This window comes from Gimesia algae (assembly GCF_007746795.1).
Taxonomy (GTDB): domain Bacteria; phylum Planctomycetota; class Planctomycetia; order Planctomycetales; family Planctomycetaceae; genus Gimesia; species Gimesia algae.
In genome coordinates, this window is record NZ_CP036343.1 from 1,346,887 (window position 1) to 1,462,229 (window position 115,343).

At 50.2% G+C, this 115,343-nt stretch carries 80 protein-coding genes and 1 tRNA gene; 48 read left to right on the forward strand and 33 right to left on the reverse strand.

Annotated features, from left to right (window positions below):
* Positions 1-164: 164 nt before the first annotated feature.
* The 13 genes from dnaE (at position 165) to Pan161_RS05100 (ending at position 24,483) form a co-directional block, all read left to right on the forward strand.
* Positions 165-3,680, forward strand: a complete 3,516-nt coding sequence (dnaE, locus tag Pan161_RS05040) for a DNA polymerase III subunit alpha (protein WP_145224621.1) — start codon at positions 165-167, stop codon at positions 3,678-3,680.
* 134 nt (positions 3,681-3,814) lie between these two features.
* A complete protein-coding gene (locus tag Pan161_RS05045) occupies positions 3,815-4,381 on the forward strand; it encodes a hypothetical protein (protein WP_145224622.1) in 567 nt (188 codons plus the stop codon).
* Positions 4,382-4,658: 277 nt separating this feature from the next.
* On the forward strand, positions 4,659-5,720 hold the full coding sequence (gene bioB, locus Pan161_RS05050) for a biotin synthase BioB (protein ID WP_145224625.1): 1,062 nt from the start codon (positions 4,659-4,661) through the stop codon (positions 5,718-5,720).
* A gap of 180 nt (positions 5,721-5,900) precedes the next feature.
* Positions 5,901-8,057 (forward strand): terpene cyclase/mutase family protein, encoded by a 2,157-nt coding sequence (locus tag Pan161_RS05055; protein ID WP_145224627.1) that lies wholly within the window; start codon positions 5,901-5,903, stop codon positions 8,055-8,057.
* Between the two features lie 331 nt (positions 8,058-8,388).
* Positions 8,389-9,378, forward strand: a complete 990-nt coding sequence (locus tag Pan161_RS05060; RefSeq protein WP_145224629.1) for a DUF1559 domain-containing protein — start codon at positions 8,389-8,391, stop codon at positions 9,376-9,378.
* A 374-nt stretch (positions 9,379-9,752) separates the two neighbouring features.
* Complete coding sequence (locus tag Pan161_RS05065; RefSeq protein WP_197995703.1) at positions 9,753-12,347, forward strand: peptidase MA family metallohydrolase; 2,595 nt, start codon at positions 9,753-9,755, stop codon at positions 12,345-12,347.
* A 51-nt stretch (positions 12,348-12,398) separates the two neighbouring features.
* Entirely contained in the window at positions 12,399-13,205 is an 807-nt protein-coding gene (locus tag Pan161_RS05070) for a DUF4159 domain-containing protein (protein ID WP_145224631.1), read from the forward strand.
* Positions 13,206-13,251: 46 nt separating this feature from the next.
* Positions 13,252-14,277, forward strand: coding sequence for an AAA family ATPase (locus Pan161_RS05075; protein ID WP_197995704.1), 1,026 nt, complete (start codon positions 13,252-13,254; stop codon positions 14,275-14,277).
* Positions 14,274-15,206 (forward strand): DUF58 domain-containing protein, encoded by a 933-nt coding sequence (locus tag Pan161_RS05080; RefSeq protein WP_145224632.1) that lies wholly within the window; start codon positions 14,274-14,276, stop codon positions 15,204-15,206. The genes Pan161_RS05075 and Pan161_RS05080 overlap by 4 nt, the downstream gene beginning before the upstream one ends.
* A 28-nt stretch (positions 15,207-15,234) precedes the next feature.
* Positions 15,235-17,343, forward strand: coding sequence for a vWA domain-containing protein (locus Pan161_RS05085; RefSeq protein ID WP_145224633.1), 2,109 nt, complete (start codon positions 15,235-15,237; stop codon positions 17,341-17,343).
* Between the two features lie 2 nt (positions 17,344-17,345).
* On the forward strand, positions 17,346-21,083 hold the full coding sequence (locus Pan161_RS05090) for a DUF4175 family protein (protein WP_145224635.1): 3,738 nt from the start codon (positions 17,346-17,348) through the stop codon (positions 21,081-21,083).
* Positions 21,080-23,419 (forward strand): glutamine amidotransferase, encoded by a 2,340-nt coding sequence (locus Pan161_RS05095; RefSeq protein WP_145224637.1) that lies wholly within the window; start codon positions 21,080-21,082, stop codon positions 23,417-23,419. Before Pan161_RS05090 ends, Pan161_RS05095 begins: the two co-directional genes overlap by 4 nt.
* Complete coding sequence (locus Pan161_RS05100; RefSeq protein WP_145224639.1) at positions 23,419-24,483, forward strand: hypothetical protein; 1,065 nt, start codon at positions 23,419-23,421, stop codon at positions 24,481-24,483. Before Pan161_RS05095 ends, Pan161_RS05100 begins: the two co-directional genes overlap by 1 nt.
* A gap of 38 nt (positions 24,484-24,521) precedes the next feature.
* Here Pan161_RS05100 and Pan161_RS05105 read toward each other — a convergent pair whose 3' ends face one another.
* The 3 genes from Pan161_RS05105 to Pan161_RS05115 form a co-directional block, all read right to left on the reverse strand.
* Complete coding sequence (locus tag Pan161_RS05105) at positions 24,522-25,361, reverse strand: sigma-70 family RNA polymerase sigma factor (protein WP_145224642.1); 840 nt, start codon at positions 25,359-25,361, stop codon at positions 24,522-24,524.
* Positions 25,362-25,932: 571 nt separating this feature from the next.
* On the reverse strand, positions 25,933-27,837 hold the full coding sequence (locus Pan161_RS05110) for a 30S ribosomal protein S1 (RefSeq protein ID WP_145224644.1): 1,905 nt from the start codon (positions 27,835-27,837) through the stop codon (positions 25,933-25,935).
* 485 nt (positions 27,838-28,322) lie between these two features.
* The gene (locus Pan161_RS05115) at positions 28,323-29,501 is read right to left on the reverse strand and encodes an aldose 1-epimerase family protein (protein WP_145224646.1); all 1,179 of its coding nucleotides are present in this window, start codon (positions 29,499-29,501) and stop codon (positions 28,323-28,325) included.
* A gap of 341 nt (positions 29,502-29,842) precedes the next feature.
* Here Pan161_RS05115 and Pan161_RS05120 point away from each other — a divergent pair, with 341 nt between their 5' ends.
* The 3 genes from Pan161_RS05120 to Pan161_RS05130 all read left to right on the forward strand — a co-directional run bounded on the left by Pan161_RS05120 (position 29,843) and on the right by Pan161_RS05130 (position 34,285).
* Positions 29,843-30,685, forward strand: a complete 843-nt coding sequence (locus Pan161_RS05120; protein ID WP_145224648.1) for a glycosyltransferase family 2 protein — start codon at positions 29,843-29,845, stop codon at positions 30,683-30,685.
* 285 nt (positions 30,686-30,970) lie between these two features.
* On the forward strand, positions 30,971-32,962 hold the full coding sequence (gene ftsH, locus Pan161_RS05125) for an ATP-dependent zinc metalloprotease FtsH (RefSeq protein WP_145224650.1): 1,992 nt from the start codon (positions 30,971-30,973) through the stop codon (positions 32,960-32,962).
* 66 nt (positions 32,963-33,028) lie between these two features.
* A complete protein-coding gene (locus tag Pan161_RS05130) occupies positions 33,029-34,285 on the forward strand; it encodes a DEAD/DEAH box helicase (RefSeq protein ID WP_145224652.1) in 1,257 nt (418 codons plus the stop codon).
* 6 nt (positions 34,286-34,291) lie between these two features.
* On the opposite strand, the gene Pan161_RS05135 is transcribed toward Pan161_RS05130, so the two are convergent.
* The 4 genes from Pan161_RS05135 to Pan161_RS05150 form a co-directional block, all read right to left on the reverse strand.
* Entirely contained in the window at positions 34,292-35,170 is an 879-nt protein-coding gene (locus Pan161_RS05135) for an alpha/beta fold hydrolase (protein WP_145224654.1), read from the reverse strand.
* Positions 35,171-35,261: 91 nt separating this feature from the next.
* Positions 35,262-36,452, reverse strand: a complete 1,191-nt coding sequence (bioF, locus tag Pan161_RS05140; protein ID WP_145224656.1) for an 8-amino-7-oxononanoate synthase — start codon at positions 36,450-36,452, stop codon at positions 35,262-35,264.
* Between the two features lie 40 nt (positions 36,453-36,492).
* Entirely contained in the window at positions 36,493-37,632 is a 1,140-nt protein-coding gene (locus tag Pan161_RS05145; protein WP_145224658.1) for a M24 family metallopeptidase, read from the reverse strand.
* Positions 37,633-37,686: 54 nt separating this feature from the next.
* Entirely contained in the window at positions 37,687-38,739 is a 1,053-nt protein-coding gene (locus Pan161_RS05150) for an FAD-dependent oxidoreductase (RefSeq protein ID WP_232103627.1), read from the reverse strand.
* Positions 38,740-39,414: 675 nt separating this feature from the next.
* Here Pan161_RS05150 and panB point away from each other — a divergent pair.
* Positions 39,415-40,230, forward strand: a complete 816-nt coding sequence (gene panB / locus Pan161_RS05155) for a 3-methyl-2-oxobutanoate hydroxymethyltransferase (RefSeq protein ID WP_145224662.1) — start codon at positions 39,415-39,417, stop codon at positions 40,228-40,230.
* A gap of 114 nt (positions 40,231-40,344) precedes the next feature.
* Here panB and Pan161_RS05160 read toward each other — a convergent pair whose 3' ends face one another.
* The 3 genes from Pan161_RS05160 to Pan161_RS30900 form a co-directional block, all read right to left on the reverse strand.
* The gene (locus Pan161_RS05160) at positions 40,345-41,106 is read right to left on the reverse strand and encodes a polyprenol monophosphomannose synthase (protein ID WP_145224664.1); all 762 of its coding nucleotides are present in this window, start codon (positions 41,104-41,106) and stop codon (positions 40,345-40,347) included.
* A gap of 38 nt (positions 41,107-41,144) precedes the next feature.
* Positions 41,145-42,521 carry a tetratricopeptide repeat protein gene (locus Pan161_RS05165; protein ID WP_145224666.1) on the reverse strand — a complete coding sequence of 459 codons (1,377 nt, stop codon included), beginning with the start codon at positions 42,519-42,521 and terminating at the stop codon, positions 41,145-41,147.
* Between the two features lie 1,107 nt (positions 42,522-43,628).
* Positions 43,629-43,997 (reverse strand): hypothetical protein, encoded by a 369-nt coding sequence (locus Pan161_RS30900; RefSeq protein ID WP_145224668.1) that lies wholly within the window; start codon positions 43,995-43,997, stop codon positions 43,629-43,631.
* Positions 43,998-44,010: 13 nt separating this feature from the next.
* Here Pan161_RS30900 and Pan161_RS30905 point away from each other — a divergent pair, with 13 nt between their 5' ends.
* From Pan161_RS30905 to Pan161_RS05195, 5 genes are all read left to right on the forward strand, one after another.
* The gene (locus Pan161_RS30905) at positions 44,011-44,523 is read left to right on the forward strand and encodes a HEAT repeat domain-containing protein (protein WP_232103628.1); all 513 of its coding nucleotides are present in this window, start codon (positions 44,011-44,013) and stop codon (positions 44,521-44,523) included.
* 472 nt (positions 44,524-44,995) lie between these two features.
* Positions 44,996-45,514 (forward strand): QcrA and Rieske domain-containing protein, encoded by a 519-nt coding sequence (locus Pan161_RS05180; protein ID WP_145224670.1) that lies wholly within the window; start codon positions 44,996-44,998, stop codon positions 45,512-45,514.
* A gap of 77 nt (positions 45,515-45,591) precedes the next feature.
* A complete protein-coding gene (locus tag Pan161_RS05185; RefSeq protein ID WP_145224672.1) occupies positions 45,592-47,589 on the forward strand; it encodes a cytochrome b N-terminal domain-containing protein in 1,998 nt (665 codons plus the stop codon).
* A gap of 298 nt (positions 47,590-47,887) precedes the next feature.
* A complete protein-coding gene (locus tag Pan161_RS05190; RefSeq protein ID WP_145224674.1) occupies positions 47,888-48,334 on the forward strand; it encodes a BlaI/MecI/CopY family transcriptional regulator in 447 nt (148 codons plus the stop codon).
* The gene (locus Pan161_RS05195) at positions 48,331-51,402 is read left to right on the forward strand and encodes a M56 family metallopeptidase (RefSeq protein ID WP_145224676.1); all 3,072 of its coding nucleotides are present in this window, start codon (positions 48,331-48,333) and stop codon (positions 51,400-51,402) included. The genes Pan161_RS05190 and Pan161_RS05195 overlap by 4 nt, the downstream gene beginning before the upstream one ends.
* Positions 51,403-51,451: 49 nt before the next feature.
* Here the strand turns inward: Pan161_RS05195 and Pan161_RS05200 are convergent, their stop codons facing one another.
* The 4 genes from Pan161_RS05200 to Pan161_RS05215 form a co-directional block, all read right to left on the reverse strand.
* On the reverse strand, positions 51,452-53,083 hold the full coding sequence (locus tag Pan161_RS05200) for a S41 family peptidase (protein ID WP_197995705.1): 1,632 nt from the start codon (positions 53,081-53,083) through the stop codon (positions 51,452-51,454).
* 83 nt (positions 53,084-53,166) lie between these two features.
* Complete coding sequence (locus Pan161_RS05205) at positions 53,167-56,220, reverse strand: PVC-type heme-binding CxxCH protein (RefSeq protein WP_145224680.1); 3,054 nt, start codon at positions 56,218-56,220, stop codon at positions 53,167-53,169.
* A 135-nt stretch (positions 56,221-56,355) separates the two neighbouring features.
* Complete coding sequence (locus tag Pan161_RS05210; protein WP_145224682.1) at positions 56,356-57,354, reverse strand: DHH family phosphoesterase; 999 nt, start codon at positions 57,352-57,354, stop codon at positions 56,356-56,358.
* A 75-nt stretch (positions 57,355-57,429) separates the two neighbouring features.
* Entirely contained in the window at positions 57,430-58,362 is a 933-nt protein-coding gene (locus Pan161_RS05215; RefSeq protein WP_232103629.1) for a bifunctional riboflavin kinase/FAD synthetase, read from the reverse strand.
* A gap of 284 nt (positions 58,363-58,646) precedes the next feature.
* Between Pan161_RS05215 and Pan161_RS05220 the strand changes: the two genes are divergently transcribed.
* The 5 genes from Pan161_RS05220 to Pan161_RS05240 all read left to right on the forward strand — a co-directional run bounded on the left by Pan161_RS05220 (position 58,647) and on the right by Pan161_RS05240 (position 62,503).
* Positions 58,647-60,143, forward strand: coding sequence for a Gfo/Idh/MocA family oxidoreductase (locus Pan161_RS05220; RefSeq protein WP_145224684.1), 1,497 nt, complete (start codon positions 58,647-58,649; stop codon positions 60,141-60,143).
* 113 nt (positions 60,144-60,256) lie between these two features.
* Complete coding sequence (locus Pan161_RS05225) at positions 60,257-61,249, forward strand: DUF6807 family protein (RefSeq protein ID WP_145224686.1); 993 nt, start codon at positions 60,257-60,259, stop codon at positions 61,247-61,249.
* A 2-nt stretch (positions 61,250-61,251) separates the two neighbouring features.
* On the forward strand, positions 61,252-61,635 hold the full coding sequence (locus Pan161_RS05230; protein WP_145224688.1) for a CoA-binding protein: 384 nt from the start codon (positions 61,252-61,254) through the stop codon (positions 61,633-61,635).
* Positions 61,636-61,753: 118 nt separating this feature from the next.
* The gene (locus tag Pan161_RS05235) at positions 61,754-62,281 is read left to right on the forward strand and encodes a UvrB/UvrC motif-containing protein (RefSeq protein WP_145224690.1); all 528 of its coding nucleotides are present in this window, start codon (positions 61,754-61,756) and stop codon (positions 62,279-62,281) included.
* 140 nt (positions 62,282-62,421) lie between these two features.
* Positions 62,422-62,503: transfer RNA gene (locus tag Pan161_RS05240), tRNA-Leu, on the forward strand.
* A 39-nt stretch (positions 62,504-62,542) separates the two neighbouring features.
* Here the strand turns inward: Pan161_RS05240 and Pan161_RS05245 are convergent.
* Positions 62,543-64,597: a PEP/pyruvate-binding domain-containing protein gene (locus Pan161_RS05245; RefSeq protein WP_145224693.1), complete on the reverse strand. Its 2,055-nt coding sequence runs from the start codon at positions 64,595-64,597 to the stop codon at positions 62,543-62,545.
* Between the two features lie 539 nt (positions 64,598-65,136).
* On the opposite strand from Pan161_RS05245, the gene Pan161_RS05250 reads away from it, so the two are divergent.
* Together Pan161_RS05250 and Pan161_RS05255 are read left to right on the forward strand one after the other, a co-directional pair.
* A complete protein-coding gene (locus tag Pan161_RS05250) occupies positions 65,137-66,078 on the forward strand; it encodes a DUF1559 domain-containing protein (RefSeq protein ID WP_145224695.1) in 942 nt (313 codons plus the stop codon).
* Positions 66,079-66,220: 142 nt separating this feature from the next.
* Positions 66,221-66,652 carry a carboxypeptidase-like regulatory domain-containing protein gene (locus Pan161_RS05255; protein ID WP_145224697.1) on the forward strand — a complete coding sequence of 144 codons (432 nt, stop codon included), beginning with the start codon at positions 66,221-66,223 and terminating at the stop codon, positions 66,650-66,652.
* Positions 66,653-66,654: 2 nt separating this feature from the next.
* Here Pan161_RS05255 and Pan161_RS05260 read toward each other — a convergent pair whose 3' ends face one another.
* The 4 genes from Pan161_RS05260 to Pan161_RS05275 all read right to left on the reverse strand — a co-directional run bounded on the left by Pan161_RS05260 (position 66,655) and on the right by Pan161_RS05275 (position 70,564).
* Positions 66,655-67,758 (reverse strand): acyltransferase family protein, encoded by a 1,104-nt coding sequence (locus Pan161_RS05260; protein ID WP_145224699.1) that lies wholly within the window; start codon positions 67,756-67,758, stop codon positions 66,655-66,657.
* A gap of 166 nt (positions 67,759-67,924) precedes the next feature.
* On the reverse strand, positions 67,925-68,359 hold the full coding sequence (locus Pan161_RS05265; RefSeq protein ID WP_145224701.1) for a hypothetical protein: 435 nt from the start codon (positions 68,357-68,359) through the stop codon (positions 67,925-67,927).
* 178 nt (positions 68,360-68,537) lie between these two features.
* Entirely contained in the window at positions 68,538-70,079 is a 1,542-nt protein-coding gene (locus tag Pan161_RS05270) for a sulfatase family protein (RefSeq protein ID WP_145224703.1), read from the reverse strand.
* A 98-nt stretch (positions 70,080-70,177) separates the two neighbouring features.
* On the reverse strand, positions 70,178-70,564 hold the full coding sequence (locus Pan161_RS05275) for a hypothetical protein (RefSeq protein ID WP_145224705.1): 387 nt from the start codon (positions 70,562-70,564) through the stop codon (positions 70,178-70,180).
* Between the two features lie 240 nt (positions 70,565-70,804).
* Between Pan161_RS05275 and Pan161_RS05280 the strand changes: the two genes are divergently transcribed.
* Positions 70,805-72,514 carry a phytoene desaturase family protein gene (locus Pan161_RS05280; RefSeq protein ID WP_261342940.1) on the forward strand — a complete coding sequence of 570 codons (1,710 nt, stop codon included), beginning with the start codon at positions 70,805-70,807 and terminating at the stop codon, positions 72,512-72,514.
* Here Pan161_RS05280 and Pan161_RS31200 read toward each other — a convergent pair.
* Positions 72,511-72,639 (reverse strand): hypothetical protein, encoded by a 129-nt coding sequence (locus tag Pan161_RS31200; RefSeq protein ID WP_261342941.1) that lies wholly within the window; start codon positions 72,637-72,639, stop codon positions 72,511-72,513. The two genes, Pan161_RS05280 and Pan161_RS31200, sit on opposite strands and share 4 nt — an antisense overlap.
* Before the next feature lie 398 nt (positions 72,640-73,037).
* Between Pan161_RS31200 and Pan161_RS05285 the strand changes: the two genes are divergently transcribed.
* Entirely contained in the window at positions 73,038-74,132 is a 1,095-nt protein-coding gene (locus Pan161_RS05285) for a linear amide C-N hydrolase (protein ID WP_232103630.1), read from the forward strand.
* A 47-nt stretch (positions 74,133-74,179) separates the two neighbouring features.
* Here Pan161_RS05285 and Pan161_RS05290 read toward each other — a convergent pair whose 3' ends face one another.
* Positions 74,180-75,235 carry a GntR family transcriptional regulator gene (locus Pan161_RS05290; RefSeq protein WP_145224706.1) on the reverse strand — a complete coding sequence of 352 codons (1,056 nt, stop codon included), beginning with the start codon at positions 75,233-75,235 and terminating at the stop codon, positions 74,180-74,182.
* 129 nt (positions 75,236-75,364) lie between these two features.
* Here Pan161_RS05290 and Pan161_RS05295 point away from each other — a divergent pair, with 129 nt between their 5' ends.
* Positions 75,365-76,540 carry a sialidase family protein gene (locus Pan161_RS05295; RefSeq protein WP_197995707.1) on the forward strand — a complete coding sequence of 392 codons (1,176 nt, stop codon included), beginning with the start codon at positions 75,365-75,367 and terminating at the stop codon, positions 76,538-76,540.
* A 69-nt stretch (positions 76,541-76,609) separates the two neighbouring features.
* The gene (locus tag Pan161_RS05300) at positions 76,610-80,722 is read left to right on the forward strand and encodes an FAD-dependent oxidoreductase (protein ID WP_145224708.1); all 4,113 of its coding nucleotides are present in this window, start codon (positions 76,610-76,612) and stop codon (positions 80,720-80,722) included.
* A gap of 104 nt (positions 80,723-80,826) precedes the next feature.
* Here Pan161_RS05300 and Pan161_RS05305 read toward each other — a convergent pair whose 3' ends face one another.
* Positions 80,827-81,153, reverse strand: a complete 327-nt coding sequence (locus tag Pan161_RS05305) for a hypothetical protein (protein WP_145224710.1) — start codon at positions 81,151-81,153, stop codon at positions 80,827-80,829.
* Between the two features lie 442 nt (positions 81,154-81,595).
* Between Pan161_RS05305 and Pan161_RS05310 the strand changes: the two genes are divergently transcribed.
* A complete protein-coding gene (locus Pan161_RS05310; protein ID WP_145224712.1) occupies positions 81,596-82,057 on the forward strand; it encodes a hypothetical protein in 462 nt (153 codons plus the stop codon).
* Positions 82,058-82,075: 18 nt separating this feature from the next.
* On the opposite strand, the gene Pan161_RS05315 is transcribed toward Pan161_RS05310, so the two are convergent.
* Positions 82,076-82,567: an NUDIX domain-containing protein gene (locus tag Pan161_RS05315; protein WP_145224714.1), complete on the reverse strand. Its 492-nt coding sequence runs from the start codon at positions 82,565-82,567 to the stop codon at positions 82,076-82,078.
* A 153-nt stretch (positions 82,568-82,720) separates the two neighbouring features.
* On the opposite strand from Pan161_RS05315, the gene Pan161_RS05320 reads away from it, so the two are divergent.
* Positions 82,721-84,106 carry a tetratricopeptide repeat protein gene (locus Pan161_RS05320; RefSeq protein WP_145224716.1) on the forward strand — a complete coding sequence of 462 codons (1,386 nt, stop codon included), beginning with the start codon at positions 82,721-82,723 and terminating at the stop codon, positions 84,104-84,106.
* A gap of 77 nt (positions 84,107-84,183) precedes the next feature.
* Positions 84,184-84,918 (forward strand): oxygen-binding di-iron domain-containing protein, encoded by a 735-nt coding sequence (locus tag Pan161_RS05325; RefSeq protein WP_145224718.1) that lies wholly within the window; start codon positions 84,184-84,186, stop codon positions 84,916-84,918.
* 320 nt (positions 84,919-85,238) lie between these two features.
* Here Pan161_RS05325 and Pan161_RS05330 read toward each other — a convergent pair whose 3' ends face one another.
* Both Pan161_RS05330 and Pan161_RS05335 read right to left on the reverse strand, forming a co-directional pair.
* A complete protein-coding gene (locus Pan161_RS05330; protein WP_145224720.1) occupies positions 85,239-86,312 on the reverse strand; it encodes an alpha/beta hydrolase in 1,074 nt (357 codons plus the stop codon).
* Positions 86,313-86,405: 93 nt separating this feature from the next.
* Positions 86,406-87,128, reverse strand: a complete 723-nt coding sequence (locus Pan161_RS05335) for a hypothetical protein (RefSeq protein ID WP_145224722.1) — start codon at positions 87,126-87,128, stop codon at positions 86,406-86,408.
* 233 nt (positions 87,129-87,361) lie between these two features.
* On the opposite strand from Pan161_RS05335, the gene Pan161_RS05340 reads away from it, so the two are divergent.
* Together Pan161_RS05340 and Pan161_RS05345 are read left to right on the forward strand one after the other, a co-directional pair.
* A complete protein-coding gene (locus Pan161_RS05340) occupies positions 87,362-88,792 on the forward strand; it encodes a DUF1598 domain-containing protein (RefSeq protein ID WP_145224724.1) in 1,431 nt (476 codons plus the stop codon).
* Positions 88,793-88,841: 49 nt separating this feature from the next.
* Entirely contained in the window at positions 88,842-90,731 is a 1,890-nt protein-coding gene (locus Pan161_RS05345) for an arylsulfatase (RefSeq protein WP_145224726.1), read from the forward strand.
* Here the strand turns inward: Pan161_RS05345 and hemG are convergent.
* From hemG to Pan161_RS05365, 4 genes are all read right to left on the reverse strand, one after another.
* Entirely contained in the window at positions 90,715-92,178 is a 1,464-nt protein-coding gene (hemG, locus tag Pan161_RS05350; RefSeq protein ID WP_145224728.1) for a protoporphyrinogen oxidase, read from the reverse strand. The two genes, Pan161_RS05345 and hemG, sit on opposite strands and share 17 nt — an antisense overlap.
* 40 nt (positions 92,179-92,218) lie before the next feature.
* On the reverse strand, positions 92,219-93,277 hold the full coding sequence (gene hemE / locus Pan161_RS05355) for a uroporphyrinogen decarboxylase (RefSeq protein WP_145224730.1): 1,059 nt from the start codon (positions 93,275-93,277) through the stop codon (positions 92,219-92,221).
* A gap of 125 nt (positions 93,278-93,402) precedes the next feature.
* Entirely contained in the window at positions 93,403-94,233 is an 831-nt protein-coding gene (locus tag Pan161_RS05360; RefSeq protein WP_145224732.1) for a uroporphyrinogen-III synthase, read from the reverse strand.
* A 130-nt stretch (positions 94,234-94,363) separates the two neighbouring features.
* A complete protein-coding gene (locus Pan161_RS05365; protein ID WP_145224735.1) occupies positions 94,364-95,299 on the reverse strand; it encodes a hypothetical protein in 936 nt (311 codons plus the stop codon).
* Positions 95,300-95,755: 456 nt separating this feature from the next.
* On the opposite strand from Pan161_RS05365, the gene glgB reads away from it, so the two are divergent.
* The 3 genes from glgB to Pan161_RS05380 all read left to right on the forward strand — a co-directional run bounded on the left by glgB (position 95,756) and on the right by Pan161_RS05380 (position 100,583).
* Positions 95,756-97,765: a 1,4-alpha-glucan branching protein GlgB gene (gene glgB, locus Pan161_RS05370; RefSeq protein WP_261342942.1), complete on the forward strand. Its 2,010-nt coding sequence runs from the start codon at positions 95,756-95,758 to the stop codon at positions 97,763-97,765.
* A 569-nt stretch (positions 97,766-98,334) separates the two neighbouring features.
* Positions 98,335-99,630, forward strand: a complete 1,296-nt coding sequence (locus Pan161_RS05375; RefSeq protein WP_197995708.1) for a DUF1444 family protein — start codon at positions 98,335-98,337, stop codon at positions 99,628-99,630.
* Positions 99,631-99,755: 125 nt separating this feature from the next.
* Entirely contained in the window at positions 99,756-100,583 is an 828-nt protein-coding gene (locus Pan161_RS05380; RefSeq protein ID WP_145224742.1) for an MBL fold metallo-hydrolase, read from the forward strand.
* A gap of 227 nt (positions 100,584-100,810) precedes the next feature.
* Here the strand turns inward: Pan161_RS05380 and Pan161_RS05385 are convergent, their stop codons facing one another.
* On the reverse strand, positions 100,811-102,178 hold the full coding sequence (locus tag Pan161_RS05385) for a LysM peptidoglycan-binding domain-containing protein (RefSeq protein WP_145224744.1): 1,368 nt from the start codon (positions 102,176-102,178) through the stop codon (positions 100,811-100,813).
* 272 nt (positions 102,179-102,450) lie between these two features.
* The gene (locus Pan161_RS05390; RefSeq protein WP_145224746.1) at positions 102,451-104,361 is read right to left on the reverse strand and encodes an ExeA family protein; all 1,911 of its coding nucleotides are present in this window, start codon (positions 104,359-104,361) and stop codon (positions 102,451-102,453) included.
* A 625-nt stretch (positions 104,362-104,986) separates the two neighbouring features.
* Here Pan161_RS05390 and Pan161_RS05395 point away from each other — a divergent pair.
* From Pan161_RS05395 to Pan161_RS05410, 4 genes are all read left to right on the forward strand, one after another.
* Positions 104,987-105,952, forward strand: a complete 966-nt coding sequence (locus tag Pan161_RS05395; protein WP_145224748.1) for a PhoH family protein — start codon at positions 104,987-104,989, stop codon at positions 105,950-105,952.
* Between the two features lie 52 nt (positions 105,953-106,004).
* Positions 106,005-108,335, forward strand: a complete 2,331-nt coding sequence (locus tag Pan161_RS05400; protein ID WP_145224750.1) for an HD family phosphohydrolase — start codon at positions 106,005-106,007, stop codon at positions 108,333-108,335.
* A gap of 18 nt (positions 108,336-108,353) precedes the next feature.
* Positions 108,354-108,851: an rRNA maturation RNase YbeY gene (gene ybeY, locus Pan161_RS05405; RefSeq protein ID WP_145224752.1), complete on the forward strand. Its 498-nt coding sequence runs from the start codon at positions 108,354-108,356 to the stop codon at positions 108,849-108,851.
* A 113-nt stretch (positions 108,852-108,964) separates the two neighbouring features.
* Positions 108,965-110,275 carry a hemolysin family protein gene (locus Pan161_RS05410; protein ID WP_145224754.1) on the forward strand — a complete coding sequence of 437 codons (1,311 nt, stop codon included), beginning with the start codon at positions 108,965-108,967 and terminating at the stop codon, positions 110,273-110,275.
* A gap of 18 nt (positions 110,276-110,293) precedes the next feature.
* Here Pan161_RS05410 and dusB read toward each other — a convergent pair whose 3' ends face one another.
* Positions 110,294-111,379 (reverse strand): tRNA dihydrouridine synthase DusB, encoded by a 1,086-nt coding sequence (gene dusB / locus Pan161_RS05415; protein ID WP_232103632.1) that lies wholly within the window; start codon positions 111,377-111,379, stop codon positions 110,294-110,296.
* A 247-nt stretch (positions 111,380-111,626) separates the two neighbouring features.
* Here dusB and Pan161_RS05420 point away from each other — a divergent pair, with 247 nt between their 5' ends.
* From Pan161_RS05420 to xerC, 3 genes are all read left to right on the forward strand, one after another.
* Positions 111,627-112,817 carry a hypothetical protein gene (locus Pan161_RS05420; protein WP_145224759.1) on the forward strand — a complete coding sequence of 397 codons (1,191 nt, stop codon included), beginning with the start codon at positions 111,627-111,629 and terminating at the stop codon, positions 112,815-112,817.
* A 105-nt stretch (positions 112,818-112,922) separates the two neighbouring features.
* Positions 112,923-113,153: a hypothetical protein gene (locus tag Pan161_RS05425; protein WP_232103633.1), complete on the forward strand. Its 231-nt coding sequence runs from the start codon at positions 112,923-112,925 to the stop codon at positions 113,151-113,153.
* A 69-nt stretch (positions 113,154-113,222) separates the two neighbouring features.
* On the forward strand, positions 113,223-114,164 hold the full coding sequence (gene xerC, locus Pan161_RS05430) for a tyrosine recombinase XerC (RefSeq protein WP_145224761.1): 942 nt from the start codon (positions 113,223-113,225) through the stop codon (positions 114,162-114,164).
* Positions 114,165-114,197: 33 nt separating this feature from the next.
* On the opposite strand, the gene Pan161_RS05435 is transcribed toward xerC, so the two are convergent.
* Positions 114,198-115,121: a Gfo/Idh/MocA family oxidoreductase gene (locus Pan161_RS05435; protein ID WP_145224763.1), complete on the reverse strand. Its 924-nt coding sequence runs from the start codon at positions 115,119-115,121 to the stop codon at positions 114,198-114,200.
* Between the last annotated feature and the right edge of the window lie 222 nt (positions 115,122-115,343).

Below are 115,343 nucleotides of genomic sequence, written 5' to 3' on the forward strand. Positions count from 1 at the left end.
CTCAAAGCCATACGGTTGATTGACAAACCGGAGAATCCAAATACACTCTTGGAATAGAATGCTGTAGTAGAATCCTCTCCAGCTTTCTGTAGTTACAAATCTCTCACAGCCAGAGCTATATTTTGCCTGGATGGCATTTATAAAAGACGGGAGCACGGAATAATATGAGCGACCCCAGACCTTTTGCTCACCTGCATTGTCACACTCACTTCAGTATGCTGGATGGTGCCAGCCGCATCCCCGAGATGGTGAGTAAAGTCAAAGAAGCGGGTATGAATTCGCTCGCGATTACTGACCACGGCAACCTGTACGGCGCAATGGATTTCTATCAGCAGTGCCGCAGTCAGGACGTGAATCCCATCCTGGGACTGGAAGCATACATTGCCCCTCGCAGCCGCTTTGAAAAAGGGGCTTCCCGGATGAAAGAGGCCAGCTTTCATCTGACGCTGCTGGCCCAGAACCGGAAGGGTTTTGAAAATCTGATCAAACTTTCATCCACATCCTATCTGGAAGGATTCTATTATAAACCGCGTATCGACAAGGAAATTCTCGAGTCACACAGCGAAGGGCTGATCCTGCTGACCGGCTGTGCCGCCGGTGAACTGTCGCACCACATTCTGGGAGAAGACTGGGAAGAGGCGGAAAAATTATGCGCCTGGTATGAAAAAGTGTTTGGCGACCGGGTCTATATGGAAATCCAGAATGCAGGCCTGGAAATTCAGCGGCAGTGCCTGGAAGGAACTGTTGACCTGGCCAACAAAATGGGCTTACCACTGGTCGCAACAAATGATGCGCACTATGTCGATCAAAAAGATGCCGAAGCGCAGGATGTTCTGCTATGCGTGAGTACCCGTGCCGTCGTCAGTGATGAAAAACGCATGAAAATGACGGGCGACCAGTTCTTTGTGCGGACACAGGATGAGATGTATAACGCCTTCCCCGGACTGGAAGATGCGGTCGCCCGCACACAGGAACTGGCAGAACGGGTCGACATCCAGATGTCGGACAAAAAGTTCTACCCGGTATTTCAACCGCCTGATAACTTGACCGACACCCAGTACCTGCGAAAACTTTGCGAAGAACGTCTCCCATTAAAATACGGTGATGAACTGACGCAGGCCCATTGGGATCGACTCCATCTGGAACTGGGCGTGATCGAACAGATGGGTTATTCCAGTTACTTCCTGATCGTCTGGGATTTCGTGCAGTTTGCCGAAAACGAAGGTATTCCCTGTACGGCCCGTGGATCAGCGTGCGGTGCCATCGTCGCGTTTCTACTCGGGATGTCTCAAGTCTGCCCACTCAAGTACGACCTGCTGTTTGAACGGTTTCTGGACCCCAGTCGTTCGGAACCCCCCGATATCGATATCGACTTCTGTCGCGACCGCCGCCAGTTGGTGATCGATTATACCAAACAGAAATACGGCGAGAAAAGTGTCGCCCAGATTGGGACTTTTGGTACCCTGAAAGCCAAAGCAGCCATTCGCGATGTAGGACGAGCACTCGGCGTTCCCCTGGCACGCGTCAACGAAATTGCCAAGATGATTCCCGATTCACTGGGAATCAAACTTAAAGATGCTTTGAAAGAAAGTCCCGACCTGCAGTCTGCGTACGATCAGGATTCAGAGATCCAACGTCTGCTCGACCTGGCAATGCAGCTGGAAGGTCTATGTCGCAGTGCAGGTACCCACGCAGCAGGCGTCGTCGTGGCTGACCTGCCTCTCTCCGAAGTCGTTCCGCTCCAGTCGATTACCGGCAAGACCGACATCATCACACAATGGGATGGTCCCACCGTCGAATCGGTGGGGCTGCTCAAGATGGACTTTCTGGGGCTGCGCAACCTGACGATTCTGGACAAAGCCGTTCAAAACGTTAAAAAACATCGCGGTATCGATATCAATCCGCATAAGCTGCCACTGGATGACAAGGAAACCTTCGAGCTGCTCCAGCGGGGAGAAACGAAAGGAATCTTCCAGTTGGAAAGCGGCGGGATGCGGGACTTGCTGACCAAAATGAAGCCAGACAAGTTCGAAGATATCATCGCAACCTCCGCTCTGTACCGTCCCGGCCCTCTGGAAGGCGGGATGGTGATGCAGTATGTCGATGTAAAAAACAACCGGATCCCAATTCCCAAAGTCCATCCGATCGTGGATGAAATCCTGGATGAAACCTATGGCGTGATGGTTTACCAGGAACAGGTCATGCGGATTCTGAACCGCGTGGGTGGCATCGAACTTTCTGCCGCGTACCGCTGTATTAAAGCCATCAGTAAGAAAAAACTGAAAATCATCGCTGACTTCAGGGATCAGTACCTCGAAGGCGCCGAAAAAAGTGGCGTGGATGTCAAACTGGCCACTGACCTGTTCGAAATGATCGAAAAATTCGCGGGCTACGGGTTCAATAAATCACACTCGACCGCCTACGGTGGAGTCGCGTATGCAACCGCTTATCTGAAAGCGCATTATCCCAAAGAATTCATGGCGGCATTACTCTCCTGCGGTATGGAAAGTCATGAACGAATCAACGAACACGTTGATGACTGCCGCCGTATGAAGATTGAAGTGCTCCCGCCTGATATTAATCGCTCCGAAGTGGAATTCAGTGTAGATGGTGAAAAAATCCGCTTCGGAATGGGGGCAATCAAAGGGGTCGGCGAACAGGTACTCGATGCGGTCGTCCAGGAGCGCGATGAGAACGGACCATTTACCAGTCTGTATAATCTATGTGAACGCGTCGATCCCAAAACGCTTAATAAGAGCACGCTCGAAATCCTGATCAAAGCAGGGGCCCTCAACAGTCTTGGTGGAAATCAGGCCCAGTTGATGCTTACGGTAGAGCGTGCAGTTCAATCCGCATTGAACATCCATCGCGACCGGGCACGCGGACAGAAAAGTCTGTTTGGCGACGAACCGGTTGATGAAGAAACCGGTGTAGCGGAAGAAGCATCATTGCCGGAAGCAGAAGACTGGCCGCGTGCACAAAAACTGGGCGCTGAAAAAGAAGTGTTTGGCTTTTATCTCACCTCCCACCCCCTGGCGGAAATGGGAACCGGACTTACTAAATATGCACAGAATCAGACCAATGAACTGGCAGAAATGGATGATCGGGTCGAAGTCATCCTGGCCGGTATGGTCTCCTCTATCAAAATGGCAGCCACTAAGAAGCCCAGCAAAAATGGAAACACCCGCTATGTGAACTTTGACCTCGAAGACCCGCACGGACTGGTTCGCTGCATTATGTGGCCTGAACAGTTTGCATCAATGGGGGAAAAAGTCAAACTGGAAGCCATGGTGATTATCAAAGGTAAAATCGACAAACGGGGCAGGGAACCAAATGTGATTGTCGATCAGCTGCTCACTTTGAATGATGCCCGGAAACAATTCACAGACCGCCTGGCCATCAATTTTAAACGGGGAGTACATAACAGGCAGGACATGGTCAATGTCCACGATGTACTGACACAGTTTCCAGGTCAGACTGAAGTTATTCTGGTCGTTGATTCGGTGGATCAAGAGAAACCTGACACACAATTACGGTATGTACTCAATCCTCCAGGGAGCCTGCGTGTTTCCTGCAGCAATGAATTCGAAACACAGTTAACTGCCGTCATAGGCCAGAGCCATATTCACTTTCATACACCAGTCAAGAAAAAAAATACGAATGGAAGTATGGCCCGGTAACCCTTTTGCGGCTATTACTGCCCGTAAAGTGCCAGATCTGGCATTTTTAAAGAAATCTTGGTGTTCCCTGCTGCCGAAAATAAGGTATAGTTACGCTGCAATCGGGTCGTTTTGTTGTTCCAGGAACTCAATTGATGAAAAAAACAGGAATTGTGATATTAGCTTTGGCTGGACTCGCAGCCGTCTTCCTGTACCCTGCTGCTGATTCGAATCGTACGAAATCGAACAAGGCTCAAGGTCAAACTCAAAATCTGATTCTACATCAGATCCCAGCCCGCCTGACTCCCAAAATTAATTCTGCAGAACTGGAAAAACAGCCTGAAGCCAACGAAAACTCCGCTGAACTGAATTCGCAAAAGCTCTTAGCGCGTCTTGTTGGCAAGTGGGAACAGACAAAGAGTACCAGTAAGCAGATCCTGACCATCAAGGAAAATGGTACGGCCACAATGGTGATTGAACCACAGGGAATCTGGAGGACGGTCCTGGGCAAAAAAGTCACCGTCGATATCGAATGGCATTTAAATGCTGCGACTTTGACATTACGGGCCGTGGGCGGAAGTCCAGAAAATAAGCTGGATTACATCAAACAACTCTGGGGAAGTGAATTTGTGCGCGAGATTCACTCAATCGAAGACAAAATGTTCACACTTCGAGATATTGAGGGAGATATCAGTCAGAAGTGGATTCGAACATCTTATTAAGTTGATTCAGAAAATCCTCAAAACAGCCCCTCCTCAGGACTGTCAGCATACTTGTACTCTTCTTCATTTCGCCTATCATAGAGCACAACTGCAGCCCGTAACAAACTGCACCCAATAACACCAGTTTGAAGCCTGTTCTCATCTGACCTCGACGGTTTTAGAAACTTCAATACTTTCTGGTGAGCAGGCTGGTACTGGCTCCTGATTCCATAAAATTCACCGGAACACCCGGTCTACTTCGCAAAATTCGCTCCTCCTGCACTGAAAGATATCTTTGATGAACAATCCGGTCACTTCATCTCCTTCACGCTGGCAGTCACTCGCTGATCAGGTTTTATCTGGTTACCAGATTTCCCGTGAAGAAGGGTTGGAAATCTTAAGCTCAAGTGATGATGAATTGCTGGACCTGCTGTCTGCCACCTATCGCATCCGACAGAAACATTTTGGCAAACAGGTACAACTCTACTACCTGAAAAATGCCAAAAGCGGTCTCTGCCCGGAAGATTGTGGCTACTGTTCACAGGCACGTGGATCAAAGGCGGATATTCCTAAATACCGCATGCTCAACGAAGAAAAATTGCTCGAAGGTGCCAAAGCAGCTGATGAAGCAAAAGCGGGAACCTACTGTATCGTCGCCAGTGGACGTGGCCCGACAGATAAAGAAGTAGACCACGTGGCGTCGGTCGTGGAAAAAATCAAATCCTCGTTTGATTTGCGCATCTGCTGCTGCCTGGGTCTGCTGAATGAAGATCAGGCGAAACGACTGCAACAGGCTGGCGTGAATCGCATCAACCATAATTTGAATACCAGTCGCGAATATTACGAAAAAATCTGCACCACTCATACCTATGAAGATCGCCTGCAGACGTTGAAAGTGGCCCGGGAAGCCGGCATGGAACTCTGCAGTGGCCTGATTGTGGGTATGGGCGAAGTTGCTGAAGATATCGTGGACGCTACTTTTGAACTCCGCGAGCTGGAAACCAAATCCATCCCCGTTAACTTCCTGAATTCCATTGATGGAACCTCGCTGGAAGCGGTCGATGAACTCGACCCCCGATATTGCCTGAAAGCACTCTGCCTGTTCCGGATGGCGCATCCTGCGACAGAAATTCGGATTGCCGGTGGCCGCGAGGTCAATCTACGATCGATGCAGGCCATGGGGCTCTATGCTGCCAACTCCATGTTCGTCAGTGATTATCTGACAACCAAAGGCCAGGCTGCTGAAGCAGACTATGAAATGATCGCCGACCTGGGATTTGAGGTGATCATTTCAGGGCATGAGATGGATGCCACCACGGGTGAACCCTCTGAACTGGCAACCCAGGCCGAATCCTGCTGAGAGAAGCAGATCTCCCGACAGCGTTTGAGTCCGGATTCTCAAACCCCTTACCTTGATTGAGGTTGTACAAAAAGCGTTCTCCGCTTATGATTTCAACCTCGAAATTGAAAACGCGGTACGCGCGCTTCCTCAATTTCTCGGGAATGGAATCCATAACAACAATGTCAGGGAGTACCTGAAATGAATTCAGGCAGACTGAGAGCCAGTGATTTGTCCGGCAACCCCGAGCCCGATCACGGAACAGCCCCCACCTTCAAGATTTTCCCCAGCACGGAAACCGCGCCCTTCGATCATCCAGAGCAGTTGCTCAAAGGGATTACCCGTTCACGCGATTACCTGCTGTCGCTGCAGCATGAAGAGGGCTACTGGGTAGGAGAACTCGAAGGGGATTCGATCCTGGAGTCTGAATACATTCTGCTGCTCACTTTTCTGGGAAAACAGAATTCAGAGGAAGCAGTTCAGGCTGCTAATTACCTGATGGATACTCAGATGCCCTCAGGGGGCTGGAACATGTATCCAAAAGGCCCGATCGAAATCAGCGCCTCAGTCAAAGCATACTTCGCACTCAAGTTGACAGGCCACTCGCCGACAGAGGAGTACATGCAACGCGCCCGGATCGCGATTCTGGCTGCAGGAGGAGTCGAAGCCGTCAACAGTTTCACTCGCTTCTATCTGGCCTTACTCGGGGTCATTCCCTATTCCAAGTGCCCGGCTGTTCCGCCGGAACTGATGCTGATTCCGCGCTGGATGCCTTTCAATATTTTTGAAATGTCAGCCTGGTCCCGTACGATTCTGGTTCCCTTAAGCATCCTCTGGGCCTATCGGCCTTCAATCACCCTGCCGGCAGAGCAGGGGATCACCGAACTCTTTACAGGACGACCGGAAGACTATCCCAGGACAATCCCCAAGTCAGAGGCATTAGATTCACTCACGAAGAAAACCTGGTTTAACTGGCATGGTTTTTTCCAGGTTGTCGATCAGGGAATTAAACTCGTTGAAAATCTGGGGCTAAAACCATTTCGCAAGCAGGCTGTCACCAGAGCACACCAGTGGATGACCGAACGATTTGAAAAAAGTGATGGCCTGGGAGCTATTTTCCCACCCATTATCTGGACTGTCATTGCATTAAAGTGCCTGGGACAGGATGAAAGCAGCCCGGGAATTCAGCGTGCGTTACGCGAGCTGAAAAAATTACAGATCAAGGAAGGCGATCGCGTTCGCTTACAACCTTGTAAATCGCCTGTTTGGGATACTGCCCTCAGTACGATTGCTCTGCGGGAAGCAGGGGTCTCCAATCGTCACCCCGCCATCCGAAAATGTGTGAAATGGCTCCTCTCTCAGGAAGCCCGACAACCGGGAGACTGGGTAAACTCCAGTAAATCACAAACGCCGGGTGGCTGGTACTTTGAATTCAATAATGAGTTTTATCCCGATGTAGACGACACTGCGATGGTGATCATGGCACTCAGGAGGTGTATGCCTAAAACTCTCAAACATGACCGGTGGCTGACTGATTTCCTCGTCACGCCAGAATGGAACCCCTACGACGAAGAACTCGACACAGAAGCGATTGTCATAGGTCGCAGTGAGTCTCGAGAACAGGCCTATGCGGACCTCGACCTGCTGGAACCCATGATTGGCGCGATTCAGCGCGGAATGCAATGGATGCTGGGCATGCAGAATAAGGATGGCGGCTGGGGCGCCTTTGATCGAGATAATGATCGGGAACTGTTTACACAGGTCCCCTTTGCCGATCATAACGCAATGGTGGATCCCAGTACCGCCGATTTGACCGCACGCGTTCTGGAAGCATTTGCCGACGTCCAGCTACCACTCACTCATCCGGCCTGCCAAAAAGCTCTGGAATATGTCTGGAGTCAGCAAGAAGATGATCACTGCTGGTACGGCCGCTGGGGCGTGAACTATCTGTATGGAACCTGGCAGTCAATTGTGGGACTGACAAATATCGGCATCCCCGCTGATGATCCGCGAATAGTCCGAGCCGTCGGCTGGTTGAAATCTCATCAACAACCATCCGGAGGCTGGGGGGAAACTGCTGACAGTTACGCCGACCCCACTCTGCGTGGACAGGGTGCTGAAACACCCTCACAAACCGCCTGGGCTCTGATGGGACTGATGGCGGCCGATGAAATCGACTCTGCCGCCGTACGCCGGGGAATTCATTATCTGCTGGAAACACAAAAAACAGACGGAAACTGGGACGAAGAACCCTTCACCGGAACCGGTTTCCCCAAGGTCTTCTATCTCAAATATCATCTCTACCGGACCTACTTTCCACTCATGGCCCTGGCCCGTTTTGAGCGTCTACGACGCTGATAAGACACCGTGCCAAAATTTGCAGATCATGTACTTTTTCCCATGCACAGAATGTCACGTTCGTCTTAATAGTTATTTTATTGACAGCTTTTTTTAAAATAAACCCCTATAAAAACTGAGGTTAGAGCCAGGACACTACACACAATCACACCGTTCAAAATAAATTTTGTTTTTTTTTGAACAATATTCAATGATTGCTTGTTTCCTCTTCCTGACAGGTATATGTTTCTAATGCATTTAACGCGCTCGAAGCTACCTACCTTACATAAAGTAGAAACGAACCGTTTCTCGCAGGCACCCTCTAACCCACCCGTTTTTCACTGGAGTTAAGATGAAGAGATGTTCCGGAACCCCCAAACGCGGGTTCACACTGATCGAACTACTTGTGGTAATTGCAATCATTGCGATCTTGATTGCGTTACTCCTTCCCGCTGTTCAACAGGCACGTGAAGCCGCTCGGCGATCCACCTGCAAAAATAGCCTCAAGCAAATTGGCATCGCCATTCACAACTACGCTGATACTCACAGAGTATTCCCACTTGGTAATGTAAACACAGCCAGTTCTACTACTGATTACAACTGGGCCTGGTCAACATTCCTGCTGCCGTTCGTTGACCAAGCACCGCTCTACAATACCATCAACCCTAATGGTGGATTGCTGATGCCAGTGGCAACCTTTACCTACGGTACAACTCCCAACGCTCTCCAGACTGCGATTCCCGTGTATCGATGCCCTTCCTCGATCGTGCCTGTGGTCAACAACCTGCGTACTGACGGCTCAAACAACGGCTATGGTGCTCTGAGCTACCCTGCTGTTTCAGGCCATATTGCTTCTCTGACAGGCACGCCTGTTTACACCTATCAGTACAAGGGAAGTTTCTACCCCAGAAGCAGTGTTCGTTTCCGTGATTTCACAGACGGCACATCTAACACGATCCTGGTCGGTGAACGTGCCTTCCAGCAGACTGGCAGCACAATTACACAGCCATCTGCTGCCATCTGGGCTGGTGGACGTACCAATGGAACAGGTAGTACTACTGGCACCATCACCAGCACTGTCGGTGGTCTGGAGCAGGATACAACAGGTGTTGTTTCTCAAGCGACCAACATCAATCAGAAAACATCCGGATCTGCTCCTCATCGTGGTTTCAGTAGCCAGCACGTAGGTGGATGCCACTTCCTGCTGGGTGATGGTACCGTCCGATTCATCAGCGAGAACATCAATTCATCTGACTACAATTCCACAGCAGGTGCTGCTGCCATGGGTACCTATCAGAAACTTGCCATCATCAATGATGGTCAGGTTCTGGGTGAATTCTAAAGCCAGTTTGCTTTGCTAAAACAGTTTCTGTAACCAAATGACACAGAACTGAACTCTGCTAAACAGGCAGCCACTTTACTTCGAAACAGTAGAGTGGACTGCCTGTTTTTTTATGCGCTAAAAACTCTGACGCTCTGGGGAAATTTGTCAAATATCCCTCCCCGGTAAAATTCTTATTGCACAATTTGCAATTTTCAGATATGGTTCTCCGTTGGCTCTCCAACTTATGATCTACTTCCAGCGCTGCTCGAGTCAGAAGTAACTTTCTTCGGTGTTTCGGATATGAAGCCGTTTTGGATCCGACTCCGAAGTATGGTATCTCAATGATCGCGAAATTTATTTCGTGCATTGGACTTTCCCAGGGAAGGGCGCATATGCAAAGAGTGCAACGTTTCCAGTTCATGCTTGAACTTTCAGCCACTTGTCTCATCCACAACAGACTTGTGAATCGCACTCTTTCTCTCTTCTGCTTTCTGATGCTGCTCATTTTCAGCCAGACATCCCTTTACGCCAATGATCTGGAAGAGTGTGAACGGCTACTGAATTCCGGTCAGTATCAGGCATGTCTTGCCAAAACAGAAGTGGCCATACTGAAAAAAACGTATGGCTCTGAATGGCCACTGTTAAAAGCAACAGCGGAATTGGCCGTCGGTCAATATGCAGAAGCAAAACAGACGATTGACGCGGGGCTCAAACGCTACTCCTGGAGCCTGCCGCTTCGTCTCAAAGCGTATGAAATATATCAGCTCAATAATGAGCATGAAGCAGCCGAAGAATTCCTCAACAGTATTCACGAACTGGCCAGTCGTTCTGCCTGGCGTTATACCGATGCCAGCAGTCTGATCGCCTTAGGACAGGCCTCCCTCCTGAAAAAAGCAGATCCTGCGCTCGTACTGGAATCCTTCTACGACCGCGCCATCAACGAATATCCTGATCATAAAGACGCATATCTTGCCAGCGGCAAGCTGGCATTAGCCAAACATGACTTTATCCTGGCACAGGAAACCTTCGAAGCGGCTGCAAAAATAATTCCCGAGGATCCAGACCTGCTGTTCGGCCTGGCAAAAGCCCTGCAAACCGGCAGTCCCGAACGCTCGGATAAGCTAATGTCACAGGTATTGAGCATTAATCCTCAGTACATTCCAGTACACCTGGAGCATATCTATCGCTGCATCCATTCCGAGCAGTACTCTGAAGCAAAACAACGTGTGGATGCGGTACTTGATATCAACCCCCATCAGGCAGAAGCCTGGTGCTGCCTGGCGGTCATCGCACACTTTGAACATCGTCCACATGATGAAACAGCTTATTACTGCCAGGCACTCAGTCACCATAACCAGAACCCACAAGTAGACTACCAGATTGGAAAAGCGCTCTCCGAACATTATCGTTTTTCCGAAGGAGCCGCCTACCAGCGCCAGGCACTCCAGAAAGACTCTAAGTTCATTCCAGCCCGTATTCAGCTGGCTCAGGATGAATTGCGTCTGGGACGCGAAGTGAGTGGCTGGGAACACGCCCTGTTGGCGCACCAGCAGGACGGATATGACACAACCACGTTCAACCTGCTGGAACTGAAAGATCAGTTGGCCAGCTTCAAAACACTGGAAGACGAGACTTTCATCGTGCGGATGGAAGCCCGGGAAGCCGAAGTGTATGGCACGGAGGTCCTCAAACTCCTGCACGCAGCGAAGCAGACTCTGAGCAAAAAATATGACCTGGAACTCGATCAGAAAATCACAGTGGAAATCTTTCCCAATCCAGACGACTTCGCTGTCCGCACATTCGGGATGCCTGCCGTCTCCGGTTACCTGGGAGTCTGTTTTGGTAAAGTCATTACTGCCAACAGTCCTGCTTCACAGGCGGAACACCCCACGAACTGGCAGTCAGTTTTATGGCACGAATTCTGTCATGTGGTCACGCTGGAACTGACAAAAAATAAAATGCCCCGCTGGATCAGTGAAGGGCTTTCCGTCTATGAAGAACGCCAGAAAAATCCTCTCTGGGGTGAAACAATGGTCCCTCAATACCGGGACATGATTCTGAAGGGGGAAACGACACCGATCAGTGAATTGAGTAGTGCCTTCCAGAATCCCAAAAGCAGTCTGCACATTCAATTTGCCTACTACCAGTCCTCCATGGTCGTAGAATATCTGATCAATGAATTCGGATTTGACGCGATGAAGTCCATCCTGAATGATCTGCGGGCAGGGATCCCGGTTAATGTAGCCATTGAACGTCGCACTAAATCACTGGGAGAACTGGAACAGGATTTTGCCACCTACCTGAAAGCAGAAGCGGAAATTTTCGCTCCTGAGGTCGACTGGTCGGAACAGGACCTGACCGCGTTAACCAGTGATGATACCAAACGATTTGATGACTGGATCCGGGAACACCCGCAGCATTTCCAGGGACTGATGGCTTACTCCCGCATTTTGGAAGAAGAAAACCGAACCGTGGAACTGGAAACCACTCTCAAAAAACTGGTGGAACTGTATCCACAATATACAGGAGCCGACAACGCCTGCCTGCGTCTGGTGGAACTTTATCAAAAACAGGAGCGCTTCGATCTGGAACAATCGTTTCTGGAACAATATGCGAAATATAACCCGAATGCTCTGGCAGTCTTCCAACGTCTGGCAACTCTCTACCAGCAACAGGAAAACTGGGAAGCCGTTTATCAGGCCTGCCAGGATGCAAACGCGATTAATCCACTTGACCAGGAAACACAGCAGCGACTGGCTATAGCCTGCATTCAGTTAAATCGCCAGCCAGAAGCGATCGCCGCATATCAGGCCATTCTCGCATTAGAACCACACAACCCTGCAGAAACTCACTACCAGCTCGCCCGTTTGTTACAGGATACTCACAAACAGAAAGCAAAACGACATACCCTCATCGCGCTCGAACAGGCCCCTCGATTCAGGGCCGCACACCAGCTACTGCTCGAATTAACAGCAAACACACCTTAACGTCTTACACAGGTTGATGTAGGGACTGAAAGGGCTCAGGAGGAGCCTGACATGAAGAGAACGCTGATTTTACTGGCAGCCATCTGTGTAACACTAGTCGTTGTTACGATCTGCATCGCACAGTACCGCAAAGGAATTCCCGCGGACCGCGGCGGTGTTCCCGAATGGAAAAATGACCCGGAATTCAAACACGATGTCTTCACCTTTGTCAGGGTCCGCTACAACTCCCACCAGGGTTGGCGCCGCTGGGCCACAGATTACCCGGACAGTGATTTAAACTTCTCCTATCGCCTGCAGCAGCTCACCTCCATGAAAGTTGATCCGGAAGGTCGCGTTCTCGAATTGACTGATAAAGAGCTGTTTGACTTCCCCTTCATTTACATGATCGAACCCGGCTCTCTGGAATTTACCGAGGAAGAAGCCTCCTGCCTGCGGCGTTATTTGATGAATGGCGGCTTCATGATGGTGGATGATTTCTGGGGAGAAGCGGAGTGGGATAACTTCGCGATGGAAATGAAACGCGTCTTCCCGGAACGCGAACTGGTCGACATTCCGCTGGAACATCCCATTTTTCATTGTGTTTACGATCTAAAAGAAAAACCTCAGGTTCCCAGCATCGGCGTCGCACAGTGGGGACGTTCTGAAGGTATCACCTGGGAACGGGAAGATGCGAAAGAAGTGCATTACCGCGGGATCTTTGATGATGCAGGGCGGCTGGTGGTCGTTGTCTGTCACAATACTGATCTGGGTGATGGCTGGGAGCGCGAAGGGGAAGATAAATGGTACTTTCAGGAGTTTTCCGAGAAGAAAGCCTACCCACTGGGAATTAATATTGTTTTTTACGCCATGACACACTGAATCCAGCGCCCATGAAATTTTAGTTTTTTCTATCAGGAGCAGAAACGTGAACCTTAAAGTTGTCTCACCCGATAGCCGCAGTGAAGAGGAACGTATTTTCGAAATGCTGCAAAACAGCCGTCGGCAGATCGATTCGGAAATTTCAAAAGCAGTCATCGGCCAGAAAGAAATCATCGATCAGCTCCTGATCGCGTTGTTTGCCGGAGGACACTGCCTGATCACAGGTGCGCCCGGACTGGCGAAAACACTCCTGGTGAACTCCCTCGCGCAAGTCTTCAAACTGAAATCACAACGGATTCAATTCACTCCAGATCTGATGCCCGCTGATATTACGGGAACAGAAATCCTCGCGGGAGATTCCCAGGAAAACCGGGCGATGAAATTTGTGAAAGGGCCGGTCTTCACAAACATTCTGCTGGCCGATGAAATCAACCGCACCCCTCCCAAAACACAGGCCGCGCTGCTGGAAGCGATGCAGGAAAAACAGGTCACGGTGACCGGAGTTAAGTATGAACTGGATAAACCCTTTTTCGTGCTGGCGACTCAGAATCCGATCGAAATGGAAGGCACTTATCCACTACCGGAAGCACAACTGGACCGCTTCATGTTCAACCTCGTGATTGATTATCTCTCCGAAGATGATGAAGTTGCCGTGGTAACCCAGACGACCGCCCGCGATGCCGAGCCGATTCAGCCACTCTTTACCGGCAGTGACATCCAGCAGTTTCACCAGTTTGTTCGCGAAGTTCCCGTCGCAGAAGAACTCGTCCGCTACGCAGTTCAACTCTGCGCCGCATCGCGACCCAGGCAGGAAACGACACCCGATTTCATCAATGAATGGGTCAACTGGGGAGCCGGACTGCGTGCTGCTCAGAGCCTGATTCTGGGGGCCAAAGCGCGGGCGGTACTGCGGGGACGCGTACATGTCATCCTTCAGGACATCCATGCCTTACTGGCCCCTGTGCTCCGTCATCGCATCCTGATCAACTACCGTGCCGAAGCCGAGGGCATCACTGTCGAATCGGTCGTACAGCAACTGATTGAAACCATTAAAAGGCCCGTCGAAGCATGAGCACACTTCCTTTCAAACAGACATCCCGCTCCAGTCAGAGCCAGAAGCTGATCTCGCAACGGATTGACCCGGCCTGCCTGATGCGCATTAAATCGCTGGAATTGCGCGCCAAATCAGTCGTCGAGGGTACCTGGAAAGGCCTGCATCGCAGTCCTTACCATGGATTTTCGGTCGAATTCACGGAATACCGGGAATACACGCCCGGCGATGATCCCCGTCATATTGACTGGAAACTGGCGGCCCGCTCCAACCAGCATTTTATCAAGCGGTTTGAAGAAGAAACCAACCTCTGCTGTCACATGTTGCTCGATTTAAGCTCGTCCATGCAGTTTGACAGCCTGGGCTACTCCAAGTCTGATTATGCGAAAACACTGGTGGCAACATTCGCCTACTTTCTATCAACGCAACGCGATGCCAGCGGATTGATCATCTTCCATGAACACATCGATTCCATCGTGCCCGCACGATTTACACGCGGGCAACTCAGACGCATCCTCATCGAACTGGAACGCCCTCCTCAGGGCACGCATACAAATCTGGTCTCCCCGCTCAAACATGCCGTGGAAACGATCAAAAAACGAGGGCTGGTCGTATTGATTTCCGACCTGATGACTTCTGTAGATGAGTTGAATACGCAGCTAGGTTACCTACGGGCCAAAGGGCATGAAGTGGCTTTGTTTCAGATTCTGGATCCGGCAGAGGTTCACCTGAATTTTCATGAAACCGCAATTTTTGAAGACCTGGAAACAGGCGAACGTATCTCGCTGAACCCCAAAATAGCACAGGAATATTATCTGCAGCAGTTCAACGCACACCAGGACTCCATCCAGACGATCTGCCGTAAACAGGGTGTGCATTATCACAAATTAACGACGGATACGCCCCTCGAAGTGGGGCTTTCTGATTTTCTGACCGATCGCGCCGCCTGAAAACGAACCAAAGAGGGAAGGAAACAAGTTGAGTTTTTTAACGCCTCTCTATTTAGCTGGATTCATCGCAGTTGGACTCCCGATCCTGTTGCACCTGGTCAGACACCAGCCTAAGAACGTGCTGTTCTTCAGCTCTCTCCGCTTTCTCGAGCACAAACCTCCCCAGACTAATCGCAGAAACAAAGTCGAACACTGGCTGCTGCTCTCATTGCGCGCGCTGGCCGTCATCTTGCTGGTGACCGCATTTGCGCGTCCCTTTTTCAAGAACACCGATCTTGAGCTGACTACCGCTGAACCTGTGAACCAGACCATTCTTCTGATTGACACCAGCTCCAGCATGCGCAGAGATACACTCTGGACTCAAGCCATTCAGACAGCAGAACAGCTTCTCGAAAAGAATGCGCAGAATCAGATTTCGATTTACACCTTCGATTCCAGCCTGCATCCGGTCAAACCACTGCAGGCATCGCCTCAGTCATCACAGCTCCCATCAGCAGAGCAGAACAGGGAACGACTTCAAAACCTGTCGCCAGGCTGGCATGCGACTGACTTGGGACTGGCTTTAGCGGAAATGGCTGCACTGCTGCAGCAACAGGCCATCTCAGATCCGACAGGGACTTCTCTGCAAAACTGCACGATTGAACTGATCACCGATTTTCAAGAAGGCTCACAGATTGCTTCCTTAGCGGAATTCTCCTGGCCTGAATCCCTGCGAGTGCGCCTACACCCCATCCAAACGTCTCAAACCAGTAATGCCGGACTGCAACTGCTGGCGTTCGACCATACTCAGCCCACCGTGCGCATCCTGAATGCATCCGACTCAAAGCAGGAACAGTTCTCCGTGGCCTATGAATGGCTTCCTGGTGATCCTGAACTCGCTCAAACGATTTATGTACCGCGTGGACAATCGCGGGTCCTGCGCCTGCCCGCATGGGAAGCAGATCATCCCACGCCTTTGATCAAACTGAATGGTGATGATCATCCCTTCGACAACACGCTTCATTTTCACCCTCCCCAACAAGAAAACCGAACCGTCGTCCATTATGGTATCCCCGCTGACAATTCGATTCAGTCTCCCGACTACTTCGTGAAACGAGCATTCCCTTCAACACCCGACCGAAAAATTGAATTCCTGACGGTGGGCCCCGATTCACCACAGATACTCGTGGGTACGGCAAACATGGATCTGATGATTCTCAGCCGTGAACTGTCCGCAAATGAAATCCAACAGGTCGATGAATTTCTCAAGCAGGGGGGCATCGCATTTTTTTCATTAAACGATCAAACATCGGCACACTCCCTGAAGGCACTTCTATCACCCTCAAAAGACGAAGCAGTAGAAACTCAAATCGAACCGGCTGAAGTGAATGGCTATGCCTTGCTCACCAACATTGATTTCGAACATAAGCTGTTTCAAATGTTCCAGGCTCCAGAATTTTCCGATTTCACGAACCTGAAATTCTGGAGCTACCAGAAACTTTCCCTGCCAGGCAGCCTGTCCCATCACGTTCTCGCCCGCTTTGACCACCAAAACCCTGCCATTGTCAGTATTCCCCGCGGGGCAGGACGGTTAATCGTCTCCACCTTTGGCTGGACGCCAAAAGAAAGTCAATTTGCACTCTCGACCAAGTTTGTCCCCATCATGAATGCGATCTTGAATCTCAAAACTGAATTCAATGCATCACGAACTCAATTTTTAGTCGGTCAGAAAGTGAGATTACCAGAACCAGTTCAGGTAGTTCACGTCAGCACTCCCTCTGAACCTCAGATTCAGCTTGCCGCCGGCCAGCAGGATTTCGCTGCAACGGTCCAACCGGGCCTGTACCAAATTACAACTGAAGATCAGCTGAAAGCGGCACATCAGTTCGCCGTCAATCTGGATATCAACGAAAGCAAAACGGCTCCATTGCCTGTGGAACAGCTGGAAGCATTGGGAGTCAAATTGATTCAGGCTGGTGAATCGACTGTTAAAGAAACAAAATCAGTCGACCTTCAACGTCAGGCACTGGTTCGAGAACTGGAACAAAAACAGAAGCTCTGGCGCTGGTTAATTCTCGGGGCTCTCGCGCTGCTGGGCCTGGAAACACTGCTGGCAAAATGGTTTGCCGACAAAACTTCTGCGACACGAAAGGCGTAAGTATGGGCCTGTCCGATCTCATTAAACAACTCAATCAGATCATTATCCGCTACCAGACCAGCGTGAAACTGAGACGATTGACCGTACTCTGGCTCGCCGCCTGTAGCCTGACGTTACTCTCTCTACTCTTTCTCAACCCCGTTGACTCACGCCAGGCTCAGTTACTTCTGCTGGCTGGCATACTCGGACTGCCGGTTCTAATGGCAGTAGGAATCCTCGCCTATCGACCTGGAAATCGATTCTCACCGGCGGAGAGACACGCTATTGCCACAATGATTGAACGCACCTATCCAGAACTGGATACCAGCCTGCTGGCCACATTGGAGCTGGAAAAAACAACTCAAGAAACGCTTCCCACCTTTCTACAGGATCGCCTGATTCAACAGGTTCTCACACATGGCAGGCAACATGACTGGAGACAGACCATCTCAAATCGCAGGTTGATCCTGCAAAGCACGACCCACTTGCTCTGCTTCGGGGCCTGGTTTTTCAGCTGTCTGAGTTGCTGGTCCTTCTTAAAGGCTGCTCCCACAAAAGCCAATCTACCATCGACTGCAGCGATCGCCGGAGACACCTATGATGTCGAAATCAAACCAGGCTCCACGGAAGTCGAGATGCAACACCCGTTACTGGTGACAGCACGATTCAAAGGGAAGTCTCCGGACAACGCTGAACTATTTATCAAATACACATCAGGCGAAACAAAACAAATACCGTTGGTAAAACACCTGGATGACCCCGTGTTTGCCGCACGCTTGCCTGCCGTAACAGAAGCGTTGTCGTATCAGGTTCAAACAGCAGACTGGAAGTCCGAGACATTTCGTGTGAAAGTCTATATCCTGCCTGAGCTGGTCCAGCTGAACTCAAATATCACGGCGCCGGACTACACAGGACAGCCAGATCAAAATGTGGAAGACAGCCTGACCATCAGCGCCATTATCGGCTCAAAAGTGGAACTTGAAGCGCATTTTAATAAACCGATTTCAACTGCTGTACTGGAAGCAAACGGACAAACGCCGCTGGAAATGATTGTTGCCTCTGACGGCCTGACTGCACGACTGACCCTGACAGCAGAGTCAGACCAGACCTGGAATTTGAAACTCATCGACTCTGACCAGCGAGAAAACCGAACACCCCCTTTTATTGACCTGGCAGTGATTCCGAACCTGCCCCCTGAAATCAAAATCACATTTCCAGGACGAGACACGCGCGTCTCTCCGCTTGAAGAATCGCTCGTACAGGGAACGGTCGTAGATGATTATGGCCTGCAACAGGTTGGATTTGTTTATTCCATTCCCGGCCAGACTGCTCACACGGTAAAGCTCAAGAATTCCGAACAGAACGATCTGGAATTCGCCGCCGAACATCTGTTATCGCTGGAACAGTTACAGGTTCAACCTGACACTTTAATTTCTTATTACCTGTTTGCAGAAGATTTTGCCGCGGATGGCAGTCCCCGAAGGGTCTCGAGTGACATGTTCTTCATGGAAGTCCGCCACTTCGAAGAAATCTTTCGGCAGGGAAAGTCAGCCGGCGGGGCAAAAGGAGGAAAAAGTGGAGGCAATGCACAACAGGCTGAAAAACTGGCGGAGCAGCAGAAGCAGATCATCAACGCAACCTGGAAAGTCATACGACGGGAAATTAAAGCCACCGTCTCAGCTGAGTTTAAGGAAGATGTCAGTACACTCAAACAGGCCCAGCAGGCTCTGGTGACAGCCACTCTTGAACTGGCTGCCAAGGTAAAAGTACAGAAATCAAAGGCGATCATTAAATCGATTACAACAAAAATGCAGGAAACGGTTGCCTTACTCGATTCGTCCCTGGAAGCCGGGGAAATTGCCCCCTTAACGAATGCCCTTTCCACAGAACAGACCAGCTACCAACTGCTGCTCAAACTCCGCGCGCGTGAACATCGCGTCTCACAGAATAAGAATGGAGGAGGCAGTAAAGGGGGAGGCAGCAATCGTTCACAGAATCAATTACAACAACTGGAGTTGACCAATCAACAGCAACGCTATGAAACAGAAAATCAGGCGACGGCACCTCAGGCAGCTCAGCCTGACCGTGAAACGCTGCAGATCCTCAATCGTCTCAGGGAACTCGCACAACGCCAGAAAGACTTGAACGAGCAACTCAAAGCATTAGCAGACAAACAGCGATTTGCTAAAACCGATCAGGAACGAGAAGAGATCGAACGCCAACTGAAACGGTTACGGGAAAAACAACGGGAACTGCTGAGAAAAGCAGATGAAGTCGCCCAGCGGATGGATCAGTCAAAGCAACCCTCTTCGACGAAATCCCGACGTGAACTGGAACAGACACGAAACCACCTCCAGCAAAGTTCTGAATCACTGAAAGAGGGACAAGTCTCTCGCGCTCTGAATTCTGGAACGCGTGCCCAACAGCAGCTGGATCAGCTCAAAAATGACTTTCGAAAAAAAACCGCCAACCAGTTTGCAGATACGATGCGTGGGCTGAAGCAACAGGCAGAACAACTGGACGAAAAACAGAAACAGATCCATGATCAATTAGACAAACAGCAACAGCAGGCGTCATCTCAGGAACGACGATCGCTGCGCAGAAATCAGGGACAACAGGAACTGGCAAACCAGTTGCAGGATCAGGAAAATCGCCTGAAATCGCTGATGGACCAAATGAAGCAGGTCGTTCAAGAATCTGAGAAATCCGAACCGCTACTCTCCAAACATCTGTACGACGCAATTCGCAAAACCCGCCCGTATCGACCAGAGGACGCATTAAAGAATGCAGCCGAATTATTGAAGAAAGGCGATAACCGTCGTGCTCAGGAAGCAGAGCAACGGGCAGCAGCTGGGATCGACACCATGAAGCAGGGTATTCAAATGGCCGCCGAGAGCGTGTTGGGGAATGATCTGGATGCACTTAAGAAAGCCCGGCAGGAACTCAAGTCGTTGACATCGGAACTGAAACAGGAAACAAGTCTGGCAGCGAATACCAACCAGGCAGATCCTGGAAAATCGTCAAAACGTGCCGCGTCCACACCTGCAGAAATATCTCGGAAACAGGGAATTCAGCAACCGTCCGGTCAGCAAAGCGGGGGCAAACCTTCTGCCCGAAAGAATCCACCAGGCCAGAAATCATCAGGACCATCCCCGCTTTCGGATTCTAAATCCAATCAGCCCGGAAAACCTGGCTCACCCGATTCTTCCCCCGGCTCGTCGCCCGGACAGGGAAAAGGTCAGAAAAGTTCTCCCGTACAACTGGCATCAGCTCAGTCTGGTTCTGGTTCCGGACAGACGGGGCAAGCCAAAAACGCAAAACCATCACCACAATCGATGGCTCCCAAATCGTTGAAAGGATCCCGCAGTTCGGGGAACAGCAACTCGGCAGGAGGCCAGGGGGGACCTGGCAGTCCTGCATCAGGCCCACTGACCGGAAATCAGTTCCGGGAGTGGTCAGATCGGATGCGTGACGTCGAAGAAATGGTGGGGGATGCGGAGCTACGCAGCAAAGTCGCTCAGATCCGTGAACGTGCCCAGAGCATGCGTGCGGATTTCAAACGTCATTCCAAAGCACCTCAGGGAGACTTGGTCAATGCACAAATCCTGGAACCGCTGGTTGAACTACAAAACATTCTCTCCAATGAAATCAGTAAACGAGGCGAGGAAACATCGCTGGCACCGATTGACCGCGATCCGGTTCCGGAAAAATACTCAGACCTGGTCCGTCTTTACTATGAAGAACTAGGAAATGGAAAATGATGTATCTGGCCCAACTTCAATTTGGTGCGCCGGGATGGTTTGCCATCTCTGTGACGGTCATCGCAGGAGGATTCGCGTTATTAATCTACGCTTATCGTTCACTGACTTTAAAACAGTCGCTGTCCGGAGCTGCTTTCTGCCTGAAACTGTCCGCGATTGCCATTCTCTCCATCGCATTGACAGAGCCCTTATGGAGTGGCACGCGTATTCAGCCTGGAACCAACCTGTTTGCGGTTCTGGTGGATGACAGTGCCAGTCTGCAAATTGCAGATCCCGACACAGGACAAACACGTCTGCATCAGGTCCAGCAACTGCTCATGGGAGAGGACCAGAATCAGTCGGCATCTCACCCGCAATGGCTGATTGATCTCGAACAGAATTTCTCCGTGCGAAAGTACTCCGTGGATTCGCATGCCCATGCAAAGTCCGACCTGCAACATCTGACATTCTCCGGTAAACAAAGCAACCTCATTTCCAGCATCAATGAATTAAACCAGCGTTATCAGAAGCTGCCTTTAGCGGGAATCATTCTGATGACCGACGGCATCTCCGCGGAGGAAATCAGCCAACTGCAACAAAGCGTCCCCGTATATCCGGTCCCTATCGGCAGCGAGATTCCTTCCACCGATTTAGCGATTACAAATACGTCGGTCAGTGATTCGCCATTCGAAGATGCCCCGATTCGAATTCTGGCTGATGTCACTGCGACACACTGTCAGCAGAGCCAGGTGGAAACACAACTACTGGATCAGTCCGGGAAGGTCGTGGAATCGGTCACTCGTAAAATCGTTGATCCCGATCAACAGTTACAGATCCGGTTTCAGGTTCGGCCAGATCAACCTGGGATCGCCTTTTATCAGATCAAAACCAGATTGCTTTCCAATGCTAACCCTGAACTGACTCTGTCCAATAATCACCGCACTCTCAAACTCGATCGAGGTCGGATTGCGCATCGTGTACTCTATGTCTCAGGACGTCCTAACTGGGAATTCAAGTTTCTGCGGCGTGCCATTGAAGATGATGAGTATATTCAGCTGGTGGGATTGATCCGCATCGCGAAAAAAGAAGCCAAGTTCGATTTTCGCAGCCGTGAAGGTGAAGAAGGAAATGCACTCTACCGAGGATTTGACCAGCAGAACGAAGCTGAACTGGAACGATATGACCAGCCTGTCTTCGTACGGATCAATACCCAGTCCCCAGATGAGTTAGGCGATGGATTCCCTAAAACAGAAGCAGAACTGTTTCAATATGAGACGATTATCATCGACGATCTGGAAGCAGCTTTCTTTACCCATGACCAGTTGGAATTGATCACCCGCTTTGTGTCTGAACGAGGGGGGGGACTGGTCATGCTGGGAGGACAGGAGTCTTTTCAGCAAGGAGGCTATGACAAAACGGACCTGAAACAGCTGCTACCAATCTATTTTTCACAAAGAATCGATGCGAACATCGAAAGTGACTACCAGTTTGGTCTGACTCGCGATGGCTGGCTGCAGCCGTGGATGCGACATCATAAAAATGAATCGGATGAACACAAACGGCTCGCCGATATGCCTGCATTTAAAACGGTCAATCATGTGGATTCTACCAAACCAGGTGCAATCTTGACTGCGGAACTCAAAGGTTCGCAACAAACCAGACGTCCCGCCATCGCCAGCCAGCGTTACGGCCTGGGACGCGTCTCGGCGGTCATGATTGGGGATTTATGGCGCTGGCGGTTGAAAGAAGACTCAACCGATCCGCAGTTGAATAAAGCCTGGCGGCAGTTATTAAGGTGGATGACCACTGATGCTCTGGAACCGGTGAATCTGCAAATGGAACAGAGTTCAGCTGGTTCGGCTGGTACCCGCATCAAAGTCCATGTCCGCGATAAGGAATTTCAGAAACGAAGTGACTACCAGGTCGAACTGGAAATCACCACACCGGAAAAAGAAACACTCAAGCTGACTGCCGATCCCGTGGCTGATCAGCCCGGAGAATACCAGTCTGTTTACCTGCCCGATTCTCCAGGCGGTTATTCGATCACGGCTCGCGTCACCACACCCGACTCAAAAACCAGCACGACGACGGGAGGCTGGGTGCATGCTCCCGAAGCAGTGGAATTCCGCTCTGTGAACCCGGATCTCGCATTATTAAAACAACTGGCAACTGTATCGAAAGGGGAAGTCATTCCTGCTTCTCAACTGTCGCAATTTGTTCGTTCACTCGATCAACGTTCGCTCCCCGTTACCGAAGAATCAATCTCTCCACTCTGGCATCACCCCTGGGTTCTGCTGCTAGTCCTGGGATGCCTGTTTGGCGAATGGTCATTACGACGCTGGAAAGGATTGCCCTGATGCATCTTGATAAGCCTTATGGATTTCTGACGGGATTCTTCTGCCTCAGTCTGCTGCTACACTGTCAGGCAAGTACTGCCGAGTCTTCAGATTCCGAAAAGAAGACCGAGCGAATTATCGTTGTGATGGGAGCAGAAGGGACGTCGGAATACGGTCAGCAGTTTGCAGACTGGTCCGAGCGCTGGCAACAGCTGGCGGCTGCCAAACAGGCTGCATTAACAATCATCGGTGAAAGTCTTGATGCCCGCCATAGTGATCTGGAACTGGTGCTACAGGAATTAAACCGGCAAACAGAACATACAGCAACCTGGCTGATCCTGATAGGACATGGCACCTTCGATGGTAAAACCGCACGCTTTAACCTGCGTGGTCCGGATCTCACTGCTGAAGCGTTAAGCAGTTCGTGTGATGCCATTCAACATCCGCTGGCGGTGATCAACTGCTTTTCATCGAGCGCTCCCTTTCTGGAAACACTCTCCGCTAAAAACCGTGTTGTGATCACAGCGACCAAAACAGGCCACGAATTCTATTTCTCACACTTCGGTAACTTTCTATCCAAAGCCGCCAGCAGCAAACTGGCTGACCTGGATCATGATGGACAGATTTCACTTCTGGAGGCTTATCTGGCTGCCTGTCGCCAGACCGCTGAATACTATCTGGAAAAAGGGGAACTGGCGACAGAGCATGCGCAGCTGGATGACAATGCGGACCAGCAGGGAACACGCGGAGATCAGTTCCAGGGATTGCATCAGGTTCCCGGATCAACCAGAACTGCGGCGCGACTACCCGATGGTCATCGCGCCCATCAATTCATCCTGTTTACCACCCAGCGTATGACACTTGTATCTGGCGAACAGAAGCTGCTCAGGGATGAACTGGAAATTAAAATTCTGGAATTGAAACAACGCAAAGCTTCATTCATCAATCTGGATGAATACTACAAACAGCTGGAACCTTTGATGATTCAACTGGCAAACGTGTATCGCAATATTGATCAAAAAGACAGACGGACAATCTACGATTCACAAGTCATCCCCGCCAATGCAAAAAAGACCAGTCAATAACTGGTCTCTTTGCGTGTTCATTTTGAATGAAGTGCTGGTTACTCGCCGGTAATTTCTTTGGCCAGTTTCTTCAATGCTTCACTCTCAATCTGCCGGACGCGTTCCCGGGTGAGACCTAAAGCCAGCCCGATCTCCTTGAGTGTTTTTGGTTCATCGCCATCCAGACCAAACCGCATCCTCAGGATATTGGCTTCGCGTTCTGGAATTTCCTTGAGCAGACGATAGACATGTTTGAGGTTGTCATTATCAACCAGTTCATCATCAGGGCCTTTCAGGCGATCATCGGGAATCATTTCTCCCAGTGACCAGCCGGCATCATGCTGCTCTGACTGAGGTGAAGAGTTATAAAGCTGAATGGCTTTCTTCACGATTTTCAGTTTTTTCGGGGGCAAGTCCAGTTCGCGAGCGACTTCTTCAGTCGTCGGTGTCCGGTCCAGAGAATCCTGCAGTTGCGCGGTGGCTCGTCGCCACTTTGTAAGCAGTTCGACCATATAGGCCGGAATTCGAATGGTTTTAGCCGAATTCACCAGTGCCCGTTTGATAGACTGTTTGATCCAGTAACTTGCGTAAGTACTGAAGCGGGTTCCCATCTCGGGATCGAAGCCTTCGACAGCTCTCAACAGTCCGAGGTTGCCTTCTTCAATCAAATCCTGAAGTGGCAGACCTTTCCCTGAATACGCCCGTGCAATATTCACTACGAGACGCAGATTGGCACGCACCATGCGGTCGCGGGCTTCTTTGTCACCGTTTTCAATACGGTTCGAAAGCTCTTTCTCTTCATCAGCAGAGAGCAGGGCGGTTTCGTTGATTTCTTTGAGATATGTTTCTAACGGATTCTGTACGGCTGAAGAGGAACGCCGTCGAGCAGTTTTCTGCATGGAAAACCTGTTATCTATTCGTTGTTGACAAATGGTTAGCCGTTCAATTCCCTGGCTTCCATTAGATTTGCAACCGTTCGCGGGAACTCGTTTCCTCTCGACACGATAATTCAATCACCGGTTGCAGGGTAAAAAGACCTGCAACTGATAAGATTCTTATCGGCAAGGTTTGGCCGATTCCTGAACGCTGTCTGGAAAAGCGAGACGCGAAAATCAGAAACTGCAGAATCTGTAACGATTATGTGAATCAGGCTGACTGGCGCTGCTAAAATGCAGCTATTACTGGAGTTTTGAGCAAATCCACAATCCCGGGATTGCATAAATACCAGCTGATCTTTTCACAATCCGTTGTCATTAGAACGCACTCCATTTAACAATAGAGTCGCTTGATCTAATATACTCTGCCCAAACGGCCTTGGAGTCACTACAGTAAACCGGGACACAGGCTAGCAAGACAGTCTGGAACAGAGAACCTGACGTGCTCCAGGCCCTCTGATTAATCAAAAAAGCGACGGCCTGTATCAGACCGTCGCTTTCAATTTATTCGATTTGATCCAAGATCAAATGAGAATTATTCAGATTTTTCTTCTGTAACTTCTTCAGCAGCAGCTTCTTCAGCAGCAGCTTCTTCAGTTGCTTCTTCTTCAACTGCAGCTTCTTCAACTGCAGCTTCTTCAACTGCAGCTTCTTCACTGGTTTCAGAAGGCATTGAAAACAGAGGAGCATCGCCACCAGTTCCGCCCATCAGCTCCTTACGTGGTGCACCAGCAGTTGCAGTTTCACCACCTTCACCTGAAGCGGATTCTTCCTCGATGGGCTCTTCCAGTTTACGACTTAATCCAATCTTGCGGTCGTCGGTGTCGACACGCAGAATCTTCACGTCGAGAGCTTCACCCACTTTGACGATGTCTTCTGGATTTTCGACTTTATGGTCTGCCAATTCAGAAATGTGGAGCAGGCCTTCGAGCTCATCTTCCAGTTCAACGAACACACCGAAGTTGGTGATCTTGGTGACGGTACCCTGAACAATCGCACCGGGCTGATATTTCTGAGGAATATCAGTTTCCCAGGGATCGGAAGCCAGCTGCTTCAGACCCAGAGCGATCCGTTTGCGTTCTTCGTCCACAGAAATCACGAGACACTCGATTTCGTCGCCTTTCTTCATGACTTCACTGGCATGAGAAATCTTACGCGTCCAGGACATATCGCTCACATGCAACAGACCATCGACGCCTTCTTCCAGTTCGATGAAGGCACCGTAGTTGGTCAGATTGCGTACAGTCCCTTTGACCTGGGCTCCTTCCGGGTACTTCTTGGTGACTTCGTCCCATGGGTTGGACTGAGTCTGTTTCATACCCAGAGAGATTTCCTGCTTGTCTTTATTAACGCCCAGAACAACGACTTCTACTTCATCGCCGATGTTGACCAGTTCGCTGGGGTGATTGATGCGTTTGGTCCAGGACATTTCACTGATGTGAACGAGACCTTCAATCCCGTCTTCCAGTTTCACGAAGGCACCGTACGACATCACGTTGACAACGTGACCAATAACTTTGGTACCGACAGGGTATTTGGATTCGACCAGTTCCCAGGGGCTGGGTGATTTCTGTTTCAGGCCCAGAGCGATCTTTTCTTTATCGCGATCCACACTCAGGATCATGACTTCGATTTCGTCATCAATTTTAACGATTTCTGTGGGATGGTTAATTCGTCCCCAGCTCATGTCTGTAATGTGTAACAGACCATCGATGCCACCCAGATCGACGAAGGCACCGAAGTCGGCGATGTTCTTGACAATCCCTTTGACAATCTGACCTTCTTCGATTTTGCTGAGCAGGTCCTGTTTGAGTTTTTCACGTTTTTCTTCGATGAGCTTACGACGTGAAACAACAATGTTTCGGCGGGCTTCATCAATTTTCAGGATCACACACTCAATAGTGCGACCAATGTAATTAGCGATATCTGAAGGACGACGGATATCAACCTGACTGGCTGGCAGGAAGACATTGACGCCGATATTGATCAGCAGACCACCTTTGATTTTGCGAACCACAGTACCGGATACCACATCGCCTTCGGCGTGGGTCGCGATAACTTTTTCCCATTCGCGAATCCGGTCTGCTTTCCGTTTGGAGAGCATGGTTAAGCCGAATTCATCTTCGACTTCTTCGAGCAGCACCTGGACCTTGTCGCCGGCCTTGGGAACTTCTTCTTCCTCAGACCACTCATCGATGTGAACCACACCTTCACTCTTGAATCCGATGTCGACGAGAACCTCTTCACCATCGACACTCAGAATCACACCATCAATAATCTGATTAACATCATAGGCACAGGAGACGGAAGCATACACATCATCCAATACCCAGTCGTTTTCTTCACCGTCGGCATCTACTACCGGCATGACCTCGGCAAACGCTGCATCCAGGTCTTCTTCGGAAATACTAAACTCTCGAATTAAATTACGATCAACCATACTAAAAAAAGTCCAACTACACTTAAAATTTCGAAATTATATTCCTGCAGAAAAGTCAGTCTCATTTTGATGTCAGGGGACCAGGGATCTCAAATCCTTTAGATCAGCTGTCCCGGTATTACAAAGACGTCTCTTTGTTAACGATTCTGCACGACCACGAGGGGTGTCAGATTTTCCGTCAACCTGCCAATGTACGCGAACTGACAATCGAAAAAAAAAGCGAAGAGATCAGAGAATCTCCCGCAACCTTCCAGTGAATATTAACTTCTCCAAAACCAATTGTCTCACTGTTGTGGTCAATGCCCAACGCATTAATCGATACACCCAGGAGATCAGTCCAGCAAATATATCAGAACCATTTGATTTAATTCCAGCCTTATAGGCGGCAGAATGTGATTAAATCGCTGATTTCTTCTATTTTTTCATCGATTCTGGTTCTGCCAGACGATCCAGATCAGAGGAACCAGAACGCATCCGTTTCAGCATCATGAAAACCGCGAATGAGGCGCGGAGTGGATCACGGAAGGGGCCTGTTCAGTTAGTTTCGTGATTTTCTGCCTTACGGCATCAACCGAATCCGAATTATTCAAAATCGAGACTTCAATTTCCGTCTCATAGCTGTCGCCTGGATCAAGGTTTTTCAGTCGCCCCCGTTCCCGCTCATCTGCCCGAAAATTCGGGAAATTAATCCCTGGCTCCAAACCTGTCACATACCCTCTCTCTTCAGACTGCGTATTCTTCCAGAGTGTAAAGCAGGGTAGAGTCGATCTCCTAAATTCCACCAGAAAACCCATTCCCCCCTCTCTATCGGTCAGCAAAGCAGGGGAAAAACCATTCTCATCTGCAACGGGCTCAAAATAATAAGCCTGCTCGGCATATCCCGAAGTCGGTCCCAGATAAGTTCGAAATTCATTCACACCTTCCGCAGCACGTGGATCACGAGGGGCCATCTCTGCAAAAGGCATAGCAAAATTTGCCCCCTCTTCGAGGAAAGGAGTACCTACATTAATGTGATACAATAGTTCAGATTCCACATTTTCTGCACCAGGATTAGTCACCCGATCACGAATTCGAAACTTGTTCGAGCCCAGTTGCGTCTCAAGAGTTGATTCCAGCTGCAGTTGGCTGCCAAACAGCATGCCTTCTTCTACTTTTCCGGTAATCCTGATCCAGCCCCCATCCGCTGGATCAAGTGTGGCGCTCACATAATGGGCAGGGGTATTGGCAATCCGTCCATGCAGAGTCAAATCAGATTCCAGAGGATTCCCGGACGGGTCCTTTCCTGGTGGACCATTGGAAATCAGCCCACAGCGACAGATCAGTTCATTGAAGCCACTTAACCAGCCCAGACCTCCGCGTTCGGAAAGATTCACATAGGCAGGATTGACTGGAGACTTCACCGGGGACTGCCAGCCGAGTGGGGTTCCCTGAAAATCTCCCTTCCAGACTCCCATGCCTCTTGTCGGTACAATCGAAAGCGTTAAAGCCCCATTACTTACCGTAATGAGATCAACTCCCTCGGAGGTCCCTCCATGCAGTTGCTGCTTCTGAATGAACCAGCCAGGCTCGCTGGAAAATTCGGGATGGGTCTCATTATTCAACAGAGTCTCGTTGATCCAGGTTTGAGAACTCACGTCAGTGAACAGAACCGTTGTGGATTTCATGAGCGTGCCTTAACTATAGCGAATCAGTCGTTCAGTAAATCGTCATAATCGAAATAATAGATATGATGCGGAGAATCAGTCTGACAGTATGGATAATGTAAACCGGTTTGTTCCACTTCGCCAGTATCGAAAGCAAAAAGGAAACAGAAACTCCTCTTGCAGTTACATTTTACGACTTATAATACAGAATAAGCAGTTTCCTGCTGGATTATTGAATCACTCTCCAGAAAGGGATGCATACTCGCATTCTGACCGAAACAGTTCTGTAAACCAGGCGTTATTATAAAATCTATCTTATTCAATTTTACTCTTACTCGAAGTTACCTATGGACCTCTATTCAATGACTTCAGTTCCTCAAGCGGATGAACACGGCTATCCTTACACTGAAGAATGGTACAATTCGCTCAAAAAATCCCTGGGTGAGGCTGGTTGTCGCCAACTTGGCTTTTACGCTATCCCCAAAGACTTTCTGTTGTCTGTGGTCATCCCTATTTTCAACGAGCACAAAACCGTCGAAAACCTGATTAATCAGGTAAAAGCAGTCCCGATTCCCAAAGAACTGGTTCTGGTGGATGATGGCAGCACGGATGGGACACGGGAGATCCTGAGAACACTTGAAGAACAGATGCAGGCTGAAGATGATCCGCGAAACCGGGTTCGAGTGATCTTCCACGAACAGAACCAGGGTAAAGGAGCCGCTGTCAGAACTGGCTTTATGGAAGCCGAGGGTGATGTAATGTTGATTCAGGATGCCGACCTTGAGTATGATCCCTCAGAATATCCGCGGCTGTTACAACCCATCATTGAAGGCAAAGCCGATGTCGTTTATGGCAGCCGCTTCCTGGGAGATCAGCCACACCGGGTCCTGTATTATTGGCATTTTCTGGGAAACAAGTTCCTGACCACACTTTCCAACTGCTTTACCAACCTAAATCTGACAGATATGGAAACCTGTTATAAACTCTTCAGGAAGGAAGTCATTAAAGAAATTGCGCCGGGACTGTGCCAGAATCGATTCGGAATCGAACCAGAGCTCACAGCAAAAGTGGCCCGCCGCCAGTGCCGTATCTTCGAAATGTCGATCAGCTACGATGGTCGCACCTACGATCAGGGCAAGAAAATCGGCTGGCGGGATGGCGTGAAGGCAATTTGGTGTATTGTGCGCTACGGCCTCAAGGATTGACTTCTGTCCCGGGCCTCATGCAATAAGGTCCCAATTATGAAGCACTTATTTTATTAATTGCTTACCTGATCCTTTCTAAAAACTGGCCTGCCAGCATTGCCTGTGACACAGATTTTCCCATAGAATCAGCAACATGTTACTGAAACTCAGAAAGAAACATCTGTCACCTGTAATTTCGCAATCCTAATTTCCGCTAAGACGGCTGATTCGACGCGAATGTCACACCATGAGTAATGCAGTTATCAGCAAACAGTAATAGATCTCAGTAAACGAACGGAATATCATATGGCCTCTCCTCCGGAGAACCCCCAGGCAAATCCTCCCAAAGGCAAAGCTCCTCAGAAGCAACCAGGTAAAGAAACTCAGAATGCCCCATCGACCGGTCCCTGGTTAATTATCCTGCTCATCCTGGTGATCGGCAGTCTGATGTTGATGAAAACTTCGCCGGAAAATACTGGTTCGAAGGTGGATTACAGTTTCTTTATTTCAGAACTGAAGCGGGGGAACGTTGATTCCGTTGACTTCCATGGTGATATCCTGACAGGAAAATGGAAAACCAAGCCAGAGAATCCTGATAAAGAGAAAAAAGATGAAAAGCTGTCCGAAGAATTTAATACTGTCCTGCCTTCACATCCAGTCGAAGACCGGGACCTGGTTCCGGAACTGATCAAACACGATGTAACTTTCAAGGCGGAGAGCACGAATGTAGGTATTGGTGCCTATATTCTCCCGTGGTTGATTGGACCATTGTTGATTATCGGCTTCTTCTGGTTCATGTTAAAACGATCTTCAGATCCCATGGGCTCCGGCATGCTGGGTAATTTTACCAAAAGTCCGGCAAAACGATTTCGTCCCTCGGAAGAACAAACCACCTTCGATGACGTGGCTGCCATGGAACAGGCCAAGGCGGAACTACAGGAAGTCGTGGAATTCTTAAAGACTCCCGCCAAGTTCCAGCGTCTGGGGGCACAGATCCCAAAAGGCGTGCTGTTGATGGGCTCGCCGGGAACCGGAAAAACACTGCTGGCACGTGCGACTGCGGGTGAGGCAGGAGTTCCCTTTTATTCCATCAATGGTTCTGAATTTATCCAGATGTTTGTCGGTGTTGGGGCCAGTCGAGTACGCGACTTGTTTCGTACGGCAAAAGAAAATGCCCCCTGTATCATCTTCGTAGATGAAATCGATGCCGTGGGTCGAATTCGAGGCGCCGGTCTGGGCGGTGGCCATGATGAACGGGAACAGACCCTCAATCAGATGTTGAGTGAGATGGACGGTTTCCAGCAGAATGAAGCTGTGATCATCATCGCTGCCACTAATCGTCCCGATGTATTGGACCCGGCATTACTGCGTCCCGGACGCTTTGACAGACATATTACAGTGGATCGTCCCACGAAAGAGGGTCGGGCCGCGATTTTGAAAGTTCACTCAAGGAAGATCCCACTTTCAGAAGATGTTGATTTACACAAAATTGCTGCAGGCACAATTGGATTCTCTGGCGCCGATTTGAAGAATCTGGTGAATGAAGCAGCATTGTCGGCAACCCGTTTAAATAAAGGGCAGGTCGACAATGACGATTTTGATAATGCCCGAGATCGTGTCCTGATGGGACCGCCTCGCGAGGAGATCTTGAGCAAAAAAGAAAGGGAAATGACAGCCTATCACGAAGCCGGTCATGCATTGCTGGCCTGGTTATTGCCGGAAATTGATCCGGTACACAAAGTCACCGTAATTCCTCGTGGCAGAGCATTGGGTGTGACCCAGCTTCTTCCCGATGAAGAACGTTATAACATGGGAGAGAAACATCTTCACTCCCAGTTAGCGTTCATGTTAGGCGGACGCGCTGCAGAAGGCATTGTGTTTGGTGAACACACCGCCGGAGCAGCAGATGATATTAAACGTGCTACCCAGATCACACGAAAAATGGTGGGACAGTGGGGCATGAGTGATGTGATCGGACCAGTGGCATTCCGCCACTCCGATGAAAACCCGTTCCTGGGGAAAGACATGAAATCTCAAGGCGAATGCAGTGAAGAAACAGCACACGTCATTGACCAGGAAATGCAGCGATTCATGAACGCTGCTGAAGAACGGGCCGAAAAAATATTAACAGAAAACAGGGAGAAACTTGATCTGCTGGCAAAAGCACTCGTAGAACAAGAGGCCATTGACAGTAATGACATCAAGCGTTTGATTGGGGTTTCGGTTCGAGAACAGGCAAGTCTCGACAGTTTAAGTCAGTCTGGTTTGGACAGCGAAAGCGACCCGCAACCAGAGTAATCATCCCATCACGGATGCCTCATCGCAGAGCGAGTTTTCTCCTGCTTCAGCAGGAAAACACAGGATATGAATCCCAAACAGAAAAAGAAGAAAAAAAAACCAGCTAAAACCAGTTTTTCAGAATTAGGATTGAATGAAAAAATCCTGAAGGACTTAAGTAAGGCAGGGTATGAAACCCCCAGCCCGATTCAGTCTGAACTGATTCCTATCGCCGTTACTGGTCAGGACTGCATAGGCCAGGCCCGCACCGGAACCGGTAAAACGGCAGCGTTTTCACTGCCTGTGCTGCAGCAACTTGACTTCAGGCGGCCCGGGATGCAGGCCCTGATTCTGGCTCCGACCCGCGAATTGAGTGAGCAGGTGGCCGCTGAAATCCGGAAACTATGCACCTCGAAATCGTTGAGCATCGCTGTCCTGGTTGGAGGCAAACCGGTCCGCCCCCAGGAAAACCAGTTGAAAAAAGGGGCACAGATCGCCGTGGGGACCCCCGGGCGGGTGATTGACCACATCAACCGCGGTAACCTCAAACTGGGCACACTGGGATTTGTCGTGCTGGATGAGGCAGACCGGATGCTTGACATCGGCTTCCGACCGGATATTGAAAAGATTCTGCGGAAGTGCCCCGAGAAAAGACAGACGCTGCTTCTGTCCGCAACCTTACCCCCGCCTGTGGAGCGACTGGCAAATCGCTACATGCAGAACCCTGTGATGATTGACCTCTCTGAGGATAAAGTCAGCGTCGATGCCATCGATCAGTACTACATCACCGTTGACCCCGACCGTAAAATCAAACTGCTGTCTCGACTGCTGTTTCAAGAACGACCGAAACAGACGATTGTGTTTACCCGAACAAAACGCGGTGCCGACAAACTGGACCGAATCTTCTCTAAAAAGCTCAAAGATGTGGCTGCCATCCATGGAGATTTACCTCAACCCAAACGCGATCGGGTTCTGAAACAATTCCGTGAAGGAAAAATCAGACTTTTGATTGCTACTGATGTGATGGGGCGTGGCATTGATGTCAGTGGCATTTCCCATATCATCAATTTCGATATCCCGGAATTCAGCGATGATTATGTGCACCGCATTGGTCGTGTCGGTCGGCTCTCTTCCGATCAGAAAGGGGCTGCCTTCACATTTGTTGCGCCTGATGAAGGGGAACAGCTGACGAATATCGAGAACCGGATCAACAATATGGTGACTGAGTTTCGCATCGATGGTTTTGAAGCTTATAAACCTAAAAAACCTCGGAAGAAAATCGAAAAGGTCTCCCACCTGGGCAGCACCGAGCATCTGCTCAATCCCGATTTTGGTGATTTTTAAACACGTTCAAACATGCTGCTCCAGAAACGCCTCAATGCGGGGCAGCATGACTTCGTGTGCATCTTCAAATACGTAATGACCGGCATCGGGAATTCGCAGAGTTTCCGCGTCTGGGAAACGGCGTTCAAATTCATCAAGAAAGTTGGTCGTGAAGCACCAGTCCTTTTCCCCCCAGATCAACAACATGGGGTGCTCTGTGAACTGCTGCAACCCCGCTTCTACATGCTGCAGTGTCTGATAGCTGGGGTGTGAAGGTTTTAAGGGGATGTCTTTGACAAACTGATGGACGGCGATCCGATTTTTCCAGGAATCATAAGGGCCGAGGAATCCGGCTTTGGCTTCCGCGGTCATCCGTTCGGGTTTCTCAACCGCCATTTTCACTGCAGCTCCTGAAAACAGGTTCAAACCTCGTACCCCCCAGGCCCCCAGAAACGGGATGCGGCAGACGGCGATCCGCAGGGGGATTTCCTGCGAACGAAAAGCGGCAGTATTCATAAGCACAAATCGCTGGAACCGCTCCGGCAAATCGACGGCTGCTCCCATGCCGATGGCACCGCCCCAGTCATGCGCAAATAAAGTAATATTTTGCAGATCCAGTTCCCGAATCAGGGTTTTCAGGTTCTTGATGTGTGTCGCCAGTTGATATGAATAATTCTGAGGTTTATCAGACAACCCACACCCCATGTGGTCCACAGCGATCACACGGTATTTTTGAGAGAGCTGTTTGATCAGTCGTCTCCAGGCAAAACTCCACGTCGGATTACCGTGCACCATCAGCAGGACCGGGCCTGCGCCTTCATCCAGATAGTGATATTGATGACCGTCGACCTTCAACCAATGGGATTCAAACGGGTATTCATTTTTAATCTGATCACGAAAATTCATACGGAGTTCTTCAAACGTTGATTAAATCTGCCTGAACAGAAGCTGTGCGTTTTATTTCAACTGGTGGATAGAAAATACTGATCTGCATACCTTATCGCGATTCCCCGTATCTGGCGAGGGAACAATCCAACGCTTTTAAAAACCGCTCCAGATCATCGCGCTGATGAGCACTGGTGACTGAAATTCGCAGACGGGAGGTCCCGTGAGGGACGGTGGGAGGTCGGATTGCCCCGACAAGAAATCCAGCAGCCTGTAAATCTGCTGCAATCGACATCGTTCGTTCAGGATTTTCCAGAATCACGGGAATGATCGGTCCGCTAGACGTAACGTCAGCCAGGAGTGATCGATGTGCCAGTTCCTGGCGCAGAAATACGGATAGTTGATGCAGATGCTGTTTGCGCTCTGGTTCTGCCTTAATAATCAGGAGAGATTCACAGGCCGCTGCACAGATTGCCGGGGGCAGGGCAGTCGAATAAATTTGTGTCCGTACCCGGTTCCAGAGCCAGTTGATCAGAGAATCTGAGCCAGCCACAAATCCTCCCATGGCTCCCAGCCCCTTACTGAGCGTACCGATGCGAATGGTGACTCTTGATTCCACATTCAATTCTTCAGCCAGTCCGCGTCCCGTCTCGCCCCAGACTCCCGTCCCGTGTGCTTCATCTACTACCAGATACGCATGATGTTGTTCTGCCAGATCACAGAGTTCAACCAGAGGTGCCCAGGTACCATCCATGCTGAAGATCGAATCCGTCACAATGATCGTTTTCCCTTCACCCGTTTTTTTATCCAGTTCCCGTTTCAGCTTCTCGAGACGATCATGACGATAGACGCGGAACGCTGCCCCTGCGAGTCGACATCCATCGATCAGGCTGGCATGATTCAGACGATCACAATAGATTGTGTCTCCCTCACCCGCGATGGCAGACACAACTCCCAGGTTCGCCGCATAACCACTGGGAAACAGAATCGCCGCTTCCGTACCCTCAAAATCAGCCAGTCGTTGTTCGAGCCGAGCATGCCATTCGGTACGACCACTCACCAGGGCACTGGCGCGCGCGCCCACTCCCATTTCCTGTAGTGCTGAAGCAGCAGCAGAAATCAGACGTGGATCGTGAGCCAGATTGAGATAGTCATTACTGGAAAGATTGATCAGCTCCTGGCCTTCCAGCAGACAGCGCCCATTTGGCAGCGGCTTGAAGGTTCGTCGCGTACGAAACAAACCTTCTTTCCGGAGTTTCTGCAGGTCATCTTCTATCCAGTCCGAGAATTCAGAAGAGGACATATTCACGGGCACCTGATTTGAGATTGAATGCCGGGTCCAGTTATTTCAGCGCGATCACGTGGTTACTCAATCGCTCAAATCCATCTTCTGTAATCAGATAGTTATGCTCGATCCGCATTCCGCCAATCCCTTCCACATACACCCCAGGCTCCAATGTAACAACATCTCCCGCCAAAAGCGTATCAATGCTCTCAGGAACCAGGATCGGTGCTTCGGGATGACCGAGTCCCAGTCCGTGACCGGCATGGTGCTGGAAGTTCTCCTGATAGCCGGCTTCCCAGATCGGTGCGGCAGTCGCTGCATGCACGTCGGCACATTTTGTACCTGCTTTGAGTGTCGACTCACCTCCCTGCATGGCTGCCTGACAGAGGCCGAACAGCATCTGCTGATCAGCCGATGGCTCACCGACTGCAATCGTGTTTGTGAAGTCACTGCGATAACCGTGAATCACCACCGAATAATCCAGGACGAACAGATCGCCATTCGCCAAGACATGACCGGTAGGTAATCCCCCCGCCTTGGGAACAGCAGGAGTTGACGCACGGAAGTCACCGTAAATTATGACGGGCAGACCCGCGGCCTGCAGGACTGCCGCCTGGACTTTGCGGAAGATATCGAATTCACTTTTACCCGCTTCGACGACTTCTCGGGCACACGCATGCCCGGCATCGCAAGCCTGCATGCATTGTTTGAGTAACGCAATTTCATCAGCATGTTTCTGACGACGTAATTTACGCAGGACGCTTCCCAGTTCCAGAGTCGCATCGGTCTGAGAGATCTCCAGTTCCTGCAATGCTCCTACCGGCAGCCATTCTGCTTCAATCGCACCGGGACGACCTTTCAGCTGAGGTACTACTGACTTCAAGGCTTTAAAAAGTGCATGGTCGCGATTTTCGACGGAGTGTTTGTGATCGTACCAGGTTTCAATCGCTTCATGATCGACATAAAACTCAGCAGCGGAAGAACGGAGAGTGAAATTATCACCAACCAGGGTGACACCTTTATCACGATCCAGCAGCAACAATGCCCGCTCACCCCGTGAAAAGCTGCAGGGCTGCACCAGGAAGTTGGAAAGATACAGAACGTGACGGGGGTCCGCGATCAGAATCCATTCCAGGTGATCGGGAACCGATTCCCACAACCGTTTCTGTCGTGCCAGACAACCTTCTTGAGTCAGCATACTTTATTCGTCCTTTCAGACGGGGATCTATCAATTAGTAATCAGGGATGTGGCTTATTCAAAACCTTTTTCAACAAGCCAGCGTTCGGCATCCAAAGCAGCCATACATCCGCTGCCCGCTGCTGTAATGGCCTGTTTGTAGTTATCATCGGCGACATCTCCGGCGGCAAATACACCTTCCACATTGGTATTCGTACGGAAGGGAATCTTCCATTCAATGAAACCTTTGTCGTTCGTTTCAATCTGTCCTTTAAGGAAGTTGGTATTGGGTGTGTGACCAATGGCAGCAAAATAGCCGGAGGCATCCAGATCTTCGGTCTGACTTTCATCAACCGTGCTGCGAATCCGCACTCCGGTCACCCCTTTTTCGTCATCGCCCAGAACTTCCTCGACGACAGAATTCCATTTCACCTCGATTTTTTCGTTGGCAAGCGCCCGCTCCGCCATGATTTTGCTGGCACGAAATTCGTCACGACGGTGGATGATATAAACCTTGGACGCAAACTTGGTCAGGTAATTGGCTTCTTCCATGGCGCTGTCACCTCCGCCAACCACAACCAGCGGGTGATTCCGGAAGCGGGGCATGGCTCCATCACAGACAGCACACGCGGAAACGCCCATGTTCTTAAAACGGTTTTCCGATTCGAGCCCCAGATAGTTCGCTCGGGCACCGGTGGCAATGATCACGGACAGCGCTTCGACGCTTTCACCGTTAGCACGTGTAATTTTGAATGGATGCGTAGAAAAATCGACATCCACCACATCATCAGTCACGACTTTGGTACCGAAATTGACCGACTGTTGACGCATCAGTTCCATTAACTCAGGACCACTGACACCATGCCCCAGATGGGGCGCCATATACTGTCGCTTAGATTTATCGATCGAACCATCGAGGTATGATTCCAGATTCCCGGCTGGAAAACCCGGATAATTCTCGACTTCCGTGGTTAAAGCCAGCTGTCCCAGAGGAAGGGTCCCCTGCAGTCGATTTTCCTCAGATATCGCTCCTTCGAAGCAGAGGGGTTCCAAGTTGGCTCGAGATGTGTAAATGCAAGCTGCCCAACCAGCGGGTCCTGATCCGATCACGACGACTTTTTCTGGCACGGTAAGTGACCTCCTGATATGCATTCTCCCTGTCAGAAATCTGTAAATAGATCTCCTGTCAGAGAAGTTGCGTGTGAATTGTAATCTTGAAACACAACCAGCATTCGAACCTGGCGTGTGTCACAATCCTAATGAAGTACGGTCAGGAATTCCAGATGCCCGGAGGAAGGGTTTTTAAGCCGGACCAGAAAATGGGTTCTTCGAAGGAAGACAGAAAGTGATTTGAAGGGATAAAAAAAAGGTGCTTCGAATCATGTGAATGACTGAAGCACCTTTTCTGTGCTGAATGGAGCAAGTGCGGGCCAACGCTTGCCACCATCGCTGATATAGGATAGAAGCATAAGTCGTACCATTCAGAAACTTATTCACAACAATATCCGTAAGTAATTTATTGACAAGCATTTACAATTTAAATCTATATATTGGGTAGAAATCAGGCCAGATCTGAGTGGTGAATTACGCAACAGGTGGTGCAAAATCAAACAGTGCAAAATGCAACACTGCCTTACGCGACCCCGTTTTCAAAGAAAACCCGACCCAAGTATTGCGAATGAGGTCTTAGTTTTCATATTGTGCACCCTCCAACTTAGGACGATGTCTACAATTACTTAAGTTGATGATTTCCCTGACTCTGACTGTGATTCAGATTTGCTGAGCGTTTTTAAGGAGAGTTCCGTGTCCGAAGCGTCCCCCGCACGGCCCCAGAAGTTTACTGTCCCCCGGTTTCTCGCAGCCAAAGAGAAAAAGCAGAAAATCACCATGTTGACAGCCTATGATTACCTGTCAGCAAAAATTCTGGATGAAGCCGGTCTGGACTGCCTGCTGGTAGGCGACACTTTAGGAATGGTCGTACAAGGCAAGAGTACTACATTGCCTGTGACTGTTGACGAAATGATCTATCACGGGGAAATGGTAAGTCGCGCAGTTGAGCGCGCCCTCATCATTGTTGACATGCCTTTTATGTCCTTTCACATTTCCCCGGCACAGGCTTTAGAGAACGCCGGACGAATCCTGAAAGAGACGGGAGCCGATGCCGTCAAACTGGAAGGGGGAGTCAACCAGGCAAAAACCATTGAAGCGATCGCGTCCGCAGATATCCCCGTGATGGCACATCTGGGCCTGAAACCACAGTCCGTACGTGCGATTGGCAGCATGGGAAAGATTCAGCGTGATGAAGATCAATTGATTGCCGATGCACTCGCCGCGGAACGGGCCGGTGCCTTTGGAATTCTATTGGAAATGATTACTGCTCCGATCGCCCGGCAGATTACTGATACAGTCACAGTGCCCACCATCGGAATCGGATCGGGCTCAGGTTGCGATGGGCAGGTCTTGGTCACTCCGGATATGCTGGGAATGAACCCCGATTTCCATCCCCGTTTCCTGAAGAAATATGCCAATTTTGCAGCAGATATGAAATCCGCTGTCCAGACATATGCCAGTGAAGTGCGGGAAGGCACATTTCCTGATGACTCCCACAGTCATCACTAAAGCGCATCACATTTCATCATAGCGTCTCTCAGTCTATTGCACTCGGTCCCACTGGCCTTCAAAACGCTACAGTAAAACTGGATACAGTCTAAACTGCTTCAAGAGCTGATCAGATTACTCTGCAGAATCGGAGGGCAGCGTGCGTACCCGCTTTCCCAGACAGTTATCAAACCCCAGCACCAGCATCACCCCTAAAGCAGAGAACGCCTCGCCCATATTGATTTTAGAGCTTCCAAACCGGCGTTCCTCGAACGTAAAGGGGACTTCCCGAAAAGTGCACCCGACTCTCCGACAACGGTACAGGATCTCTTCCTGGAACGCATATCCTTTGGCACGCAACAGAGCAAAATCGATCTCAGCCAGTTTGGAAACCCGATAACAACGAAAGCTGCCACTACAGTCACGGGATTTGAGTCTTAATAACAACCGGGCGTACCAGTTGATGGCCCCACTCATGAAATAGCGTTTGGGTCCCCAGCCTTCAATCTTACCTCCCGGGACATAACGCGAACCAATGGCCACATCCGCTGCTTTCGTCGCCTCGACCAGATCCGGCATGAACCTGGGAGGATGACTGAAGTCGGCGTCCAGATTCAGTACCAGTTCGTAATGATTTTCAATTGCATATTGAAAACCGGCAATCGTGGCAGTTCCCAACCCCAGTTTCCCCGTACGATGGATGGAATGAATGCGAGAATCAGCCTTTCGCAGTTCTTTGGCATACTCTCCCGTACCGTCGGGTGAATTATCATCAATCACCAGAATCGCAGCATAAGGTAAGTACTTATGTATCTCTGGAATCAACAGCTCCAGATTTTCTCGCTCATTGTAGGTACACAATGTCACTAACAGTCGGGGATGTGCAGAATCGGTCATTGGATATATCAGGCCCAGTCGATCAGGGATGGTTCAGATCATTTTGGTGGTATCAACAACGGTGCTTGTGGTTGACTTTTAACAGGCTCTGGCAGAGGAATCAACGGCTCACCCGGTGCATCTGCCTTTTGTGGAAGAGGAGGCAGTGCTGAATCGTTGCCTGCAGGCTTTTGGGGAATTTTCTGCGGAGGGGGAGGCAGAGGCTTGGAAAGTGGTTGAGATCGGGCTGGCCCCAGTGGCTTTCCTGGAAGGACCGGAGTCTGTTTGGATTCGAACGCTGGCGGTCGGGTTTTCGCAGGGTCTACAACATAACCTTGCTGATTTCTACCTTTCTGTTTCACCGTCTGCTGATCGACGGGGACAGGCTGAGGATTCAGGAATGCCAGAAAATGATCACCGCGACCAGCCAGCCGGGCAGCGGTTTCCATGACATCATGCGCCTCTTCGGTCTGACCGTTAAAATGCAGGACGACTCCAAACACAAATAACCGTTCCGGGTCACGAATATCTTCTTTCACCCATTCAGCAACCTGATTCACCATCGAATCTTTGGCAATTACCTGATCTGCACCGAACAGTTCGTTCAGACTTTCTCCCGTCGAAGGCCAGGTGGGATCCAGCTCCAGACCCTGTTTAAACTCAAAGGCAGCGCGATCGTACTGCCCCAGGGCAACCAGAGAATATCCTTTTCTGAAATGCGGAGTGGCGAGGTCTTTCGTCAAGGATGCTGCCAGCTTGTAACGCTCGTAGGCCCGGCGATAATCCAGTTTCTTAAAGTATTCATCCCCCTTTACCTGATTCCGCAGGCTCAACTCCCGGGCATGTCGAGTAGAGGGAACAATGTACTTCTGAATCTTGCGAGAAGGTTCCGGGAGGTAATTCTTGTCGTTCCAGCGTTCCAGATCATTCTGGAGTGCATTATTGAGCGGTACGTTACTCGCCGCTGGTCCATAAAATTGTGATGAATTCGGATCTGTGGGCAAAGTACCGGGAATATTACTGTAAGGATAAACGGCGGGGGGAGAAATTCCCTGTCCCGGTAAAATCGGATAAAAACCGTTTATGGAATATCCATTGGAATAGAGGACCGGATTTCCAGGGATAAATGCATCCGTACTGTAATAACCAAATCGGTTATACATATAAGGCCCCCACGGATTTCCATAATAGGAATTTCCGGGAAACGAGAAGTTGAAACTGGTATTTCCCGAGTAACCACTGACAGACCAGCCCGGATTAGGCCAGGTACGTCCATAATTGCGTGGGTATGAGTTTCTATGGTATGAGCTTCCCCGATGATGGTGCTGATGGGAGCGAGACTGTTGCACGGGTGCGGAAAGATACTTCTGGGCAGAAACCTGCTCAGGAGATCCCACAAACAGAAAAACTGTGCTCACGATGAGAAGTGATCGCATTGGTACTCTCCTGTCTGGCCCAGTTCTTGATGAATAAAGTTATTATGCAGGTACTGAGAGGGAAATGCAAGAACTGTTCAATCGCTCCCACGGGATGCAGTTCACTTCAGTCACGACTGAAATTAACGAATACCAGTCTGTCAGCACGACTGGCCAATCAGTCATATTTCCAGTATTTCGCACAATTCCCCTTTCAAGGGCAGATGAATCAGCAGGAATGTTGAAAAGAAATCCTGTGACCGTTTGAAACTGGCCTGATCGGTATAAATTAAATCGCTTCCAGACAGGCTGGTGAAAGTTTATGGCCACAAATTGCATACGACCGGAGTGAGCGCTGGTGCAAACCTTCCAGCAAATTTAACTCGCGGGAACGGGTCCCTCCTCACATTAGGTACAGCCGCGAAGCTCACGCACATTTCACCCTGCGATATACATCTTACCCAGACCTACAGTTTTTCGGGTCAGTGGATGGGCAATTCCAGACGTAAAGATCTCCCAGATTAGCCAACCGTTACGATGCATACAACCATGCGTAAAATTGACGTAACCTTTTTATCTGATAATGACTTGAGACATTCAAGCGACGATTACAGCACGCCGATGAAATGTACCAGTCGCAATGAGAATTCACATCAGAATGATCGAAGGAAACGATTCGGATGTGAATTCAGGCGGTGCTCACAGGGGCATCGACCGCAATCAAAATTACTAGGAAGATTTTTGTAAGGGTGTTGTCGTAGGCAATGCTCTTAGATTCAAGCCAGCGCGAGTTGAAGATTTCAACTTGGACGAAAAAAGCAGTCCCTAAAGGAACGATACTAGATTCGCGCCCAAACCACTGTGATGTGACAAAAGAGGCACATCAATCTGTCTATGATGGTCAGAAAACGACCCAAGAAGGAGACGCTGTTCTATGAAATGGATTAGTCTGTTAAGTGCATTTGTTGTGGCATTGGGGATGAATGCCGTTGCACAAGCAGATCTTTTTGACCTTTCGCTTAATTGCGGGGCTGCAAAGAGCTGTGAATGTGCCTCGACCTGTCAACCCGAGTGTTGTAAACCCACTATTACGAAACCATGTGAGCCTAACGTTTATACTTATCAACGTCAGTGTTCATCAATTAAACCACCTTGCTGCTGCGAAGCTGCACCAGCATGCTGCAAGCCAGCCCACAAACTGCGTGGCTGGTTCAAAAGACGCCGCTGCTCAGATTCTGGTTGTGCCCAGGATAACTGCTGCACCCCAGCTCCAAAAGCTTGCTGTGCTCCTGCTCCCAAAGCATGTGCCGCACCTGCTCCTAAAGCTTGCTGTGCACCAGCCCCTAAAGCCTGCTGTGCTCCTGCTCCTAAAGCATGTGCCGCTCCAGCTCCCAAGGCCTGCTGTGCTCCTGCTCCAAAAGCTTGCTGTGCACCAGCCCCTAAGACCTGTGCTGCTCCTGCTGCAGACACCTGCTGCAACGAAGAACCTTGCTGCAACGCCGATCCTTGCGTGATTGCAGAATTGATCTACCAGTCACAGACTGCCTGCTACGCTAAACACCGTCGCAAAGCAATCCACAAACTGGGTGATCACTTCAACTGCGAATGCAATCCTGAGATCATGTGTGCTTTCATCTACGCTCTGAACGACGCTGACGAACGTGTTCGTGCCAAAGCTGCTGATGAAATCGGCGACCAGCTTCGCAAGCACTGCTGTGGATGCTCTCCTGAGCTGACAGCTGCTCTGACTTGTGCTCTGGGCGATTGCGACAAGAAGGTTGTTCGTGAAGCAACTCAGGCTCTGGAATTGTGTGGATACGAAGTTGTTGAAGGCTGCTGTGACACACCTTGCTGTCACACAAATGGATGTGCTCCCGCTGGATGCTCACCATCAGCAGCTCCTGCTGCTCCTGCTCCTGCTTCTGATCCTAAAGCTTACTTCCCCAGCCGTCTGCAGAACCAGAAGCAGACACGTCGTCTGAGTGGAAACAGCCTGTCAAACCTGTTCGGACTGATTGACTAGTTCAATTAAGACTTCAGCTTGACTGAATCGAAGTATCGAAACGGCTCTCCTTAACGGGAGAGCCGTTTTTTTTGGTTTCTACAGAACCTGGAAATCCTGTATTGAACAACTCCTTTCCGGACATTATAATCCAATTTCACTACTTCTGTTGTCTTAAAGAATTGAAAACACTAGACTTAAAAATAAAGATTCGTAAACGCTGATTTGATCTGTTAAGATAGAAATGAAATGATTTAGTCAGTTTTTGATGTCATTTTGTATTAGAATATGAGTTACGCGATTCCCTCCTCAAATGTGACTGTGTAAAACCAGTTGACGCCTGCCATTGAAAGCTCCACTGAGTACTGCTGTCCGAGTTGAACAAATTAAACCGTTACCTTTTAAGGCATAAGTTGTTTGAATCAGAATCCAATCAGTTCATACCGGACTGCTGACTGACGACTGATGCTTTTCAGATTTAAAGGTTCTTCCCATGCGACGTCGAAAATTTCTCAAACACTGCACGAGTATTCTGGGGTCCCTTTACGCCACAATCCTCGCAGTACCTGCTTTGGGCTTTTTGTTTTCGACTCTCAAAAGAGGCAAGCAAACAGAAAAACCATACCGCCTGGCGCGCCTGAATGACCTGGAACCTGGTGTTCCACAGCGATTTACAATCATAGATCAGCGGGTTGATGCCTGGACCAAATATCCTTCCGGACCGATCGGTTCAGTCTGGCTCAGTAAATCGCAGGACGGGGCAGTCACCGCGTTCTCATCCACCTGTCCCCACCTGGGCTGCGTGGTTGATTATGTCGCCGGTGACGAAGAATACTTTTGCCCCTGTCATGCAGCTACCTTCCAGACAGATGGCGCAATGGTCAGTGGCCCACAGCCGCGGGGAATGGATGAGTTAAAGACAACCATCGAAACCATCCGGGGAGACCAGTGGGTCATGGTAGAATACCAGAAGTTTGAAACCGGCATCGCTGAAAAAGTTCCCATCGGTTAAGGGAACCTGAAGTTCGACCCTCTAACTGACAGACAAAAAAGACTCATCAATTTGATTTCCCATAGGGAGATATTTCAGTGCTGCCTCAAAAAGCCCAACAGTGGATCGATGAACGAACCGGTTACAAAAATTTCCTGCATGCGATCTTTCTGTTAAATTTCCCCACCAAACGACGCTCCCGCTGGCAATTCATCTGGGGAGGGGCACTCGTGTTGATGATGCTGGTGGAAATGGTAACCGGCGCACTTCTAATGACTGTCTACAGCCCCTCGGAAGCATCTGCCTGGGGAAGCGTGCACTTTATTGAAACTCAGGTCGATCTGGGCTGGTTTGTACGCGGGTTACATCACTACACCGCACATATGATGATCGTGGCAATTATAGTGCACATCTTTCTGGTGATCATCTCAGCCGGTTATCGCAAGCCTAAAGAATTTATCTACTGGACCAGCCTGCTGATTGGCGGCGTCATCATTGGATTGACGATTACCGGTAACCCGCTGCCCTGGGACCAGAAAGGCTACTGGTCTTATCAGATTGAAACAGGTATCGCCGGTACCATGCCGGTTATAGGTTCAACTTTACGGTCCCTGGTAGTGGGGGGAAGTGAATTCGGCAATCTGACTCTCACCCGGCTCTATACAATCCATGTGATTGTCCTGCCCGTCATCGCCATGTTGCTGTTTACGTTTCATATGGCGCTCATCCGTCGGGAACGTCTGCGGACTGCGAAAATAAAAGAAGCAGCCGATGATCCGGAAGTCGACTTTCAGCTGGATGAAGATGACCCGGTCAAAGATGAAATCACCCAACCTTACTGGCCTTACCAGACCACACGCACACTGGTGCTGACTCTGGTACTGATCGGTATCGTGATTATTCAGATGATCGTTTATCCCGCCCTCAAAAATCAGCACGTCTCAGTCGGCCATCTGGACTGGGAGGCAGATCTGCCTGCCAGCGAGATCAAACTGGAAGCTCCCGCAGACAGTTCAATCCCTTATGTCGCACGTCCTGAATGGTTTGTCCGGTTTCTGTTTGAACTGCGACATATGGTTCCTAAAGAGATGGAAGTCCTGGTGACAGCAGTACTACCCGGAGTCATTCTGGCAGTATTGTTCCTCGTTCCCTTTTACGAAAAAGTTTTGGGTGAGAAGTGGGGGCAGCGGGTCGCCATCATTGTCTATGTCGGTGGTTTACTCATTATCTCTGGTATCAGCTGGTATGGCGTTAAGATGGAACGCAGCGCACCAAACTACGCTCTGAATCGGTCACAGGAAGTCGCTTATGCAGCCCGGGCTTCCTGGTTGGCCAGCCAGAATGGTGTTCCCCCTGAAGGTCCCGACTTCCTGCTGAGGAACGATCCCAAATCGATGGGGCCCCTGATTTTCGCACGGCACTGTGGTATCTGCCATACATGGAATGGCCATGACGGAACAGGCCACAATATCATGGAAATGAAAGATGGTAAAAAAGTCAAAGCCACTCCCCGGGCTTCCGATCTGGCAGGTTTCGCCACCACTCAATGGCTGACGGAATTTCTGATGAACCCCAGATCGCCGAAATTTTTTGGTCATGTCGGATCGACAAAAGGTGGCGACGCTATCCTCAACGGTGATATGAGCGACTGGGCAGACAGCTATGTCGGGCCGGAAGGCATTCTCACCAAAGCAGACATCGAAGCAGTGGCAGCTCTGGTAGCTCGTGAAGCAAACCGCAGAGATTTTAAACCGCTGAGTGAAGAAGTTGTTAAGCGAGGCATCTCAGTCTTCAGTGGTATCGACTTCAAAGATAAATCAGGCAAGGTCGCTGAATTTTATGGCTACTGTGCTCAGTGTCACGCGATGAAAGCAGGCGACCCGGAAGAAGAAGGAGGCGGTGCTGCCCCGGACTTCAACGGATACGGATCTGAAAAGTGGCTGGCTGATTTCATCCGCAAACCAGGAGCAGAACGCTTCTATGGCGACAAAAACATCATGCCTGCCTTTGAAGAATCAAAACTCTCAAAACACGACCTGAACCTGCTCGTCAAATGGATGCGCGGAGAATGGCAGCGCCCTGAACAGGAAAAATAACTTCATAGCTCCATTGATCAACGAGACACTACCAGTTTCTTCCCCGGTGACAGACGCTGGTAGACCGCTGATGTTCTTTCTTCGTGAATTCAACTCCTGATCTCACACCGACTTGTCTGGTAGAGAGATCGCATTGTTCCAGTCTGTTGAAGTCTGCTGTTGCGTCGTCAATCGTTAGCAATTTGATGCGCACACATAGCATAATCTGGTCAATCTCAAATTTTCTGCTTGCACCGTTATTACACTTGTGGTAACACTAATCCAGAACATTACTACACACGTAGTCACAAGGGATACCATGAGTCAGCGATCAGAATTACAAATCACTGAGGCAGAATGGGATGTGATGCTCAGCGTCTGGGAAGCAGACGACCAGACAGCCGGCGAAATCATCGCCCGCGTCGAACCAATTCAAAAGCGAAGTCATCGAACTGTGAGAACGCTTCTCACGCGTCTGGTCGAAAAGGGTGCAGTCACAGTGCGCATTGATGGTTCACGACATCTCTATCGTGCGGCAGTCACGCGCAATGAATGTGTTCGTCTGGCAGCCCGCTCCTTCACAGACAGATTCTTTGCCGGGGACCTGCAGTCATTATTGATCCATTTTGTCGAGAATGAAACGCTTTCCAGTGACGAAGTAGAAGAACTCAGGCAACGTTTAGATGAACGTCTCACAGAAAAGTCAGAACCGAATGCTAACCAAGCTACCAACAAATCATCTTCAAGACGGAGAAAGAAAAAATGAACTTCGATTTTGAATTGACCACGTTATGGGCACTTGTCTGGCGTGCCACCTGGCAGGCATTCGTACTGGCTGGCATCATCTTTTTCCTAACCTCGACAATGCACCGCTGGATTTCACCCAAATGGCGTGCACTACTGTGGGCTATTCCGCTAACACGACTGGCTGTACTGCTGATTCCAGCAAGCGGATTGAGTCTCTTCCATTTTCTAGAATTTGAAAAAAGAAATTCAACCCCCGCTGCCGCGGTCTCCTCCTTTGAATCGACTGCCATAGGATTCACTTCCCGCCCAGATTCGCTTCAGTCAGATCACCGGAACCCAAATACTGCGATGGCTCAAGAATACCACGCGTCGAACACTCCAGTCATTCTGCCACAAGAGTCTCAAACCAGCGTCCCCATTTCGCGTTCCGGTATTTTGGCGTTTCTCTGGCTGACTGGTTGTTGCGTTCTGCTTTGCAGATGGATCGGTTCCAAAATCATATTGGCACGCATCATCAAAAATAGTGAACTGCTCCGGGATATAGGTCTGCTTAAGCTGATTGAAGAGAGACAAAAGCGGGACAGACTCTGGTTCCCGGTTCACTGTTTCGTTACCGATGCTCATATTGGACCGTCCACTTGTGGATTCTGGCGGCCGACCATTTTGCTGCCCCAAAATTTGTGGTCAGATTTCGGCGAAGAGGAACGGCAGGCGATTGTCAACCATGAACTGGAACACATACGCCGCTGTGACGTGTTACTGCTACTCATCAGCCGTATCGCCATCACCATTCACTGGTTCAACCCGTTAGCCTATCTAATCAGCCATCGGATGCGCCGTGAAATAGAACAGGCCGTGGATTCTGCTACGGTTAAGAATTTCGATGAGCAAGCACGCCATGCTTATGGTGAGTTATTAATCCGCCTTGCCCGGCAGACACAGGGGCCAGTTGCTGCGCTCCCTATGGCGGGCAAACGTTCTGCGCTGCGTGCACGCATCAATCAGTTGGCTAATCCGGTCCGGGAGAGTCGAACCAGATCCGCTTTCGCGATTTGCGTGTTGCTGATTTTCATTGTCACAGGCTTGAGTGATGTGGCACGGACGGAAGAACAACCTGAATCGAACAAAAAGAGCCCAGCGGTCTCCACCAGACCAGAACAGCCCCCCGAGAGCAAACCACAAGACCAATACTTCGTCACAGGCACCGTTCGAGATGCGCGCACAGGTAAACCGGTTTCGGACGCAGAAATCCGAATGTTTGTCGCCTCCGAACCAGTTGTTAATCAGAGAGAAAGAAAGGGGATCACAAATGACAAAGGTCAGTATCGCATTGAAGTCCCTTTAGGAAATGTGCAAATCTGGTTTCCCACTTTAAAACCGGGGTACTGGCTCCTGCCTGAAGAATGCACGCAAGCGTTAGTCACGACGGCTGAAAATCCCGTGCTGGAACACAACATCAAAGCCCAATCGGGCCCCATCTGGAATATTCATTGGAAAGGCAAGCTCAACGAACAGCAACTGAAGTTCCTGACCGCGCATCTCAAGGACCAGCCGATCCAATACCGGGTGTCCCTTGGGGAAGTGGAAGACGATGCAAAACGGGACGCCTGGCTAAAGGGAGAACCGGTCTCGTTCCAGAAAGCTTACGCCAGTTCCGTGAGCAATCTGGATCAGTCAGGTCGCGGCAAACTGACGCAAGTGGGAACGAGCGGCAAATATATTTTGACACTCGTCAATATGACAGCCGAGCTGATTGTGGAAACTGGCTTTGACAATACTCGGGTCGTCTCGCTGAAGCAGATTCCCGATACTGAAAAAACAGTGATGATCGATGCCTCGGGAAAGAAAGCCACTGTCAGTAAAGCGACCGTCACACTCACCGACGGCGTTCCTTTACTTACCTTTCAGACCGTAGCAGCGAAACCGGCTGGCTATCAGAGGCTGACCGGTCGTGTCGTGGACGAGAAAGGGAATCCACTCGCTAATGTGCGGGTCGGAGTGATCGAAGGCTTAAAGGGGGGAGGCAGTGGTGAAACGGGACAAGAAACCAAGACCACTGATGATGGAACATTCTCTATAAAACTTCCGATATATGATAACCAGGTATTTAATAATCAGCAATTTTCGGTCATGCTGACAAAAGACGGTTTCGCTGGCATGGACTCAGAAATCGTGGAAGCCAAAAAGGATTTCTCCCCCATCAACTTCAAGACACTCACGCTCCAACCGGGCCACACACTTTCGATCCGCGTTCTGGACGAAAAGGAACAGCCCCTGGCGGGAGCAATACTGGAACCCGGTAATGATTATGCTTTGAGGCGCCAGATCACCCGGACTGACTCTGCTGGCCGGGGTCTATTAAAAAACTTACCGAGTGGAGTAGTTCAAGTCTCCGTCCACTGGGGCACGAAAATCAAATGGACCAATCTGGTGATCAGCAAAAACCAGTCTAAAAATCAGGAAGTTACGATTCATGTCAATGAGTTCGTACCTGCTACCACATCCAAGGTAGAAAAATCCAAACCGCTGGCCGTCGGTCAGATTGCCCCTGAGTGGGATATTGCGGAGTGGTCAGATGGACAAACCCGTAAACTCTCCGACTTTCGCGGTCAGGTGGTAGTACTTGATTTCTGGGGTCTCCGCTGCAGTGGCTGCGTCGCTTCCATTCCTGCACAGAAACGACTGGCACAGAAATACAGAGCGCAAGGCGTTATCTTCCTGGGCATCCACACAGCGGATGGAGAAATGAGCCAGATCAAAAAGCTGAAACAGAGTGAGCAGTGGACAATCCCAACGGGAATTGATCAAGGAACCTCAATTCTGGATAGCGAGACGGGAAAGAAATATGGCGTGCAAGGATATCCGGCACTGATTGTCATCAATCCGGAAGGCCAGATCACATTTCGCAGCGATGTCAATCCTCCGGGGGATCGTGAAGCTTTCATGAAAACCCTGGCCGAAGCGAGCGGCGTGAAATGGCCGCCCGCGGAGAATGCCACTCAAGCTGAGATGATAGAAATCATGAACCAACTTCAATTTACAATACTGAGCCAGGAAATAGACCGCGTACTGAAAACGAAAAAATAAGAGTTCCTCTCATTGCGGTAGATGCGATATTCACCATCCGCTTTGAATCTCATTTGCGCGGGATCAGCGCCTCATCAGAGCCACTCGGCTGATTTTCAGATGGTTTTCTCAGTCTTTGTAACGCAGCGGACAGAACTGGATCACTGGATTTCGTAAAGTCATCAGGAGTGGTCTTTACTTTAATATCCGGTTGAACTCCCACCGTCTCAAACGGTTTTCCAGACACGTCATAAGCGATCCAGCGGGGAAGATTGACCATAATGCCCGCTCCCGCATCAATCCTCCGTGGATTACCGCTGGATCCTGCCGTCCGGTCTCCCATCGTTGTCACGGTGGGGCACTCAGCCAGCATCAGTGCAAAGGCTTCCGCGGAACTCATTGTTTTTTCGCCCTGAAGTACGATCACGGGCGCTCGGTAGTACCAGTCTTTACTGGGAGTCAAACTCCGTTTTTGCATGGAACCCAGGTCACTGTGTTGAGGTCCATTACGATATTGATGCATGGCGTAGAGACAGGGCTGATCTAAAAAGTAACCTGCCATTTTCTGCCCCAGCGGTTCGGCTCCTCCACCATTCGCACGAATATCCAGAACCAGGCCGCGCGTGTCCTGCATCTGTTTCAGAACGGATTCAAACTCCTCCGGAAGTGCCTGATTCGAGAGGTTGTCAACAGCGATATAACCAATCTTGTCTTCTGTGCGCCCCCAGCGCATGCCTTTGACCTGGTTGATTTCTCCAATCAGATGCGCTGCTGCTGCAGGACTCGCATTAAAATGCCGCTCGCGGTTGAACCCTTTCATATAGGTTCCCTCCACCTGCACAAAGACATGCAGATCTTTCAGGTGCGCGAGCATCTCACTAAGGACATCAGCCAGTTCACGATTGTTTTTCGCGCCGACTGCCTGAGGGCGATACTGGTCTCGCAACTTCTTCCAGTTGACCTCCGGTTTAATCACAAACATCGCATACTCCTGATCAAAGGAGTTCCAGACTTTGTCGAAGATAGCGGCTCCGTCCCCAGGCTTAAATGGGACCGCGACGGGCAGCGTCCGTTGGCGAAATGCATCGACATACTTTACGGTTTGTTTATCGGTGTCAAGCACATAGAAACGTCGTACTCCTTCTTTGGTTTCGAGATCGACAATGAGGGATTCTCGAAGTGGCACCATTGGCTTCCCCCCCTGATGCCAGCTTGATCGCATCTTATGTCTGGCCAGAGCAACCGCCTGTTCGATCCATTTTGAATCTCCCTGCTTTGTCACAGTGTCGGCAGGAAACAGTTCTCCCACTCGTGCCGGATGAAATCGCAACCAGAGACTGGTGACATGTTCCCCTTTGCCTGCGCCCGCTATTACAATTTCCCCTGGAGTCTCGGGAAAAACAGCCGCCCATAGCACATTCCTGCCGTGCCTGCCCAATACAACCTGAGAGGGCCCGAGTTGGATCGCGAATTTATCTGCCAATTTCAAATCAAACGAAGAGAGACTCCAGACATCCTCTTGTGTCGTCGTCGAATCGTAACTGCGAGGCTGCTTCGAATACTCCAGACTGGCAGGATACTTCGTGCCGAGATCTTCGGCAGACGCGGTCGAGATCGTCAGGAAAACCATTAGCGGCACAGCACAACAGAAGAATACGTTTCTCGCTTGAAACATCACACAATTAATAGCACGCCCGGTCATCACGCTTTCCTTCCACATCGTAGAATAAGAATTCGAGATTATTATTTCAGTGTGCCTGCGATTTCAAACTTTCATACCACACTTCAAGGGCCCGTTGTCGCGGATGCCACAGGTGGTTTGACTTGTGTATTACCAGCAAGGTAGGCAATCAGATCCGCAAGCTGCTCTTCGCTCAGTTGATCGAGTTGTCCCTCCGGCATCAGGGACAGCTTGGAAGCAGTCATCTCGTCGATCTGCTGGCGGTCGAGCACGAGCAATTCATTCTGTGTCTGTAATGACAGCTGTTTATCAGTCTTTCTGACAACGTTCCCATTCAGCACACGACCATCGGTGAGAGCAACCACTACCATTTCATAGCCTTTGGGAATCAAAGCAGAGGGGTCCACCATGTTCTCCAGTAGATAATCCATATTGGCCCGATTCGCTCCCGTCAGATCAGGACCGATCTGACCTCCGGTTCCAAACAAACGATGACATTTCGCACAGGTTTTTTCGTAAAGTGCTCGACCATGAATACGATCTGCTTTTCCCAGTCGTTCCGCCGTCAACAGGATCTTGTACTTCTCAATCTGTGCCCGTTTCTTTTCGGGAGTTTCGCGTGCCTGTCCCCAGACCTGATTCAGTTTTTCAACAACATCCTTGTCCTGAAAATTGCGTAGCTGACGCACATGAAATGCAGAGATATCCTCCTGGGGTACCTGTTTTTTATCGATGGCGGTCAGCAGCAGCAGAGCATATTCCTTACGACTGCAAACGGTATCAAGCAGAACCTGACGCCCCTCATGTTTAATACTGCGGTAGCGTCCCAGCATGCGTTGAATCGTCTGGGGATCATGAAATCGTGACAGTCCCCGAAACGCCAATGGCTGCAGCTCAGTCGTATATACCGATTTCTGAATGATAGACAGCAGGTCTTTGTCCTGAGAACTGTTCAATAAGGTTTCTAATGCCTGGTAACGGCTTTTCATGGACTGCTCTGAATCAACGGCGATCTGTTTGAGCGCATCCATGGTCTGTCCATCACCAAAAACGACAGATAATTCTGTAATCTGATTCTGCAATTCTTTGGAATCGGTCTTGGAAGTCGCCTGTTTAAATGCCTGCCAGTTCTCTGGTGCCTGTGCTTTTAAGCGTCCCTGCAAAGCAGCCTGAATTCCGGCTAACAGATCCTGCTGCTTTGCAGAGTCTTTTGTTTCGATGGCCTGCTGGATCAGCTGTACCACATACTCTGGATGCTGATCAATGTCTTCCGTCAGGCGACGTGCCACCAGTTGTCGCACCAGTGGTCGTGTGGCACGACCGAGAAACTTTAATGCGGATTCACTTTCGCTCATGACAGCGGGTTCAATTCCATACCAGAGCATCAGTGTAAAATTACGGTCTTCGGTATCCTGATGATTCTGATCGAGAGCAGCAGCAATTTCCCAACAGTGCTGCGGTGACAGCGACTGCATCGCCGATGCCAGATAGAGTCGTACCAGACCGGAAGAATCAGTGCGTGCTAACTGAGAAAGTTTCTTTACCGCCTGAGCAGAAACTTTGTCGTCATCAACCAGGTAGCGAATCGCCCAGATGCGAACGTGCTCACTGGGATCATTCAATTGCTCCGTCAACCAGGCATCATTCACTTGATTCGTACAGTAGAGCGTCCACATGGCACGCAGACGCCGGGAAACCTCTTGGGAGGTATTATAGATGTTCAACAATTCGGCTTTCGGCTGACTCCCGTTGCCTGCCACTGCCGCACGTTCCATCAGAATCCGGCGGGCATGACGGACATACCAGTCATTCGGATGCAGCTGTAACCCGACAAGTTCACTGTCAGACAACTGATTCAGATCCAGCTTTTCAGGTTGTGCAACATCTCCATACGAAATTTTGTAGATCCGGCCACTCGTCCGATGCACTCCGTCATGGTCATGACATTCTCCCAAATCAGCCCAGTCAGTGAGATAGACACTGCCATCGGGACCATATTTTAATTCGGTGCCGCGAAACCAGTCTGATCCGGTCAACAGAAAATCGGGACGGTGTGTCCCCACATAGCCCGAGCCTTCTCGCTCCAGCGCATCGTTATTCACACGATGTCCATGCGTGTTGCACAAGAACAGGGAATTGCGATATTTTTGAGGCCAGCTGTCACCCAGGTAAATCATGCCACCACAATGACTGTGTCCGCCTCCCAGTTTTCCGTGAACACCGGAAGTATCCCGGGAATCAGTCCATTTTCCTGAAGAGCTGTCCCAGTGATCGTGGTCCGCACACTTTGTCATCAGTTCATAAACATAAGGATTAGGATCGCTGCCATGTCCTGACATCCGAATATAGTGAGAGCCGGGAATCATATGCCAGAGGTGACCATTCACATTATTCGTGAAAAACATCTGGCCATATTCGTCATAGTCGAAGCCCCAGGGATTAGTCGTACCGGAGCTGACTTCTTCAATTTTATGACTGACAGGGTGATAGCGCCAGATACCACAATGAATCAGCGTGCGGTCTGCAGGCACCGTCTCGGGAGTACCAACGAGTGAGGAGTCCGTGATTCCGTGACGACCATATAACCAGCCATCAGGCCCCCAGGTCAAACCGCTTACAATATTGTGCCGGATTGTTTTATAGTTCCAGCCTTCGAGTAGAACCTGCGGTTTCCCGTCGGGAACATCGTCGTGGTTTTTGTCTTCGTAGTAGCGTAATTCTCCGCGGCACAAAGCCCAGACTCCACTAGACCCCACGGTCACACTGGTTAAAGGTCCCGGTCCCTGCCAGAAGATTTTCCGCTGATCCATTTTGCCATCACCATCGGTATCTTCCAGAATGACAATCCGATCTTCATACTGATCATCAAAGGTACCGCGTTCATAGCTGAAACATTCGGCAACCCAGAGCCGTCCCCGATCATCGATCTCAAATCCGATCGGCTGATGCACATCAGGTTCACTGGCAAACACAGTCACCTTGAATCCTTCGGGAACCGTCATGTTTTTCACTGTCTGTTCCGGCGAGGTGGCAATATCTTTGGGATCTTGCGTATTGCGAATCGGGCTCTCGGCCACACAGAAATCGCCCGGTAAGCTCAGAATTGAGTAACAGGTAAACAGGCAGATCAAAAATCGGAGTTGGTCGTGAAAGCGCATCGATCACCCTCTAAGTCAAAATGGACATCCAGATATTAATAGATATCACTTATGCTATAACAGGCTAAGACCAAGAGCAATCAAATCAGGAAAATAGTTTCAGCAAAACAGTACAAAGAGCAGAGGACTGTTTTTTTATTTTTCGAGAGTGTCAAACATCTCACGAAATTTCCCGAGAACTTTTGTGACAGCGGAAGAGAGGGGACCGTTCAACATGGCGCCAGAAGCCTGGCGGTGTCCGCCACCTCCAAACGATTCGGCAACTTTAGAAACATCCCAGGTGGTGCGGCTGCGAAAACTGATTTTCACTTGCCGACTGCGCTGTTCCACAGCAATAAATGCCGCCTGAGTCCCCGCCAGTGTCAGACAATAGTTGACGAGCCCTTCCGTATCAACGGGCGTGGTGCCCGTCGCGCTGAAGTCTTCACAACTGACGACCGTATAAGCCAGCAGACCATCGAAGTCAGTCTGCACCTGCCCCAGCACACGCCCCATCAATTTTAGCTGGGGCAAGTTATTCTGTTCATAGAGTAGCTCATAAATCTGATGTGGTTCCGCCCCTGCTTTGATGAGCTCACTGATAATTTGCATGGTATAGGCAGTAGTGGAAGGGAACCGAAACCAGCCCGTATCCGTAGCAATTGCTGCATACAGCAATGTCGCGATCTCAGGATTCAGGCTGCAGTTTAAAGCACGTCCCAGATCATACACCAGACAGCCAGTGGCAGGGGAGGTGACGTCTTTGAATTCTTCCGCCCCCAGAGAATCTGAGCTGACATGGTGATCAATAATGACTTTTTTTGAATTTGTTTTTCGATAGAAATTGGCCAGACCAGGCAGTTGAGACCAGGCGCTGGTATCAAGCACAATGTGAACCTCGGCCCATTCAAATTCTGCGGTTGAAACTCCATCACCAACGTAACGGACTTCATGTTCCTGAACCAGAAAATCCATACTCTTGGGATGAGCTGAAGGATTGATGACCCGAACTTCTTTTCCCAGTTCCTTGAGAAAACAAGCCAGCGCCAGTTCCGATCCCAGCGCATCGGCATCGGGCCGGACATGACAGGAGAGCAGAAATTTCTGATGTGCATGAATCAGTTCACAGAGGGGGGCCCAGTTAATCGTACTCATTCATTTTTCCTGCTCTGCGAATTCATGCTGCTACCAGTGACTGGTTTCACTTTGTTAACTGGCCATCTTAGCGCATTATTGTAAATCTATCCATTGACTGGCCAGTTTTTTTGCTGATTCGACATCAATCAGAAGTTGCGATTTGAGGGCGTCCGTATCGGCAAACGTTTGAGTTCCCCGCAATCGATCCAGAAACTGGACCTGCAGGATCTGTCCGTAAATATCCTCAGAAAAACCAATCAAATGTACTTCGACCTTGGTTTCATCTTGTTGAAATGTCGGGTTTCCCCCAATATGAATGGCGGCCGGGTATTGCTTGCCTGCGATCTCCCCGACTCCGCAATAGACGCCATCTGCGGGAATCAGTGTTTTAATTTCGGTGAGATTCGCCGTAGGAAAACCCAGCATGCGCCCCCGTTCAGCACCATGCCCGACCGTGCCCGTAATCTGATAAAGACGTCCCAGCATTCGGGTCGCCTCTCCGATGTCTCCCTCTTGAATGGATTTGCGGACTTCAGAAGAGGAGATCATACGCGATCCACAAACGGTTGGCTCGACCACTTTGAAAAACATCCCCGCCTGATCACACAGTTGACCTAATAAAGTGACGTCTCCTGCCCGGTTTTTGCCAAAGTAAAAATTGGGGCCTTCCACCATGCCTTTGGCCTGCAGTTGATCACACAGGACCTGTTGAAAGAACTCTTCCGCTGTCAGATTCAGTAATGCCCGATCGGTGGGATAAGCAATCACACAATCAACGCCCAGTCCTTGCAGAACCTCCGCACGTTGCTCAATCGTCATTAACTCTGGGGGAGCATGTTCGGGCCGCAATAGATGAATCGGGTGGGGATCAAAGGTAAAAACAATCGCAGGTATTTTTTGTGTTCGAGCATGCAGAACTAATGTTAGAATCATCAACTGATGCCCTCGATGCACTCCATCGAAGTTACCAATTGAGACCATGCCTCCCTGACACTCGCCAAAACCTGCTAATTCACGTATTAACACCACTTAACCCAACAATTTATTGTCTTTATTTAGAAAAACACTCCGGCCAGTACTCGGTTCTGTCTGTATCAGTTGAATCGGCAACAATCCAGAAAATGTAGAGTGTTAAGTACCATCTGGTCCATAATATTGCTACTATTGAGCGTAGGGAAAGCAGTTTCCTTCTCCTTCCCCCATGAGCGCTTGAAGGTACGCGCCTGCGAACCTGAAACGCATTTGGTATCACCGACCATTGATACCATCCAGTAACTGTCACACTTTATTATATCACTGGAGATAACGAAATGGATCAAAGCCCCATCAATCGAAGAGATTTCCTGAAAACCTCAGGAAACACGGCCGTCGCTGCCAGTGCGATCGCCGGACTGGCTTCCGCCCCCGCTTTCGGAGCCGGAAACAGCAATGAAGCAATCCGCATCGCATTTATCGGTCCTGGTGGTCGTGGATTTGGTGCCCATGTCAAAAAGCTGGTGCAGCTGAAAAAAGATGGCATGAACATTGAACTGGTCGCTGTTTCTGATGTGTATTCAGAACATCGGGACCGCACTGCCAATTATATCAAAAAAGAGCTGGGTAATGACGTCACTGCCTACGTCGATTACCGCGACATGCTTGAAAAAGAAAAACTGGATGCCGTCTGTATCGGAACTCCCGACCACTGGCACGCCAAGCAGACAATCGACTCAATGAACGCCGGTCTGAATGTCTACTGTGAAAAACCAATGACCAAGAAAGTCGAAGAAGCTCTGGAAGTCGTCGAAACCTGGAAAAAAACCGGCAAAATCATGCAGGTCGGCGTGCAGTCCACAAGTCTCCCTGTCTGGGATGATGTACGGGCCCGTCTGCAGGACGGACAACTGGGTAAAGTGCTTCAGTTCCAGACCGAATACTTCCGCAACTCTTCCATGGGCCAGTGGCGGTACTATGCTCTGAAAAAAGAGATGAACCCACAGAACATCGACTGGAACCTCTGGCTCGGAACCAAAGAAGGTCTGGCCGAATATCAGCCATTCGACCGTGCCGTTTATGCACAATGGCGTCGCTTCTGGCCATTCGGATCCGGCATGTTTACCGACCTGTTCGTGCACAGAACAACTGCGATGCTCAAAGCAACCGGTCTGCGTTATCCCGGTCGCGTTGTCGGAGCAGGGGGTCTGTACCTGGAATATGACGGCCGCGACGTTCCTGATGTAGCGACTGTCGCTGCTGACTTCAACGAAGGAGTCCAGGGGCTGGTGAACGCCACCATGTGTAACCAGGAAACACGCATCAAACAGATCATCCGCGGACATAATGGTTCGTTTGTCTTTGGTAACGGCGAAGGGTTCGACGGATATGATTTCATTCCCGAACGACCTCAGGTGACTCGAGACAGTTCGCTGAAACAGCAGCGGATCGATGTCGCTCAGATCAAAGACACGACCTACGCTCACTTCAAGAACTGGGTCGAAGCAATGCAGGCCAATGATCAAAGCAAGTGTAACAACCCACCTGATCTGGGTGCTGCAGCAATCGCAGTGGTCAACATGGGATCAAACAGCTATCGCAATGGTAAGGTGTACCACTTCGATGCCGATTCCCATGCCATAACCGAAGGCGACGGCAGTTGGTCGAAAAAATGGGAAGCCATGTCTGAAGCCAGACAGAAACCCAAACACATTCCTGGCTGGAAAGCCGGCGATAAAGGAAGTGTGCTGGAAGAGCCCAGCTACATGACTCTCGCTGGTCCCTGGGTCGATGGGAAACCCCCGAAAAACGATCCTAATTCCAACGCAGGTTAACCCCTGTCTCTGACTCTTCACATCCCGTATTCCTGCCTGGAATACGGGATTTTTTACGAGACAGCCTTGATCCATCAAGACCTCACTCTACATTTACTTCCATGGAACCAGTTATGAAGCATCCTACAGTACTCTCTCTTATTCTACTGTCCCTCTTCTCTGTTACCGCAGGAATTCAGGCCAGTGAAAAATCAGGATTCACCTGGAAGGATCAGCCAGAAAACAAGGTGGCCGATCTGTACTATAATGGAAACCCTGTCCTGCAGTATGTCTATCCTTATGACGACTCATCGAAAGAAAGTTTTCACGACACATACAAGGTTTTTCATCATGTCTATGGACCTGGCAGCAAAGCCATCATCACCAAAGGCCCCGGTGGCAAATATACACACCACCGTGGCTTGTACGTCGGCTGGAATAAAACCAAATTCGAAGGCAAAGAGCTGGATTTCTGGCACTGTAAGAATGGCGCGCATCTGCGTCATGAAAAAATGCTGGAAATGAAAGGGGACTCCAAGCAAGGCACGATGACTTCGGAAATCCGCTGGGAAGATGCCAAGGGAAAACCGGTGATCATTGAAACTCGCACAGTAACAGTCACCCCGATTGAAGTCGCCAACTCTAAACTCCCTGCCTGGCAGATCGACTGGCAAACGCAACTGGAAAGCCAGCGCGGCGAAATTGTTCTGGACGGTGACCGCCAGCATGCCGGATTCCAGTACCGTGCCGCACAAGACGTTGCGGAATCTAACAATGCGACTTACGTCCGACCTGAAGGATTTCCCCAGCAGCCCGCTCCGTTTCAGGTCTCTGATAAAACCGATCCCAATGGCCATATCAACCTGGGCTGGTTTGCCATGTCCTACGAAATCGACGGAAAACGCTACAACGTGGAATATCTGGAAGACCCCAGCGTTCCCAAACCATCGCGTTATTCGGAACGTCCCTACGGTCGCTTTGGTGCCTTTTTCGATACGAAATTTGACGAAAGCAAACCACTGGAAATGAAGTACCGGGTGATTGTCAGTGAAGGAAACAAACCTACCCAGGCAGAAGTCCAGAAACATTACAACGAGTTTGTCTCTTCTTTAAAAAAGCAGGACTAGTCATGTCACAACCGACAGTTGCCATCATTGGAGCCAGTGCGGATCGACAGAAATACGGTAACAAGTCGGTCCGCGCTCATCTGAAACAAGGTTACAAAGTCTTCCCGGTTCATCCGACCGAAACGAATATCGAAGGCCTGACAGCTTACACAAGTCTGGCAGGGATTCCCGATGTGCATCTAAATCGGATTAGCGTGTATGTTCCACCTCACATCGGGATGGGCTTACTGGAAGAAATTCAGGCGAAAGGAGCCGACGAACTCTGGTTTAATCCGGGCAGCGAAAGTCCTGAGTTACTGCAGCGGGCCAGCGATCTCGGTTTGAATATCATCCAGGCCTGCAGTATCGTCGACATCGGTGAATCGCCGTCCGCTCATCCGGATTGAAATCAAATTGGGAATCGCGATTGAGCCCCGCTACCGGTTTGTATAGAATCAGAGTAGAGGTGGCATGTTTCCTGTTCAGGAAAACCTTATCAGTCCGTTATCCAAAAAAGTTTCGACCATGAAAAAATGTAGAGTCTGCAATAAACCCGCCGTCTACCACCTGACCGAAATTCAAAACGGGCAGGCACAGGCGCTTCATTTCTGCGAAGAACATTTCCAGGAATATATCAGCGGTCAGGCTCCCTCTGATGAATGGGAACCTCAGGATGAAGCCACACTGATCGAATTGAATTCACAGGATCTGGAACTGGATGAGGAACTGGAATGTCCGAATTGCGGGATTACTTTCCAGGAATTTCGCAGTGAAGGACGGCTGGGCTGTCCACATGACTACATCGCGTTCCGCGAGCCCTTAATTCAGCTCCTGGAAAATATTCATGGCGCCTGTGAGCATATTGGCAAGTTTCCGAAGCGGGCTCCCACGTCCAGTCAGCAGCAGTACAACCTGATCAAGCTCCGCAGAGAGCTGACGGCTGCGGTTGCAGAGGAAAATTACGAGACCGCCGCCTCGCTTCGTGATCAAATTTCAAAGCTGGAGCAGGAAGAAGAAAAAGAATCACCCGAGTCTGGTCCCTCAACAGAATAACGCGAATATTCCGTCTCAGATGCAGTAGATTCGAGAGAAGAAATCTTCGGGAATCCTACTGAAAATCAGACTTTTACTCTCCTTCGATTTGTATCAACTCCGGAAAATCGTTAGTATTCGCACTGAAAGTGACTCCATCCGGGGATGTGGTGGAATTGGCAGACACGCTAGATTTAGGATCTAGTGCCGCAAGGCGTGCAGGTTCAAGTCCTGTCATCCCCATTCAAAAGCACCGATGCCTGACTGGTATCAGTGCTTTTTTTATTTCGACTGCTTCTTCTCCAGAATTCGCACAACCTGGGCGTAGGTATCAATTTCGATCAGATCCCCGGTTTGGATTCTTATGGTTGCTTCTCGCGTACCGATTAATGTTGGTTTTTTCAACTCCCGCGCCAGAATGGCTGCGTGGCAGGCAATTCCGCCGTCATCAGTCACGATCGCACCACACTGCTGCAGTAAAGGCATCAATGCTGGATTGGACTGGATGGAAACCAAAACCTCATCAGGCGAGATGGTCAGACCCAGCGCATCCAGCTTGAGTACGACCCGCGCCCGCCCTTGAAAGATTCCCGGCCAGGCGACCTGGCCTGTCAGCTCATTGGTACTGGAACTGGCCTGCAATTTCCGCTGCTTAGACAGTCGAGTCAGTAAATATCCGGTTTGTGAGACCAGGTGAAATTCTTCCTGACCATCAATCATCTGGAAAATAAACCGTTTACCATTCTGTATTGCTTCGAAACGGGATTCCAACAGATCACGCGTCACAGTTCCTGCTTTCAACTCGCTCCACAACAGTAGATCACAGGCGCGATCCGGTTCTACAAAACCCAGTTGTTCTGCCGTCTGTAACGCCAGGGGCTGCAGGATATTTCGTTCGATCACCGGATACAGAGAGTGGGAGCGAATCTCCTCGGCCAATGCTCTCACTTCGGGGTCTTCAATCTGATGCGCTTCAATATAGATCAGAACCCAGGCAGGAAATACCGTTGTATGCTGGGCAATATCTGCAAACAGGTCCTCCAGTTCTGCCAAATTTTCAAATCCGCTCAAACCCTGTTCAATCACGGGAGCTGCCTGTGCATAAATTCCGAGACCGTATCTTAAGATTCGGATGAGTTGCTCTCGATCATTCTGAAACAGATCACCGATACGATCGAGAAATGCTTCGCTGGAAGTATGGGGATAAAACAGATTCATCATCCCTGTTTCATCCTGAATCAGTAATGCTTCATTCAGGTGCCCCCCGAGAGTATTGTCCGCATGCTTTGCATCCAGCCAGTAAGGTAAGATGGATGCAGCCAGCAGGAAAAAAGGACGACGCACGGTAAACTGCCATCCCTGCGAATCATCAATCAGCGTTTTATCGTATTCCGCTGCCAGGGTTGTAATCGGCCGCGCCTGTAAAACCTGAAAGTTCCCATCCTGAATAGCCCACTCTGTATCTATGGGATGGCCGTAATGCTTGTGTAACTGGTTCAGCAGGGCGGAATACTCGGAAACCTGTTGCTGTGTGATTTTCGGTTGTCTGCCTCGACTATCTAGCTTCTGCCAGACTGGCTTCGAGTTGCCCTCTCTGATCCACAACGCTTCTTTCTGATCCCCGGTGATTGATTCCAGAATCTGACAGGAACCCCGCTCGACAACAAACTGATCTGGAGTGATTCGTCCGGAAACGATCGCTTCTCCCAACCCCAGGCAGGCTTCGATTAATTGAATTTCAGATTCCTGAGTAACGGGATGAACCGAAAACCCAATTCCTGAGATATCACTCTGCACCATCTGTTGCACGACCACTGCCACAGATATTTCTCCAGTAGAAAATCCGTGACACCCGCCATAAGCCAACGCGGACTCGCTAAACAGAGACAACCAGCAGCTTCGGATTTTTTCAATAATTTCTCCAGGAGTAACATCCAGATATGTCTCCAGTTGTCCCGCCCAGGCGCTGGTGGCACTGTCTTCACACGTCGCACTGGATCGGACCGAAACACGCGGAGCTGCTAATTCCTCTGCTGCGATCTGCACAGCTTCACAGATTTCAACAGGCACCTCAACGGCTTCAATACAGGATCGAATGCGCTGATGAGCCTGTGAATAATCGATCTCATTGGATTTCGATGCCTGCATTATTTCAAGCATCGGGCGCTGGAGTACAGTTGCAGAAAAAAAACTGCGGAAAGCAGCGCTTGTTACAACAAAACCAGGGGGAACCGGCGCCCGTGCACGCATCAACTCTCCCAGGGAAGCTCCTTTCCCTCCCGCTTCAGCTACCAACGAGGAGTCCAGCTCAGAGAGTTGATAAATAAGACGGCCCATTTTTTCTCCTGATTAAATCGAAGGAAGCCAGTTTCAGGATCACTTAAGCAGAATCAGTAAAGAAGTAACGAATTTAATTCTCAATGTTAACTCACCTCCGAATTTCCACGGATCTGACTGCTCTCCGAAAATAAATAACTTTGATCACTTCCCTTCATCAGAGAAAATAGACACACAAGTATCACCTGTCTTATTCGATTTCCAATGAAACGTTAAGAAAATACCCCGCCCAACGACATAATCGATTCGTCTATGTGAAGGGCGACCTTTAAGCCTTTATTATACAATGTCTTACTAACCGAAAATTTTGATCAATCAAAATTCTCAAAGAAAAACCCAGCATTTAATTAAATTTCTTAACAAACGAGGTTGCGTGAGCTTAATACCAGTCACATAATTAGCTGGCACTGTTAAGTAATGTTTACAAACAGTAGCAAAACTGATTTCGCTAGTTGCGCGCTCCCATTAACGAAACACCAGTCTCGTCCATTCTTCTGAGTTCTATTTCGTTATTCTCATTCTATGAAAAAGGCACTTTCATGCGCGCACTTAAATCACGGAAACATGGTTTCACATTAATTGAGCTACTGGTAGTGATTGCGATCATTGCAATCTTAATCGCACTGCTGTTACCTGCAGTTCAACAGGCCCGCGAAGCAGCTCGTCGCAGTACCTGTAAAAACAATCTGAAACAGATGGGCCTGGCCCTTCATAACTACCACGATACACATCGCGTGTTCCCACCAGCCACAGTTAATGCAGGTCTGCAATATTGTGATAACGTTCATGGAAACACTGGTAATTTATTGAATCACACTTGTTATCAAATGATACTCCCCTTCATAGATCAGGCAAATATTTACAATCAGTACAACTGGAGTCTTCCCAGTGGCCGTGCTAACCATGGAACCACTTGCACTGGGACTGTCACTACAGACCAGTACTCAGTAGTGAAATCTCCCGTACCCGTTTTTCTCTGCCCATCGGATCCGGGTAATCCATCGAACTCAACCACATCCAGTGCTTATTATGTAAGTCCAGGCTGGCGTACCAGCTATGGAGTTGTGAACTATACGACGGGTGGTAACGGTGGAAGCTGGGGGGCCAACACAAGTACTTCAAAGGGAGCATTAGGTCCTAACGGTGCAGCAAGATTCCGAGACATCACAGATGGCACTACCAATACGATGATCTTTTGTGAAACAAAATTACTCAAAACTTCATCCAGCTATGGTCCCTACTGGAATGCAGCCACCCATACGTTTTTTATTCTGCCGGGTTCAGCATCTTATGCCATCAATTACAACTATGATGGAAACAACAAGCAGTATGCCTGGGGCGCAGGCAGTCATCACGTAGGTGGTGCTCATGTTATGCTGGCTGATGGATCCGTGCGATTCCTCAGTGAAAATGTCGACCGGGTCGGCGTTGTTGCTGCTTTGATTTCTATCCGAGGTGGGGAGATCGTTCCGGAATTCTAACGGACTGAAATCTCTTACTACTTCTGTCTATCGTCTGCAATACCGCGATGGCATATTGCCGTCGCGGTATTTTTAATCTCCAATAGCAGTCTGCGTACATTTTCACTGTTTGCGCACTTTTTGAATAAGAACTTTATATATCATGATCGATGTATTTATTCCCCAACGCTTTAACTCAGTCTTCTATGCCTTTTTCATTTTATGCGTTGCAGGCTGCGGAAGCGGGGGAGAACCCATCCCCGAACTCGCGCAAGTCACAGGCGTCGTCACCATGGATGGTGCTCCACTCGAAGGCGCAAAAGTTATTTTTGAACCACAGCAGGCCACTGACAAAGCCAGACGCCGTGCTTCCAGTGCAACCACGGAAAGTGATGGTTCTTACACACTCGAGTACAATTCTGATGCCTCCGGGGCGACACCAGGAACCCACAAAGTCATGATTCTAAAGATGCCAGACAACCCGGAAGATGCGGGCATACAACTGGTACCCGCTAAATATAATGATAAAACGGAACTGACAGCTGAGGTCGAAGTAGGCAACAACACTTTCAACTTCGATTTAAAATCAAAGTAGCATCACTCCACAGACAGGCTGGTTGGTTGCCGAACCGTCAGCTTGTCTTCCGTGGGCTCTACCGCGGCAACATAATGACTGCTGCGTAACAGGAAGCGTTTCTCGACCAGGTTCCACATCAAAATTGCCCCGACTGCAGTCAAACAGATTGTTGTCAGCAGGAACAGCCACGGTCGGTCCACAAACCAGCCGGAAACCAGCAGTAACTGCAAAATAGGGACGTGCAGAATATAGACCCCGTAGGAAAAATCACCGTATTTCCCGAAGTTCCCTGCATACAGAAACAGTCCAAAAAAGACGATCAGCGCTGCCAGCGCGGCAGGCTGCAGCCAGGGCAGGGGAAAAGCCAGAGCATCAATCGCCAGAATACCTGCAGCAGCAGCCACAAAATATTTGATGTGACGCTCAAAAAATGGCAGGTAATAAAACAGCGCTGCTCCTGACATAAAGAAACACATCTGCCCCGGCAGTTGTCGTGCCAGTTGCGCGTAGAACTCAACCCCCGTCCTCGTAGAAGCCGACAACAGCAGTTCGCTGTAGGCAATCGAGAGCACATAAATCAAAATCAGGAACGGCAGCCTGGGGAAACGTCTGAAGAAATAAACCAGCACTGGCACTGCAATATAAAACATCACCTCAATCTTGAGTGTCCATAGAGCGCCGTTGACTGCAACAAACTTATTTTCTGTAAAGACTCCAGGCAGTGAAAGGTGCAGGAAATTCAAGAATGTCAGGTTCGCCGCAACGTACTTTACCCACTCCAGTGAAAAATAATCCTGAACTGAACTCTGACTGACCAGCACCAGACAGAACGCAGACAGCATCACCACCGTAAAGTAAGCCGGATAAATCCTCCGGAATCGTTTACCAGAATACGATTTTAGTGAAGAAGAGCGTTCGTAACTCATCACGATCAGAAAACCACTGACAACAAAAAATCCCTGAACGGCGATTTTTGAAGACAGGAGGCCCGCCAGAGACTCCAGCGCTGCGAAATCGGAAACCTGGTAGGTATGAACCAGACAGACGATTGACGCCAGCAGTAATCGTATCAGATCGAAGTTATTCTTTTTCAGACGAGGGTGATCAAGAGGCAGCGAATCCATTTTCTGTCCCGGAGTGAAACCATCAATAATAGTGAAATTTCGGTTCGGACTGTCGCTGAACTCTCAAAATCTGTCAATATGGATGTCAATCGATAATAAAGCGTGTACCCCCGTAAACACTCAGGTGATCGGGAGCAGGCAGTAGCAAATTCTCCTGAATGTTCGCTCACTCGAACTGCTGGTTGTCCCTGCTTTGATCGGCGGATTTCATCTCAGAACCTGCATCAGAGTGAATCCGATTATCATGCGCCGCCGATCGCTGATGCTCCTGAAACAGACTGGCCGTAAAGTCCTGTTCCTGCTCGGTTAAGCGAAACCCGTGATCATAGGTAGGCCTTTCTGGAAATCGATCTGTGGAGGTGACAAAGACGCCTGCCAGACTGACCAGAATATTTAATGCCAGCATGATCATACAACTACTGGTCGGCTCGCTTGCCACAGGACTGGAAAGATTCGGCGATTCCCGCTCTGAATCCTGCTCCTCGTAAGCCATGTTACAGTCGCAAAATTGACACTGATCTACATCCAGTTCGATGTCCGCCTGACAGCCGGGACATTTCTGATACTGGGTGCGTTGTTCTCTGAAATAATACTCCCTCATTTCCGTTCCCCCTATACTGGTACATCAAACTGAAAATACAGATGCCAGGACGAATGGGCCCGCAATCTCCTGAGGGTTATTTTAAATCATGGAAACGAAGGTGACAATCTTTTTCTGAAAATGACAACAGTGAGAAAACGATTATTCACAGAATATAAATACAGAGTATTGCATAGTCCTAATTTTTAGCATCCTTCTCTCTCATCAGCTTGTCATTAAAATCAGCAGGTTTTGAGCCACTTTTGAGTCGCAGGTTGGCCCCCATGCGACGTTTGTGACTGAAGGGGACCCGGTCGGCGTCCGCTTTCTCCAGGATCGCATGCAGGTCTGCACGCATTTTCTGAATGCGTTTCTGCTGGTCCTTGTCAAAAATCAGATTATGCTCTTCGTGGGGATCTTTCTCCATATCGTAGAGTTCGTCGATATCCCAGATGCCGTGGTATTGAATGAATTTATACCGCGGTGTTCGCAGCGCGAACGTAGTCGGCGTCTGGGGGAAATTGTATTCCCAGTAGTACTCATAGAGAATATTCTGTCGCCAGTCTTTCGCAGGTATCTTCCCGGCTGCCAGTTGCAGAAAGCTTTGGCCATCCATTTGAGGGGGTGTTTTCAAACCGGCCGCTGCCAGGATCGTCGGTCCGATATCAATATTTGCAACGACTTCATTAATGACGGTTCCCGGTTTCCAGAGACCGGGGCAGACCCCCACCAGAGGCACACGCATCGATGCTTCATAGGCAGTCCGTTTGTCGATGAGACCATGTTCGCCCCACTGAAACCCGTTGTCTCCCATATACATCACCAGCGTATTCTCTGCCAGGCCGTTTTCTTTCAGCCATTTCCGGACGCGGGCAATCGACTCGTCGACACTCAATAAGGCTTCACAATACAGGCGGTAATGTTCTTCGATATCAGTATCCTGGTGATAGGCGAAATCGACGCCATGCCAGCTGTTCCGCTGGTTCTTGAGCCACATCGGCTTGTTAAAGTAATTCTCCGAGGTGTTCTCCATTGTTTTCGGAATCGGCATCGACTTGTCTTTATAACGTCCCGCGTGTCGCTTCGCCGGATGGAACATCCCGTGCACGCCTTTATGAGACAGATAGACGAAGAACGGTTTTCCACTTGGTTTCACCGTATCATCCAGCCACTCGATGGCGTAATCTGTCAGTTCATCTGTGATATACCCTTTCTGAGGCACTGATTTCCCATCGATATTCAACGACCATTTTTTCAGATGTTCCGGCGGATAATAATGGCCTTGTCCGCGAAATGAGATCCATTTATCAAAACCAGGTCGTGGATCATCCGAGTGTCCCCCCATATGCCACTTCCCAAAAAAACCAGTCTTATAGCCTGCATCCTGCAGATACTGGGGAAAGAAGATCGTGCCCGGTTTTGCTGATACGTTGTTATCCACGACGCCATGATTATGCATGTACTGACCGGTTAAGATCGATGCACGGCTGGGCGAACAGAGCGAAGTCGTAACCATCGCATTTTTGAAGTACACGCCGTCTTTGGCCAGCGCATCCATTGCCGGAGTCTCCACCCACGGATGCCCCAGAAAACCCATCACATCGTAACGATGATCATCGGCAAGGATGAAAACCACGTTTTTGGGTTTCGCTCCCTCAATCTTTTCCAGTTTTAAATCGGCGGCGGAAACCGAAGTGAGCAGGATACAGAACAGTAAGCACATCAGAGAAATCAGTCGCATGAGTTCACCCGTTGTCAGGAATTATTAGTCGTTTTCTATAACAAAATCGAAAGAGCTTTCCGCTCGTGGATAAATGTGATCGCTCTCAACTCGTTCAATTATTGAGCTGTCGCGGCGTCTGTATTTTTCACATCGGATCCCGATTTTTCCAGTTTCATTTCCTCTTTGTCGTCCTCTGGATCCGCTTTCAGAATGACACCACCATAGGTCGATTTCAGATGTCCGTCCGGGGATTCAAAGAGAACAATTTCATTCGCATTGGCGTTTTTGTCTTTCAACACCATATTATCAATGCCCCAGGTAACCTTATAGTTCAAGTCTTTGATTTTCTTGATCGCATCCAGAGCATCCTGCTGCGCAGGGTTCTGCAAACTGGCTGCATAAGTTTCGAGATCTCCCCAGTTCTGAGGCACTTTTTTCTTGATCTCTGCACTGATTTTATAGATGGCTGTCACGATATCCAGTGCGTTTTCTTCAGGACTCATCGGGGCCACTGCTTTCGGCGGAGACGCTGATCGACCGCAACCGGCGATTAAGAAAACGCACATCAGAGACATGACCGCCAACCAAATTCGATTCGTTTCCATCCTGTATCATTCCGAAATAAGCTTATGATTTTCTTTGAGAGTTAAATACAAACAAAATCATAACGGGCTCTCTAACGACTGTACACACTCCCTCTGTATCCGTACTCTTTTTTTAAAACATAACCACAGCGTACAGGATTGATCCTCTCCCACACTGGTACATCATCCTTTTTTTTTCATAATACAACCTGTTTAGTAAATTCATGCTTTACTCATCGGGATTCAATATTGATGTACGACTGTGTGATTATCGGAGCAGGGCATAACGGTCTGGTGTGCGCCCATCAGTTGGCAAAGCAGGGCTGGAAAATCCTGGTACTGGAACGTCGCGATCTGGTCGGCGGCGCCTGCGTGACCGAGGAACTCTGGCCCGGTTTCAAAGTCTCAACGGCTTCTTACCTGGTCAGTCTACTGTTGCCCGAAATCGAACAGGAAATGCAACTGGCCCGTCACGGTTATCGTGTGCTGCCGCGCAACCCCAGTTCTTTCACACCAGGCACTGATGGCAGATCTCTGCTGCTCGGCCCTGACCAGAAACAGAATCAGGAACAGATTTCACAGTTCAGTCCACGTGATGCCGAACAGTTCCCCCAATATGAAGCGATGCTGGAAAAAATCGCCGAATGTCTGGAACCTGCGCTAATGCAGACGCCACCCGATCTGCTGCCTTTACCTGCCAGTTGGCGGACGGTCGGCTTGAGGAAAAAACTCCGCGACACGAAAACCGCATACCACTTGCATCAGTCATTGAAAAAACTGGGAGAAACGATTCCCGAAGCAATCGAACTGCTCACCGGCCCCGCGCTTCCTATTCTGAATCGTTGGTTCGAATCCGATATCCTCAAAGCAACACTGGCCACCGATGCGATTATCGGCACCTTTCAACCTCCATCCGCTCCGGGAACGGCTTATGTATTACTGCATCACGTCATGGGTTCCGCCGGCGGCGCGCGTGGTGTGTGGGGTTATGTGGAAGGAGGCATGGGAGCTTTGAGCCAGGCAATGGCGGCCTCTGCGAAAGCAGCAGGTGTTGAGATTCGCACGGGTGTCACTGTTGAAGAAATCCTAATCTCGGATCAGCAGATCTCTGGAGTTCGCTTATCCAATGGTGAAACGATCCCTACTCGTTCTGTTGCTTCGAACGCCGACGCCCATATTACCTTCGAAAAACTGATCCCGACTGGCACGCTTCCTGCACCTTTCGAAAAAGCCGTCAGCCGGATTGACTACAGCAGCGCCAGTATGAAAATTAACGTTGCCGTCAGTGAACTCCCCGATTTTACCTGTCTACCCGGCTGTCAGGAACCACAACCACAACATCGCGGGACCATCCACATCGGTGCCACCTGTGAAGAAATCGAACGGGCCTACGATGATGCCAAGTACGGTAAACCGTCACAAAAGCCCATCATTGAAATGACGATTCCCTCAGCCGTCGACACCACTCTGGCTCCTCCCGGCCAGCACATCCTGTCACTGTTCGTGCAATACGCCCCGTACCAACTGGCCAGTGGTACCTGGGATGAGATCAAAGAAGACTTCGCGGATCGTTGTATTAATCGTATTGCCGAATTCGCGCCGAATGTACCTGCTTCAGTGCTGCATCGTCAGGTTCTCTCACCACTCGATCTGGAACGGACCTTCAGCCTGACAGGTGGCAATATTTTCCAGGGCGCAATGCCCGCTCATCAGTTATACAACATGCGTCCGGTCCCCGGCTGGAGCGATTACCGCACGCCCATCAAAGGGCTCTACCTGTGTGGAAGTGCCGCCCATCCAGGAGGCGGTGTGATGGGTGCCTGCGGTCGCAACGCCGCGCGGGAGATGCTGCGGGATGGCAAGTCTTAGCCCAGTTCCAGAATCACGTTTGTGCCTCCAGAACCATCAATGCCGTGTATCATCGCCATGAGAAATGCAATCGTGGAATGTGATGCACTCGAGGTCAAGTCTTTCTTAAAAACATACGCCGCCATTTATTCTCACCTTTAAAGCAGCCTGTACAGAGTAAACCTCAGAAACCTATCCCTGAACAGGCACATCTATGAGGGTTTTCATCGTGTCGTGGGCGTTACAGTCGCATGAATCGGATCGATCCTTCTACCCGCATTAATGAAGCGGCACTCCAGTTTCATTGTATGCGGTCCAGCCGTTTTAAACTGATTTGTCGCTACAGAAATTCTGATTACCAGAGATCACGCGTCACATCATTTCCTTCCTTGATATTTCTTCATTGGGATGCCGAAAGAGATAATGCCGGACGCAAGTCTCAGACTGAACAGCGCTCACCCATCAACACTTTCAATTTCATATTTTTAGATCAGGTCATGAGCTCGGAACCAGATTCCCTGCACAGACATTTTGGAGAACTGCTTTGATACGTCTTATTAAATACATGGTCCTCATGGGTATTATCATCACTACGACACTGTGCCCCTCGAAGACTTTCGCCTGCACAGGGATCACCATCAAACCGAAAGATGGCTCGATCATCTTCGGACGCACACTCGAGTTTGCACAGGAACTGCATTCGAATATTATCATCGTACCCCGGAACCTCAATTTTGTGGGTACAGCACCTGACCAGAAGCAGGGGCTCACCTGGACCACCCAATACGGATTCGTCGGGATGAATGCCTTTGGTCTGCCGATTATAGCAGATGGGGTCAACGAGAAAGGGCTACACGTCGGTATCTTTTATTTTCCCGGTTATGCCGATTTTGAGACAGTTACAGAGAAAGACCTCACCCGAACCATCAGTCCTCAGCAAGTGCCCGTTTACCTCTTGAGCAACTGTATCACAGTCGATGACGTGATTGAAAAAATCAAACAGGTCAAAGTCGGCAAAGTCGTTCTGGAGCAGTTGGGCGGCATTCCCCCTTTTCACTATATCGCGACTGACGCGAGTGGCAAATCAATCGTTCTCGAATACATCAAAGGCGAATTAAATATCCATCAAAACCCGTTGGGAGTTTTTACCAATGCTCCTGCATTTGACTGGCATCTCACAAATCTGGGAAATTATGTGAACCTGACAGACACGAATAAACCAGATGTGATGATTGGCGATATCAAAATTAATGGGTTTGGTAAAGTAGCAGGCATGTTTGGAATCCCCGGAGACTTTACACCACCATCAAGATTTGTACGCGCAACTGCTTTTTCAGGAACTGCCTTACCGGTCCAGACGGCCCTTGAGGGTGTCCTGCAGACTTTCCATATTCTCAACCAGTTCGACATTCCCAAAGGGGCAGTACGTGGCTCCATGAATGGTAAATCATCCGTGGATTATACTTTGTGGACCGCAGTCACCGATCTCACAAATTTACGTTATTACTTTCGCACACATGAAGACAGCACCATTCGTATGATTAATTTAAATTGTGTCGACCTGAATGCAACCGAGATCAAAACAATCTCGATTCAAGGTGAAGAGCAGATTATAGATGTCTCTGGTTGTGCCAGATAAAAAAGTCTCAGCCAAGGTCGTCTATGTAAACTGATCTATCGCATTGGCTACTTCGGCCGAACCAGTTCGACCTCGACATGAGTCAGCATTTTTTCTGCTGCTTCACCGTCTATCTGTCGTATCAGCATCCTGCCGATCTCCTGGCCATAGGCAACAGGAGAAAGGCAGGCGCGGATGTAAGGAAACGGGCAGTCTGACTGCTCTCGGGCGAACCGGTCTGCTACAACCAGCACCGGACGCCTGCTCTTAGGCAGTGGCTCTCCGAATACACATTCTCCAATCGCCCGCGCTGCCGGTTCCGAGCGACACAGTACTCCCAGCTTGTCTCTTGACTGATGGAGCACTTCTAAAACAGCCGCCTGTATCGCCCGGTCATCTGCGGGAAGACAACGAATACAAAGTTGACCCAGACCAAAACCCGCTGCATTCAGCTCCCGTTGAATCGTATCCAGCAACTGATGATCTCCCGCCGTCACCTGATCCCGCAGTACAACCAGAATCCGCGCGCACTTCTTTCGCAGCAGTTCCTGAATCAACAGACGACTAATCTGTTCCTGATCACGATCAATCTGCGCCAGTCCGGTAATCGAAGGCTGCAGTAGGCCATTTACCACTGTGGGAAGGCCACTCTCTTCCAGAATTCGCTGCACTCCCACTTGAGCCCGCTGCAGAACAAATCCTTCCGTCTCGCTCGACTTCAACGCACGATTGACAATCTCCTCCACATACGCTTCTTCCTCACGATGGGGCAGAAAGTTGAATTGCAACTCAGCATCCGGCAGTTCCCGCTGTATACCGATCACAATCCCATCAGCCAGTAAGCCTTCTCGTTCCAGAAACTTTTGATGTACCACCAGATGCACGCACTTCAAACTATGTAACTGTTCCACATCGTGTTCAGCAATGAATGTTCCCGCACGTTGCTTGCGAACCAGTACGCGACGCTGCGTCAGCAACTGCAACGCCCGGTTGGCGGTGGTACCACTCACTTGAAACGAGCGAGCCGTCTCACTGGTTGTAAAATAAGGATCGCCGGGTTTCAGCTTACGCGCCTGAATATCAGTCTGAATCCGCTCGGCCAGATCCACAATCGCCGGTTTCATAGAGGTATCTCATTCGTTTGAAAAAATGGGTTTTATGCTTTCAATTCTGTTCGCACTTTTATAATATTACAACAGAGATAATAATATCGCAACATAAATATTATTAACCTGAAACGGGAAACTGGTAAAATGACACACCTTCCGCTGCGTTCCATGCTGTTTTTCTCCCTCTCACTGTTCGTGATTCTCTCGCCGCTGCAATACAGCCAGGCCGACGATCTGCAGAAAACGGTCCTGTTCGAAGCACGCGACGGTCTATATCATCACTACCGAATCCCCGGCATCATCACCTCGAAGCAGGGGACACTGCTCGCATACTGTGAAGCCCGTAAAGCAGCCGGCGACTGGGCCAACATCGATATTCTGATGCGCCGCAGCACCGATGGCGGCAAGACCTGGTTGGCCCCTCAGACAATTCATGATGCGAAAGAAAACACCGTCAATAATGTCGTCGCCTTCGCCGATAACCAGACCGGTCAGGTCCATCTGCTTTATTGTGAAAACTACGGCCGTTGCTTTTATATCGACAGCAAAGATGACGGCAAGACGTTCAGTGACCCCGTTGAAATCACCAGTGTCTTCGAACAGTTTCGCAAAGAATACGACTGGAACGTGATCGCCACCGGCCCCGGTCATGGAATTCAACTGCAGAACGGGCGATTGCTCGTTCCTGTCTGGCTTTCGACGGGGGGTAAAAAACATCGTCCGTCCAGCGTCGCCACCATCTTCAGTGACAATCACGGCAAAACCTGGCAGCGCGGTGACATTATTGTCAAGCAGGGAGATACCGTCGCCGGTGAAACGGTTGTGAATCCCAGCGAAACCGTCGCCGTCCAGTTGTTCAATAATCAGGTCCTGGTTAATATCCGTACTGAATCAGAGCCTCATCGTCGTCTGATTGCCGTAAGCGACAACGGTGCCACCAACTGGACGAACAAACATTTTGACGATCAACTCCTCGAACCGGTCTGCATGGCCAGCATCCTGCGTCTGCCCGCCAGCAAATCACAGCCGAAGAATGCCATTGTCTTCGCCAACCCGGACAATCTGGAAAACAAAACCAAACGCAGAAAGCCCAATCGCGACCGCAAAAACCTGACGCTGCAGGTCAGCTTTGATGACTGTCACACCTGGGCCAGCAAACAGGTCCTCGAACCGGGTATCAGCGGCTACAGCGATTTAGCAGCGCTGTCCGATGGTACGATCTTCTGTTTCTACGAAGATGGCGGCTTTAAAAATAATGGTTACGACACAACCGCCTTGACAATCGCCCGATTTCCATTGAAATGGATCCTACAGGACTGACCCGAACACAGAAGTCATAATCAACTCTGAACCCCGGTATCGCTCCCCGAGAAAGATTGAGTTCCTGCCATGCTTTGCAACATCCTCACTGTATTCACCCTGGTCTACTGCTGTCTGCTTCCTCTCCAATCTGTCTCCGCTGAGAAACCCAATCACAGTGTCGACATCTGTGTCTATGGCGGAACATCCGGTGGCGTCGTCGCGGCCGTCAAAGCAGCCCGACTCGGAAAACGTGCCATTCTCATTGAACCTGGACAGCATCTGGGTGGCATGAGTTCCGGTGGCCTCAGCTTTTCTGACATGGGTAAAGCAGCAACCGTCGCTGGCATGGCGCGGGAGTTCTATCAGCGCATCGGCAGGAAATACAACAAGCCTCTGGAAACACAGCTCGAACCCCATGTCGCCGAGCAGGTGTTCGACGAGATGATCAAAGAAGCCGGCGTCACTGTACTTAAAGGAGAACCGCTGAAAGAAGTCATCAAACAGGGCCCCCGTATTCAAACCCTGATCACCGAAAAGGGGACCCGCATCGACGCGAAGATGTTTATCGACACTACATACGAAGGTGATCTGCTGGCAGCAGCCGGTGTTTCCTATTCGCTGACTCGCGAAGCCAATTCGCAATACAACGAAACTCTGAATGGCATTCAGTATCATGAAATCCCCCAGGTCCTGTTCGGAAAAGTCAATGCTATCGGCCGCCGAAAAGATCGCCGCGGCCTATGGGATCGCTCCATCCCACTCGATCCGTATTGTATTCCCGGAAATCCGGAAAGCGGTCTGCTACCTCTGATCGAGGAAGGTGAACTCGGAAATCATGGGGAAGCCGCTCCCGGCGTACAGGCTTACTGCTTTCGACTCTGCGTGACCGATCAACCCGAGAATCGGATCCCCATCGAACCTCCCGCCAACTACGATCCTGCCCGCTATGAAATCGTCGCCCGTTACATCAAAGCCTGTCAGAAAGCCGGCGATGACATGGACCTCCGCTGGTTCACCAAACACGATGCACTCCCTAACGGCAAATTCGATTTCAACACCGCCTACTTCGGTTTGAATTACGTCGGCGGGAACAAAGGTTACACCGAAGCCAGCCACGCAGAGCGTCAGAAAATCATTAAAGAACATGAGAACTACGCCCGCGGCCTGTATCATTTTTTGAAGACGGACCCGCGTGTTCCTGAAAAAGTCCGACAGCAGATCAGTCAATATGGTCTCTGCAAAGATGAATTTCTCGACAACGGAGGCTGGCCGCATCAGCTTTATATTCGCGAGTCACGGCGGATGATTTCCGACCTGGTCATGACAGAACATCACTGTCGCCACACGGAAGTTGCTCCCCAATCTGTGGGACTGGCCTCGTATGGAGTCGACATCCACGAAATCCGTCGGATTGCTCATGACGGTATGATGATCCGCGAAGGCAAACTGCTCGGTCATACCGGCACCCGCGGGCCTTATCCCATTGGCTTGGCAGCGATCGTCCCCAAAGCCTCCGAATGTAATAACCTGCTGGTCACCTTTGCGATCTCCGCCAGTCATGTCGCCTTTGGTTCCACCCGTATGGAACCCGTGCTCATGATCCTCAGCCAGTCCGCTGCCACCGCCGCCAGCCAGGCCATTGATGCCGACTCCCCGATCCAGGAAATCAACTACCAGCGACTCCGCACCCAACTCCTTGCCGATGGTCAACTGCTCGATTGGCCTTCGCCCGTCAAACGAGGTCAACCGCAGGCGCGCGTCGTCACCACGGCGGAAAAATTGCCGGGTATCGTCCTCGATGATTCCGCAGCCGAATACACAGGTGGTTGGAGTGAAAGCAATCGTCAGCCGTCTCCCATCGGCCCCACCTACACACATGATAACAACAAAGACCGCGGTAAGAAAACCGCCCGCTTCTCGCCCGAAATCAAACACACAGGCGACTACGAAGTCCGTCTGCTCTATACCTGGCATGAGAACCGTTCCACGAAAGTGCCGGTCACCATTCTGAGTGCCGACGGCGAAAAAACCGTCACCATCAATCAGCGACAGCCCGCTCTCATCAACCGCATCCCCGTGTCGCTGGGTGAATTCCATTTCGAAGCCGGGCAGCCGGCGTACATCACCATTTCCAATACCGGCGCCGATGGCTACGTTGTCGTCGATGGCCTGCAACTGCTTCCGGTAGAAATCGCTGCTGATGAACGTGCCGGCACAAAAGCTTCCGGCTTCCCGGAAATCAGCATGGCGGAAAAACCGATCGCGAAACCGCTTCCCAATCCAGAGGCGGCCCGCGTCGCTGTTTCCCCCCTCGCTGCCAAAACCGAACCCCGCACACCCGGTGAAAGTACCCGACATTCCGACGAACCCGTCACGCTCGCGAAAGAGACTCCCGCAGCAAAAGTAGATGGCAAATCTTACGACGTCGTCGTTGTCGGCGGAACGGGCGGCGGTGTCGCCTGTGCCGTGCGTGCTGCCCGCGAAGGCTGTTCCGTGCTGCTCGTGCAACACAACGGTCATCTCGGCGGCATGATGACCAACGGCCTGATGCAGTGGGATGCACTTTACGGCGGCCCCCGTTCTCCCCTCTTCAGCGAACTGCTTGAGAACATTGAAAACTATTACATCGACACCTTCGGTCGCGACTCCCACGATCACCAGACGATCCGCTACACACACGAAAAATACCCCATCGGCTGGGCCGAACCGCATGTCGCTGAACGCGAATTTAATCGACTCGTCGCTCAGGAAAACAACATCACACTCCTGTTGAATCATTACCCGACGGAAGTGAATCGCCTGGACGCTCTCATCAAAAGTGTCACCCTCTGCCGCTTCGGTACTCCCGAAACGATCCAGGTAAAGGGTACCACCTTTGTCGATGCGACTTATGAAGGCGATCTGTTCGCGCTGGCTGATGTCCCGTATCGCGTCGGTCGTGAAGCCCGCGAGGAATTCAACGAACCGCACGCCGGTAAAGTATTCGTTAATATTGATGGTCACCGTCCCGAAGGCATCGTCAAGGAAGGACTCAACATTCGCGTCTACGGAGCAAGGCAGGGGAGTATGGATCCCACCAGTCCGTTCACAGCAGATGGCGCCGTCCAGGCCTACAATTATCGTTTCTGCGTCACCTCCGACCCCGCTAATCGGCTGCCCATCCCCAAACCGGCCAGCTATGATCGTGAGAATTATCTCAACTTTCATCGTCGCTATATCCACGCCAGCCAAGGCCCCAACCACAAATCGCACGTTAACAGCCCGATCATGCCGGGACAGAATCATGCATATCCTGAAGCCGACTGGTCCACCCGCGAACAGATCATCCAGCAGCATCTCGACTTCGGCCTGGGATTGATGTGGTTCCTGCAGCATGATGAAACGATCCCCGCAGCGCAGCGTAAGAAGTTTCTCGAATGGGGGCTGCCCAAAGATGAATACGCCGACCACAATCACGTTCCCTACGAAATGTATGTCCGCGAAGCCCGCCGTATAGTCGGGCGTCATGTCTTCAATGAAAACGATGGCATGCTCACCAAAGACTACCAGCGGACTCCCATCCACCCGGACAGCATCGCGGTCACCGACTGGTATATGGACTCGCATTCCTGCACCACCGACAGTCGGCCCGGATTCAAGTACGACGGCAAACTGATTCTTACCGAAGAATCCCGTCCGTCGCAGATTCCCTATCGCGCACTGCTGCCACAAGGCGTCGACAATTTGCTGGTCCCCGTCTGTCTCTCTGCGACCCACATCGCCTGGGGTGCCATCCGTCTGGAACCCGTCTTTCTGCAGACCGGAGAAGCGGCCGGCTATGCCGCCGCGCTCGCGAAACAACAGTCGACGACTCCCGCCAACCTCGATCCCGAACTGCTGCTGCAAACTCTCGTGCGCCATCGTCAACTGGTCAGCTTCTTTAACGACATCAAAATCACCGATTCGGACCCGGCAATACCGGCTGCCCTCTATTTCGCGACAAAAGGCTTCTTCAACGACTACGACGCCCGGCTCAACGAACCGCTGACTCAATCTGTGCAGACCGCCTGGGAACAGGGACTGCAGCAACTGGAGCAGGGAACTCTCAATCCGCGACAACTCGCGAAGCAGGTGCAGCAGGCCGAAGAGCAACCGTCGCCGACTACTAAAACCAGACGAGGCGTCTTTCTGCTGCAGGCCTGGGACCGCATTCAAAAATAATTCAAGTGACTGCATCCTGTTCACTTTCTACTGCATAAATTCGTCTTGACACTCACTCGCTGCGCGGCATGATAAACGCTTATAAGCAAGTCGCGCGCGATCCACTACTGGTTCAGGTGATGATCACGAACAGGAGATAACAACGGCACTATCAAACCCGCTTGCCTCAACGCGATCTGAAAAAACAACTGCTCAAAAGCACGCTGTGGGTCGACACACATCGCCGCATTTTGGCGCTGCTCTCGTCCCCGGTTCGCCTTTACATCAAAACATATCAGCACATATCGCGCACTCTTTTTGTCCATCTCCGCTTGACGACCCCACGCCATTCCACAAAATAATCGACAATAAAATTGAAAACAGATTTCAGACATCAGCTCAAACACCGTACAAATGAAAAGAAATCCCTCGCCTGTGGCTCGTCTCTGCACCGTATTCCCTTGTGTTGCGTGACACTTCTGGCAAACCAACAGTGATCGATTCACCAACCCCCAATAAAAAAAGCTGGCCCCGAATGAAATTCGGGGTTGTCGCAGACAACAGGAAACAGTCAGTGTAAACACACAAATAAGTTCTACGTAACCAAACGGCCTCCCGCAGGAGGCTGACACATGTAACATCCCCCAGAAATTTTGCGGAGATTCTTCAAGCCACCGGGTTCCAACTGTCGGCTTACCCGACAGTGCGCAGGGTCATCCCGCCAGGAAAAATAGTTGCAGTCCGATTTTACCCGATCTCACCCGACCCACCTCAGATGAACACCGCGCAGTAAACTTCAGATTCTGCGTGACAAATCAGCACGGCTGATTTAAGATAAACAGAGTGAATGCACCCAGCGAAGCAGATTACCCCTAAGATGGAGTTCCCGATTTGATGCCACTCAAGGTGAAACGATATCTGCTGATTTTCCTCACATCGTTCGGCTGCCTGCTGTTGATGACCATCGTCATTTACTTCAAATACGCCCCCCACAATCCAGTGACCGAACTGGAAACCGTCACCGCCCGCATCCCCCTGGGCATTTCCGCAGCAGAAGCAGACGCCTTGATGGGTACGCCCCCCGACGCCATTTCTCAAACACGGGGCACACTCATGAATTCCATGACGCTGCTATCCACGGACAACTCTCAGTCAGCGCAACAGGGCAGCGTGCAACTCTATTCCCTGCGCACCTGGCACCGCGGCGACAGGCATGCCACCGTCGTTATCGATCAATCCGACAAAGTCGCCGGCCACTGGACCTGGTCCGATCACCCACCGAGCAGCAAATCGCAATTCAACCTGAACCAGGTAGCCCAAAGCATCCTTAAACTCTGGCGCGCCCTGATTGGCTGATGAAGGCGACGACTCGTTTCAGTACTGCAAATGTATCAAATCGGCATGAACTTGAAATGCATGCTCCACCAGTTCCGGCAACGCAGCCGGTCGTAGTATCTCAGTCGTTTCACTGAGTTCTTCCCGCGACCACCAGTGAATCGCTTTACACACCCGCCGTTCCGATTCCGATAAACCTTGACGATTCAGCACAGGCGTCTCACTCCCCCGGCACACATAGTACGTCTCATGACTGAGTACAGCCCCGATCCCCGGCAGGTCCAGTTGAACTTCACGCACGCCAATCCGCCGCCCGACCTTCACGTCCGCCAGCCTCAGTTCCTCCCGCAACTCCCGCCGCAGTGCCTCAACTTCCGATTCCCCACCTTCAACCCCACCACCGGGAGTCGCCCAGTAACCGAGCAACTCCGGCCACGACCGATCTGCGGGCAGCGCATCTTCATGCCGCACCAACAGCACCTGATCCTGCTCATTCAACAAAATCGCCCGAGCCGACTTGCGTTGTTTCATGGGATTTTTCTTTTTTTATCTGGCAGATATAGGAAGAATGAGTGATCCTTGACTTACATAACTCTGAACCAAGTGAATTAATAATAGTAATCCCCAGTATGATCAGTGTATACTAATAAGACTGACTGGCCGATCATCGATAATCTCTAACCCGTGATTGAAATCATGTATTTTTGCAATATACCCAAACTATCGCGTACACTTTTTTTTGGTTTAGTCACCATTTTTTTCATATTCCCATCATCGCTCTACGCAGAAGACTGGATTGGCAAGAAATTCATGCCGAACGCCGACATAAAATATTTCAAAACCAGCAAAGCAGTTGAGGAAGTCCCTGCTGAGAGTATTGAATTCCCATTAACGGTCACTCAAACCGATAAAGAACACTTGAAGGTAAGTGGCGGGTGGGTCAAGAAAACACATGTCATCCCTTTGGATGAAGCGATTGACTACTATAGCGATTATCTGAAAACCAAAAATCCATTCAGTTCCTGGGCTTATACGAATCGCGCCATTTCCTGGCATGAAAAGAACGAGAACAGTAAAGCAATCAATGATTTTATCTGGGCGACTCGTTTCGATTCCAAGAATGCAATCGCATACCATTATGAAGGAGTCACCTGGTTAGTTCGGCGAGAAAATGACACAGCCGTTGATCGATTCGACAACGCTGCTAAATTTTTTCCCGATAATCCTAAAACCTATTTTTATCGCGGTGTGGCTAAGTACGAAAGAGGGACTTACTATCGACCTGCATATGATCTTGCGCTGAAAGATTTTGACAAATCCATCGCCCTCGCACCTGATTTTCCAGAGGCTTACCAGAAACGGGGAGACACTTATTTTCAATTAGAAAAATTCGAGCAAGCACTCAAAGATTATGATACGGCAGTTCGACTCAACCCAAACTCTCACATCGCTTACTTCAACCGTGGACTGGCCTGGACTCGAAAAGGAAAACCCCAAAAAGCGATCAAGGACTTTGATGCGGCAATCCGGCTCAACGCTGAGTTCTGGCTTGCTTATCAAAGTCGGGGTTATGCTTGGAATGCACTTGGGGAATACGAAAAAGCAATCAAAGAATTTAACGCACTGATTAAACAAGATCCAGATTATTTCTTTTACATAATTGACCGGGCTTACTGTCATAGTTCAAAAGGAAAATACGATTTAGCAATTCAAGATTATCAGGAAGTAATCCACCAACGTCCCGATTCACCTCACGGACATAACGGAGTTTCCTGGATTCGATCCACTTGTCCTGACCCACAATATCGAGATGGCAATGCCGCTGTTGAATCAGGGAAAAAAGCATGTGAACTGTCTCGATGGAGGAACCCTGAATACCTTGACACGCTGGCAGCCGCTTATGCTGAAAATAATGACTTCGAGCAATCAATCAAATATCAAAAAAGAGCAATACAACTATCCGATGGCGATTCAAGCAGGGAAGAGTTCGAATCACGACTGAAACTCTATCAGGCTGGTAAACCCTACCACCAAACTCCAGCAGAAATTCAACTACCGAAACCTGAATAGCAAAACCCTAGATAGAATCGTTTTTCCTTATTGTTGTGATTGTCTTAAATTTTCACATCGTATCAGGACTTACACCAATGTTCGATTTCGCAACTCCCACGATCCACGAAATTGCTCCGGATGTGTTTCGGATTGGCTGTTATGCGCAGGGGCTGGATCTGCAGTTTAATTATTTTCTGGTCCGCGATGACGCGCCGCTGCTGTTTACGACCGGGTATAAGTCCAGCTTTCCGCTGGTACACAAAGCGGTCGCGCAGGTGATGGATCCGGCGGACCTGCGGTATATCGCCTTCAGTCATTTTGAGTCGGATGAATGCGGGGCGCTCAACCAGTGGCTCGAAGTCGCTCCCGACGCAGTGCCGGTCTGCAGCCTGGTCTCGGCGATGGTCAATATCAATGACTTCGCCATCCGGCCGCCCAAAGGCATGGTCGACGGCGAACTGCTCAACACGGGCAGACATCAATACCGCTTTTGCTCGACCGCGCAACTGCCGCACGGCTGGGATGCGGGGCTCCTGTATGAAGAGACGCAAGGCACGCTGTTCTGTTCCGACCTGTTTCACCAGGGAGGCAACCCCGACGCGCTCACCGAAAGTGATCTGTCAGAACAGGTGCTGGCCGCAATGCAGCAGATGCAGGCGGGACCGCTGGCCGACTACATCCCCTACACAAAACAGACCGACCGGATACTCAACCGCCTGGCAGACCTCAAACCCAAAACGCTCGCCGTCATGCACGGCTCCAGTTTCACCGGCAACGGCGAACAGGCCTTCCGGGATCTGTCGACCGCGATGAAAACTGTTTTCGATTGAGAGCGCTCAAACGGATTTTGCGACCACGAAAAACACGTAATATCACGAAACGAGCTTTGTTTACCTTCCCATACTATATTTGAAAGAATCCCAGCCTCTCAGTCCTGGCGAGAGTCGCTTGAACCGCGACTAACGCCGAAAGGCTGATCTTGTTTACGGTAATCCCCCCCCGCTCAATGTCGACCGCAGGCTGTCTCCATTAGCCGAAGGGCATTAGCCCCGGTTTTCGTCCAGTCCATTTTTGACAGCCCATCCTGATTGTTTCTTTTTAAGACAAATCCGCACCCAGAAGTAACATCGGGACGCGTTCGAAAATAACCCTATTTCACCTTCGCGAACTGCTTCTGAAAGAACTCCAGCATTGCCTGGGGGGAGGCGCCGCTTTTGTTGTCGCCGGTGTAGACGAAGACGTTTTCGATACCCAGCTCATTCATTTTCTTGACCAGGTCGCGGCCGAAGTTGGGGTGATGAATGCCCTGGCCGGGCCGCGCATTGGCGGGCAGGGGGCCGTCGGCTTCGCTGTAGATCATGTACAATGCCGGATCGTCTTTGGTCAGATGCGTAATGGCAGACGACTCATCGTAGCGTTTCTGCTGTTCCGCCGTCGGGTTCAATGCTTCTTCGGCAGTCGTCACGCCATACGCTTTGAAGATGGAAGGATGCTCCCAGGCCCGTCCCCCCACCAGGGCTTTGATTTTAATCGGATCGTAGGTGCTCTGACCGCCGATCGTGCCGATGGCCTGGATGCGGGTGGACTCGCGTTCGACAGGGTCCTGACTGTCCGGGTCTGCCAGATCATCGTGAAAGCCAATCCACATAGAAATCCCCGCGCCGGCAGAACCGCCATAACAGGCAACCCGTTTCTTGTCGATGTTCCACTCCTTCGCTTTACTCCGCAGAAACTGCACGGCACGGGCACCGTCACGCTGAGGCTCGGGGAGCAGGATGTCTTCGCCGTCAATAAAGCGATAGTGAATCGCAGCCACACTCATCCCCGCATTATGATAATTCTGGATCAGCCGCGGATTCATTTTTTTGCTGCCGCCTACGAAACCGCCACCATGAATGTAAATCACGAGCGGGGTCGGCGTATCTGATTCCGCCTGATAAAAGTCCAGCACGTTCCGTTCGTGTTTACCATACTTCACATTTGCATGTGTCGGCTCTGCGACAGCCGCCCGATTTTTCTGTCGCTTTTCGCGATATTCCAGCACCTCGTCCCGCGTCAGTTTCCCATCCTTATTTTTGTCGGCTTCGGGAAATCGCTTCAACAGTTTCTGCAACCGTGCATCCGCTGAGGGCTTTTCATCGGCCCAACCAGGACACGAAACCGCGATCACAGTACACAACACAAGCAGACGAACACCAGCATGTTTCAGGGAGATACGTGTCATTGTATTGCTCTTTTTCCAGATTGACTTCAGAGTTGAAAAATAACCGCCCGTTGAGTCCACACTTTGATCAAATCGGCGTCATCCACCATTTAATCAGAAGAGGGGCAGCCCCGCTACCAGTTTTTCGCGAATGGGTTCAAATTTTGGATGTCCCAATAATCCCGGAAAACCGCCACATTCCAGAATTGATGTCCGCAGATAACCTAATAAATCCAGTGGATAAGCAGGGGCACTCTCCGGAACCCGCTTTCCGGACCAGGAAAAAAAGACCACCTCTGCCAGCCAGCCTTCTCCCCGCAGACCATAGGGATCGCCTCCGGAAATATCGTCTTTGTGATATCCATCAGGGGCAAACGAATAGAGGAATTCCGAAACAGCATTGTCTGACTGACAGGCTTCGAAATCTTCCAGGGTATAATCCAGCCACTCCTGACTACAGGCATCGACATAGACACCATCGCAGAATCCGTGTGCTCCTTCGATTCCCAGTCGGCCCCAGAATTCACAATGCGAGTAGTCGTCCACATCAATGAAAGAGATCCCGCCCAGAGTCCGCCACAATAGTTTGAGGACAATCGGAACCTCGCGTTGCGTCACTGCTTCAACGCGAGCGATACGCAATTCCTGATCTGTTTCGGGCTCCAGGATTAACGATGTCACCGGATAGCCGAGTTCCGCCAGGCGAACTTCCAGTATCTCCAGCGTCCGGCGGCATTGCGTTAGCGACTGATCTACCAGATGAGCCAGCAAAGCAGCATCCTCGCGGGCAGCCGCATACTTCTGATGCCAGAGTCTGATTTCAGCAACCAATGCCATATCATTTCTCAATATAATTCAGCAAGTAAATAAAACACAGTATACGCTACTACATTAACCATCGTTTCTGAACCCAGCGAGTCACAGAGGCTATCGGAATCTACTGGAAACTGATTCAGAATACCGGAAAAGCCCTGACTCCCGCCTGCACGCCCTGCTAGAATGGCAGGTGTCATCTTTTATCTGCGGGCCGCAATTTTCTGACAGCCTCTCGGGGCGGAAAGCGTTGATTGATGAAAGGCCTCTCTCTCATTTCAATTCACACAACTCTCTTTCACAGTGCGTTGAGCTTCATTCTGCTACTGTCTTTCTGCACGGCTGGTTTCGCTCAGACCAACAATGGGGGCAATAATAACGGCGGCAATAATCAGAACGGCAACAACCAGCAGAACGCGGGCGGCATTACCATTGATGCGGACGGCGTAATCACCGCGCCCTTTCGGGTGACGCAGAACAGCAGCCAGTTAAATCAACGGCGTCTGCAGGCGCTCGCCGCTGAAGCACTGCCAGCCGATGTGAATCACAAGTCGGAATTGCGTAAAATCTCACTAGTCGAACTGGAAAAGGTTTGCCAGGAGTGGAAAGCTAAGAATGAGCCTCTGCCTCCCGAGATTTTGTATCTGGCGGGGTTAACACGGATTGACTATTTGTTTGTCGATCGTGAGCATAATGATCTGATCATTGCCGGTCCCGCGGAAGGCTTCGCCGCCAATGCGCAGAACCGGATTGTCGGCGTCGAATCAGGTCGACCTCCGCTTCGACTGGATGATCTGGTCGTCGCGTTTCAGTCCCAGGATCGCGGGTTGATCACCGGCTGTTCGTTCGATGCAAAGCCCGACAACCTGGCGAAGATGAATGAATATATTCGGCGTACGAATAACGCGTCCTCAGCGGCGACTGCTACAGTTCGCTTCAAAACCATGGCGCAGATCCTGGGTATGCAGGATGTCTCCGTAACCGGTGTCCCCGCCGGCTCGCATTATGCCCGCATCCTCGTCGAAGCCGACTACATGCTCAAACGAATTTCCATCGGCCTCGAACCCTCGGGAATTCGCGAAATCAAAAGTCATCTGGCAACGCTCCGAGGCGGAGGGAACAGCACGCAGCGCTGGTGGTTTACGCCTCTATACGATGCCTTCACGACCACAGTCGACCGGGATGCATTTCAGTTCTCCGGGCAGCGACTGCAGATGATGTCGCAGGAAGAATTCGTGAACTCAGCAGGACAACGCACTGATGCCGCCCAGACGCGGGTTTCGACCACGAAGTATGCCCAGCAGTTTACAAAACACTTTGCGAAGCTGGCCGACCTGCACCCCACGTTCGCCGAACTGCAGTCGATTACCGACCTGACAGTGCTGGCAGCGCTCATCCGCCGGGAACGACTGGACGAACAGATCGACTGGCGGCACTCCTTATTTTCGTCAGTTTCTAATTACCTGGTCCCCGAGGGTAATATTCCGAAACAGGTTCCCACGGCGATGAATTATAAAAAAGCAGGGCGGTTGATGATCTGCCTGGTCGGCGGGGGTGTGACGATCAATGCCCGGAAGGTTTTGAAGCAGACCGAGTTTCAGTTGAGCCGTGATATGTCACTGGAAGAGAAACTATCTACTGTCAGTAAACGGGAATCACAGCAGCCCGCACGCTGGTGGTGGGATTGACTGTGCAATGCCGATTCGGTCTACTGGAATGAATCCGGTTGAAAACTAAGTGGAAGTCCGCCCCTGTTTTTTCACAGTCGGGCAAGCCGACCGTGCCACCCGACGCTCTAATCTGATCATCGAGGACATTGATTTCATCATGAGACGCACGCTCCTTCTGAATTTGGCCCTGCTATTTGTATTAACGCTGATCTTGAGTAGTGGTTCGTTCCTGCAGGCGGCGGAACGTCCCAACGTGTTGTTGATCATGACCGACGACCAGGGCTGGGGGGATGTCCGCTCGCATGACAATCCACTGATCGAAACGCCTCAACAGGATCTGTTGGCGTCACAGGGTGCACAGTTCGAACGGTTCTATGTCTCACCCGTCTGTGCCCCCACTCGATCGTCATTGCTGACAGGTCGCTACAGTCTGCGAACTGGCGTGCATGGCGTGACGCGTGGCTTTGAAAACATGCGCGCCGAAGAAACCACGATCGCCGAAATGTTTAAAGCCGCCGGCTACAAAACAGGGGCCTTCGGCAAATGGCATAACGGCCGACATTATCCCATGCATCCCAACGGGCAGGGCTTCGACGAGTTCTTCGGTTTCTGTGGCGGTCACTGGAACCGTTATTTCGATACGAATCTGGAACACAATAAACAGCCGATAGAAACAGAAGGTTATATCACTGATGTACTGACCAACCACGCGATTGATTTCATCAAACAAAACAAAGACCAGCCCTTCTTCTGCTATGTCCCTTATAATGCACCACATTCTCCCTGGATCGTTCCCGAAAAGTACTGGAACAAGTACGCGGACAAAGGTCTGGATGACAAAGCTCGCTGTGCCTATGCGATGGTGGAAAGTGTGGACGACAATCTGGGACGGCTGATGCAGACGCTGGATGACCTGAAACTGGCCGACAACACAATCGTCCTGTTTCTGACAGACAACGGCCCCAACAGCAACCGCTATAACGGCAACATGCGGGGACGTAAAGGATCAATCCACGAAGGTGGGATTCGGGTCCCGTTGTTTGTCCGCTATCCAGGGAAGATCCAAGCAGGGACAGTCGTCAAGCCGATCGCCGCCCACATTGATATCCTGCCGACCCTGCTCGAATTATGCAGCGTGGAAAAAACATCCGATCAGCCGCTGGATGGCAAGAGCCTGGTGCCGCTGCTGACCAAGGACGGAGTGGCAGACTGGCCACAGCGCAAGCTGTTCTCGGATCGGCTGTTTCGCAATTCGATTCCGGGTACGGAACTGCCCAACGGTTCCGTGCGCACCGATCGCTGGCGGGCCGCGTACGAGCGAGGGAAATGGAGTCTGTATGACATGCAGGCCGACCCGTCTCAAAAACAGAACGTGGCGAAAGCGCATCCTGCCGTGATGAAGGAATTGAGTGCCGCCTATGCTGACTGGTTCAAGGATGTCTCGCAGGCAGGGTTCGAGCCGATTCCGATTCCCGTAGGGCATCCCAAAGAGAAATTCACATCGCTGCCAGCGAATGAAGCGTTTCTCTCTCCGGAAGCAGGCCAGGGGATCAATTACAGTGGCAAAGGACATAATGGCTACGCCAACAGCTGGATTGAAGACTGGACCAATCCCAGTGCATCCGCTGTCTGGCATCTGGATGTACTGCAGCCGGGCACATATGAAGTCACGCTGAAATATACGTGCCGTGCTGAAGACATTGGTTGTGAAGTGCAGGCACAAGTCAACGGTCAAAAGTTGAACGCGACGATTTCCCAGCCACACGACCCGCCGAAAATTGGAAATCAGGATCGCGTTGAACAGTCGGACAATTACATGAGTAAAGACTGGGCGAAGATCAAACTGGGAACAGTCACCTTGAAAAAAGGAGACTGCGATCTCACGCTGACAGGAGTCAAAAAAACAGGCTCCGAACTGCTTGACGTGAAGGGGTTCGAGCTTAAACGCGTGCAGTAAGCTCGGCCATCATTCTCGCCGCGGCCAGTTCAGCACTCTGGATGCAGTCGGGAATACCAACCCCTCGATATGCGTTACCCGCCAGTTCCAGTCCCGACAATCCCACGGTAGCCTGTTCGATTCGTTCGACCAGTTGCAGGTGTCCCAGATGATATTGCGGCATCGACTGGTTATGGCGAAGCAGTTTTGAATAAACCGGCTCACCGGAAACGCCGAGGATGTCAGTCAACTCGCGATTGACGATCGCGTTCAATTCATCGTCCGAGTGTTCCAGCAGTTCAGGCTGCATCGCACCGCCCACAAATGTTCGCAGCTGCACACAGCCTTCCGGCGCGCGTCCGGGAAATTTACGACTGGAAAAGGCAACTGCGAAAATCTTCCGCTGCTCGACAGCAGGAATGACCAGACCAAACGCTTTCAGAGGATGCTTAATGTTCTCCAGACGATGCACGCTAACCTGAATTGCCGTCGACGCGTATTCAATCTGCTTGAGCAGTTCTGAAAGCACAGGAGCGTATGACGCCAGCATCTGCCCCGCCTGTGGTGCTGCTGTGGTAAGCAAAACAGCGTCGAAATGTTGCGTCTGTGACTTATCTGCAGATTCAAATGTCAGATCATATCCCGCATCAGCGGCAGCGACCTGAGTTACTCGATGGTCGTAAAGAATTGTTCCGCCCGAGGAAACCCGCTCGGCGAGCGTGCAGATCAATGTCTGCATCCCCTTCTTGAACGCTGCGAACAGCCCGTATCGTGCTCCGGTGGCGTCAGCTGATTTGGACGCTCGCTTCTGTTTACGAATCGCCTTAATCAGGCTGCGGTGATCGCGTTCCATATCAAGGAAGCGGGGCAGCGTCGCCCGCAGACTCAGCTTCTCTGGATCGGAAGTATAAATGCCAGCGACCAGAGGTTGAATCAGTCGCGTTAATGCTTCCTTGCCAAAGCGACGCGTGACAAACTCAGCAAGACTTTCGTCGTCTGTGTCTAAACCTGTTTCACTCGTGCGACGGGGTACAAAGTATTCGAGCCCCATCCGCAATTTCCCGGATGGGCTCAAAAGAGGAGTCTTCAGCATGGGAAGAATCCGTGAGGGGGTCATCAGTTCAAAACCCAGTGGTACGGGGACCGGTGTCCCGTCTTTGAGGATCAGGGCGCCGCGGTACTGCTGATTGGTGGAAATCAATTGATCTTCGAGTCCCAGTCGCTGGCAGAGTTCGATGGCCGCAGGCTTGTTAGTGATAAACATATCCGCGCCGGTATCGATCAGGTAACCCTCCTGATTGATGGTGCCAATCCAGCCACCGGCCTCCGGCTGTGATTCGAACAGGGTGACTTCGACTGGCTGATTATTTTCATCCGCCAGTTCCTGCAGACGAAACGCAGCGGACAGACCGGTAATTCCGCCACCAACCACTGCGATTCGTTTTGCGGGTGATGAAGACTGATTCATAACGGACTCGATTTAAATATGGGATGTCGCAGGCGGCAGATTAGCGGGTTCCCAGTTCGTGCACCATTTCCACAAGGGCTTTGACGTGGTCGGGATTCATGTCGGGCATGACACCATGGCCGAGATTGAAGATGTGCCCATTGCGGCCCGCAGCGGCATCCAGAACCGCTTTTGCTTTCTGCTTGAGGACCGGTAAGTCAGCGTAGAGAGCAATCGGATCCATGTTCCCCTGAATCGCGACATCGGGTCCGAAGATTTCCCAGGCATCCGCCAGATTGATGCGCCAGTCCACGCCAAAGACCTGACCACCGGCCTGACGCTGTAAGCCGAGCAAAGCAGGGTTGCCGGTCAGGAAATTGATCACGGGGGCATAGTCCTGTACTCCTGTGACGAGTTTCGCAGTGTAGGGTTGTACGTACTGCTGATAGTCTTCGGGTGACAGACAACCTGCCCAGCTGTCGAAGATCTGCACGGCCTGACAGCCGGCGGCGATCTGTCGCTGCAGGTAGACAACCAGATTATCAACAAAACGATTCATCAACGCATCCCAGGCAGAGGGGTCGTTATACATCATCTGTTTGGTGCGGCGGTAGTTTTTGGAACTGCCCCCTTCAATGGCATAACTGGCAAGAGTAAAAGGACAGCCGGCAAAACCGAGCAGGGGAATGTCGGCAGGCAATTCCGCGCGAATGAGTTTGACAGCCTGGAAGACGAAGTCGAGGCAGTCCATGTCGGCGATATCGGTCAGGCGGTCAACCTGGGATGAATCCTGGATTGGATTGTGAATGACCGGGCCTTCCCCTTTGAGGTACTCCAGATCCAGGCCCATCGGTTCCAGAATCGGAAGCAGGTCGGCGAACAGGATGGCGGCATCGACGCCGAGCTCACGCTGTGCGGTGATTGTGACTTCTGCTGCCAGTTCGGGTGTTTTGCAGAGCTCTATGAAAGTCACTTTGTTACGGACTTCCATGTATTCGGGCAGATAACGACCCGCCTGACGCATGATCCAGATCGGCGTCGTATCGACGGGTTCGCGGCGGACCGCTTTCATAAAACGACTGTTCTGATAGCGGGCGGTCTCAGCCAGGGGGGCATCCATGTTTCTTCTTTCGGTTACAAATATTGGGTATTCAGCGATGTGAGGTGATTCTAACAGGATTCGCCGCGAACTGAAATTCAGCGCCGCGGAGTTTCCCGGAAACAGAGGAAAGCCAGATGAATCGTTCAGCCTTTTTGGGAGAGAATTTCGGGAGCCGCCTGCAGGGCATCTTTGACAAGCGGGCCCATTTTGGGAGGACTCGATTCAAAATCGACGGGCAGTCCGACTTCCTGCAGCGCTTCCGTACAGGCGGGACCGACCGAGGCGATCATCGTTTTAGACGCCGCCAGCAGCCAGTCTTCCTTGACCTGTTCTTCTTCAGCAATCTGCAGGACGTGTGTGATCTGCTGGGCGCTGGTAAACATCAGCACGTTATATTCTCCACGAATCGTCGCATGAACGGCATTGCGAAGACCGCTGGTATCGTCGGGTAAGGCCCAGCGATAGACGGCGATCGGCAGGACTTGCGCACCACGGTTACGCAGGGCTTCGTAGAATCCTTCGACCGGCTTCCCATATTCCTGCACAGCGATGTGTTTGCCTGTGACGGAAAACTTTTTTTCGTCTAAGACAGAAATAATCTCATGCCAGGTGTTAGGTTCGGGAGCGGAGTAGTTTATGGGAACTTCCCAGTTTCGCAGGACGACCGTTGGTTTCGGGCCACGCACAACGACGATGATTTTACGGAACGCATTCAAAACCTGTTCACGCGGGAAATAAAGCTCTGCTGCGTTGAGCAAGGCAGTCGCCCCCACGCCGGTCATAAACACGATCACATCAATCTCGCCTCGAAACAGTTTTTCGCAGAACGACTTGACCTGTTCGTTATCTTCCAGCGGGATTTCATCCATGGAGTGCACAAGTGTGGGAATTCCCTGGTTGCGTTCGATCAGGGAGGTCATGGCGTCGCTTTTACGACTTTCGAAACTGCAGACGTTTAAGGCGGATGGATTCATAGCGGATGCTTCAAATGGAATGAAAGGATCTCAGATTCAACACCCTGATTATAGACGCCATGGTAAGCACAGAAAATAGCCTCCTGTGGCTTTCTTAGTCAGATCTCGCTTTTCGCAACAGGACACGCTGCTACCTGGGCGTATTTAGCGGTGTCTTTACCTGACGAAATCCGGTGAGCCAGAGTCGGAAGTCGGCATCAATATCGGCCAGATCATCGATATTCAGCAGCTGTTTTAAGGTCTGCTCGCCCGTGGTATCGAATTCCTGGCTGGTTCTCAATTTGCGATAGAAGGGGGAAAGCAGCCGTTTCTGCTGCAGGTAAATACAGAAGTAGCGAGCGTAGGAATAGGTTAACGCTTCGCGTCTGGTATCGATTCTGACTTGCTCTACCAGGTTCGCCAGTGGAGGCAGCTGGTTACGATCCAGCGCGGAAAGCAGGAGCTGCCCACGCCAGTTGGAGATTCCCAGCAGTTGTGTCTGTTCGTCTGAAAACTCGCATTGCTCATGCAACGACGCCAGGCCTTCGTCAAACCATTCCGGCATGGCTGGAAAATCAATTTCTGCCAGTGCATGGGTCAGTTCGTGTCCGAGAGTTCCACTACCGGTGGAGAGATTGAGGACGATTCGCATGTCATTCGACTGGAAATAGCCGTAGTAGGATCCGGTTTTTCTCTGGTCGAGATCCCAGGCGACCTGCTGATAACGCTCTTCTGAGGAGAGTGCGACAACCGTAATCGGACGATCAGGGGGCCTATCGAAATAGGAAACATTCAACGCGTACTCAGTCGGAGAGATTGCTTTCTGATAGAGCGCGTCCAGTGTCGAGATTTCATAATCGCCGACAATGACATACGGAGTTTGAATCAGTACATTCACAGGAATGGAAATACGAGTTCTCAGCCAGGCCGCTTTGGTTTCACAGGCGGTCTGCAGACTCGCTTTCTGCTCGCGTGATTTGATTTCTGGTGGCGATTTGAAGGGCTCGGGAGGGCTGAGGCGTACCGCATTCGCAGAGGCTCTTCCTTCCTGAGCTCCAGAGAAGATCAGAAAATAAAAGCCCGTCATCAGGACAAATGGTCCTGCGATCAGTAATGCAATACGATGCAGAGACAAGCAACACTCACAATCAGACAGGCCCGGTGAAATTCACGAGGACCGGTTCTATAAAGTGACTCACGATTAATCGAGTAACGTTTAAGTATAGTTTGCTGCAGGTCGTATCACTTGAGCAAAGCCTGCGGGAATCTGGAAATAGTCGCAGGTTGACCATCCCGTGTGTGCATTATTCGACTTGATCGCCGTAAATTGCCCAGACATCACAATCGGCAGGGTATTGACAGACTGACGCATCTCTGTGGGACATCTTGACGCAAAAGAGGAGAGCTGAACGCCATTTAACGCCAAAAGCACATTAAGGCAGAGTAACAATCTGGTCGAAATCTTGTTATAATAGGTTTACTGATTATGATGGTTTCGAGGCTCGCGTCTTCAACTACACTGCTTATGAAATTTCCCACTCTAATGAGTCAACCTTCTCATTTTGAATCAAACTCCAACCGCTCTTTGACGCCGAGGCGGTCGCAGAGTCAGCAGTCACTAGCTCAGACCAGGCGGCCTTTATTTACCTCTGCCGAACTTCATGCACTAAAGACAGGAATGCACTGTACCATGTATCAATCGATGGGGGCACACCCGGACGAAGTTAACGGAATCGCTGGAACTCGTTTCGCTGTCTGGGCACCCAATGCACAGGAAGTCTGTATTGTTTGCGATCAGAACCACTGGAAACATGGCGAGTTTTATCTGAACTCCAGTGATGCAGGAGTCTGGTCCGGTTTTATGCCAGGCGTTTCGAGCGGAGACGCTTATAAATTCAGCCTGCGTGGCCAGAATGGAGAGTTTTTCGAAAAGTGCGATCCCTATGCGTTCTACTCAGAACTGCGTCCCAAGACCGCCTCGATTGTATACGACCTGGAGAACTATCCCTGGCAGGATGAACAATGGATCCAGAAACGGGCCGAAACCCAATGGCATGATCAGCCGATTACCATTTATGAAGTTCACCTTGGTTCGTGGAAACGCCCTAAAGATGGTCGCCAGTTTTTTACCTACCGCGAACTGGCGAAGCAGTTGGTCGAATATGTCCAACAAATGGGCTACACCCACATTCAGTTAATGCCGATCACGGAACATCCATTTGATGGCTCCTGGGGTTATCAGACGACCGGCTATTTTGCGCCGACCAGTCGCTTCGGCAGTCCTCATGATCTGATGTACTTCGTCGATTACTGTCACCAGGCAGGCATCGGGGTCTTATTTGACTGGGTGCCCGGCCATTTTCCCACTGACGGTCATTCACTGGGTCGTTTTGATGGCACTTGCCTGTACGAACATGCCGACCCACGGAAAGGATTTCACCCGGACTGGGGAACCTACATCTTCAACTATGGACGGAATGAAATCAGGGACTTCCTGCTGTCCAGCGCTCATTTCTGGATTGATAAATATCACTTCGATGGTCTGCGCGTCGATGCGGTGGCTTCAATGCTCTACCTGGATTATTCGCGTAAGGAAGGGGAATGGTTGCCGAACCCGCAAGGCGGACGCGAAAACCTGGAAGCCATCCAGTTCCTGAAAGATGCGAATATCAGTCTGCACGGAGAATATCCGGGCATCCTGACGATCGCAGAGGAATCCACATCCTGGGGCGGTGTGTCTCACCCGGTCTATAATGGCGGACTGGGCTTTAACATGAAATGGGATATGGGCTGGATGAATGATACGCTGCGCTATATGCATTTCGACCCGATCTACCGCTCACACCATCAAGGCGAACTCTCTTTCCGCATGATTTATGCTTTCACGGAAAATTTTGTACTGCCGCTCTCGCATGATGAAGTGGTACACGGCAAACGCGCATTAATCTCACAAATGCCGGGTGACCTGTGGCAGCAGTTTGCCAATCTGCGACTACTCTATGGCTATCAATACACAATGCCAGGCAAAAAACTGCTGTTTATGGGAGGTGAACTGGCGCAGTGGGAAGAATGGAACCACGACCAGGAACTGGACTGGAAGCTGATCGGCCTTGAAAAACATGATGGCATCCGTCGCCTGATCGGAGACTTGAATCATTTATACCGTTCAGAAAAAGCGCTTTACGAAACAGATTTTACGCCGGAGGGCTTTGCCTGGATCCAGTGTGATGATTCCAAGAACAGCGTATTTGCTTTCCAGCGTACTGCGACCGATACAGAAGAGCACGTGATTGTGGTTGCTAATTTCACGCCGGTTCCCCGCGATGGATACCGCATTGGTGTTCCCAAACCAGGCTTTTACCACGAAATCATTAACAGTGATGCCAAGATTTACGGTGGTTCGAATATGGGGAATGCTGGCGGAGTCTATAGCGAGAAAATCAGCAGCCACGGCATGAGTCACAGCATAACGCTCAATCTGCCACCACTGGGTTTACTCATCATGAAACCTGTGTCGACTCCACAAAAACCGGCTAAAAAGATAGCGGAATAATTGGAACACCGGGGGGGAAATTCTTACCAGAAAAGACTGGTAAATGAAGATGAACCTCTATATGATGGATGTTTCAGTCGTTGCTTGACACGACTAAAAAAAGGACGCCGCTGAGTGTATAGGCGCTCGCCCAAACAGTCCCAACAAGGGAAAGTTCGGCTATACTCCCCAGCAGCGTATCCTTTGGTGAAGTTCAAGTCAGACAGTAGAAGTTGCTCTTTTCCCTGTCTGTAATTACTCTTAAGCAAACGTCGTACCAGCTATCAGTGCGCCTCAGAAAGATATTCGTAAGTCATTCGCCAGATATCACTTATGACATAAAATAAAATTCTGTGGAGACCGACGATGCTTCATTTTCTTTAAAAATGCCTTCCTGAAGGGCATTTTGCTGCTTAGATAAACAGCAGCATGGCACAAAGAATCAGCCCCATTTTCCGATAGTCATCATTTCAAAAATCGTCTAATATAAAAGACACAGTGAGACACCGTTGAAATAACGACAGGCACAATATTCTTTGTTGCCGGTTATTCTGGAATCAGAAACACTTCTTGTGCTGATGGTGATTTTTTTGTCAGACTTTCATCTCGATCAATGGGCGCAATACGCCGGTCCCGCCAACTGGTATTCCCTTGCATTTCCTTCTGACTGGATCAAGGATGATCAGGACGGAGTACTACAACTCAGTCCCCCCGGTAGAAACGCCACATTAACAATCAGCTGCCACTGGAAATCGGTGCTGCCTCACACAGAGACCGGTGCAGGGCTTGATGTTGATTTTGACCAGCTCTTTGTTAGACATCGGAATATTATAAAACGACCACCGCTGGTGATTGAGCATGAATCAGTGGCTTATGCCGGTGAAGCCATCATTAAGAAAAATTCATCATGGTGGAAGTCGTTGCTGGCGCGGTCCGCCTTATTTCAAAAAAACTGGCATCACTGGAATCTCTGGTTGATCCGAGAACACTCCATTCAAATGGTCGTCACTTTATTTTACGAACCCCAGGATCGTGAAGAATTGCTGGAGACCGTGCAGAGGATCCTGCATTCAGTTGAACTGAATTTAAATCCGGCGAATCCTCCTGAGCTGTTTGCGCATGAGGTACTGCAGCTGGCCCGAAAAAAATTCCCATTGATTTCGTCGCAGATCATTCCCGGTTTTCGCATCAAATTTGGTGAATCGGAACTGAATCTGACGAATTTTTACCGGTCCTATCTGAGCTCTTCTGAAGATTACGAACAAAATATAGTCTCGGCTCTGGCGACGGTGCTGCAAATTAATGAATGGGGAGAAGAGCAGACCGAACCGGAACTGCTCGACATTCAAGACCGCATCATGCCGATCCTGATCTCGCAGGAATCATGGAAGGCACATTTCCCGAATTTTGTCGGCGAGAACTGGATCGCCAATCTGGCCATTCTCTATGTGGTTGATGAATCGCGGGCTTACTGGTATATCCATGAGAAGCTGCTGCGGAAGTGGAAGATCAGCCAGGAGGTTTTACATGAAATCGCGCTGACCAATCTGGACCACTATTTCATGCAAAACGATATTGAGTTAATCTGCATGTCGCGGGAGGATGGTCCCAACATGATTATTCAGAGCAAAGCAGACGCGTACAATGCGAGCCAGGTTCTGAGTCCGTCATTTTACCAGCAGGCTCGAAAGTTTCTGGGAAGCGAATTTCTGGCGGGCGTTCCCAATCGTGATTTTTTGCTGGCACTCAGCCTGAGTGAATCGCAGATCATCGAAAAGATCCAGCATAATATTGCCAATGACTACCTGAATATGGACCATCCACTTACAGATCACTTACTGGTTGTCACCGCGGATGGTGTCAGTGAATATTGTGGTGTGAGCTGAACTCGATTACGCCGCAATGCGTCTTCTCATGCGATGCAGCGGTACCAGTACAGCCACTAATAAATTAAACTGGGGCACAATCTGACCCGAAAACGGTAAAACCCGCACAAGAGCGATTAAGTATAATGCAACAGGAATCGAATTTATTTTCTCAGAGACAGGGTGAGTTCATCACACTGGGCACGGGGACCAGTGTGGGGATTCCCATCGTTGGCTGCGATTGTGAAGTCTGCCAGTCACCCAATCCCAAAAACCAGCGAGGCCGAACTTCCGTTTATATCAGTGCCCCGGAAGGCGGCTTTCTGATCGACACTCCACCGGAACTCAGGCTGCAGTTACTGCGCGAACACATTCCCTGGGTACACGCGGTTCTGTATACCCACAGCCACGCCGATCATATTTTCGGTCTGGACGATGTGCGGATCAGCGGATACAGGTTGGAAAAGTCCATCGAATTATATTGCGAAGAAGCCGTGGAAGAGCAGATCCGAGGGTCCTTCAACTACGCATTCGAAGAACCGACACATAATCGACATCACATGTCGCGTCCTCATCTTGATTTCAAAACAATCTCGCTGGAACCGTTCGATCTGCTGGGCCTCAGAATTCAGCCGATTCGACTAATGCATGGCACTCTGCCGATCCTCGGATACCGGATCAACAATATTGCATTTTGCACCGATGTCAGTGAGATTCCCGAGGAGAGCTGGCAATATCTGGAAGGCCTGGATTACCTGATTCTGGATGCCCTGCGGATTAAGCCACACCCCACTCATTTTTGTCTGGAACAGAGCCTGGAAGTAGTCGAACGGGTTAAACCCAAACGGGCTTTCTTCACACATATCTCTCACTCGCTGGAACATGAAGAGACGAACGCGATTTTACCCGATCATGTCGAACTGGCATTCGACGGACTGTCGTTACCGCTTAACGGACTGGCTGCTGATCACTAGTGGAATGTCATTATTAAATTCAGGGTTGATAGATCTCAAGAGAGTGCGACAACGGAACACGTACACAACACCCTCGACCCTCAATTTCCAGCTTAATAAAGCTCTAGACTGTGACCAGTTTTACTGTAGCGTCTCCAGAGGCATTTGGATTGAGTAGAATGGCTTGAGAGATGCTTATAAGATCAACCGGGTGTGCTCAGAATGTTCCCGGTCGGGCGGGACGCCGCTTATGGCAGATTCAGTTTCATTCCGGGACGGATGTAGTTGGCGTTCTTCAGGAGATCACGATTCTGCTGATAAATTTTAAATGCTGCTGAGCGTTTACCATAGATTCGCACAGCGATGGATTCGAGGGTGTCACCCGCCTGAATCGTGTAGGTTTTCGGCTGTGCAGGCTGCTGAGTGGTTGACTCAGTCTGTTCGCCGAACAGATCATCAACGATCTGATCCACATTCTCCGGTTGAACCTGCGACAAGGAACGACCTGAACCCGAGGAAGATCCATTGCTTTGCGATCCGTTACCAGGTGTAAGGGGAGAGCGGGGTACAGGAATAAATTTTCGATAGTTTTCCGGAATCTGTTTGATCCCTGCTGGAAGTTTCTCGGTTTGAATCGATTCTTCCAGCTCCTGCATCACCTGTTTCTGATCCAGCTGACCCATCGATTTTTGGGAAGGAGTATTGGAGAGCGACTCGATCAATCCTTCAAACTGAACTGTCGAGGAAGATGTATCTGATTTCAAAGTCGGCTGGGAAACCATTTGTCCCATCGTCCGCTTCCCGGTCATCACCGGAGATTGCACATTGGTCTGACGATTGGCAGACTGAGGCGTTGTTTCTGGAGCGCGGTAGACCGGAATCCTCAATTTCATTCCTTCACGAATGTCATTGGGGCTGCGGAGCTGATCACGGTTCAGATTAAAGATCTCACGGTATTTGCGACTGGTCCCCAGATAGTGAATCGAAATTTCTGAGAGTGTTTCTCCCGCTTTAACTGTGTGAATCCGGATTTGGGGAGCCGCTGGTTGCACAGGTCTGACAGGTTCCTGTCTCTGTTGTGACGGATTTACTTCCCAAGCGTTATTATGCTCGGGCTTGATACTATCGATACCGGTTACCGGCTTCGGCGTTCTGTTTTGTGAAACAGGCTTTGCTTCGGGGTGAGGCGGATTTGGTTCAAATACTGAATCGGCAGGCTCCGGACTGGAAAACTGCTCTTCAGGTAGATCGACATCTTTCAGGAATTCGGGGATCGGCCCCCAGCGCTCCGCTTTGGAACCCTTGCCGTTCTGCCCGACAGGAGTAGTATGCGAGATGGTCGGGACGGCAACCTTAGAGCTTTCAGCAGTCCCTCCCTTATCTGTCAGTCCCGTAAATGCCTGCTCACTTCCCAGTTGTGTTTCCGTTTTTTCTTTCAACTGCGTATCCAGATAGGGAGTGCGGTCCTTGTCCGCAATTTGCTCATTGAGGTAATGCGGATCATTCAGTTCCGGAATTTGAACCGTCGTATTGCGATCCTGTCTCAGACAGAACGCTGCTACAAAACCAATCACCAGCAGTGCCAGTGCTAAACCAACTTTTTTATCTTGATGCATTTGAACCTCGCCTCGAATGTTACGCTGTGTAATTAGCGTATCGGGCGAAATTCTTTTCAAGAAAACCTGATTTTCTCAAGATCGGCTCAGCGCAGGGAGATCACGTCTACATGATCACACTTGAGTCGATCATGCAGAAAATATGGCGAACGGTCGAAACAGACTCACCAGTTGATAGGCTTGTAGCAGTTATAGCACCTGGCGAACCGGCAACTGTTATCACATTCCGGGAGTCAGATCCTGTAGCAGGAGGAAACCCGAAACGGCGTGATTCAGTTCAACTCCTGTTTACGACGCAGGCGGCTGAACAGATTCTTATATCTCCCCAGCGCCGGCCCTTTCAAATGGGCTGTTGCAGACGGCCGGGTACGGGTCTCGGTCTGTGAATCGATACGGACTGAGTTCCCCGATGGCAAATCGTACTGTTCACTCGAGAAGACCGGGCTTTCCGGTTCTTCATACTCCGGCTGAACCACATCATAAATCTCCAGTTCCTCTTCAGAAACTTCGATTGATGTCGTTTCAGAATAGTTGCGAATTTCATTCAAGGCGCCGAACAGGCCTTTACGGGTTTCTGCACAGACTTCATAGATTTGAGCTGCCAGCAGGTCTTCAAACGAACCGTCTCCTCCGGCGATCTCTCGAGAGAGTTCTTCCAGTACATCTGAACTCAGATGTTTCAAATCCGCGTTATCGAAGACCATCGTGGGCACATCCGGGATTTCCGCTGCATCCATATCAAAGATTTCTGCAAATTCGGTTAATGCAGCAGCAGTGGCATCCGGTACGGATTCGATTTCTTCCTGGCTGACCTGTTGCTGTTTTGACACAGACTGAAACTGGGGCGGTCGCAGTTGCAGGGACTGATTGATTCTCCCTCGAGTTTCAGCGGGCAGGGTAGCAGGGTCGATGCCTGCATCAATGGCGGCATAGCGGTCAATAATCTCAGTGAATCCGGTATTCAGTTCCGGTGATGTGACTGTTTCCTTGATTTCCCGCGGTGAAACAGTCGCTTTGACCTGCTCGGGTGCTTCAGGCGGAATTTCCTGCTGATTTTGTACTTGGATTACCGCTTCCGCAGACTGTTCCACTTTAGAATCGCTGCCGACTTCAATTGCTTCGATCCCTTCACCAAAGGAAAATAAATCAGCCGAATCCCAACTGGAGTCTTCGGAAACGGTTTCGGAATCCTCATCCGAAGTTTCCACCAGTTGATTCAACTGATCTTCCAGAACTGAATCAATCTCATATTCTGTCTCATACTCCACCATTGATGAGTCTTCAGAGACCTGTTCTGATCTGGAACCGGTCTGGCCTTTACGTAACTCATCTAAAGGAGAAGAAGCGGGCAGGGGGTCATTCCAGTGTAACGGCAGTTGTTGCAGATCTGTGAAGGCTTCCCGGGCAATTGGTTCATTGACAAGGGGTGAGTCCTGTAAATATGCCAGCATCAGACAGTGATCACAGATCTGGTTCAGGCAGCGTGGCAGACCATCACTGACATGCGTAATAAATTTGACGGCATCTTCTGTAAAGCAGGTTCGTTTGTCTGGGGAAACACGCTGAATTCGATAGGCGATGTAGGACTCAGATTCCTGACGTGTCATTCGGTCCAGATAAACCTGACAGCCGATCCGCTGATTGAGAGAGGACAAGGCAGGTTGAATCAATGTTTCTTCCAGAGAGGTCTGTCCGCAGAGCAATAACTGCAACGCCGGTTTACCATCAATGGCAATGTCAGACAGAACACGTAGCTCTTCTAAAAACGACACACTCAGGAGATGTGCTTCATCGATGAGCACCAGCAGAGGCTGTCCGTGGATTAAGTATGAGGAACGGACCTCCGCGGTCAATGCCAGCCTTAGTTCCTGCTCGCTGACTTTCTCATAACAGTCGGTCAGGTTATACAGCAGGGTCTGCAGCAGTGCTCTGACAGTCGGAAAATTACAGTGCTCAACAAACTGAACCTGAAACTGATCTTCCAGCCGTGCAATCAACTGGCGGCAGATTGCCGTCTTTCCCGTGCCGGCATCCCCGGTCAGAATCGTGATTCCATTCAGGCTTGAAATAGTCACCAGTAATTCTTCAAGAACGTGCTGGTGCTCTGCTGCCTCGAAAAAACAGGCAGGTGAAGGTGAAACGGTGAAGGGTCGATCCGTGAACCCAAAATTTGTTTCGTACATTTCCAATAACCTTTTCACGTATTTATTGCATCAGTTCCCGAGGGAGACTGGAGTTTTGATTCTGAACGGAGGAACAGAACGTGCAGCGCATCTCTCATCATGATTGATCCTGTTCTGTATGAACAATTCATCGAACAGGTTATGGTCTCTTCTTGAGTATTACCAATACAATCGACAGTATCTGATCAGGGTCCCTCAGGCGCATTACCCAAACCATAGATCTTGACATCCACCAGCCTCTTAGAAACGAGACATTACTGTTTAAATAGAATGGGTAACCTGACCGCAAAACGAAAAGAACTGGATGATATCGATTCCCGAAACCAATTGATTCCAGACAATACCGGAGGGATCCTGAAGAATTTCCATATCACACAACTCTTTTATTTCTCTTTATTTACGAAAATCCCTCAGTTTAGAAGCAACTCTCTCCTTTCTCTTACCGGATTGCTGGAGTAGACTTTATATCTCAGCGGAAGCAGACCGGTTCTAGCTGCTCGTTACCGTCTCGGTTTTATTGAACTTTTCATTGACTTCAGTGTAGCGAAATACAAATTTACCTGTCATTATTTTCAAGCTCTGAAATGTTTTCCTTAGGTCTCAGGAGGCGCACGTAGAAATTCTGATGTCAGAAGCCACTCTTTCCTTTTCTGATCCTGATCAGATTCCCATATTACTGGGGACGCACGACTGTCATATACGACTCATTCAGGATGCACTGGGCATCGACGTCGTTCATCGAGGCGATGAACTTCGAATCATCGGGGATGATGCCCAGATCCAGAAGTCACTCCGTATTTTCTCTGAACTGAGGGCGATCGTTGAAAACACGAAACAACTGAAAAGTGAGCAGGTACAAACCGCGCTCTCCAACGGGAACTCAACTGGGAAACAGTCCAAGCAGGCTCCCATCGCCACGCCTTCTTCGATTGATCTCTTTGAGAAAACCAAAAAGGTACATCCCAGAACGCCAGGCCAGTCAGACTACATCAAGAACATTGCAGAACACGATCTTGTACTTTGTACAGGCCCTGCCGGCTGTGGTAAAACGTTTCTGGCAGTCGCCATGGCGATCAATGCATTGCGGACCGAACAGGTTCGCAAGATTGTGCTCGTGCGTCCTGCGGTCGAAGCGGGCGAAAAACTGGGCTTTCTCCCGGGGGACATGCTGGCAAAAGTGAACCCGTTTTTACGTCCGCTGCTGGATGCGCTCGGCAGTCTACTCGACTACGATCAGGTCAGTCGATATATGGAAAATGATATCGTCGAGGTTGTCCCTCTGGCTTTCATGCGCGGGCGAACTCTGGATAATACATTCATTATCATGGATGAAGCACAAAACTCGACGGTCACCCAGATGAAAATGTTCCTGACCCGGATGGGCATGGGCTCTAAAATCGTGGTCACCGGAGATATTTCACAAATTGACTTACCACCTGACGTTGCCTGCGGCATGACAGACGCCATCGATCGCCTGCGAAACATTAAAGGTGTGGGAGTCACTCAATTAAAAAACGAAGATATCGTGAGACACAGACTGGTCGGTGAAATCGTGAAGGCCTACCAGAACGAAGACACTCTCGTACAGTAAATCTCATCCGCTTCCCTCGTTTTTTTATTCCAGATCATCTCAGGTTACTTTCATGGCTTTTTTTGGCTCAAAGAAATCCCGAACTGCACTTGCTGCCAGTTTGCGCGATTCCTCCAAATTGAGTTCAAGATTGCGCGAATTGTTGAGTAACCGGGGGACACTCTCTCGCTTGAGTGTCTGCCTGTTGACAATTCTGATTCTGATGGTGGCAGTAGAAAGCTGGAAAGCCCCGTTCCCCTATCGACTGGGCATGTTTTTCGAACATGGGATCGTGGCGAATTCCACGTTCAAAGTCGCCAATCCCATCGAGACAGACCGGCAACGGACCCAGAAAGAATCGGAAGTCCCCTATTACTTCAAACATAACCCGAACCTGATCGACAAGCTGCCAGAATTGCTGAAGGATGATCTGATCGCGATTGCCAATGCCAAATCCCTGGATGAACTGAATACTGACATCCGGGCTGAACTGGGGCTCACTCCGTCCCGCCGACTGGAACAGTTTAGAGACCAGTTTCCGGAAGAACCAGAGCAGACCTTTGCTGAACTGAAATCGCTGGTCAGCAGTCCTGATTCCAAAGATACTCAAAAAATCAAAGACCTGATCGACGACTTCAAAAAGCTGATCGCGCCACTGTCGGACTTTGGGATTGTGAATGAGAATGATCTGGCCCAAAACCAGATCAGGATCTACGATGATAAGATTACCATCATCAATGATGTCACTAACGAGGAGAAAAAAGTCACCCCCTTTGACATTCGTCTGCCTGATCAACTGTCAGCAAACGGGGTCATCGGCCTGCCATTGGAAACCAATGTCTACAAGCGCCTGGTCCCCCTGAAGGAAGTACTTTCCCACTGGATTCATTTCCAGGCCCCCACCACTCTGGTTTACGATCCCCAGAGGACGCTCGAGGAACGCAATCAGGCCAGAAATCAGGTGGAAGAAATCTTTGACACCTTTCAGCGTGGCACTATTCTGGTGGAGCCAGGTCAGCTAATCGACGACAACCAACTGGCTTTGCTGCGAGCGGAATACGAAGCCAAGGAAAAAAAAGTCCCGAGTTATGAACGGGGCATTCGCATTACGATCATCTTTCTCATGCTGGTCGTCCTGGCGGTCCTGAATGGATATCATCTGCTGCGAAACAAAAAAGCGGTTGCCAGAACAGTCAGTCGGTTAAGTATCTATTTAAGCGTGATCATTCTGACCATTTTCCTGGCCCGCCTGCTTTCCTATGACCCCTGGCGTGCCGAAGTGCTGCCGCTGGTTGCGACAGTCATGGTGTTTGCAATTGTCTACGACCAGATGATGGCCATTCTGACTGCTTTATCCCTGTCTCTCGTGATTTGTCTGTCAACAGGAGGGTCACTGGGACATTTCGTCGTGCTGATGAGTGTCTCTGCCGTTGCTGTGACATCCCTGGGGAACGTCTCATCCCGTTCCACCCTGATCAAGCTGGGCTTCGGCATGGGACTGACTTACTTCCTGGTCTACTGGGGGATCAACCTGATCAATAATCAGGAGCTCTCGAACGATTTCTTTGATCAGCAGATCGTCTGGGAAAGTCTACAAGGAGCAGGGTGGTGCCTGGCTGCCGGATATCTGGTCGCGGGCAGCCTGCCTTTCATTGAATCCCTGTTTGGCGTCGTCACCGATATCAGCCTTTTGGAAATGAGTAATGTCTCCCATCCGCTGCTGCAGGAACTGGTGCGTCGCGCCCCCGGTACTTATAACCATTCCATTTCCGTCGCTACGATCGGAGAGGCTGCTGCAGACAAAATTGGCGCCAATGGACTGCTGGTTCGCGTTGCCGCCTATTATCATGATATCGGAAAAATGTTGAAGCCTCAGTACTTCATTGAAAATATGGTTCAGGGCAGTGAAAGTCTGCACGACAACCTCGCCCCGGCAATGAGCACATTAATTATCATCGGTCATGTGAAAGATGGCGTCGACCTGGCCCGTCAGCACAACCTGCCTCAACCGATTATCGATTTTATTGAACAGCATCATGGAACTACTCTGGTAGAATACTTCTTCCGCGAAGCAGAAAAGCAGGCGGATCTCAGCCCGGACCACAAAACCGACGCTGAAGAATCGTCGTTCCGCTACCCAGGCCCGAGACCTCAGACCAGGGAAGCGGGGGTCATGATGCTCTCCGACGCCGTCGAAAGTGCCAGCCGCACCCTGAGTGATCCAACGCCGAAACGCATCAAGTCGCTGGTACATTCACTCGTCATGAAACGACTGCTCGATGGGCAGTTTAATGAATGTTCACTCACTTTAAGTGAAATTAATGTTGTGGAAGAATCACTGGTAAAATCCCTGATCGGTATTTACCACGGACGAATTAAATATCCGGAAGAGCGCTCCGCTTAATCCCCGATAGAAAATGGAATGAATACAATAGACCAGTTCCAGATCGAGATCCAGAACTCACAAACACAACTCGCCATCGACGAACAACAGCTGAAAACAGCAATCAGTTTTCTGCTGCAGTCCGAACAGGTAAACCAGGCCGAAATCAGTCTGGCCATCGTTGACAATCCGACCATCCGCCAGCTGAATCAACAATATCTGCAGCATGATTACGACACGGATGTTTTGAGTTTTCTGCTGGATTGCGACACCGTAATGGATTCTACCCAACTGGAATACCGTGGAGCTGGTAAGCAGATTGAAGGGGAAATTATCGTATCCGCGGAAATGGCACTGGCGATGTCTGCAGAATACCAATGGCCCGCAGAACAGGAACTCCTGCTGTATGTGATCCATGGATTGCTGCATTTATGTGGTTATGACGACCTCACGGAAGAAGAACTGCGCATCATGCGTCAACGTGAGCAACAGATCTTCGACCACTGGCAGACCTCAATTCCCAGACGCGAAGAGTGAAAACAGATGATTGAGAATGACACCTGGAATAATTACCAGTATAACTATAATGCGATTCTGTCAGTGAAACAGAACCGGTTTCGAAACATTTTATCTGAACGTTTACAAGACTTATGATTCCGCTGACTCTTTCTGTTCTATTACTCCTGACTCTGTCAGCAGCCCTGTTGGGATTTTCTTTGCGCGATTTCTCACGAAGCCGCCTCGAAACGCTGTGTAATGAAGCTGAGGTTCCTGATCGATTCAGCGAAATTTTACGCTCTCACCCCACCGTGCTACTGGCTGCTGACATTTTCTGGCTGACGGGTGTGATTCTGATCTCGATCATTTTCACTCATAAATACCTCGAAGTCCCGCGAGACTTCAGTACTCCCGCAATCACCATCCAGTTTACAGCGCAAATCCTGCTGATCCTGCTCACTGGGATCCTGCTGTTGATGGCAATTCCCTGGACGATCTCCCGGATCGCCGGCGAACGCTTCCTGCAGACATTCTGGCCCGTGATCAAGCTCCTGCCCGTCTTCCTGAACCCGGTGACCTGGCTCTGCTGGAAAATCGATGAATTCTCTCATCGACTGGCTGGCAAAGAAGAAAATAAAAACGGCCGGGAAGCCAATATCAGCGAAGAGATACTCTCAGTTGTAGAAGAAGGCGCCCGCGGAGGGATCCTCGAATCGGAAGCTGGAAAAATGATCCAGCGCGTGATGGAACTCCAGGACGAAGATGTCGGCGCCATCATGACCCAGCGGATGGATATGGAATACATCTCCGTGAATGCGACTCTGGACGAAGCCCTGCTGAAGTTCATTGATGTCGGACATTCCCGTATCCCTGTCATTGGTGAATCGACAGATGATATCGTGGGAATTCTCTATGCACGCGAATTGCTCAAACATTTCTCAAAAGAGAATCAGAATTCTGAATCTCCCGAAGCATTAACCATCCAGAAACTGATGTTTTCTCCCTTTTATATTCCTGAAACGACGGGGATCGACTCTCTGCTGGAGACCATGCAGAAAGAACATGTTCACATGGCAATTGTGATTGATGAATATGGGGGGGTCGCCGGACTGGTTACGATGGAAGACGTTCTGGAAGAAATTGTCGGCGACATTGTTGATGAATTCGATGAAGAAGAAGAGCAGATGATTTTTGAAACCGGGGAGAATATTCTCGAAGTTGATGCCCGGGTCCACATTGATGACTTGAATGAGCAATACCATTACGATCTACCGGAAGGTAAAGACTTTGATACTATCGGCGGATTTGTAATTACCCAGATCGGAAAAGTACCTCAACCTGGAGAAACACTGATCTGGCAGCAGTTAAGAATTGAAGTTCTTGAGTCCGATGAACGCAGAATCAACAAGCTTCGCATTGAACTGGATTCTTCACTGGTCGAAGAATACGACACCGACAACTGACAGAAATCCCTATACTGCTTACCAGCGTTCCACTGGTCCGCCGGGGACGGGAATATGCATATCCGGCAGCACACCGCTGCGGGAACCGACGGCAGGTCCCTCAGCGGCGATTTTTCGCACCGCTTGATCAAACTCATCCAGATTCGATGCCAGTTGAAATTCATGTCGCAAGGCGGGTTTCACGCGCATCGACTTCAAATACCAGTGCCCCATTTTCCGGAACATGGAAATCGCCCGTTTTTCGGTCGTCATCTCCAGCAGATAGCGAAACTGACGCAACAACAGTTCCAGGCGATCATCGAAATTCCCAGGAGGATCATAGCCCCCGGTCTGCTCCCACTGTACCAGTTGCCGAAAGATCCACGGATTTGCCAGCGCGCCACGGCCGATCGAAACCCCCGCGCAACCGGTCGACTTCAGCATGAAATCGGCCTCTGCGATATTCGTGACGTCGCCGTTACCGATCACCGGAATCGACTCTACGGCTTCCACCACACGCCGAATGCCATCATGATTCACAACACCCCGAAATCCCTGTTCCCGGGTCCGGCCGTGAATGGCGACTGCGACCACACCCACTTTTTCAAATTCCCGCGCGAAGAAGGGAGCAGACAGTTCACTGTCATCCCAGCCCAGCCGCATCTTCACGGAGACAGGAATCTTGACCGCTTCGACCACAGATTGCACCAGCGAAACGGTATCGCTCGGACGGCACATCATGCTGGCCCCGGCCCCCCCTTTGACAATCCGATTCACCGGGCAGCCCATGTTGATATCAATCGAATGCACGCCACGCGACTCCAGTAACTGCGCCGCTTCTTTCATCTGCTGGGGTTCGCTTCCGAATATCTGGACAGCAAACGGGGAATCTTCTGGACAGGTCTGGGTGAGCTGAAGTGTTTTTTCGCTTCCTTCCAGCAGCCCCCGCGCATTCACCAGATCGGTCGTCGCCAGACCGACGCCTCCCAGTTCACGTACAATTCGTCGAAACGGTAAATTCGTATACCCAGCCAGAGGAGACAACAGGTAGCGTGATTCCAGCTGCAGCGCGCCGTAACAAACGGGAAGACGGGGATCAGGTTTCGGCGGACATACTGGTTTCATCGGTTCATTCATCAAACTACAAAAGGGGCTGCAAATCAATAACTCAACGCATTTTATCAGTCGAACCAGGCCCTGCAAATGCCCCCCTTTGAGAATCTTCAGGTTCGAACTACCTGAAAACAGTGAGTTTGCAGCATAAGTAAAAATAGGGGGTCTACTTAGATATTTCTTATTGAAGTTACTCTACCGGTTATGCCGATAACGTTGATATCGATCCTTTCTATCTTCATCCCATGGGAACTTTCTGGTGCTGACTCGCATATTATTAATGCTGATCTGCTTTGGCAGCCTGCCTGGGTGTGTAATTATGCACACTTCGGTCACCAATCCCAATCCCAGACTTAAAACTGTGGCGCTGGTCCCATTTTTTAATCTGAGCCAGGAACCGGATGTCGACGGCCGCCGCTTTGCGCTCGCCTATTACTCAGAACTTCAGAAAGTACCTGGCTTTCAGGTCCTGCCTCTGGGAGTCGCTGAAGTCGCGATGGTGGAAAATCAACTGCAGATGAACAATCCAGATGATGTGCTCAAACTGGCCAAAATTCTAAACGTGGATGCGGTTGTCATCGGTGCGATTACAGATTACTCCCCTTATTATCCGCCGCGCATTGGCATGCAGGTCTCCTGGTATTCTCCTCATTCTCAGGAGTTCATCCCGGGAATGCCTCTTATGGTCGAAGAGCGGCACGCCGAAACATCGATGTGGAATAAAATGTTCAAAATGGATCGCGTCGCAGCCAGGGAAGTGAGAAAGGAAGAGCATCAACTGAATAAAGAAGTCAAACATGCTGCTCACATGGAGAAAAAAGAAACCCGAAAAGTCGAAAAAGAGATCCGCAAAGAAGGCGTGACCGACTGTCCAGAAGGCTGCCCCATCGAGTACTCTGAGCCACCCGCTGCAGTGAATACAGTGATTCGAGGTCAATCAGATTCACTTGACTCCTGGCCTTATACACAGAACCAGTCAGGCATCATTCAGGCTGCTGCACAAGCCAATCAGGGTTCACAAACTCTCAATACACCACTACACGCTCCCTTGCCAACTGATGCAAAAACAAAGATCGGGGCAGGGCAGCAGACACTTGCCGCTCCGAAACCAGCAATCGCAGTTACTCCTGTCCCCCCACAAAATAGTCCTTCGGTTGTGAACCAATTCGAAGACTACTGTCCTCCCACTCAGGTCGGAACGTATGACCCACGCCAGCCTTTCATGTCGTACACACGTCTCTTCGATGGTTCGGATGCGGCTCTGGTAGCACACTTACGTGATTATCTCGAAGTCAGTGGAGACCGCCGCAGTGGGGGCTGGGAAGCCTATCTACACCGGAGTGAGGACTTTATACGGTTTACATCACATTTAATGATTCTAGAGATGTTAACACTGCATGGCGGACAAGCTAAGCATCAGATCATCTTCAAAGTAAGAAAATATCGATAATCCCACCGCTCAGAAGCCGATATTAAGTATTGCGGTTTTATGAGCACTCCCAACCTATCCGATCTTAGATTCCAGTGCTCTGACGAAAAACAAAGGACTGCTACAGTGAAACAACAAATGAATGTCGTCGCCTTAGTCAAAGATTCTGAACGTTATGTGTTTCTCTACGATGATGCCAGTTCTTCACAAATGCTGCAGACACTCGGTCAATATGCGGCTGATAAAGACTTGAGCTTTACCTGGTATGATGCAGCTGTCATGAGCCAGAAGGTTCGTAAACTCAGGCGGGAAGCAGAGCTTGAAGAGCAGTCAGGCCGCCTGCGTAAAACTGCCTGACGCAACCTCAGCGAAGTCCACTCACGTGAATTCACTCTACTATCACCATCAGACGATTTTGAATGTAACATGATCTCTTCGCAAGCAGTCAGGTCGATTGACCTTCATGATGCGATTGACCACTTTCTGCGATATCTGCAAATCGAAAGAAATTCTTCAGATCTGACCCTGAAGTCTTACGCGGAAGATCTGGAAAGCCTGGTGGAATATCTATCGGAGTACGAAGGCTCGCTTCTACCACCCGACCAGATCGGAATCAGTGAACTCAGACGGTACGTCGCGTATCTGCATGAATGCCAATACGAAAAAAGCACAATCGCCAGGCGTCTGGCCTGCCTCCGTAGTTTTTTCCGGTACTGCTGTCGGGAAGGGTACTCCAAAACCAATCCTGCCAAACCGCTTCGTACGCCGCGGACCGGCAGAAAATTACCCCACTTTTTAACGACTGATCAGATAGGAACTTTACTCGAAGCGCCCCCGGCAAACCAGAAAATGGGTTTGCGTGACAGGGCAATTCTGGAAACACTCTATTCCGCCGGACTGCGTGTCTCTGAACTGGTGGCGCTGAACCTGAGTGACTGGGATCAGGATGCCAACATCATTCGCGTCCTCGGTAAAGGTCGCAAAGAACGCATCGCCCCCATTGGAAGTTTTGCCGCCAAAGCCTTAACACACTGGCTGGAAGAACGCGAAGCCAAACCAGGCGCGCATCCCGATTCCGACGCCTTATTTCTTAATCGCCTGAAAACCAGACTCACCTCGCGAAGTGTCGGGAGGATGCTGGAAAAATATCTCCTGCAGACAGGTCTGGATAAAAAAACCAGCCCTCACACATTAAGGCACACCTTTGCCACACACCTGCTGGATGGAGGAGCAGACTTACGCAGCGTGCAGGAACTGCTGGGACATAAGAGTCTGACAACCACTCAGATTTATACTCACGTCAGTACGAAGCGTCTGCTTGAAACCTATGAAAAAGCCCATCCCCACGCACGACGACCCAAAAAATAAGTCGGATTGGTCAGTCTGAAGTTCAGAATGATCTTACTTCGCGGCAGTAAAATCGAGCGGTTTTCCCGCATCCAGACTGGCACGCGACAGACGGACCAGTTGAATCGCCTGGCAGGCGTCTTTGATGTTCGCAACGGGGATAATCCCCCCCACGGCGCGACGGCAAAAATGATCCAACATCACTTCCAGTTCCCGTCGATCACTTTTTAAAGACTCAGTGACGGCATTTGCTGCATTCTCCCAGTGGATTTCATCCGGGGAATGAAACTCGGCCTGCCCGTTGCGACACTGGATCTGATGCCGGGGGAACAGCGGCTCCGTCTCCCGCTGCTGCGTCTTGATTTTAAGCAAGGCAACCCGCTCGACTGCGGTCACTGGATCAGGCAGAAATTCAATTTTTATCTGTCGATAATCTTCTGATCGATCACTCGAATCTGACTGGAGTGTTGTCTCCACACGAACCGGTCTGGTGCGCATCACATAACAGCACCAGTCCATTAAACCAACCAGAAAATCGGTCTCATTCTTCTGGCCGGGAACTTCCACCTGCTGATCAGCGGCAGGACAGCAGGTTTCCAGCTGAATCGAAACAGGGTTTCCCAGTTGCGTGACGACCAGTTCAAACAGGCGGCTGGTCGCCTGACAGTACCGGCGGCTGAACTCGGGCATCAGAGTCACCAGTTGTTCGGTAGCCCGGGCGTGAATCATCTCCAGCAGTTCCAGGTCTTCTCCCAGACTGCCGGCGATATAGACGGGGCGGTGCTGCTCGCTGAGAATGGTTAACGGGTAATGATTCATCCAGTCGGAATGCAACAGCAAAAATGCATCCAGCGGATAACGTGTCGCCAGACAGCCAATTCCCGAGACCACTTCCGCATCCCATTGTGTGGCAACCTGTTCTGCACGACTGCGAACCGGATCGTAGACTGCTTTAATCTGGATACGCTGATCCATCATTCGTAAAGCAGGTTCATAGCGCTGTTCCCAGTATGGGCCTAGCCCTATAATTCCAATTCTGACCATATCGGGAACATTACTGAATCTGGGAATAGTTGATTAACGAGAACATCCAGTGAGTTCAAGAGGATGACCCTGTCGGTCTGCAGTGAACTCACTAAAAAGAAACAAAAACAGTTCCGACATCATATTCTTATTTTGGTCTGTGAATCAAGCCTATAC

Excerpts from the sequence above, each read along its gene's own strand:
- dnaE (WP_145224621.1), top strand. The coding sequence starts at position 165 with ATGAGCGACCCCAGACCTTTTGCTCACCTGCATTGTCACACTCACTTC.
- Pan161_RS05045 (WP_145224622.1), top strand. The coding sequence starts at position 3,815 with ATGAAAAAAACAGGAATTGTGATATTAGCTTTGGCTGGACTCGCAGCC.
- bioB (WP_145224625.1), top strand. The coding sequence starts at position 4,659 with ATGAACAATCCGGTCACTTCATCTCCTTCACGCTGGCAGTCACTCGCT.
- Pan161_RS05055 (WP_145224627.1), top strand. The coding sequence starts at position 5,901 with ATGAATTCAGGCAGACTGAGAGCCAGTGATTTGTCCGGCAACCCCGAG.
- Pan161_RS05060 (WP_145224629.1), top strand. The coding sequence starts at position 8,389 with ATGAAGAGATGTTCCGGAACCCCCAAACGCGGGTTCACACTGATCGAA.
- Pan161_RS05065 (WP_197995703.1), top strand. The coding sequence starts at position 9,753 with ATGCAAAGAGTGCAACGTTTCCAGTTCATGCTTGAACTTTCAGCCACT.
- Pan161_RS05070 (WP_145224631.1), top strand. The coding sequence starts at position 12,399 with ATGAAGAGAACGCTGATTTTACTGGCAGCCATCTGTGTAACACTAGTC.
- Pan161_RS05080 (WP_145224632.1), top strand. The coding sequence starts at position 14,274 with ATGAGCACACTTCCTTTCAAACAGACATCCCGCTCCAGTCAGAGCCAG.
- Pan161_RS05090 (WP_145224635.1), top strand. The coding sequence starts at position 17,346 with ATGGGCCTGTCCGATCTCATTAAACAACTCAATCAGATCATTATCCGC.
- Pan161_RS05095 (WP_145224637.1), top strand. The coding sequence starts at position 21,080 with ATGATGTATCTGGCCCAACTTCAATTTGGTGCGCCGGGATGGTTTGCC.
- Pan161_RS05100 (WP_145224639.1), top strand. The coding sequence starts at position 23,419 with ATGCATCTTGATAAGCCTTATGGATTTCTGACGGGATTCTTCTGCCTC.
- Pan161_RS05105 (WP_145224642.1), bottom strand. The coding sequence starts at position 25,361 with ATGCAGAAAACTGCTCGACGGCGTTCCTCTTCAGCCGTACAGAATCCG.
- Pan161_RS05110 (WP_145224644.1), bottom strand. The coding sequence starts at position 27,837 with ATGGTTGATCGTAATTTAATTCGAGAGTTTAGTATTTCCGAAGAAGAC.
- Pan161_RS05115 (WP_145224646.1), bottom strand. The coding sequence starts at position 29,501 with ATGAAATCCACAACGGTTCTGTTCACTGACGTGAGTTCTCAAACCTGG.
- Pan161_RS05120 (WP_145224648.1), top strand. The coding sequence starts at position 29,843 with ATGACTTCAGTTCCTCAAGCGGATGAACACGGCTATCCTTACACTGAA.
- ftsH (WP_145224650.1), top strand. The coding sequence starts at position 30,971 with ATGGCCTCTCCTCCGGAGAACCCCCAGGCAAATCCTCCCAAAGGCAAA.
- Pan161_RS05130 (WP_145224652.1), top strand. The coding sequence starts at position 33,029 with ATGAATCCCAAACAGAAAAAGAAGAAAAAAAAACCAGCTAAAACCAGT.
- Pan161_RS05135 (WP_145224654.1), bottom strand. The coding sequence starts at position 35,170 with ATGAATTTTCGTGATCAGATTAAAAATGAATACCCGTTTGAATCCCAT.
- bioF (WP_145224656.1), bottom strand. The coding sequence starts at position 36,452 with ATGTCCTCTTCTGAATTCTCGGACTGGATAGAAGATGACCTGCAGAAA.
- Pan161_RS05145 (WP_145224658.1), bottom strand. The coding sequence starts at position 37,632 with ATGCTGACTCAAGAAGGTTGTCTGGCACGACAGAAACGGTTGTGGGAA.
- Pan161_RS05160 (WP_145224664.1), bottom strand. The coding sequence starts at position 41,106 with ATGACCGATTCTGCACATCCCCGACTGTTAGTGACATTGTGTACCTAC.
- Pan161_RS05165 (WP_145224666.1), bottom strand. The coding sequence starts at position 42,521 with ATGCGATCACTTCTCATCGTGAGCACAGTTTTTCTGTTTGTGGGATCT.
- Pan161_RS05180 (WP_145224670.1), top strand. The coding sequence starts at position 44,996 with ATGCGACGTCGAAAATTTCTCAAACACTGCACGAGTATTCTGGGGTCC.
- Pan161_RS05190 (WP_145224674.1), top strand. The coding sequence starts at position 47,888 with ATGAGTCAGCGATCAGAATTACAAATCACTGAGGCAGAATGGGATGTG.
- Pan161_RS05195 (WP_145224676.1), top strand. The coding sequence starts at position 48,331 with ATGAACTTCGATTTTGAATTGACCACGTTATGGGCACTTGTCTGGCGT.
- Pan161_RS05200 (WP_197995705.1), bottom strand. The coding sequence starts at position 53,083 with ATGACCGGGCGTGCTATTAATTGTGTGATGTTTCAAGCGAGAAACGTA.
- Pan161_RS05205 (WP_145224680.1), bottom strand. The coding sequence starts at position 56,220 with ATGCGCTTTCACGACCAACTCCGATTTTTGATCTGCCTGTTTACCTGT.
- Pan161_RS05210 (WP_145224682.1), bottom strand. The coding sequence starts at position 57,354 with ATGAGTACGATTAACTGGGCCCCCCTCTGTGAACTGATTCATGCACAT.
- Pan161_RS05220 (WP_145224684.1), top strand. The coding sequence starts at position 58,647 with ATGGATCAAAGCCCCATCAATCGAAGAGATTTCCTGAAAACCTCAGGA.
- Pan161_RS05225 (WP_145224686.1), top strand. The coding sequence starts at position 60,257 with ATGAAGCATCCTACAGTACTCTCTCTTATTCTACTGTCCCTCTTCTCT.
- Pan161_RS05230 (WP_145224688.1), top strand. The coding sequence starts at position 61,252 with ATGTCACAACCGACAGTTGCCATCATTGGAGCCAGTGCGGATCGACAG.
- Pan161_RS05235 (WP_145224690.1), top strand. The coding sequence starts at position 61,754 with ATGAAAAAATGTAGAGTCTGCAATAAACCCGCCGTCTACCACCTGACC.
- Pan161_RS05245 (WP_145224693.1), bottom strand. The coding sequence starts at position 64,597 with ATGGGCCGTCTTATTTATCAACTCTCTGAGCTGGACTCCTCGTTGGTA.
- Pan161_RS05250 (WP_145224695.1), top strand. The coding sequence starts at position 65,137 with ATGCGCGCACTTAAATCACGGAAACATGGTTTCACATTAATTGAGCTA.
- Pan161_RS05255 (WP_145224697.1), top strand. The coding sequence starts at position 66,221 with ATGATCGATGTATTTATTCCCCAACGCTTTAACTCAGTCTTCTATGCC.
- Pan161_RS05260 (WP_145224699.1), bottom strand. The coding sequence starts at position 67,758 with ATGGATTCGCTGCCTCTTGATCACCCTCGTCTGAAAAAGAATAACTTC.
- Pan161_RS05265 (WP_145224701.1), bottom strand. The coding sequence starts at position 68,359 with ATGAGGGAGTATTATTTCAGAGAACAACGCACCCAGTATCAGAAATGT.
- Pan161_RS05270 (WP_145224703.1), bottom strand. The coding sequence starts at position 70,079 with ATGCGACTGATTTCTCTGATGTGCTTACTGTTCTGTATCCTGCTCACT.
- Pan161_RS05275 (WP_145224705.1), bottom strand. The coding sequence starts at position 70,564 with ATGAGTCCTGAAGAAAACGCACTGGATATCGTGACAGCCATCTATAAA.
- Pan161_RS31200 (WP_261342941.1), bottom strand. The coding sequence starts at position 72,639 with ATGGCGGCGTATGTTTTTAAGAAAGACTTGACCTCGAGTGCATCACAT.
- Pan161_RS05290 (WP_145224706.1), bottom strand. The coding sequence starts at position 75,235 with ATGAAACCGGCGATTGTGGATCTGGCCGAGCGGATTCAGACTGATATT.
- Pan161_RS05295 (WP_197995707.1), top strand. The coding sequence starts at position 75,365 with ATGACACACCTTCCGCTGCGTTCCATGCTGTTTTTCTCCCTCTCACTG.
- Pan161_RS05300 (WP_145224708.1), top strand. The coding sequence starts at position 76,610 with ATGCTTTGCAACATCCTCACTGTATTCACCCTGGTCTACTGCTGTCTG.
- Pan161_RS05310 (WP_145224712.1), top strand. The coding sequence starts at position 81,596 with ATGCCACTCAAGGTGAAACGATATCTGCTGATTTTCCTCACATCGTTC.
- Pan161_RS05315 (WP_145224714.1), bottom strand. The coding sequence starts at position 82,567 with ATGAAACAACGCAAGTCGGCTCGGGCGATTTTGTTGAATGAGCAGGAT.
- Pan161_RS05325 (WP_145224718.1), top strand. The coding sequence starts at position 84,184 with ATGTTCGATTTCGCAACTCCCACGATCCACGAAATTGCTCCGGATGTG.
- Pan161_RS05330 (WP_145224720.1), bottom strand. The coding sequence starts at position 86,312 with ATGACACGTATCTCCCTGAAACATGCTGGTGTTCGTCTGCTTGTGTTG.
- Pan161_RS05335 (WP_145224722.1), bottom strand. The coding sequence starts at position 87,128 with ATGGCATTGGTTGCTGAAATCAGACTCTGGCATCAGAAGTATGCGGCT.
- Pan161_RS05340 (WP_145224724.1), top strand. The coding sequence starts at position 87,362 with ATGAAAGGCCTCTCTCTCATTTCAATTCACACAACTCTCTTTCACAGT.
- hemG (WP_145224728.1), bottom strand. The coding sequence starts at position 92,178 with ATGAATCAGTCTTCATCACCCGCAAAACGAATCGCAGTGGTTGGTGGC.
- hemE (WP_145224730.1), bottom strand. The coding sequence starts at position 93,277 with ATGGATGCCCCCCTGGCTGAGACCGCCCGCTATCAGAACAGTCGTTTT.
- Pan161_RS05360 (WP_145224732.1), bottom strand. The coding sequence starts at position 94,233 with ATGAATCCATCCGCCTTAAACGTCTGCAGTTTCGAAAGTCGTAAAAGC.
- Pan161_RS05365 (WP_145224735.1), bottom strand. The coding sequence starts at position 95,299 with ATGACGGGCTTTTATTTTCTGATCTTCTCTGGAGCTCAGGAAGGAAGA.
- glgB (WP_261342942.1), top strand. The coding sequence starts at position 95,756 with ATGAGTCAACCTTCTCATTTTGAATCAAACTCCAACCGCTCTTTGACG.
- Pan161_RS05380 (WP_145224742.1), top strand. The coding sequence starts at position 99,756 with ATGCAACAGGAATCGAATTTATTTTCTCAGAGACAGGGTGAGTTCATC.
- Pan161_RS05385 (WP_145224744.1), bottom strand. The coding sequence starts at position 102,178 with ATGCATCAAGATAAAAAAGTTGGTTTAGCACTGGCACTGCTGGTGATT.
- Pan161_RS05390 (WP_145224746.1), bottom strand. The coding sequence starts at position 104,361 with ATGTACGAAACAAATTTTGGGTTCACGGATCGACCCTTCACCGTTTCA.
- Pan161_RS05395 (WP_145224748.1), top strand. The coding sequence starts at position 104,987 with ATGTCAGAAGCCACTCTTTCCTTTTCTGATCCTGATCAGATTCCCATA.
- Pan161_RS05400 (WP_145224750.1), top strand. The coding sequence starts at position 106,005 with ATGGCTTTTTTTGGCTCAAAGAAATCCCGAACTGCACTTGCTGCCAGT.
- ybeY (WP_145224752.1), top strand. The coding sequence starts at position 108,354 with ATGAATACAATAGACCAGTTCCAGATCGAGATCCAGAACTCACAAACA.
- Pan161_RS05410 (WP_145224754.1), top strand. The coding sequence starts at position 108,965 with ATGATTCCGCTGACTCTTTCTGTTCTATTACTCCTGACTCTGTCAGCA.
- dusB (WP_232103632.1), bottom strand. The coding sequence starts at position 111,379 with ATGAAACCAGTATGTCCGCCGAAACCTGATCCCCGTCTTCCCGTTTGT.
- xerC (WP_145224761.1), top strand. The coding sequence starts at position 113,223 with ATGATCTCTTCGCAAGCAGTCAGGTCGATTGACCTTCATGATGCGATT.
- Pan161_RS05435 (WP_145224763.1), bottom strand. The coding sequence starts at position 115,121 with ATGATGGATCAGCGTATCCAGATTAAAGCAGTCTACGATCCGGTTCGC.